The following is a 113,462-nucleotide window of genomic DNA, read 5'->3' as shown; positions in this document are numbered from 1 at the left end:
CCAGCCCCACTGGAAGACGGCGACGACCGCGCCGAGCGACGCGAGCACCGACAGCAGGAACCCGAAGGCGGCCTTGACGGGCACCAGCACGGAGCGGAAGACGACCATCAGCAGCACCAGCGACAGCAGCACGATCACGATCAGGTACGGGACGAGGGCGTCCTGAAGCGCCTGGGCGACGTCGATGTTCATCGCGGTCGAACCGGTGACCTCGAAGGTCGCCCCGGTCCCCTCCTCCAGCGCGGGCCGCTCGGCCCGGATGGTCTGCACGAGGTCCTTGGTGGTCTCGTCGCTCGGTCCGGTGGACGGCACGACCGAGAGGAGCGCGGCGTCGCCCGCGGGGTTGAACCGCGCCGGGGAGACGGACACGACACCGTCGGTGCCCTTGATCTGCTCGGCGATCGTCGCGGCGGCGGCCTTCGGATCGGCCGCGCCCCTGACGTCGGCGACGACCGTCAGCGGACCGTTGAACCCCGCGCCGAACCCTTCGGCGAGCGCGTCGTAGGCACGGCGTTCCGTCGAGGAGACCGGCTTGGCCTCGGCACCCGGCATGCCCATCTGCAGATCGGCGGCGGGCAGGGCGAGCACGCCCAGGCCGATGACACTGGCCAGCAGCACCGTCACCGGGCGGCGCAGCACGAAACGGGCCCACCGGGTGCCGCCGTTGCCCCCGGCTCCCGCGGACCGGCCGGCCGGTCGCCGCCGGGCCTTCCGGGACAGGACGGCGTCCGGCCACATCCCGAGCAGCGCGGGCACCAGCGTCAGCGCGACCAGGACGGCGAGAACGACCGCCCCTGCCGCGCAGAGGCCCATCTTCGTGAGCATCGGCACGCCGATCACGGAGAGCCCGGCCAGGGCGATGACGACCGTGAGACCGGCGAAGACCACGGCGGACCCTGCCGTGCCGGTCGCGATTCCCGCCGCCTCGCGGGGCTCGTGTCCGTTCGCACGTTCCTCCCGGTAGCGGGACACCACGAGCAGGGCGTAGTCGATGCCGACGGCGAGGCCGAGCATGGAGGCGAGCGTGCCGGTGGTCATCGACAGGCCGAAGGCGCTGCCGAGGGCGAGGATCGTGCACATGCTGATCCCGACGCCGATGACGGCGGTGAGCAGGGGGAGCCCGGCCGCCGCGACGGAACCGAAGGTGATCAGCAGGACCACGGCGGCGAGTCCGATGCCGACGGCCTCCCCCGCACCGCCCGCGGCCGGCTGGGTGGCGAGCGCGGTTCCGCCCGTCTCCACGGTGAGGCCGGCGTCACGGGCCTCGTCGACGTCCTTCTCCAACGCCTGCTTGTCCGCGTCGGTGAGATCGCCCGCGGCGACCTTGTAGCTGACGGTGGCGTACGCCGTCGAGCCGTCCTCGCTCACCGCGCCGGCCTGGAAGGGACCGACGGCACGGGCGACCTGCGACTGGCCGGCGGCCTCCTCGACCAGTGTGTCGATGGCGGCGCGATTGCCGGCCGCGGTGACCTTCTGGCCCTCGGGCGCGATGAACACGATCCGCGCGTCGGCGCCGTCGGCGTCCGAGCCCGGGAAGCGCTCGCCTATGAGGTCGAAGGCCTTCTGCGCCTCGATGCCCGGCATGAAGGAGGTGCCGTCGTCGCCGCCCGCGGGTGCCTTGGCGGCACCCGCCCCGACGGCGCCGAGGACCACCGCCCACAGCAGGACGACGAGCCGGCGCCGCCGGAAGGCGGTGCGGCCCATGCGATAGAGGAAGGTAGCCACGAGTCTGAGATCTCCGCATCCGATGTGGGTTACTGCTCAAGACTCGCGAAACGGGGCGTCCCCGGCGTCGTGCGCCTACCGGCACTTGTGCCTGGTGCGTCCGCACGAGGCGGGGAGCGCGGTCGTCCTCCGGAATGAGGAGAGCCCCGCCGCACGGATACACGGCCCGGCCCCACCGCATCGGGCACAGGATGTCGGGTCCGGCAGGGTGGGACCTTCCTAACGTGGGCGAGGACAGGGAAGGAGTCCGGAATGCTGGAACGGCTGAACCAGGCCATGGAGCACATCGAGTCCCACCTCGACCAGCCGCTCGACGTGGCCGGGCTGGCGCGCATCGCGACGACGTCGGAGTACCACTTCCGGCGCATGTTCTCCGCACTGGCGGGCCTCCCGCTGTCGGAGTACGTCCGGCGCAGACGGCTGACCGTGGCGGGCGCCGAGGTGCTCGCCGGCGAGCGGACGCTGCTCGACATCGCGACGCGCTACGGCTACGGCTCGGGCGAGGCGTTCGCCCGCGCGTTCCGCGCCGTGCACGGCGTGGGCCCGGGTGAGGCCCGGCGCACGGGAGCGGCGCTGCGGTCCCAGCAACGGATGTCCTTCCGCCTCATCGTCGAAGGGACCAGCAGCATGCGGTACAGGATCGTGGACAAGGCCGATTTCCGGGTGGTCGGCAGGAAGGCCCGCGTGCCGCTCGTCCACGAAGGGGCGAACCCGGCGATCGCCGACTTCATCCGGGGCATCGGCCCCGACGTGATGCGCCGCGTCGCCGCACTCGGCGACCAGGAGCCGGCCGGGATCGTCGGGGTCAGCGACCAGCTCGACCCGAGCCGGGCGGAGGGGACCGAACTCGACTACTACCACGGGGTGGTGACCGGCGCCGAGGTGCCCGAGGACATGGACGCCCTCGACGTCCCGGCCGGCCGGTGGGCCGTCTTCGAGCACTCGGGCCCGTTCCCGCAGTCCCTCCAGTACCTGTGGCGGGACGTGTTCACCCAGTGGTTCCCGTCGAACCCGTACGTGAGCAGGCCGGGGCCCGAGATCCTGAGCGTGCGGCTGTCCGAGGAGGGGACACAGGCGGACGCGGAGCTGTGGATCCCCGTGGAACGCTCCACCACCTGAGGGGCCGTTCCGGGGCTGACGGGGCTACCGTCCGCCGCCCAGCTTCTCCGCGAGCCAGGCGAGGCCGAACTCCACGACCTCACCGGCCTCGAAGAGCAGGCTGTCGGCGGCCCCGACCCTGCCCCGGCGGCCCGCGCCGGTGGCCAGCATGTCCCTCACGATCGTCTCGAACGAGTCCTGGCCGGGGGGCGTGACGGACGAGTAGTCGAAGGCCCCCTTCGACGAGTCGATGTCGCGGAAGCGGCGCCAGACCCGTCGCCCGCCCTCCAGGACCGGCTGCTCGTACTCCACGAAGCGCTTACCCGGTACCTCGGACAGCGCCTCCGCGTGGTGGAGCAGGGTGAGGGTCTCCAGGGGTGCCCCCAGCATCAGCACCCTGCCGCCCCGGGCGACCAGCCGGGCGAGCGGGCTGCCGGGGCCGTGCGGGTCGTCCCACGGGTGGTCGGCCGTCAGCTCGGCGGCCGCCGCGCCCAGCGCGGCCATGCTGACGTCGGGATGGCGGCTGCGGAAGGCGCCCGGCCACCGGCGCAGGGCCTCCGGGAGCCGGCCGTTGTCGTGGTCGGCCTCGCTCAGCACCGGGTCGTACACGAAGGGGTCGGACCGTACGGCGTCCTGCCAGGGGCGCGGCCAGTCGGAGAAGTCGTACGGCAGGGCGTCGTTCCATCCGCAGGTCACCATCAGGGTCCCCCGCTCCCCCACGGCCTCGCGCAGCGCGCCGACCAGGGTCGGGGGGCCGCCGACGACGTACCCCAGGGCGGACATCCGCGTGTGGAACATCACGGTGTCGCCCTCGGTGAGACCGAGCGCGCGCAGATCGCCGACGAGGCGGTCCCGGGTGACGGGGCCGTCGGAGCGTGCGAGCAAGGCGGCCCGGTCCGGGCGTGGTTGGTCCATGCAGGCGACGCTACCGCCCGCGCGGGCGGCGTGGCGGGCGCTCGGCACCGCCCGGATCCGGGCCCTGTCCGGCGCCGCGCCGTTCACAGAGACTCCACAGGCTCCGGGAACCACCTCGCGCGATCCGGCCGTCCTCACGCCCGAACCACCGTGCGGACACAGCGGAGCCGTGCGGAACACGCAAGGTGTCCAAGGAGCAGCATGATCGTCCACGGCAGTACCGGACCCGGGAACAGCCGCCCCGGCAGAACCGTCCCCCCGTCGCCGCGCGGCGCCCGCAGCGCTCTGCGGAACTGTGCGAAGGGTGTCCTCGTACTCACCCTCGCGCTCGGGGCGACCACGGCCTGCGGGCCGTTCTCGGACAGCGGCAGCGGGTCGTCGAAGAACCGCGACGGGTCGTCGGACGGTGGCAGCCGGCAGTCCGAGGACTGGAAGGCGGGCGACTGCGCCGGACCGGACACGAGCCGGTCGAAGGACGGTTTCCAGGCCCTCGACTGCGACGACCCCAAGGCCACGATCAAGGCGCTGGAGGTCAAGGACGGCGAGATCTTCGCCGGGGCCGTGGAGTGCCCCGCCGGGACCGACGAGATCATCTCGGTGAAGGTGTCCTTCGGCGGGGACGCGAGCGCGGGTCTCCCCAGCAAGACCATCTGCGGGCGCAACCTCTCGGACGACCACCCCGGCGACGCGGGAGCGGGCGGCGGGCAGCTCGTGGTGGGCGACTGCGTGGACGACCAGGCCAAGGAAGTCGCCTGCGCGAGCGGGGGGAACAAGGTCCTCGCCCTCACCAAGACATCCGAGGAGTGCCCCGCGGAGGTGGACAACCCCATCGAGCTCTTCCCGAGCCCCGGCCGCCCGTACGACGCGATCTGCACCAGCAAGGCCTGACGGCGGGTCACGGACGGCAAGGCCCGACCGGCACCGCACGGCCCCGCATCCCACGGTGCGGGGCCCCGCGGCATCGGCGGTGAACGGCCGGGCGTCGAACTGTGCGCACTCTCTTGACGTGCCCCTGTCGAGATGGCTTTATGGGAGCGCTCCCACGTTCCCATCCGACGTTTGCGTCCCCCGGCACCCCACTTTCTGGAGTCGCAGTGAGATCAGCAACGAGCACGGCACGAACGAGCCCTTCAGCCCGCCTCCTCACCGCCATGGCCGCTCTTCTCGGCGTCTTCCTGCTGGGCGCCCTCGGTCCGGCCGCGGCACAGGCCCGGCCCGCGCAGGCGGAGGCCGCGGCGACCGGCCTGCACATCAGCGACGGCCGTCTGCTGGAGGGCAACGGCAACGACTTCGTCATGCGCGGCGTCAACCACGCGCACACCTGGTATCCGGGCGAGACGCAGTCGCTGGCCGACATCAAGTCCTTCGGCGCGAACACCGTCCGCGTCGTCCTCTCCGACGGCCACCGCTGGACTCGGAACGGTCCCGCCGAGGTCGCGGGCATCATCGCCGACTGCAAGGCCAACCGGTTGATCTGCGTACTGGAGGTGCACGACACCACCGGTTACGGGGAGGACGCCGCCGCGGGCACCCTCGACCACGCGGCCGACTACTGGATCAGCCTCAAGGACGTCCTCGTGGGCCAGGAGGACTACGTCATCGTCAACATCGGCAACGAGCCCTGGGGCAACACCGACCCCGCCGGCTGGACCGCGCCGACGACCGCCGCCGTGAAGAAGCTGCGTGCCGCGGGATTCACCCACACGATCATGGTGGACGCCCCCAACTGGGGACAGGACTGGCAGGGCGTCATGCGCGCCAACGCCCAGTCCGTGTACGACGCCGACACCACGGGCAACCTGATCTTCTCGATCCACATGTACAGCGTCTACAACACGGCCAAGGCGGTCACCGACTATCTGAACGCCTTCGTCGACGCCGGACTTCCGCTCCTCATCGGCGAGTTCGGCGGACCCGCCGACCAGTGGGGCGACCCGGACGAGGACACCATGATGGCCACCGCCGAGCAGCTCGACCTCGGCTACCTGGCGTGGTCCTGGAGCGGCAACACCGACCCGATCCTCGACCTGGCCATCGACTTCGACCCGAGCCGGCTGAGCTCCTGGGGCGAGCGCGTCTTCCACGGCGCGAACGGCATCGCCCAGACGTCCGAGGAGGCGACCGTCTTCGGCGGCGGCACCCCGGGCGACACACAGGCCCCGACCACCCCGGGCACCCCGACCGCCTCCGCGGTGACGGCCAGCTCCGCCACCCTGTCCTGGACCGCTGCCGCCGACAACGTTGCCATCGCCGGGTACGACGTCGTCCGCGTCAGCGGTGGCAGCGAGACCCCCGTGGCCTCCTCCACCACCAACAAGGTCACGGTGACCGGCCTGACCGCGAACACGGCGTACTCCTTCGCCGTCTACGCCCGCGACGCCGCCGGCAACCTCTCGGCACGGTCCGCCGCGGTGAACGTCACCACCGACAGGACCACGCCCACGCCGGGTGTGGGCTGCTCCGTGGGATACCGCGTGGTCGGCGAGTGGCCCGGCGGGTTCCAGGGTGAGATCACCATCCGCAACACCGGTACCGCCACCCTGAACGGCTGGAACCTCGGCTTCAGCTTCGCCGGCGGGCAGACCGTGTCGAACATGTGGGGCGGGACGCCCACGCAGAGCGGAGCGACGGTCAGCGTCGCCCCCGCCTCCTACACGGCGCAGATCGCGGCGAACGGCTCGGTCACGGTCGGCTTCACCGGCACCAGGGGAGCCGCCAACCCGGCCCCGGCCGCGTTCACGCTCAGCGGCACCGCCTGCACGACCGCCTGACCTGCCCGACGCGCCGGCCGGCGGGGGCAGTCACCCCGCCGGCCGGCTGGTCCTCCCGGAGCCCACCGTCGACTCCACGGCCACGCATGGACGCCTGACAGCGGCTCCCGCGGGCCATGATGACGGCATGACCTCTCACGCGGACCACTCACCCACAACTCACCACCAGGCCCTCATCGTTGTCGACGTCCAGCGGGCCTTCGTCCGTGGGGACGGCGCCCTGCCCGAGGCGGAGCGCCTCGTGGACCGGACGGCGGAACTGATCACGCGGGCCCGGGAGGCGGGGGCGCTCGTCGTGCACGTCCAGAACGACGGGCCCGCCGGCGGGGACGACGAGCCCCACACCCCCGGGTGGGAGCTCCACCACCCCGTCGACACGGGCCGAGGGGAGGTGGTGATCCGCAAGACGCACGACGACGCGTTCCAGGAAACCTCCCTCGAGAGCGTGTTGACCACGTCCGGAGTGCGGTCACTGGCCGTCTGCGGCCTGATGTCCGAGATGTGCGTCCAGGCGACGGCGCGTACGGCCGTGGAGCTGGGATACCGCGTCGTCCTGCCCTACGACGCCCACGCCACGTACGACATACCGGCCGAGCCCGGAATCAGCGCGGTGGTGCCGGCGGCCGTGGTCTCACGGGTCGCCGCATGGCCCCTCAGCAGGGACGCCGACGTCACCGCCCGCGCCGCCGACGTCGGCTTCACGGCGCCCGGGCCCACGGTCCCCTGACCTTCACGCGCCGCCGCCTCACCGCTCACGGTCGAGCCCTTCGACCACTCGCCGGAGTTCGCGGGCGCCGCTCCTCGACATCGCCCGCATCGCGAGGTCGAGGAGCGCCCGCGCCGCCCGTGGGTCCCCGCAGCAGATCCAGTGGGGGTTGCCGTACTCGTCGTCGCGCCGCAGCGCTCCCCGTGGCTGCCGCACGTGGTCCTTCCAGCAGCGCACCGCCTCGCCGACCCCGCCGGGCGCGAGGTAGTTGCGGGTCAGCTCCAGCCGGGTGATCTCGGCCAGGGTGCGTGATGACAGGCCGTCGATCACGGTGCTCGGCCCGTCCGCCCGGCGGCGGTGGGCCCGCACGGCGCGGAGGTGTCCTGGCCGGCTACGCGGCACGGCCCTTTCGGTTCGTCGTCATGGCGCACATCCTGGCACCGGCCACGCCCGGCCGTCCCCCGGATTTCCGGACTCCCCAACTCACCTGCGGCAAACCTCGATTACTTTCCCGTCGTCCGGCAGTCTTCATGGTCGTACATCGCGAGACAGCCCTACATCCCGAGCGGAACGAGGACCGGAGCCATGCGCATCGTCATCAGTGAGTTCATGAGTCTGGACGGCGTCGTACAGGCCCCCGGCGGGCCCGAGGAGGACACCGACGGCGGCTTCACACAGGGCGGCTGGTCGCACCCGTTCTTCGACGAGGTGGTGGGCGGCGCGTTCGACACCGCGCTGAAGGACGCCGACGCACTGCTCTTCGGGCGCCGCACCTGGCAGACGATGGCCGGGGCGTGGCCGGGGCGGGCGGGCGACCCCTTCGCCGACCGGATGAACTCCATCCCCAAGCACGTCGTCTCCAGCACCCTCGGCGAGGACGAACTCACCTGGTCCGGCACCACCCTCGTCCCGGGCGCGACGGCCCTCGACCGTATCCGGGAGCTGCGCGCGGCCGAGGGCCGTGACCTGCTGGTCATGGGCAGCCCGACGCTCGCGCGCACCCTGCTGCACGAAGGGCTGGCCGACGAACTGCGACTGATGATCATGCCGGTGATCGTCGGCGGCGGTAAGACGATCTTCCCCGGCGACGGCGCGCTGCGCCCGCTCGCGCTCGTGTCGACGGCGATCAGCGGTACGGGTGTCCACGTGTGCACCTACCGAGCGGCCGACCCGGCCTAGCCGGGTGTCGGCCGGCCCGGCGGGGTGACGGCGTGGCCGTGGTGTCACCGGGCCCGGTGACACGAGTGCTGAGAAGCTGCGGTCATGGCCACCCTGCCCCTGCTCGCCCCCATGCTCGCCACCCCGGGCCGGCTGCCGCCCGCCGCCGTCGACGAGCAGTGGGCGTACGAGGTGAAGCAGGACGGCCAGCGCGCCATGGCCTATCTGCCGGGGGACGGTTCGATCCGGCTGCTGGCCAGGTCAGGGGCCGTCATCACCCCGGCGTATCCGGATCTGGTGGCTCTGGGACCCGCGCTCGGGGGCGTACCGGCGGTTCTCGACGGTGAGATCGTCGCGCTGGACGAGCAGGGGCGCAGCGACTTCGAACGGCTGCAGTCGCGGATGGGACTCTCCGGATCACCCGCGAAGGCCGCCCGCGCGGCGCAGCGGGTACCGGCGCACCTGGTGCTGTTCGACGTCGTGTTCCTGGGCGACAGGAGCCTCGTACGGCTGCCGTGGACGGAGCGCAGGGCCGCGCTCGAAGGGCTCGGGCTGGACGGGCCGCACTGGTCGACGCCCGCCGTGGTCGTGGGGCACGGCGAGCAGGCCCTGGCCATGACGCGGGAGGCCGGGCTGGAGGGGCTGGTCGCGAAGCGGCTGGGCTCGGTGTACGAACCGGGCGTCCGCGCGCGTACCTGGATCAAGATCCGCCATGCCCGCACGGCGGACGTGATCGTCGGCGGCTGGGTGCCCGGCCGGGGCCGGCTGGGCGGCCTGCCGGGGGCGCTGCTGGTCGGCGAACGGCACCCGGGCGGCCTGCGCTACGCGGGCAGCGTGGGCACCGGGTGGAGCGACGCGGAGAGGGCCAGGCTCGCCGAACTGCTCCGGGTCGCCGCCGTCGACGACTGTCCGTTCGACGAGACACCCCCGGTGGCCGGCGCCCGGTGGGTGCTGCCCCGGCTCGTCGGCGAGGTGCGGTACGCGACCCGGACGAAGGCGGGGCGGCTGCGCCAGCCGTCCTGGCACCGGCTGCGGCCGGACCTCGCAGCGGACGACCTCGGGTGACGCCCGCGGCCGGGGCGTGCGCCGGCCCGGGTGCTCAGGAGGCGGTGCGCTTCTTCGCGGCCGTCTTCCTGGCCGGCTGCTTCCTCGCCGCCGTCGTCTTCCCGGAGGCGGTCTTCTTCGCCGTGCTCTTCGCCGCCGTCTTCTTGCCGGCCGGGGCGGCCTTCTTACGGGCGCGGGGCCTGCCGGGGGTCATCTCGTGCACGGTCGCGTCCTCGCCCCGCGTCTGCCTGGCCTCCTTCACCGAGGCGTTGAGGGCGGCCATCAGGTCCATGACCTTGCCCGGCTCCTCCTCCTCGGCGCCCGCCGCCGCCGGAAGGGCCTTGCCCTCGGACTTGGCCGCGAGCAGTTCCTCCAGTGCCTCCCGGTAGCGGTCGCGGAAGCCGGAGATGTCGTCCAGGGCCATGCTGTCGGTGAGCTGCACGGCGCGTTCGATCTCGTCCTCGTCCAGCTCGGTCTCCCGGGGGGCGAGGGACTCCGGGCTGCGGATCTCGTCCGGCCAGCGCATCGAGTGCAGCACGATCGCGTCCTCCCGCACCCGCAGCAGACCGAGGCGCTCACGGTTGTGCCAGGCGAACTTGGCGACGGCGACCTTGTCGCTGCGCTCCAGCGCCTTCCGCAGCAGTGCGTACGGCTTCGCCGCGACCTGGCCGTCGACCGCGAGGTAGTAGCTGTCGCTGATCCGCACGGGGTCGACGCTGTCGGCCTCGACGAACGCGACGATCTCGATGGCCTTGGCCGTGGGCAGCGGCATCCGGTCGAGCTCCTCGTCCGTGACGGGCACCGTCCGGTCCTTGGCGACCTCGTAGCCCTTGCCGATCTCCTCCTGCGACAGGACCTCGCCGTCGATCTCGCACACCTTGCGGGTGCGGATCCGGCCCATGTCCTCGCGGTGGTACTGGTGGAAGGAGATCGAGTGGTTCTCGGTGGCGGACACCACCTTGATCGGGATCGTGACCAGCCCGAAGCTGATCGCGCCCGTCCACAGGGGCCGTGGCATCCGGTACCTCCAGACCCCCCTGGCGGCTTGGCCGGGAGGCGGACCGGTGCGCCTGGAAGGGAGAACCGGCCCGAGAGGGCCTTGGCGCGAGCCGGGCCACCGCCCGTATCCCCGATCCTCGCGCCCCGGGCCCCGGACCGCATGTGGATCACCAGGGCGGACACCCGCGGAGCCGGATCCGCCCCGCGCCGCCAGGTCACCCGAGAGGCAGGTCGAGTTCGCCGACGACCTGGTCGCCGCTCATCTCCCCCGTCCTGCGGAACCCGAGCTTCAGGTAGAACTCCTCCGGCCCGTGCTCCCCCTCCCCCCAGGTCACCGTCACCCGGCTCCCGCCGCGCCGCCGGATCTCCGCACACACCTCGTCCACCGCGAAGCGGCCGTACCCGCGGCCCTGCTCCCCGGCGGCGACGGCCAGCCGCCAGAGACCTGAGCGGGGCCGGTCGTCGGGGTCCTCGGGGTGGAAACGGACGTCGAGGAAGGCCATCACGAAGCCGACCAGCCGCTCACCGTCGAAGATCAGCCGGGGCCAGGCCGTGCCGGGGTCGGCGTAGGCCTCGGCCAGGGACCGGGCGACCGGTGCGACGAATCGTTCCTGTTCGGGAGCGACCTTCAGCCGGCACGCGTCGAGGACGTTGTCGGGGGTCACCTTTTCCAGGCGGAGCTGTGCAGTCATGCGCGCACCGTACGGGCGCACCCGCGCGCCGGGCCATCGAGATAGCGCCCGGCCGCGCGGGAGGTCACCAGGCGGCGGGTCCGGCCGCGTCGAAGAACCCGCCGGTCGGGCCGTCCGCCCCGATCAGGGCCATGCGCACGATGATGTCCGCGCCCTCCTCCACGGTGTGGTGCCCGGTGTGGCCGTTGAGGTCGGTGGCGGTGTAGCCGGGGTCCACGGCGTTGAACCTGATGCCGGGGTAGGCCTTCGCGTACTGCGAGTTCACCATGACCAGCGCCGTCTTGGACGAGTTGTAGTCCAGCGCCGCCACCGTGTACTCGATGCGGCTCGGGTCGTTCGTCGCCGCCAGCGAACCGAGGCCGCTGGCCACGTTGACGACGACCGGGGCCTCGGCCGCCTCCAGCAGCGGCAGGAAAGCCCTGGTCACGCGTACGGCGCCGAAGACGTTGGTCTCGTACGTGTTCCGCATGTCCGTCCCGGTCATCTCACCCACCGGCTTGTGGGCACCGATGATCCCCGCGTTGTTGACCAGGACGTCGAGCCGGCCCGCGTCCTTCTCCACGAAGGCGGCGGCGGACTCGACGGAGTCCTCGTCCGTGACGTCGAGCCGCACGAAGCGCGCCCCGAGCCGTGCCGCGGCCTCCTCTCCGCGCCGGGCGTCACGCGCCCCGACGTAGACGGTGTGCCCCGCCTCGACGAGACGGCGGGCGGTCTCGTAGCCGAGACCCTTGTTCGCTCCGGTGATGAGGGTGGTGGTCATGGCGGTGCTCCTGTGTCCGTCGGTGAAGGTCATGCCCTCACCGTCCTCGTGTCCCCGGCGCACAGGGAGTACCCACCGCATCGGGTGGACCGGCAGTACCAGGCTGGGCGGCGGCCGCGCGCGGATACTGGAGGGGTGAGCACATCCGAGGAGACACCGCCCCGGGGCGCGGCCGGGAAGCCGGCCGAAGGCCCTGGCGGCAACGACCTGGGCAAGGCCCTGCACGGCTGGCGCGACCGGCTCTCCCCCGCCGCGGTCGGCCTGCCCGCGGGCGGGGTGCGGCGGGCGGCGGGGCTCCGGCGCGAGGAACTGGCCCAGCTCGCCGCCCTGTCCGTCGACTACATCACCCGCCTCGAACAGGGCCGGGCCACCTCCCCCTCACCGCAGGTCCTCGCCTCCCTGGCCCGGGCCCTGCGCCTGACGACGGACGAACGCACCTACCTGTACCTCCTCGCCGGACAGCCCGACCCCGGGCCCGGCCATGTCCCGGCCCACATCCCGCCCGGACTGCGCCGACTGCTCGACCAGCTGAACGGTGCCCCGCTGAGCGTCCACGACGCGGCGTGGAACCTCGTCGAGTGGAACCCGTCCTGGGCGGCGCTCCTCGGCGACCCGTCCGGTCTGCGCGGCCGCGAACGCAACATCGCCTGGCGGCACTTCACCGGCCGCCACGGCCGGATCAGCCTGACCTCCGAGCAGCGCGCGGCTTTCGAGGCGGCCGTGGTGGCCGACCTGCGGGCGGCGACCGCGCGTTACCCCGCCGACCTTGGGCTGCGCTCGCTGGTGAAGGAACTCCGGCAGGTCAGCACGGTGTTCGCCGAGCTGTGGGAGTCGGGCATCGTGGGCACCCACGAGTCCGCCACCAAGACCATCGACCACCCCGAGGTGGGGGCGCTCACCCTCGACTGCGACGTCCTGGTGGCCGGGGGAAGCGACCTGCGGGTCGTCGCCTACACCGCCGCTCCGGGCAGCGAGGCCGCCGACCGGCTCGCCCTGCTCGACGTCATCGGGACACAGGCCATGACCTGACCGGCGTGCGGCGCCCCGGCCCGGAGGAAGCCCACACGTTCTGCCCCTCAAAGGGAACACACCCCTCCTCCACATCTTCATCACAATTGCGCCTCATTCCCCTGGAGTGCACCACCCGGCACTTCCGCCGTTGCGAGCATCACCCCTCAGTCGCACAGCACCACGGAGCACCTTGGGGGGCACATGAACACACGCGTGACGAAGGGCCGGCTGACGACGGCGGCGGGAGTCGCGGTCCTGGCACTGACACTGGCGGGATGCGGGGGTGACGCGGGAACGAGCCAGGACGCGAAGCCCGTTGCCGCGACCTCCTCCCCCTCCGCGGAGCGCACGCTCGCCCTCGCCGACGACACCCAGGGCGCGGAGGCCGGGCAGGAGATCACGGTCGCGGCGCTGGCCAACGACCTCGTGAGACTGGAGGACGGCACCGACGCCGCCCTGCTCGCCACCTGCGCAGCGGCACAGCTCGACCTGACCGTGGCGAGCCCGGCCGCGCACGGCACCGTCACGGTCGAGGGCGCCACCTTCGTCTACACCCCCGCCGACGGGTACGCGGGCGAGGACGAGTTCACGTACCAGGTCGCCCTGAAGGCGAAGAGCGAGGGCACGGCGGACGACAGTGCCGTCGTACGGATCACCGTCTCCGAGCCGGTTCCCACACCCACCCCGACGCCGAAGCCGACCCCGACGGTCTCGCGCACCCCCGCACCGAAGGCCACGAAACCGGCCGAGCCGGCCGTGTACTACGAGAACTGCGACGCGGCACGGGCCGCCGGCGCGGCGCCCGTCCGGCGCGGTGAGCCCGGCTACGCCGCCCATCTGGACCGGGACGGCGACGGGATCGGCTGCGAGCCGTACGGATCATCCGGTTCGAGCGGCGGTTCGTCGGGCGGGAGTTCGGGCGGAAGCTCGGGCGGCGGCTCCACCGGCGGAGGCAGCACCTCCTACGCCAACTGCACCGCCGTCCGGGCCGCGGGAGCCGCCCCCATCCACCGAGGGGACCCCGGGTACGGATCCCACCTGGACCGGGACGGCGACGGGGTCGCCTGCGAATAGGCGGCCGCTCCCCCTTCACCGCCTCGGCAGCCGCCTCCGGACTCACCGGGGGCGGCTGCTCGCGCGGTCCTCAGCCCTTCAGGGCGTAAGCCGCGTTCGGCCCCGCCTCGATGGAGCTGACACCGGACTGCACGGAGCTCGGAGCCGTCCGGGAACTGCCCCATGCGATGACCTTGCCGTTCTTGAGCGCCAGGCTGTACCACTCGCCGGAGGCGATCGCCGACACCCCGGACAGGGCCTCGGTGGGCACCGTGGTCTGCTTGTAACGGTTGTCGCCCCAGGCGATGACCTTGCCGTCCTTCAGCGCCAGGCTGTGGAAGATGCCGCCCGCGACGTCGTCCACGCCGGACTGCGCCTCGGCGGGAACCGTGGTCTGGCCGAAGTAGTTGTCGCCCCAGGCGATCACCCCGCCGTTCTTCACGGCGAGCGCGGTGTAGACGCCCCCGTCCAGCGCGGTGACGCCCGACTGGGCCTCGGCGGGCACGGTGGTCTGGCCGTCACTGTCGTCGCCCCAGGCGATGACCTTGCCGTCCTTCAGCGCGTAACTCGCCCATGCGCCGGCCGCTATCGCGTCCACCCCGGAACGGGCCTCGGCGGGCACGGTCGTCTGACCGTCCTCGTTGCCGCCCCAGGCGATGACCTCTCCGTCCTTGAGCGCCAGGCTGTGATAGTTCCCGGCCGCGATCGCGTCCACCCCGGACTGCGTCGCGGCGGGCATCGTCAGCTGGCCGTTCAGGTTCGCCCCCCAGCCCAGCACCTTGCCGCCCTTCAGGGCCAGACCGTGGAAGTACCCGCCGGCGATCGCGTCGACCCCCGACTGGGCCTCGGCCGGGACCGTGGCCTCGCCCCAGTCGTTGTTCCCGCCCCACGCGACGACGGAGGTCGCCGCCGCTGACACGGAGGACGGTTCGGCCGCGACCCCGGGGGCGGCGGACAGCGCGGACAGGAGGCCGCTCATCACCAGCGCCGCCCCGAAGCGATGGAGTCGGACGATTCCGTTCGGCATGGATCAACCCTCGCAAGGTCGTCTAGGAAGCCGTATGTGATCACCATCCAAGTACAACGCCCGCCCTCGCAGGGGGAGTTATTCAGCCAACCCCGGGCGCGAGAGAGGGCGGAGAGCCTTGCCGTCACGCCTGCGCAACCGCACCGGGATCGAAACCCGAGGTTTTCCAACCTGCTTCAAACGCGCTATAAATGAGCAACTTCGAGCACCATTCGCCTGGGTTCACGCAACCCGCACCCGCGAAGGACGCCCATGCCGCTCATATCCACCGGCGAGATCACCCACGGCGCACGGACCGGCGCGACCGGCGTCGGGGCCTTCAACGTCGTGCAGATCGAACACGCGCAGGCCATCGCGGGCGGGGCGGAAGCGGCCGGGCTCCCGGTGATCCTCCAGATCAGCGAGAACACCGCCCGCTACCACGGCGGCCTCGAACCCATCGGGCTCGCCTCGCTCGCCGTCGCCCGGGCCGCGGGCGTACCGGTGGCCGTGCACCTCGACCACGCGGAGTCCGCCGACCTGGTGCGTGAGGCCGTCCGGCTCGGCTTCACCTCCGTCATGTTCGACGCGTCGGCGCTCCCGTACGCCGACAACGTCGCCGCGACGCGCGAGATCACCGCCTACTGCCACCGCCACGGCGTGTGGGTGGAGGCGGAACTCGGCGAGATCGGCGGCAAGGACGGTGCGCACGCCCCCGGTGTGCGCACCGATCCGGACGAGGCCGAGGCGTTCGTCGAGGCCACCGCGGTCGACGCGCTCGCCGTGGCCGTCGGCAGTTCGCACGCGATGCTGACCCGCGACGCCGTCCTGGACCTCGCGCTCATCTCCCGGCTGCGCGACGTGGTGGGGGTCCCCCTCGTGCTGCACGGTTCCTCGGGCGTCGGGGACTCCGGCCTCGCGGCGGCGGTCCGCGCCGGCATGACCAAGGTCAACATCTCCACGCACCTGAACAAGCTGTTCACCCGGACCGTCCGCACCTACCTGGACGCCCACACCGAGGCCGCCGACCCCCGCAGGTACCTCGGGCCGGCCCGCGACGCGGTCGCCGCGGAGGTGGCGCGCCTGCTGGACGTCCTCGCCCGCCCCGGGCGATAGGGTTCACAGCGAGCGAGGAGGACCAGGTGGCGGCACACACACGATGGACCCGGCTGCTGGAGATCCTCGGCGACCAGGGCCAGATCGACGTACTCGACGCCGCCGAACGGCTCGGCTGCTCCGCGGCCACCGTCCGCCGGGACCTGGACGAGCTGGCCAGGCAGAACCTGCTGACCCGCACCCGGGGCGGGGCCGTCGTGAGCACCGTCGCCTACGACCTGCCGCTGCGCTACAAGGCGGCCCGCAGGGCCGACGAGAAGCAGCGGATCGCGAAGGCGGCGGCCGAGCTGATCCCGACGGGCTCCACCGTGGGGCTCAACGGCGGCACGACGACCTCCGAGGTCGCCAGGGAGCTGGCGCTGCGGCCGGAACCCGCGGGCGGCGGTGTGGCGCTGACCGTGGTGACCAACGCGATCAACATCGCCAACGAGCTGGCGGTCCGTCCCCAGGTGAAGATCGTCGTCACCGGCGGGGTCGCCCGGCCGAACTCGTACGAACTCGTGGGCCCGCTGGTCGACTCCGTCCTGCGCACCCTCGCCCTGGACTACACGATCCTCGGCGTGGACGCCGTGCACGCCCGTTTCGGCGCGGCCACCCACGACGAGTCCGAGGCCGGCGCCAACCGTGCCCTCGCCGAGTGCGCGGGCACGGTCGTGGTGGTGGCCGACTCCTCCAAGCTCGGCCGCCGCGCCTTCGCCCAGGTGTGCGAGACCGGCGCGGTGTCGGTGCTGGTGACGGACCGGGACGCGCCCGAGGACGTCGTCGAGGAGTTCACCGGCCTGGGGATCGACGTCCTGCGGGTGTGACCGCCGGCCGGCCGGGAGCGGCAGCAGCGCCGGGGCGTAGAGGTCCGCGAGGTGCTCGGGTGTCGCGAGGGAGCCGGCTTCTCGCGGTGGAGGCTCAGAGTGGCGCCCAGGCCGATGAGCCGGCCGGCGATCAACTCCGCGCGCAGGTCGGCTTCGGGGCCGGGGATGCGGGCCGTCGCCGGACGCCCGGCCCCGACCCCGGGCGCACCCAGGCGTTCACCTCTCGGAGTAAACACGTGCACACCCCCGGCGCCCAGGAAGCCCGGATCCGGTGGTCACACCTTCCGATGACGGCATTTGCATATACATGCGCGCGAGTGCATACTCTTCCTATGTCTAAGGTCCTCACCTCCCTGCCCACCGGCGAGCGCGTCGGCATCGCCTTCTCCGGCGGACTCGACACCTCGGTCGCGGTCGCGTGGATGCGCGACAAGGGTGCCGTCCCGTGCACCTACACCGCCGACATCGGCCAGTACGACGAGCCCGACATCGCCTCGGTGCCCGGCCGCGCGAAGGCCTACGGCGCCGAGATCGCGCGCCTGGTCGACTGCCGTGCGGCACTGGTCGAGGAGGGCCTGGCCGCGCTCGCCTGCGGAGCGTTCCACATCCGCTCGGGCGGCCGCGCCTACTTCAACACCACGCCGCTGGGCCGCGCCGTCACCGGCACCCTGCTGGTGCGGGCGATGCTCGAGGACAACGTCCAGATCTGGGGTGACGGCTCCACGTTCAAGGGCAACGACATCGAGCGGTTCTACCGCTACGGCCTCCTCGCCAACCCGCACCTGCGGATCTACAAGCCGTGGCTCGACGCCGACTTCGTCACCGAGCTCGGCGGCCGCAAGGAGATGTCGGAGTGGCTGGTGGCCCACGGGCTGCCCTACCGCGACAGCACGGAGAAGGCGTACTCCACCGACGCCAACATCTGGGGCGCCACCCACGAGGCCAAGACGCTGGAGCACCTCGACACCGGCGTGGAGACCGTCGACCCGATCATGGGCGTCCGGTTCTGGGACCCCTCGGTCGAGATCGCCACCGAGGACGTCACGATCGGCTTCGACCAGGGCCGCCCGGTGACGATCAACGGCAAGCCGTTCGCCTCCGCCGTCGACCTGGTGATGGAGGCCAACGCGATCGGCGGCCGCCACGGCCTGGGCATGTCGGACCAGATCGAGAACCGCATCATCGAGGCGAAGAGCCGCGGCATCTACGAGGCGCCGGGTCTGGCACTCCTGCACGCCGCCTACGAGCGCCTCGTCAACGCGATCCACAACGAGGACACCCTCGCCCATTACCACAGCGAGGGCCGGCGTCTCGGCCGGCTGATGTACGAGGGCCGCTGGCTGGACCCGCAGGCGCTGATGGTCCGCGAGTCGCTGCAGCGCTGGGTCGGCTCGGCCGTCACCGGCGAGGTGACGCTGCGGCTGCGGCGCGGCGAGGACTACTCGATCCTGAACACCACCGGCCCCTCGTTCAGCTACCACCCGGACAAGCTGTCGATGGAGCGCACCGAGGACTCGGCGTTCGGCCCCGTGGACCGCATCGGCCAGCTCACCATGCGCAACCTCGACATCGCCGACTCGCGCGCCCGCCTGGAGCAGTTCGCCGGCCTCGGCCTCGTCGGCTCGGCCCAGCCGTCCCTGATCGGCGCGGCCCAGGCGGCGGCGACCGGTCTGATCGGCGCCATGCCGGAAGGCGGCGCCCAGGCCATCGCCTCCCGCGGCGAGGTCTCCGGCGACGACGAGCTGCTGGACCGCGCCGCGATGGAGCTGGGCACCGACTGACAGGCGCCCCGTCCGTACGCCGGCACGGAACCGTATCCTCGGAATCCGAGGACGCGGGACGGACACGTCGGCGTACAGGCAGGAAAGCGAAGGTGGCGGCAATGGCGAAGGTCCCGGCAGCGGCAGTGGCGGCGGGCGGTCTGCTCGGCGGTTACGGAATCGCCCGCTGGACCAGGAAGCGCCCGCTGGGCGGAGTGGCCCTGGCCGCCGCCGGCTCGGTGGCGGCGTACGAGTGGAACCGGCAGGCCGGGGCCCGCGCCGCCACCGGGCTGACCGTCGCCTACGTCGCCGCCTTCGCCGGCTCGCACCCGCTGGCCAAGAAGGTCGGCGCCTGGCCCGCCGTGTTCACGGTGGCGGGCGGGGTCGCCGCGGCCTCCTGGGCGGTCACCCGCCGCAGCGCGCGCTGACCCCACGCCACCCCGTCCGGGAAAGTCAGGCCCCGGGGATTGAACAACGGCGCCGTGGGGTGCGTACTGAAGAGCAACTCCCCGCGTGACCCGGGGGCGTGTCCGTACGACAGGACGGCCACGCCTCCGGTCAGCCCCCCAGGGCGTGCGACACCGAATAGATCGCCAGCCCCGCCAGCGCGCCCACCACGGTTCCGTTGATCCGGATGAACTGCAGGTCACGGCCGATGTGCGCCTCGATCTTCTTCGACGTCTGGTCCGCGTCCCAGCCGGCCACCGTGTCGCTGATCAGCGAGGTGATCTCCGTGCGGTACGTCGTGACGACATACGCCGCCGCGTCCTCCAGCCAGCCCTCCAGCTTGCCCTGCAGCCGCTCGTCGGAGGCCAGCCGGGCGCCCAGCGACATCAGCGACGCCCGCGCCCGCATCCGCAGCTCGCTCCGCTCGTCCTCGGCAGCCGCGATGATCATCGAGCGGACGGAGGACCAGGCGGACGCGATGACGTCCTGCACCTCGCCACGCCCCAGGATCTCCGACTTCAGCCGCTCCACCCGGGCCCGGGTGTCCGAGTCCGTCTGGAGGTCGGCCGCGAAGTCCGTCAGGAACGTGTCGATCGACCCACGTGCCGGATGGCCCGGCATGTCGCGCATCTCCGTGACGAACCGCAGCAGCTCCTTGTAGACCCGCTCCCCGACCCGCTTGTCCACGAACCTCGGCGTCCAGCCCGGCGCCCCGCCCTGCACCGCGTCCATCACGGAGTCCCCGTGCAGGACCAGCCAGTCGTGCGCCCGTACGCAGACGAGATCGACGACCCTGCGGTGACCGCCGTCCGCGACGATCCGCTCCAGCATCTTCCCTATCCCCGGACCGACTTCCGCCGCGTCCGCCCGCCGGGTGATCGCCTCCCCGACGACCGCCTGCACGTCGGAGTCCCGCAGGACGGTCAGCGCCCCGCGCAGCGCGGTGGCCAGCTCGGCGGTGACCCGGTCCGCGTGAGCCGGGTCCGCCAGCCACGTCCCGAGCCGCGCACCGACGCCCAGAGCGTGAATTCGGTCACGAACGACGTCTCCGGAGAGAAAATTCTCGCCCACGAAGGAACCGAGTGACTCCCCCAACTGGTCCTTCTTGGTAGGAATGATGGCGGTGTGCGGGATGGGCAGGCCGAGCGGGCGCCTGAAGAGCGCCGTGACGGCGAACCAGTCCGCCAGCGCACCCACCATTCCGGCCTCGGCGGCCGCTGCGACGTAGCCCGGCCAGCCGCCCACACCCTCGTTCTTCGCCCAGGTGGCGAGGACGTACACGAGCGCGACGAGCAGGAGCAGACCCGTGGCGGTGGTCTTCATACGGCGCACACCGCGCCGCTTCTCCTCGTCGGCGGCGGTGTACGCGAACCCGCCGGGCGTCGGCCTCGGACGGATGTCCCCGGGGCCGTCCGTCCCGGGCGCCGTTCCCTGTCCCGCGTCCTGTTCCATCCGCTCCACCCGTCCGCGTACGCGTCACGCCGTGCCGTACGCATTGTCCCTGCCTCGTCTACTCCTGGGCCGCACGTCTAGTTCCCCGCGGCCTGTCGCATCATGAGAGCAACCCGAACACCGGGCCGAACACCGCAAGGAGAATCACCGCAGATGCCCAGGCGCCAGGGCTACGCCCTGCTCATCGCCCTCGCAGCAGGCACCGCGACGCTCGCCACCGCCGTCGCCATCGGCACGACGCTGATCACCGAGGAGCGGCAGACACCGCTGAGCGGGTCCCAGAGCCACACCGCGGCCCGCAACCCCGCCGCACCGGCCAACTCCCTCGGCACCTGGGTCGCCACCTGGACCGGAGCACCCGTCAGCGCGGAGCCCGCCGCCGGACAGGGCTACCCCGGCCGGACCATCCGCAACGTCGTGCACACCAGTGTCGGCGGGGACGCCGCCCGCATCACCCTGTCCAACCTCTTCGGCTCGGCCCCGCTGGTCATCGACCGGGCCGCCGTCAACACCCGCCCGGTGACCTTCCAGGGGCGGGCCACCGTCACCGTCGCCGCGGGACGGCAGGTCGTCAGCGACCCCGTCGTCGTCCCCGTCGCCCCCGACGCCGACCTCGAGGTCACCCTCCGCACCCCGTACGCCTCCGGGCCGGTCACCCAGCACCCCAACACCCACCAGACGTCGTTCCTGGCCGACGACCACGGCACCTGGAGCACCACCCGGTGGCGCTACCTGACCGCCGTGGACGTCCGCAACGCGGCCTCCCCCGGCGCGATCGTCGTGATCGGCGACTCCCTCACCGCGGGCAGCGGCTCCACCACGGACGCCAACGCGCGCTGGCCGGACGTCCTCTCCGACCGCCTCCGGCACACCTACGGAATCGCCAACCAGGGGATAGCGGGCAACCGCATCCTGCGCGACAGTCCGCTCACCGTGGGCGGCGTGAAGCACCTCGGCGGCCTGAGCGGCACCAGTCGCTTCGAACGCGACGTCCTGTCCGTCAGCGGAGCGAAGACCGTGATCATCGCGCTCGGCATCAACGACGTGCAGCAGCTCCCCCAGGAACCGGACCCGAGGCGCATCACCGCCGGGCTCCGTGCCCTCACCGAGCGCGCGCACGCCCAGGGGCTCCGGGTCGTCGGCGCGACCCTGACGCCCTTCGAGGGCTTCTCGACGTGGACACCCGAACGCAACGACGTGCGCCTCGCGGTCAACCAGGAGATCCGCTCCGGCCGGATCTTCGACGCGTTCGTCGACTTCGACAAGGCCGTGCGCGACCCGTACGCGCCCAACCGGATCCTGCCGGAGTACGACTCGGGCGACCGGCTGCACTTCAACGACGCCGGGTACCGCGCCCTGGGCCGCGCCGTCGACCTCGGCACGGTCGACGGGACACCGAAGGCGGACGCCTTCTGACCCGCGCACCACGCGAAGGCCGGGCGTCCGCCCGGCCTTCGCACCCCGGCGGGATCAGCCGAGCTCCTTGCGCCCGTCCCCCGCGTCCGGCTTCCCCAGCCGCTGGCGTTCCTCTTCCTGGAGCCGCCGCTTCTCCGCCTTGCTCCGCTTGCGCTCCACACCGACCCCGCCCATCAGCGCGAACCCGGTGATCCTCACCCGGGGGGCGTCCGGCGCCGGCTCCGGCTCCTCGTCGAGCTTGGAGTGCTCCCCGAAGCCACCCATGATCCCGAGGCCGTTGACCTGGACGTTCAGGTCCGGCGGCACCGTCACCTGCATCCCGCCCATGATCGTGAAGCAGCGGATCACCACGTCCCGCTCCGCGAAGTGCGCCTCACGCAGGTCGATCTCGCCGCCGCCCCACATCGCGAACGCGGTGAACCTCGGCCCGACCGTCCAGCGGCCCTTGCGGCTGAACCCGCCCCAGAAGGCGAACGCCCCCGACGACGTGGGAGCACCACCGATCCGTGCGGGCCAGTTCGCCGACGACGCCTTCCGTCCGGCCACCGGCCCGCCCGACGCCGGGAGATCGCGTACGAGCGGCACCAACTCCCCGTGCGTACGCGCCTTGAACGTCGCATCGAGGCGCTGCTCGAACTCGTCCATCTCCAGCCGGCCCTCGGCCACGGCCTCCCGCAGGGTCTCGGCGACCCGCTCGCGTTCCGCGTCGGAGGCACGCATGTCCGGGTTCTCACTTGTCATACCGCGCACCCTATAGAGCAACCAGGCACCGGCCTAAGGGGCAGACCTCAGGCAGCCGAATCCGACGCGTACATCTTCGCGATGACGGATTCGATGTCCGGCTCCCGCACCGACAGATCGACCAGCGGGTAGTCCGCCGCGATCCGCGCCACCAGCGGAGCGGCCGACGTCGCGGCCGGGAACGCCAGCCACTGGCGGGGCCCCTCCACCTTCACCACCCGCACCGAGGGCTCCGACCCCAGCTCGATCGGCGGCAGCTCCCGCTCCAGGTCCACGACCAGGGTGCGCTCGCTCTCCCCGACCTCGTGCAGCCCGGCCAGCGCGCCGTCGTACATCAGACGGCCGTGGTCGATCACCATCACCCGCTTGCACAGCTGCTCGATGTCGGTCAGATCGTGCGTCGTCAGCAGCACCGTCGTCGACCGCTCCGCGTTCAGGTCCCGCAGGAAGCCGCGCACCTTGGCCTTCGACACCACGTCGAGCCCGATCGTCGGCTCGTCCAGGTACAGCACCTCCGGATCGTGCAGCAGCGCCGCCGCGATGTCCCCCCGCATCCGCTGCCCCAAGGACAGCTGACGCACCGGCACCTCCAGCAACGCGCCGAGATCCAGCAGCTCGACGCACCGGTCCATGTTCTCCCGGAAGCGGCTGTCCGGGATCCGGTACATCCGGTGCATCAGCCGGTACGAATCACGCAGCGGAAGGTCCCACCACAGCGTCGTACGCTGCCCGAACACCACACCGATCCGGTGCGCCAGCCTCGTGCGCTCCCTCGACGGATCGATGCCCGCGACCCTCAGCCGGCCACCGCTCGGCGTGAGGATGCCCGTCAGCATCTTGATCGTCGTCGACTTACCGGCACCGTTCGGCCCGATGTAGCCGACCATCTCACCGCGCGGCACCCGGAAACTGATGCCGTCCACCGCCCGCACCTGGCGGCGCTCACGGCGCATGAAGCCCGTCCTGCGGCGCACGTCGAAGACCTTCTCCACGCCGTCGAGCTCGATGAAGTCCATGTCGTCCACGCCCACTCCTCAGCTTCCCGTACTGCGGTACGCCCGCAGCCCCACCCGCCACGCGAGCCCCGCGATCACCCAGCACCCCACCGCCACCAGCGGCGGCAGGAACGCCACCCACCGCGGCAGGTCCAGCGGATAGTCCCGGCCCAGCACGTACAGGGCCGGCAGCCAGCTCACGAACGCCAACGGCACCACGAACGTCACCCCGCGCACCAGGTCCTTCGCGAACACCGACGGCGGATACTGCAGCAGCGTCGTCCCGCCGTACGTGAACGCGTTCTGCACCTCGGAGGCGTCCTGGGCGTAGAACTGGAACGCCGCCCCCACCACGAACACCGCCCCGAAGACGGCCGCCCCGCTCAGCACCGTCATCGGCAGCATCGCGACCTTCAGCGGCGTCCACTGGACGTCCAGCACCAGCAGCGCGTAGCCCAGCACCAGCAGCCCCTGCGTGATCCGCCCCAGCCTGCGCAGCGCGAACCGGTCGGCGGCCACCTGCGCAAGCACCGGCACGGGACGTACCAGCAGGGTGTCCAGCGTCCCGTCCCGGACCCGCCGCCCCAGCCGGTCCATCGACCCCAGCACCAGGTCGGCCAGCCCGAACGCCGTCGCCGACGTCCCGTACAGCAGGGCGACCTCCGGCAGCGTGTAGCCGCCCAGCACGTCGACGTGCGTGAACATCAGCATGATCGCGACGAAGTCGAAGCCCGTCGCCACGAAGTTCCCCACGGCCGTCATCACGAACGACGCGCGGTACGCCATCGTCGAACGCAGCCACATCGCCACGATCAGCCCGTACGCCCGCACGCCCTCGGCCGGCCGCGACCTCTTGGCGAACCCGTTCCCCGGCTCCGCCGCGACGACGCCCTCCACCCGGACCTCAGCCACCCTGGACCACCACCCTCCTGGTCGCCACCGACTGCAGGAGCCGCCCCGCGAGCAGCAGCGCCACCGCCCAGCCGGCCTGGAAGGCGTACGCCCCCGCCAGGTCCCAGCCCGCGTAGGTACCCAGGAACACATCCGCCGGCACCTGGAGCAGGGACGACCACGGCAGTACGCGGGCCACGTCACCGAGCACTCCTGGGAACAGGTTCAGCGGCAGCAGCATCCCGGAGAAGAACAGCCCGGCCAGCCAGGCGATCTGCATCGCCCCCGCCCCGTCCATCAGCCAGAAGGCCGACAGCGCCACCAGGAAACGCACCGCGAAGCTCACCACCACGCCCAGCGCCACCGACACCAGGAACGCGAGCCAGGTCCAAGGGGAGCCCGGCAGCGCCAGGTCGAAGGCCATCGCACCCAGCACCATCGGCACGATCCCCCGCCCCAGCAGGTGGAACGCGGCCCGGCCCAGGTCTCCCGCCATCCACCACAGCTGCAGGTCGGCGGGCCGGTACAGATCGACCGCGATGTCGCCCGTCCGGATCCGCTCCATCAGCTCGTCCTCGAAGCCGCCGCCCATCATCGCGCAGGTCATCAGCAGGGCCTGACCCAGCCATACATAGGTCAGCGCCTGCGACATGTCGTACCCGCCGAGATGCGGACGCTCGTCCCACAGCGCGATGTAGGTGTACGCCATGATGAAGCCGAAGACGGTGTTGGTGAACACCCCCGCGAGCGTGGCCACCCGGTACGTGGCGTACCGCCGGAATCCCCCGGCCGCCACCACGGCATAGAGCCGCACCTCGCTCCCCCCTCTTCCGCCAAAGCGCACGACCTTAGCCGAGGCCTGCCGCCCGCCGCGACCCTGTTTCCGCCCGGAGGATCCGAGGGTTATCCGCCCGAAAAGTGCACTATAGGAAAATCATCCGCAGTCGAGGAGCCGCACAGTCATGAGCCAAGAGCCACCGCAGGACGGCGGAGACCCTGGTCAGCAGGGCTCCCAGGGCTGGACCCCCCGAGACCGCTCGGCCGCGGCCCCCGCCCCCGACCCCCAGCACCCGAACGGCGCAAAGGAACCCGAGGGGCGCAGAAAACGCCCCAAGCGGCCCAAGCGCACCGGCTGGCGGCGCGCCGTACCCACCTGGCGCATGGTCCTCGGCGGCGTGCTCCTCCTCGCCCTGCTCCTCGTCGGCGGATTCGTCGCCGGCTACCAGATCGTCGACATCCCCGCCGCCAACGCCAGCGCCACCGCCCAGGCCAACGTCTACCTGTACGCGGACGGGAAGACCGTCATCGCCCGCGACGGCGAGATCAACCGCGAGAACATCCCCCTCCGCCGCATCCCCCGCACCATCCAGCACGCCGTACTCGCCGCGGAGGACCGGGACTTCTACTCGGAGGACGCCATCGACATCAAGGCCACCCTCCGCGCCGGCTGGAACACCGTCACCGGCAAGGGCAGGCAGGGCGGCTCCACCATCACCCAGCAGTACGTCAAGAACTACTACCTCGGCCAGGAACAGACCCTCGTCCGCAAGGCCAAGGAGTTCTTCATCTCCATCAAGCTCGACCGCGAACAGAGCAAGGACGAGATCCTCGAGGGCTACCTCAACACCAGCTACTTCGGCCGCAACGCCTACGGCATCCAGGCCGCCTCCCACGCCTACTACGGCAAGGACGTCGAGGACCTCGACGCGGGCGAGGGCGCCTATCTCGCCTCCCTGCTCAACGCCCCCAGCTCCAACGACGTCGTCGCCCACCCCGAGAACAGGAAGGCCATCCTCGCCCGCTGGGACTACGTGCTCGACGGCATGGTCGAACACCACTGGCTCACCGCCGAGGACCGCGACGCGATGACCTTCCCCGTCCCCGGCAAGGCCAAGCCCGCCACCGCGCTCTCCGGCCAGCGCGGCTACATCGTCCAGGCGGTCGACCACTACCTCGCCGCCCACAAGATCCTCGACGAGAAGACCCTCGCCACCGGCGGCTACCGCATCACCACCACCCTCCAGAAGAAGAAGCAGGACGCCCTCGTCGAAGCCGTCAAGGACAACGTCCTGTCCCGGACCAGCGACGACCGCGACGCCGACCGCAACGTCCGCGCCGGCGGCGCGTCAGTCGACCCCGGAACCGGCCACGTCGTCGCCCTCTACGGCGGCGTCGACTACACCAGACAGTTCGTCAACAACGCCACCCGCCGTGACTACCAGGTCGGATCCACCTTCAAGCCGTTCGTCCTCGCCGCCGCCCTCGCCAACGGGTCCACCACCCGGAAGGACCGCGCGATCACCCCCAACACCCGCTACGACGGCACCAACGAACGCACCGTCCAGAGCGCCACCGGCTCCACCGGCTACTCCCCCGCCAACGAGGACGACGTCGACTACGGCCACATCACCGTCCGCGAAGCCACCGACAAATCCGTCAACGCCGTCTACGCCCAGATGGCCCAGGACGTCGGCCCGCAGGAGGTCAAGGACACCGCGATCGCCCTCGGCATCCCCCAGGACACCCCCGACCTCACCGCCTCCCCCTCCATCGCACTCGGCCCCGCCACCGCCAGCGTCGTCGACATGGCCTCCGCCTACGCCACCCTCGCCGACCACGGCAGACAGCGCCCCCACACCCTCGTCTCCAGGATCAGCAAGAACGCCGAGGAACTCGACCTCCCCGAGAGGACCACCCGACGCGCCGTCAGCCGGGAGGCCGCCGACACCACCACCTCCGTCCTGCGCAGCGTCGTCGACGGCGGAACCGGCACCGCGGCCCAGGGCTCCGGCCGCCCCGCCGCCGGCAAGACGGGCACCGCCGAGGAGGACAAGGCCGCCTGGTTCGCGGGCTACACCCCCGACCTCGCCACCGTCATCGCCGTCATGGGCCAGGACCCCGAGACCGGCGTCCAGAAACCCCTCTACGGCGCACTCGGCCTCGCCCGCATGAACGGCGGCGGCGCACCCGCCGAGACCTGGGCCGACTACACCAGGGCAGCCCTGGAAGGCAGCCCCGTACAGGCCTTCGACCTGCAGGCCGACGAAGGTCCCGAGGAGCCCGACCCCGACGAGAGCGGAGATCCCGACGGGAGCGACGACACCGAGGAGGCCGGGGGCACCCGGAAACCGAGGGATCGCGACGACACCGACGGACCCGGCACCGCGGACTCCCGCGAGGAGCGGCGGGGAACCCGCACCCGCACCCCCGACTCCCCTTCGGAAGCCTCCCGCGCCCCCGGGGAACCCCGCAGCGACACCCCCGCGGCCGCACCCCCGCGCACCGACGGCCGCGACCGCGGAACCGACGCACGCGGCCCCGGCACCCACCGGCCCGGGAACGAACCCACCCGCCCCGCCGCGGGGCCCCCGGCCGCCCCGCACGAGAGCGACGGGCAGGAACCCCGGGAGCCCGCCCGCCCCTGAACACACGACGGCGGCCGGACACACGACGGCGGCGCACCCGGACCCGGGTGCGCCGCCGTCGTGCGGCTCAGTGGCCGGACGTCGCCTTCAGCCCCACCACCGCCACCAGCAGCAGACAGACGAAGAAAATACGGGCGGCGGTCACCGGCTCGTTCAGCACGACCATGCCGAGCACCGCGGCACCGGCCGCGCCGATCCCCACCCACACGCCGTACGCCGTACCGATCGGCAGCGTCTTCGCCGCCTGCGACAGAAGCATCATGCTGGCCACGATCCCCAGCCCCGTGAACACACTCGGCCACAGCCGAGTGAACCCCTCGGTGTACTTCATCCCGATCGACCAGCCGACTTCGAGCAGACCGGCCACGATCAACAGAACCCACGCCACGACGGCACCTCCACGACGAAACACGCGAACAACACGGGCGCGTCGTCTTTGCGGAAACCCGGTACGGCGCGTCTCGTCGGGGTCCCCCCACCGTAGCAAGCCCACAGAACAGCCAAAAGGCCTGGTGACCACAGTCACCAGGCCCCGCCTCACACCTGCCTACAGATAGAGGCCCGTCGAATCCACCGAGCCCTCGAACCGGTCCGCCGCCACCGCGTGCAGATCCCGCTCACGCATCAGCACGTACGCCACACCCCGCACCTCGACCTCGGCCCGGTCCTCGGGGTCGTACAGCACACGGTCACCCGGCTCCACGGTCCGCACGTTCTGGCCGACCGCGACCACCGCGGCCCATGCCAGACGCCGGCCGACCGCCGCCGTCGCCGGAATCAGGATCCCGCCGCCCGACCGCCGCTCGCCCTCGGGCGAATCCGACCGGACCAGCACCCGGTCGTGCAGCATCCGGATCGGCAGCTTGTCGTCGGTGTTGGTCATGCCGTTGTCGCTCACGCGCAGAAACCTACCTGCCCCGAACCGCTCCACACGCCCCAGGGCCGCACGGAGAGAGCCCTCAACGCCTCTTGAGCCGCACCGAACGCGACGGCCGGGAGGACCGCGACGACGACACCGTCAGCAACGCGACCGCGGCGACCACCACCACCGCCGCCGGAATCACCCGCTCCAGCCGCGGCGAACCGTCCTCCGCCACGAACTGCGCCTTCACATCCGAAACCGAACGGTTCACCGCGACGTACGCACGCCCCGCCGTCCGGTCCACCGTCGACGCGACCTTGGCCTTCGCGTCACCGATCATCGTCTTCGGGTGCACCCGCACCCCGATCTCGTCCAGCACCACCGCAAGCTGCGCACGCCTGCTGATGATGTCCGCCTCGATCTGCGCAGGGGTCCTGGTATCCGACACTGCGCCGCCTCCGTGGTCGTCTCGGGTAAACCTTCATCGACAGTCTGTCAGCTCGGCCGCCCCCACACCCGGCGGCACCCCCTATTACGCTCGGTGCCACACAGCACACGTGCCACTCGAGGAGAGACATGAGCGAGCGACTCCAGACCGGCGACACCGCCCCCGCCTTCACCCTTCCGGACGCCGACGGCAACGATGTCTCGCTCGCAGACCACAAGGGCCGCAAGGTCATCGTCTACTTCTACCCCGCAGCACTTACCCCCGGCTGCACCAAGCAGGCCTGCGACTTCACCGACAACCTGGAGCTGCTGACCGGCGCCGGCTACGACGTCATCGGCGTGTCGCCCGACAGGCCGGAGAAGCTGGCGAAGTTCCGCGAGAAGGAGAACCTCAAGGTCACACTGGTCGGCGACCCCTCCAAGGAGACCCTGGAGGCCTACGGCGCGTACGGCGAGAAGAAGCTCTACGGCAAAGTGGTGACGGGAGTGATCCGCTCCACGATCGTGGTCGACGAAGAGGGCAAGGTGGAGAAGGCCCTCTACAACGTCAAGGCGACCGGACACGTCGCCAAGATCATCAAGGACCTCGGGGTCTGACCCGGTCCGGGGGCATTCCCGCCGAAAAGGGTGTGACCGAGGTCGCAAACTCCCGTTGATTCGGTTTGCAACCGCCATGACTGCGCAGAAGCCTTTCCTGGAACACCGTTCGACGAAAGGAACCGGCCATGGCGGCCTCCGACCCCCACCAGGCGGCCGACCCTGATGCGGTCAAACGTCATCCGGCACTCTTCCGGGCCATCCGGAAGCGCCAGAACCCCCGGCTCCGCCGGACGGACATCACCGTCACCGACGACCAGGCGGTCAAGCGGGCCGTGAAGGCGGCCTCGCTCGGTAACGCCATGGAGTGGTTCGACTTCGGCATCTACTCCTACCTGGCCGTCACCATCGGGCACGTCTTCTTCCCCTCCGGGAACGACACCACCCAGCTCCTCTCGTCGTTCGCGACCTTCGCGGTGGCATTCCTCGTCCGGCCCCTCGGCGGCATGTTCTTCGGCCCCATGGGGGACAAGATCGGCCGCAAGAAGGTCCTCGCCCTCACCATGATCCTCATGGCGATCGGGACCTTCGCGATCGGCCTGATCCCCTCCCACGACACGATCGGCGTCTGGGCCGCGGTCCTGCTGATCTTCTTCCGGATGCTCCAGGGCTTCTCCACCGGCGGTGAGTACGGCGGCGCGTCCACCTTCATCGCCGAGTACGCCCCTGACAAGCGCCGCGGTTTCTTCGGCAGCTTCCTCGAATTCGGCACCCTGGCCGGCTACGTCGGTGCCGCCGGACTCGTCACCCTGCTCTACGCCCTCCTGGACACCGCCCAGATGGAGTCCTGGGGCTGGCGCATCCCGTTCCTCGTCGCCGGTCCCCTCGGCCTCGTAGGCCTCTACCTGCGGCTCCGCCTGGACGAGACCCCCGCCTTCCAGAAGCTGGAGGGCGGCACCGCCCACGCCTCGGAGGCCGCCGACCACGTCGAGGCCACCGCCAAGGGCGACCTCGCGAAGATCTTCCGCCAGTACTGGCCGACGCTGATCCTCTGCATCGCCCTGGTCGGCGCGTACAACATCACCGACTACATGCTGCTGTCGTACATGCCGACGTACCTCTCCGACGAGCTCGGCTACAGCGAGACCCACGGCCTGCTGATCCTGCTCGGCGTCATGGTCCTGCTGATGCTGGTCATCAGCCGGTTCGGCAAGCTCTCGGACCGCTTCGGCCGCAAGCCGCTCCTGATGACCGGCATGCTCGGCTTCCTGTTCCTGTCGCTGCCGGCCTTCCTGCTGATCCGCCAGGGCAGCATCCCGGCCATCGTCGTCGGCATGCTGATGCTGGGCCTGTCCCTGGTCTGCCTGCTGGGCACGATGTCCGCCGCGCTGCCGGCCCTGTTCCCGACCAACGTCCGCTACGGCTCCCTGTCGGTCGGCTACAACCTCTCGGCGTCGATCTTCGGTGGCACGACCCCGCTGGTCATCACCGCCCTGATCAGCTGGACCGGCTCGAACCTCATGCCGGCGTACTACGCGATGGCCGCGGCCCTGGTCGGCGTGATCGCGGTGGCCTGCATGAAGGAGACCGCCAACCAGCCGCTGGCCGGCTCCCCGCCCTCGGTGGAGACCGAGGAGGAAGCGGCGGACCTGGTCCACGCGCAGAGCCCGGAACCGAAGTTCTGACGCACGTCCCCCTCCGGAAGGGCCCGTACCGCTTCTCCCCCCGAAGCGGTACGGGCCCTTCCACATCTCGTCGCATTGCGGACGTGACCATCCGATTAACGGTTCGTTGCTCCGTACGAGGCCGCGAACACGCGGCCGGATGCGGAGGGGGAACATGACAGTTCGGTACACCCGCGAGCTACTCGAAGAAGCTGCGCGCGAGACGACCAACTGCAACGACGCCGTTCGATGGTGCGGGGGAACACCGACACCAGGGAGCAGGCGCTATTTGCGGGCCAAGATGTCCGATTCGGGGATCGACATCTCGCACTTCACCGATCCCAGAGTGCGCCACACGGAGGAGATGTTGCGCGAGTTGGTCGCCTGCTCCAAGAGTGTGGCGGAAGTCGTTCGCCGACTGGGCATCAACCCGGTAGGGGGCAACCAAGCCCACATCGGACGCCGGATCGCCGCCCTCCGGATCGACACGTCGCACTTTCTGCGCGCACACCGACGCCGCCCCATGGGCACCTTGGGCAATCCGCTGACCCTGGGCTCTCCGTCGAACGGCAGAATTCCCGGCGACCGCCTACACCGCGAACTCCTCCGGACGGGCATCGCGGAGTCGTGCGCCCTGTGCGGCGTCGGCGCGGAATGGAACGGCAGGCCGCTACGGCTCGAGGTCGACCATATGAGCGGCGAGTGGTGGGACAACCGACCGGACAATTTGCGCCTGCTCTGCCCGAACTGCCATGCCGTTACGGATACCTATCGCGGGCGCAATCGACGGAGGCACGCATGAGCGACCAGAACAAGTACCCTCGCGACTTGCTGGCCCGGACCGCGGCCGCCTCGACCGGCCTCGTCGACCTGCTTGGGCGATTGGGTGCACCGCTGGGCAGTAGACCTCTCCGCTACGTGCGCGATCGGTTGAAGCTCTACGGCATCGACACCACACACTTCGTTGACGACGCCCTACCGGAACGACAGAAGCGGTCGTACACGCGGGAACTCCTCGAGGAAGCCGCCGCCCACGCGCACAGCATCCGGGAAATGCTGGAGTACATGAACATCCCGCCCGAAGACGGACCCTACGGCTACATCAGGAAGAGGCTCGACCGCCTTGGGATCGACACCTCACACTTCACCAACGGCCGCAGGTACGGCTCACCTCTGGCTCCCCGACACGAACTGACCTCTGCCGTCGCGAAGTCCAAGAGCCTGGCCGGAGTACTGAAACTTCTCGGCCAGACGAACAACGGCGCGGCTCGCGCCCGCCTGAAACGTAGTCTCGCCGAATACGGCCTCTCAACTGCCCACTTCACTGGACAGGGGCACACCAGGGGCTCCAGCTCTCCTCACCGCAAGGCCGCATCCGAGATCCTTCAGCGCAGGGAGTCCGGCGCCACACGGACCCGAACCACGCTCCTGCGCCGTGCACTCGTTGAGATCGGACGCCCGCGCGTGTGTTCCGCGTGTGGCATCGGGGACACCTGGCAGGGCAAGCGTCTCGTGCTGGAGATCGATCACATCAGCGGTGACCATCTGGACAATCGCCGCGAGAACCTGCGCTACTTGTGTCCGTCATGTCACAGTCAGACCGCAACCTTCTCAAAGCGACGAAGGCCCACCCAGTACAGTAGTGAAACGCGGGCCCGTACCCCAGCAGGCTAGAGGGCGCCGGCTTAGAACCGGTGTGTCGTGGGTTCAAATCCCACCGGGCCCACAGGCAAGATGAGGCCTTCACCTTCATATCGAAGGTGAAGGCCTCATCTCTGTCAGCCCACCAACTCCCGCACCACCGGCACCAGCGCCCGGAACGCCTTCCCCCGGTGGCTGATCGCGTTCTTCTCGTCGGGGGTGAGCTCCGCGCAGGTCCGGGTCTCGCCGTCCGGCTGGAGGATCGGGTCGTAGCCGAAGCCGTAGGCGCCGGCCGGGGCGGTGCGCAGGGTGCCCGTGAGGCGGCCCTCCACCACGCGTTCCGTGCCGTCGGGGAGGGCCAGGGCCGCGGCACAGGCGAAGTAGGCGCCGCGGTGCGGGGTGTCGATGTCGCCGAGCTGGGCGAGGAGCAGCTCCAGGTTGGCCCTGTCGTTGCCGTGGGCGCCTGCCCAGCGGGCGGAGAAGATGCCGGGGGCTCCGCCGAGTACGTCGACGCAGAGGCCGCTGTCGTCGGCGACGGCCGGGTGGCCGGTGGCCCGGGCCAGGGCGTGGGCCTTGAGGAGCGCGTTCTCGGCGAAGGTGACGCCGGTCTCCTTGACGTCGGGGACGTCGGGGTACGCGTCCGCGCCGACGAGGTCGTGGGTCAGGCCCGCGTCGGCGAGGATCGCGTGGAGTTCGGTGATTTTCCCGGCGTTGCGGGTGGCGAGGATCAGGCGCGTCATGCGTCGATTATCGCCGCCCGGTCAGGGGGTGCAGACCTTGCCGATCTCGGTGGCGGCGTCGGTGACGGGGGTGATGTCGGGGGTGGCGTCGCCCTTGTCGATGGAGTCCCGGACGTTGGTGACGCCGGCCTGGAGGTCGTCGACGGCCTTGCTGAGGTCGGCGTTGTCCGTGGTGTCGCCGAGGTCCTTGAGTTCCTTGTCGATCTGGTCCAGGGATTCGGACGCCTGGGTCGGGTCGTCGGAGGCGGTGGATACCGCCTGCTGGAGGTTGCCGACGCTGGTGGCGATGGCGTCGGCGGTGCGGACGCAGTCGAGGGCCTTGTCGACGGCGCCGCAGCCGACGGCCGCGGTGAGGGTCAGCAGGGTGGCCGTGACGGCGAGTGCGGTGCGTTGGTGGCGGCGCGAGGCCATGGTGCGGTCCCTCCCCGGGGGCGGATACGTGGACGGACGCACGGTTCGACCCGTGCGCCCGTATCCGCTACGACGCCGTGCGCTGCGTATTTGGTTGCTTCTTTACCTGTCTTTACTCGCCGAGTGTGCGGGCGAGCGCCTCTTCCTGGAGCTTGGCGAGGTCGGTGCAGCCGGCGGTGGCGAGGTCGAGGAGGGCGTTGAGCTCGTCGCGGTCGAAGGGCTCGGCCTCGGCGGTGCCCTGGACCTCGACGAAGCGGCCGTCGCCGGTGCAGACGACGTTCATGTCGGTCTCGGCGCGGACGTCCTCCTCGTAGCAGAGGTCGAGGAGGGGGGTGCCGTCGACGATGCCGACGCTGATCGCGGCGACGGTGCCGGTGAGGGGCTTGCGGCCGTGCTTGACGATCTTCTTGCCCTGGGCCCAGGCGATGGCGTCGGCGAGGGCGACGTAGGCACCGGTGATGGCGGCGGTGCGGGTGCCTCCGTCGGCCTGGAGGACGTCGCAGTCGAGGACGATGGTGTTCTCGCCGAGGGCCTTGTAGTCGATGACGGCGCGGAGCGAGCGGCCGATGAGACGGCTGATCTCGTGGGTGCGCCCGCCGATCTTGCCGCGTACGGATTCGCGGTCGCCGCGGGTGTTGGTCGAGCGGGGCAGCATGGAGTACTCGGCGGTGACCCAGCCCTCGCCGCTGCCCTTGCGCCAGCGCGGGACGCCTTCGGTGACGGAGGCGGTGCAGAAGACCTTGGTGTCGCCGAAGGAGACGAGTACGGAGCCTTCGGCGTGCTTGCTCCATCCGCGTTCGATGGTGACGGGGCGGAGCTGTTCGGGGGTGCGGCCGTCGATACGAGACATGGCGTCGAGCCTATCGGCTGAGAGGGCCGGGTCCGTTCGGGTGTGGGGCGGGTGCACGGCAGGCCCCGCTCCGTGCCGGTCGGGGGCGGAGCGGGGCCTGCGCGTGGGATCGTGGTGGGCCGGCTGGGTCAGCCGGTCACATCATGTCTTCGATGTCGGCGGCGATGGGGTCGGCGTCGGTGCCGATGACGACCTGGATCGCGGTGCCCATCTTGACGACGCCGTGGGCTCCGGCGGCCTTGAGCGCGGCTTCGTCGACCTTGCTGGGGTCGTGGACCTCGGTGCGGAGGCGGGTGATGCAGCCTTCGATCTCGTCGATGTTCTCGATACCGCCGAGCCCGGCGACGATCTTCTCAGCCTTGCTGGCCATGTCCTTCTCCCTGGTCTGTACGTGCGTGGGGCGGCCCACCGTGGGTCCGTTTCGTCACGGTAACGCACGGTTGGCCCACCTTCACGGGCGGGTAACCGCGCTGTCCCCCATGATGACGATCACCGGCGCCCTGCCTTCCGACGGGGTTCCGCACCGTATCGCAACTGGTCTACACCAGTATGCGCGCACCTCCAAACCTCACGCGTGCCGGGAGGATCGCCGATGAGTTCGAGCGCGGCTGCAGCACCGCAGCGGAAGTGGTGGAACGGGCCGGTCCAGGGCTTGCAGAAGGTCGGCCGGAGCCTCCAGCTGCCGGTGGCCGTGCTGCCGGCTGCGGGCCTCCTGGTCAGCCTGGGCAACCTCTTCGACTCCTCGCTGCACGGCGCCTTCTGGGACAAGTTCGCGAAGGTCCTCCTCAACGGCGGGACGGCGATCCTCGACGGCGAGGTAGGGCTTCCCCTCCTCTTCTGCATCGGGGTCGCGATCGGCTTCGCGAAGAAGGCGGACGGCTCGACCGCACTGGCCGCCGTGGTCGGCTTCCTCGTCTACCGGGGGGTGCTGGCGGCCTTCCCGGTGGACGACTCGGTGACCGAGGCGACGCCGGACGGGGTGCCGCAGAACCCGGGGGTCCTGGGCGGCATCATCATCGGGCTGCTGACCGCCGTGGTCTGGCAGCGCTACCACCGCACGAAGCTGGTCGACTGGCTCGGCTTCTTCAACGGGCGCCGCCTGGTGCCGATCCTGATGGCGTTCCTCTGCGTGGTCCTGGGTGTGCTGTTCGGCCTGCTGTGGCAGCCGGTGGGCGACGCGCTGACCTGGTTCGCCAAGCAGCTGATCGATCTGGGTGCCTGGGGCGCGGCGATCTTCGGTTTCGCGAACCGGCTGCTGATCCCGATCGGCATGCACCAGTTCCTGAACACCTTCTTCTGGTTCCAGGCGGGCGAGTTCACCGGGTCCGACGGCGGCACGGTCCAGGGCGACATCTCCCGCTTCTTCGCCGGGGACCCGTCGGCGGGTCAGTTCACCTCGGGCTTCTTCCCGATCATGATGTTCGGCCTCCCGGCCGCGGCCCTGGCGATCGCGCACACCGCACGTCCGGAGCGGCGCAAGGAGGTCTCAGGGCTGATGCTGTCCGTGGCGCTGACGTCGTTCGTGACGGGCGTGACGGAGCCCCTGGAGTTCTCGTTCCTCTTCGTCGCTCCGCTGCTGTACGGGGTGCACGCGATTCTGACCGGGGTCTCGATGGGGGTCACCTGGGCGTTCGGTGTGCACGCGGGGTTCAGCTTCTCGGCCGGGCTGATCGACTACGTCGTCAACTGGCACCTGGACACGAAACCGTGGCTGATCATCCCGATCGGGCTGTGTTTCGCGGTGATCTACTATGTGATCTTCCGGTTCGCGATCACCAAGTTCAACCTCCAGACCCCCGGGCGCGAGCCCGTCGAGGAGGAGGAGAAGATCGAGCGGGACCTCACGAAGTAGGCCCTCTCCGTCCTCCGCGCGGCCCCCGGACCCCCCGGTCCGGGGGCTTCGCCGTGTCACCCAGGGTGGCGGGCGGACTACTGCGCAAATTGAAGGTTCCTTATCTAACCCTCACCGTGCTAAAACTGGTCTACACCACTGAGTGGTCCAGACCACGCGGCCGTCTCCCGCCGCGTTCCTCGAGTCGTCGCCTCCCCGGAACCCCGTCCCCGGCGGCGCCTTGCCTACCGGAGGAAGTTCATGAGTACGGACACCGTTCCGGCCGCCCCCGCGAAGAAGCGTGGCGCCGGCGTGATGGCTGTCATGCAGCGCATCGGCCGCAGCCTGATGCTGCCCGTCGCGGTCCTGCCCGCGGCGGCGCTGCTGGTCCGGCTCGGCAATGCCGACATGCTCGGCCGCGAGTCGTTCCCCACCGTGATCACGAAGCTGGCCGGCTACATGGCCGCGGGTGGCGGCGCCATCCTCGACAACATGGCCCTGCTGTTCGCCGTCGGTATCGCCATCGGCTTCGCCAAGAAGTCGGACGGCTCGACGGCCCTCGCCGCGGTGACCGGCTACCTGGTCTTCCAGAAGGTGCTCGCCACCTTCACCGACAGCAACCTCCCGCAGGTCGCGAGCGTCGCCGACGGCAAGGTCGTCATGAGCGACGCGCCCGTCAACGCGGGTGTGCTCGGCGGTGTCGTGATGGGCATAGTCGTGGCCCTGCTGTACCAGAAGTTCTACCGGACGAAGCTGCCCGACTGGGCGGGCTTCTTCAGCGGCCGTCGCCTGGTCCCGATCCTCTCCGCCTTCGCGGGCCTGGTCATCGGTATCGTCTTCGGTCTCATCTGGCCGGTGCTCGGCACGGGTCTGCACAACTTCGGTGAGTGGCTGGTCGGTTCCGGCGCGGTCGGCGCGGGCATCTTCGGTGTCGCCAACCGTGCGCTGATCCCCGTCGGCATGCACCACCTGCTGAACTCCTTCCCGTGGTTCCAGGCCGGCGAGTACAACGGCGCCCACGGCGACATCGCCCGCTTCCTCGCAGGCGACCCGAACGCCGGACAGTTCATGACCGGCTTCTTCCCGATCATGATGTTCGCCCTCCCGGCGGCCTGCCTGGCGATCGTCCACTGCGCCCGCCCGGAGCGCCGCAAGGTCGTCGGCGGCATGATGTTCTCGCTCGCGCTGACCTCGTTCGTCACCGGTGTGACCGAGCCGATCGAGTTCACGTTCATGTTCATCGCCCCGGTGCTGTACGCGATCCACGCGGTACTGACCGGTGTCTCCATGGCACTGACCTGGGCGCTCGGCATGAAGGACGGGTTCGGCTTCTCCGCCGGCCTGGTCGACTTCCTGCTGAACCTGGGCATCGCGTCGAAGCCCTGGCTGCTGGTGCTCGTCGGCCTCTGCTTCGCGGCGGTCTACTACGTGGTCTTCCGTTTCGCCATCACGAAGTTCAACCTTCCGACGCCGGGCCGTGAGTCCGACGAGGAGCTCGCCGAGCTCCAGAAGGCCGAGGCCAAGTAGTCCGGCCGCCTCCACAGCACGGCGAAGCCCCGTTCCCTGCGCAGGGAACGGGGCTTCGCCGTGCTGTGGCCGGTTCCTAGATCTCGTACACCGCGCCGGGGACGGCCAGGTCGACCGGGCCGTCGTAGACCTCGCGGGCGTCGGCGAGGTTGCGGTCGGCGTCGGTCCACGGCGGGATGTGGGTGAGGACGAGGCGTCCCGCCCCGGCGCGGGCGGCGTACTCGCCTGCCTCGCGGCCGTTGAGGTGGAGGTCCGGGATGTCCTCCTTGCCGTGGACGAACGACGCTTCGCAGAGGAACAGGTCGGAGCCCTCGGCGAGTTCGGCCAGCGCCTCGCAGGTGCCGGTGTCGCCCGAGTAGGTGAGGGTGCGTCCGCCGTGCTCGACCCTGATGCCGAAGGTGTCGACGGGGTGGCGCAGCTTCTCCGTGCGGACCGAGAAGGGGCCGATCTCGAACGATCCGGACTTCAGCGTGTGGAAGTCGAAGACCTCGCTCATCGCATGGTCGGACGGGGTGTCGGCGTGGGCCGTGGTGAGCCGCTGCTCGGTGCCCTCCGGGCCGTACACGGGGACGGCGGCGGGGCGTCCGCCGTCGAAGCGGTAGTACCGGACGACGAAGTACGCGCACATGTCGATGCAGTGGTCGGCATGGAGGTGACTGAGGAAGATGGCGTCGAGGTCGTAGAGACCTACGTGGCGCTGCAGCTCGCCGAGGGCGCCGTTGCCCATGTCGAGGAGCAGCCGGAAGCCGTCGGCCTCTACGAGGTAGCTCGAGCATGCCGAACCCGGTGAGGGGAACGAGCCGGAGCTGCCGACGACGGTGAGCTTCATGGAGCGTGAACCTCCGAGGCGTGGGAACGGGGAGGGTTCGTGCGGTCCGTCGAGCGTAAGGCGCGAAACCGCTGGTCGCTCCTCCACGGCCTGCCGTTGTGGGGGAACTCACCTGTGGTGTCACCGGTTCGATGGAAGGCCGGGTGCCGTGCGGCGCGCCGGTACGGTCGGTGCATGAATTCGTGGTGGTGGGCGGCACTGGCCGTCGTTGTCCTGCTGGCGCTCGTGGCGACGGTCTCCGATGCGCGGGGGCGTGGTGGGCGTGGTCCGCGGCGTCCGGGTGGGCGGACGCGTCCGCCGGGGCGTGCTCCGGAGCGGAAGAGGGGGCGGCCGCACGGGGAGCCGCGGCCCGGGGAGATCTGGTGGGCGGACGTGCCGTTCGAGGACGGGCCGGGCTCGAAGGACCGGCCGTGTCTGGTCCTGTCGGTGCGGGGCGGTACGGCGGTCGTCGTCAAGATCACCAGCAAGCACCATGAGGAGCGTCCGGGGGTGATCGCGCTGCCCGCGGGTTCGGTGGGGGACGCGCGGGGCCGGCGGAGTTATCTGGAGACGGACGAGCTGCGGGATGTCGCGCTGTCGGGGTTCCGGCGGAAGGCGGGCGAGCTGGACCGGGAGGTGTGGGGCCGGGTACGGGATCTGGGGTGAGCGTGCGGGAGGCGCGGGACGGGGTGTGTTCCCGTCCCGCGCCTCCTGTGCGCGTGGCCGCCGTTCCCGGGTCGGGCCGGTGGGTGTGTCAGGCCCAGAGCTGGCCCTGCAGGGTTTCGATGGCGGCTTCTGTCGTCGGGGCGGTGTACACGCCGGTGGACAGGTACTTCCAGCCGCCGTCCGCGACGACGAAGACGATGTCGGCGGTCTCCCCGGCCTTGACGGCCTTGCGGCCGACGCCGATGGCGGCGTGGAGTGCGGCGCCGGTGGAGACGCCCGCGAAGATCCCTTCCTGCTGGAGGAGCTCGCGGGTGCGGGTGACGGCGTCGGCGGAGCCGACGGAGAAGCGGGTGGTGAGGACGGAGGCGTCGTAGAGCTCGGGGACGAAGCCTTCGTCGAGGTTGCGCAGGCCGTAGACGAGGTCGTCGTAGCGGGGTTCGGCGGCGACGACGCTGACGTCGGGCTTGTTCTCCCGGAGGTAGCGGCCGACGCCCATGAGGGTGCCGGTGGTGCCGAGGCCGGCCACGAAGTGCGTGATGGAGGGGAGGTCGGTGAGGATCTCCGGTCCGGTGGTGGCGTAGTGCGCACCGGCGTTGTCGGGGTTGCCGTACTGGTAGAGCATGACCCAGTCGGGGTGCTCGGCCGAGAGCTCCTTGGCGACGCGGACGGCCGTGTTGGAGCCGCCCGCCGCCGGGGAGGAGATGATCTCGGCGCCCCACATGGTGAGGAGGTCGCGCCGTTCCTGCGAGGTGTTCTCCGGCATGACGCAGACGATGCGGTAGCCCTTGAGGGTGGCCGCCATGGCGAGCGAGATGCCGGTGTTGCCGCTGGTGGGTTCGAGGATGGTGCAGCCGGGTGTCAGCCGGCCGTCCTTCTCCGCCTGCTCGACCATGTGGAGCGCGGGGCGGTCCTTGATCGAGCCGGTGGGGTTGCGGTCCTCGAGCTTGGCCCAGATGCGGACGTCCTCGGACGGGGACAGCCGCGGGAGGCGGACCAGTGGGGTGTTGCCCACGGCCGCCAGCGGGGAGTCGTACCGCATCAGCGCATGCCGCCGGCGACGGCCGGGAGGATGGTGACGTTGTCGCCGTCGGAGAGCTTCGTGGAGATGCCGTCGAGGAAGCGGACGTCCTCGTCGTTGAGGTAGACGTTCACGAAGCGGCGGAGCTGCTCGCCGTCGACGATGCGCTCACGGATGCCGTTGTGGCGGGTCTCCAGGTCGGCGAGGAGGTCGGCGAGGGTGTCCCCGTTGCCTTCGACGGCCTTGGCGCCGTCGGTGTAGGTGCGGAGGATGGTCGGGATGCGGACCTCGATGGCCATGGCGTGGGCTCCTGTCGAAAGCGGGGAGGGTGGCGTGGGGCGCGCGTCTGTGTGCCCCCGCGCGGGGGTGGTGCGTACGTGGTGCGCTCGGACCGCGGCTCAGGCCGGGCGGTTCACGGGCAGGCGGCAGCCGGACACATCGCGCTGGAAAGCCTGCACAGGTCGACGTGCAGCCGCGCGACGAGCAGCATGCCCGGCGTCTTGTCGCTCACGTCATGGGGAACCATGGGCTCATCGTATCGATTCCCGACCGGGTTTCCGGAGTGTGATTCCACATCGTGGATGGTGAGCGTTCGCCATGTGGGCAGACGGTGGGGCGGCGGGGTTTCCGGAGCCGCCCCGCGCGTCAGACCGCGGCGGGATAGGCCTCGACGATCTCGACCTCCTCCTCGGTGATCTCGCCGTCCTGGATGCGGTAGGAGCGGAACTGGAAGGGGCCTTCGTCGTCGGTGTCCGCGGTGGAGACCAGGACGTAGTGGGCGCCGGGTTCGTTGGCGTACGTGAGGTCGGTGCGGGAGGGGTAGGCCTCGGTCGCCGTGTGGGAGTGGTAGATGATCACCGGCTCCTCGTCGCGGTCGTCCATCTCGCGGTAGAGCTTCAGCAGGTCCCCGGAGTCGAATTCGTAGAACGTGCGCGAGCGCGCGGCGTTCAGCATGGGGATGAAGCGTTCCGGCCGGTCCGTTCCGGCCGGGCCGGCGACCACTCCGCACGCCTCGTCGGGGTGGTCCGCGCGGGAGTGCGCGACGATCTGGTCGTAGAGCGCCTGGGTAAGGGTCAGCATGGCGCCCAGGATAAGCAGAGGGCCCCCGCGTACCGAGGAGTGGTACGCGGGGGCCCGGATGCCGGACAGGGCCGTTGGGGCGGCTGTGTCCTGGGGCTGCCGTCGCGCGGGTCAGCGCTTGGCGAAGGCCTTGTTGTCGGGGTTGCGCGCCTTGAGGACCAGGTAGGAGACGCCGAGGATGACGCCCCACAGCGGTGCGCAGTACAGCGAGATCCTGGCGTCCTTGTCGATGGCCATCATGACGATGACGAGGCCGATGAACGCGAGGGCGAACCAGCTGCTGAAGGGCGCTCCGGGTGCCTTGAAGCTGGACTGGGGCAGTTCGCCGCGGTCGGCCTTGGCGCGGAAGCGGATCTGGCAGACGAGGATCATGATCCAGGCCCACATGCCGGAGATGGTCGCGAAGGAGACGACGTAGTTGAACGCGTCGCCGGGCCACTGGTAGTTGATCCAGACGCCGACGAGCATCAGCGCGGCGGAGAAGGTGGTGCCGACGAGCGGGAGGCCGTTCTTCGTCAGCTTGGTGAAGGCCTTCGGACCCTGGCCGTTGATCGCGAGGTCACGCAGCATGCGGCCGGTGGAGTACATGCCGGAGTTGCAGGAGGAGAGCGCGGCGGTGAGCACGACGAAGTTCACGATGGCGGCACCGATGCCGAGGCCCATCTCCTCGAACGCGGCGACGAACGGCGAGACACCCGGCTTGAAGGTGCTCCAGGGGACCACCGAGAGGATCATGATCAGCGCGCCGACGTAGAAGACGGCGATGCGCCACGGCACGGTGTTGATGGCCTTGGGCAGGACGGTCTTGGGGTCCTTGGACTCCCCGGCGGTGACTCCGACGAGCTCGACGGCGAGGAACGCGAACATCACGATCTGGAGGGTCATCAGCGTGCCGCCGATGCCCTGGGGGAAGAAGCCGCCGTCGTTCCAGAGGTTGGCGACGGTCGCGGTGTCACCGGCGTCGGAGAAGCCGACGGTGAGCACGCCGGCACAGATGAGGATCATGCCGAGGATCGCGGTGACCTTGACCATGGAGAACCAGAACTCGAGCTCACCGAAGAGCTTCACCGAGATCAGGTTGGCGCCGTAGAGAATGACGGTGAAGACCAGTGCGGACAGCCATTGCGGGATATCCCACCAGTACGTCATATAGGTGGCTGCCGCGGTGACTTCGGTGATTCCGGTGACGACCCAGAAGAGCCAGTACGTCCATCCGGTCACGAATCCGAAGAAGGGGCCGAGGAATTCGCGTGCGTACTCCGAGAAGGAGCCCGACACCGGGCGGTACATGAGGAGTTCGCCCAGGGCGCGCATGATGAAGAAGATGACCAGGCCCGCGATGGCGTAGGCGAGGATGAGGCTGGGTCCGGCCCTGTCGATGGCCTTGCCCGCGCCGAGGAAGAGTCCTGTGCCGATGGCTCCGCCGATGGCGATCATCTGGATCTGGCGGGCTCCCAGGCCACGCTGGTAGCCCTCGCCCGCCGGGGCGTCGACGGCCTTCGGGCCGTCCGCCTGTCCGTTGTCGACCTGCGCCGATGTCATGGTGGTGCGCCTTTCTCCACGCCGATCCGCGCCGTCCTCGGCGTCGGATCAGGTCCTGATCCCCCCGGATATGGATGGAGTGCCGCCGGCGTTCGGCCGGCTTGTAGCGCCCCCGGGGACAGGGGTGGCGTCCCCGGGCGGTCGTGAAGATTTATCACGGCCGCCCGGGCGACCCGACGGACATTATGTGGCGCACGCCACAGGAAAAAGCGGACAAGCGTTTCCAGGCGCTGCAAAGAACGCCGTTCAGGTGACGGGATCGTTATTCGGATTTGAGCATCCGTTGAGCGAACCCGGGGACCCGGCGAACTTCAGTCGGGCATCAGCGTTTCGATGAGGGTTTCCTGGAGCGCGCCCAGCCAGAGATAGGCCATGACCATGGGCTTGCGGGGGTCGCTGTCCGGGAGCCGGTAGAGCGATCCGTCCTGGCCCTCGTCCTCGTCGGACACCTCGAGACGGGTGCCGATGGTGAGCCGGAGGTCGTTGAGGGAGCCCAGCCAGTGGCGGCACTCGTCGGCGGCGAGGGAGAGCACCGCGCCGTCGTCGGGTACGGGTGCGAGCGCGTCGAGCGAGCGGACGACGGCGAGGGCGTCCTCACGCTTGCGGGTGCGCAGGTCGTTCTCGGTGAAGCGGCGGAACTCGGCGGACGCCTCGCGCAGCTCCTTGTCCTCGTCCCCGTACGCCTCGGGGAAGAGCCGGGCCAGCGCCGGGTCGGAGGGCGGTTCGCTCGGCCCTTCCGCGAAGAGCGCGGCGAGCGGGTCCTCCCCCTCGGCGGGTTCGGCACCGGGGCCGATCAGTTCGAGCAGCTGGACGGCGAGGGAGCGCAGGATGGCGACCTCGACCTCGTCGAGTGCGACGGACGCGCCGCCGCCTGGGGTGGCCTCGAAGTGGCCGGCCATGAATTCTCCGATGGTGGGTCGGACGGAGGGCAGCGGTGGTGGGTCAATTGCGGTCCTGGGTCAGCGTGGCCCAGAGTCCGTATCCGTGCATGGCCTGGACGTCGCGTTCCATCTCCTCGCGGCTGCCGCTGGAGACGACCGCGCGGCCCTTCTGGTGGACGTCGAGCATCAACTTGTGCGCCTTGTCCTTGGAGTAGCCGAAGTAGGCCTGGAAGACATAGGTCACGTAGCTCATGAGGTTGACCGGGTCGTTGTGCACCAGCGTCACCCACGGGACATCGGGCTCTGGGACGACGAAGGTCTCCTCGGCCGATTCGGGACGTTCGATCTCTACGGGGGAAGCAACGCTCACCCACCCCATGCTGCCACCAGAGAGGGGCCCGCGCACAAACGGCGCCCCCATCTCGTCACTTTGACGAATAGGGAGTAGCATCCCCGGCATGAACTCAGCGGACCTTGGGCGACGGGTCGGTGTGCCGTCGACCGCACTCTTCACCGACCAGTACGAGCTCACGATGGTGCAGGCCGCACTGAAGGCGGGCACGGCGGACCGGCGCTCCGTCTTCGAGGCCTTCACCCGCAGGCTGCCCGAGGGGCGGCGCTACGGCGTCGTCGCGGGCACCGGGCGCGTGCTCGACGCGGTGGAGAACTTCCACTTCGACGACGAGATGCTCGCCTTCCTGCGCGACCAGGACATCGTGGACGCCTCCACCGTCGACTGGCTGGCGGACTACCGCTTCAGCGGCGACATCTGGGGCTACCCGGAGGGCGAGGTCTACTTCCCGGGCTCCCCGCTCCTGCGGGTGGAGGGCTCCTTCGCCGAGTGCGTGCTGCTGGAGACCGTGATCCTGTCGATCCTGAACCACGACTCGGCGATCGCGGCCGCCGCGTCCCGGATGTCGGCCGCCGCGGGCGGACGCCGGCTCATCGAGATGGGCGCCCGGCGCACGCACGAGCTGTCGGCGGTGGCGTCGGCCCGTGCCGCGTACATCGGCGGCTTCCACACCACCTCGGACCTCGCCGCGGGCTTCCGCTACAACATCCCGACGGTCGGGACGAGCGCGCACGCCTTCACCCTGCTGCACGACAGCGAGCGGGACGCGTTCCAGGCCCAGGTGGACTCGCTGGGCCGGGGCACCTCGCTGCTGGTCGACACCTACGACGTGACCGAGGCGGTCCGTACGGCGGTGGAGATCGCGGGCCCGGAGCTCGGGGCCGTACGGATCGACTCGGGCGACCTGCTGCTCGTCGCGCACCGGGTGCGTCAGCAGCTGGACGAGCTGGGTGCCACGGAGACGAAGATCGTGGTGACCTCCGACCTGGACGAGTACGCGATCGCCTCGCTGGCCGCCGCCCCGGTCGACGCGTACGGCGTGGGCACGCAGCTGGTGACCGGCAGCGGGCACCCGACGTGCTCCATGGTCTACAAGCTGGTGGCGCGTGCGCGGTCCGCGGATCCGGCCGATCCGCTGCTGCCGGTGGTGAAGAAGTCGCTGGGTGCGAAGTCGTCGAAGGGCGGCCGCAAGTGGGCGGCGCGCCGGCTGGACGAGTACGGGGTCGCGGAGGCGGAGGTGATCGGCACCGGTGACGTCCCGGCGGAGCTGGCCGACCGGCAGCTCCTGGTGGAGCTGGTCAAGGGCGGCGAGGTCGTCGCCCGGGAGCCGCTGGAGGCCGCTCGGGAGCGCCACAGCGCGGCACGCGCCGGGCTGCCGATGTCGGCGATGCAGCTGTCGCGCGGGGAGCCGGTGCTGCCGACGGAGTACGTCTGAGGTCCTCGGGGTACACGAAGGACCTGCCCACCCCGTCCCCGGGCGCCGGTCCGGTTCCGGGGAGCCCGCCCGACGGTGCTCCCCGGGACCGGCGCCGCACCGCCGGGCGGGCCAAGGGGAGAGCCGATGCGTGCACCCCCTCCCGCAGGGTGCGCCGAGTCTCTAGGCTCGGTGGCATCCCCACCGCCACGGTCCGCAGAACACGCCGAACCCCCACCGAAGGACAACCGTCATGCATCGCGCCTTGATCGTCGTCGACGTTCAGAACGACTTCTGCGAGGGTGGCAGCCTCGCGGTGGCGGGCGGCGCCGATGTCGCCGCCGCCATCACCGACCTGATCGGCGACGCCCAGCCCGGCTACAGCCACGTCGTGGCCACCCGGGACCACCACATCGATCCCGGTGACCACTTCTCCTCGGCCCCCGACTTCGAGCGCTCCTGGCCGCCGCACTGCGTCGCCGGCACGGAGGGTGTGGGCTTCCACCCCAATTTCGCCCCCGCGGTCGCCTCCGGGGCGATCGACACCGTCTTCGACAAGGGTGCGTACACCGCGGCGTACAGCGGGTTCGAGGGCGTCGACGAGAACGGCACCGGGCTCGCCCAGTGGCTGCGGGACCGTTCCGTCACCGCGGTCGACGTGGTCGGCATCGCCACGGACCACTGTGTGCGGGCCACCGCCCTGGACGCCGCCCGCGAGGGTTTCGCCACGCATGTGCTGCTGGACCTGACGGCCGGTGTCGCCGAGGGGACCACGGCGCGGGCCCTGGAGGAGCTGCGCACCGCGGGTGTGGAGCTGTCGGGCAAGCCGGTCGTCTGAGTCCCCCGCGGGCGCGGTCCAGGTGCGCTTCGCGCCGGGCGTGCCGCGCTCAGGCCGCCGGGCGGGCGGGTCCGGCGTATCCGGCGGACCCCAGCAGTGCCCGTATGGGGTGCCAGAGCTCCTGGCCGGTCTGGGGAGCGGTGCGCCAGAGCAGACCGTCCGGGTGGTGCAGGACCGCCGTGACCTCGTCCGGGGTCGGCGGCTGGGCGTTGCCCCTGAGGTAGACGGCGCGCATGCCGAGGTTGCGCAGCCTGGTCAGGGCGCGCGCCCGGTTCGCGGCGTGCACCAGCACCCGGACCTGTGCTCCGGGCCCCGCTCCGGCCGCCGGGCCGTTCAGGGTGAGTGCCACCACCACGGTGCCGTTGGGCAACCTGCAGAAACCTCCGCCTGCCATGCTTCGCGCTCCCCCCCGTAAGACTTCGTGTCAATAAGGATCCGGTAGGACGCACCTAAACACGATCGGCCGCCGCCCGCTAGAGGGCGACGGCCGATCATGCTGTGACCTGGCTCTTTATCGACTACTTGCCCGAGGGGCCGACCTTCACGGTCATCGTCGAGCCGCTGAGCGGCTCGTTCACGATGGAGATCCGGGTGTTGGTGTCAGAAACCTTGACGCTTCCGGTCGGGTTCTCCTCGTACCAGTAGGTGCCCTTGCGGTCGTCGAAGACCGGGACGCCCAGCGACGGCTTGATCTTCAGCGCGACATCCGCGTTGTGCAGCGTGAAGCCCTTGTTCGGGTACCAGCTGAACGGCGCGTCGAAAGGCTGGATCTTGTTGCGCAGGAGCGAGCCGTTCGTCCACTTCAGCGGCTTGGCGTGGGAGTCCACCGGAAGGATCAGGCCCTGTCCGGGGTGCGCGGACGTGTTGTTGTCCTTCTGGGAGGTGTCCCAGAGCCACACCATCAGGCCGTTCTGGTACGAGTAGTGCTCGACCCAGTCCGGACGGGTGGTGGAGAAGCCGAAGTTGTACGGGCCGACCTCGAGGGTCTTGTCGTACGAGACGTACTGGCGGTTCTCGGCGATGTAGTACTGCGGGTAGTCGTTGGTGAACGACTCACCGATCCGCGAGAAGCCCTTGGCGGTCCATCCGTTGTCGTCGCCCTCGGCGTCGTCGGCGAAGAGGACGGCGCCGTCGGCGGTGACGGTGATGGCGTCGGCGGTGAAGCCCTTGCCGCCCGCGCCGCCGTCCGTCTGGTAGCGGAAGCGCAGGTCGATCTTCTTGCCCGCGTAGGCGTTCAGCGGGTACGAGAGCTTCTTGACCGCGCCGGAGACGTCGGTCAGGGCCGGCTTGTCGCTGGCGTCACGCGGGATGGCCTTGCCGTCCGCCGTGCCGTCGAGCGGGGTCCAGCTGGTGCCGCCGTTGTCCGAGACCTCGGTGTAGAGGTAGTCGTAGTCGGCCTCGATGTCGTACCAGCCGGACAGGTCCAGCGACGCGGAGGTCCTGCCGGTCAGGTCGACCGAGCGCGTCAGGGTGTTCGACAGGTCGTCGCCCATGTCGCTCCACCACTGCTTCGAGCCCTGCGCGGGCTTCGTCACCGTGGTGGTGACTTCCTTCTCGGGCAGCTCGACGACGAGCGCCTGCTTGTCCTTGGTGTTGTACTCCGACACACCCAGCTTGTGCGTCGACCTCGTCGCGGCCTTGGCCGTGTCGTAGTCGAGCCAGCCGAGCTGCAGCTTGTCCCAGGCGGTCATGTCGCCGGGGAGGTTGCCGATCTCGCCCTTGCCGGTGCCGAGCCAGGAGCCCGCCGACATCAGCGACCAGAAGCCGACCGAGTTCTCGCCGCCGCCGGACGTGTCGTACAGGTCCGGGAGGCCGAGGTCGTGGGCGTACTCGTGGGCGAACACGCCCAGGCCGCCGTTCTCGGGCTGCGCGGTGTAGTCGCCGACCCAGATGCCCGTGTCGCCGACCTGGGCGCCGCCGGCCTTGTTGTTCGCGGGGCCCGTCGCACCGGCGTTGGTGCCGTAGGCGTACCAGCGGTGCGCCCAGATGGCGTCGGTGCCCTCGGCGCCGCCGCCCGCGGACTCGTCCTCGCCGGCGTGGACCAGCTGGAAGTGGTCGATGTAGCCGTCGGGCTCGTTGAAGTCGCCGTCGCCGTCGAAGTCGTAGCGGTCCCACTGGTCGTACTGCGCCAGGTCGGCCTTGATCTGGGCCTGCGTGCGGCCCTTGGCCTTCTGGTCGGCGACCCAGGCGTTGACGCCGTCGCGGACCGCGTCCCAGACGTTGGCGCAGTTGGTCGAACCGCAGTAGTTCGAGCCGTAACGGGCCTCGTTGTAAGGGACCTTGACCCAGTCGGAGACCTCGCCGTCGACGGAGTAGCGCCCGGAGGACGTCTTCTCGTAGTACGTCTTGAGCGAGTCCTTGCCCTTGCCCTCACCGAAGTAGAGGTCCTGGAAGTGGGCCTGGTCGTAGTCGGCCTGCCAGGCGGTGCTGTTGTCCTTCGCCGGGTCCGGCTCGGCTATCCGGTTGTGCAGCGGGCCGGGCGTGCCGCCGTACTTCTTGACCGGGGGCTTCGGGCCGTCGCCGTCGGGGTCGAACATCGTGGTGTCGTCGACCTGGTCGCCGAACTCCACGAGGATCGTGAAGATCTTGTCGGTCTTCTCCCGGCCGAGCTCGACGTACTTGCTCTTGCCGAGCTTGACGACCTTGGAACCGCCCTTGGCGGTCACCTTCTTGTCCCCGGACAGGACCTGCTCCAGCGCGGCCTGACGCTGGGCGTCCTGCTCCTTGCTGAAGGGGCCTTCCAGGTCGTGCTCGTGCGCCTTGGCCGGTGCGGGGTCGCGCCGGTCCACGGTGGTGGCGCCGGATGCCGGCGCCCTGTCGTCCGCCTGCGCCGTGGCGAAGGCGGAGGCCGTCGCGGCGGTGGCGGCCAGGCATACGGCTACGGCGGTTGCGCGCAGCGCCCGTCTCTGAGTGGTCACTTGATGCAGTCCTCCCCGGCGTTCGCGTCCGCGGCCAGGGGTGATCACGGGGCCGCGCGCGTTCAACGCGTCACAAGTGACGACATTTGATCGGAGTTATGAGAGAAAAGACAGACCTTGACTTGCACACACCAAGTGCACTATGCGGGAGTCGTCTTCCGGTATCCGGACGTGGCTCACGGGCCCTTCGATCCGTCAACCGGCGCGTCCGGAGCCCTTGTCGGCAGGAGCGTGACTCAGTGCGCCCCCCGTGCACCGGTACCGAGGGTTAGGTCACGCTTACTGCCGGTTCCTCACGGGCATCCACCGTCGTAGAGTCGATTGACAGTGCGAACGTGTTGAGAGACTTCCCTATCCGACGCCCCGAGGACGGATACCGCCATGCCGCGTCCGACTGCCGCACAGTACTCCTACGGTTCGGCCACCGTCGTCTTCTCCGCCCTCGCCATGCTGCTGCTGTTCCGCACGGAGTCCGGCATCGGTGTCGCCGCCGTCGGGACCGCGGCGATGGTGCTGGGCCTGCTGGTGGCCATGGCCCTCCCGGCCCGCACGAGGCCGGTCCGGAGAGCGACGCCGCCGCCCACCGCCGCCCGCACGCACCGCACGATCGAGGACATCGAGATCGCCGCCGCTCAGCGCCGGCACGTCGGTGAGCACTCACTGCGCCGCTGAGGAACGGCCGCTCACGGGACGCTGACCACCACGGTCTTGCCCGCCTTGTCCTGCAGGCCCTGCCGGTAGGGCTTGTCGGTGAACATCAGCACGATGTTGATCAGCCACCACAGGCACGGGCAGCACAGCAGCGCCGGGAGCCAGAGCACCACGGCACGCATCAGCGAGGAGCTCGTGTCGGGGACCGAGCCGTCGTTGAGCATCGCGACGCGCATCTTCAGCAGCCGCTTGCCCGGCGTCCGGCCGTCCTTGTGGGTGAAGTACGTGTCGTAGGTGACGTACACCACCAGACCGATCAGCGACCAGACGAGCTGGTGGCCGGTGTAGGCGTTGCCCACCGCGTTGCCGAAGTCGTCGTTGCCGTCGTCCGAGACGTCGACCGCACCGCCGAAGGGCAGCGAGATCAGGTACAGCGGGATCGAGATGATGAGGAAGTCGATCAGCCGCGCGAGGATCCGCTTGCCCGGTTCGGCGAGCGGCGGCATGCCGGCCAGCGGATCGGCACCGCCGTAGGGCCCACCGCCGCCGTACGGGTCGTTCGGCGGCGGGGGCGGAGGCGGCCCGCTGTCGTAGGGCGAACCGCTCGGAGGTCCCTGCGGCGGCCTCTTCGAGAAGGGGTCGTCGTCAGGGGGCGGAGGCGGTGGTTCAGTGCTCATGGGGGCAGTGCACCCCGGCCGGTGAAGGCCCGCAACGGCTCAGGGCCCTTCGGGGGACGGGGTGTCAGCCCACGGGCGTAAAGAGGCCCTTACCGGCCCGCGACGAAGGTGCGGGCCGCCTTGTCGTGCCAGCACTGGCGCCACGGACGGTCCACCAGGCACCAGAGCACGTTGACCACGCCGACGACGGCAAGGCCGAGCACCCCGTACACCAGCCACCGGCGCAGGGCGGCCCCCAGGCTCGGCGCGTCGTGGGACTCGATGTCCCGCACCTCGATCCCGCACAGCTTCTTGCCCAGGGTGCGGCCCCACCGGGAGGTGGGCACGGCCTCCAGGAGGAAGCCGAGGACCAGGAACGCCGCGAGCACCCCGCCGAACAGGCCGGCCGTGGTGGAGTCCAGGAGCCAGACCGTGACCGTCTCACCGGACGTCTTCGCCGCTTCGATCTTCTCGTCGATGTGCTCCAGCGCCTGGGTGACCAGCGGGAAGCCGACCGCGCCGACGACCGCGCCGAGGACGACCGTGTCCACGATCCGTGCGGCCAGCCGCTTGCCGAGTGCCGCGGGCCTGGCGGACGCCTGGGACCGTGCGAGCTGCTGGAAGGGGTCGTCCGCCACGGGTTTCCAGGGCACGACGGGCTGCTGCTGCTCCGGCCCGACGCCCTGCTGCTGCGCGAGCACGGGGCTCTGCTGCGGCAGGGGCTGCTGGGGGCGCGCGGTCTGCTCGGGCTGGGCGAGCTGGTGGACCTGCTGCGGCCAGGACGCGGATCCGCCGCCGGGGCCCGGAGTCAGAGGGGTGTTCAGCCCCTGCGGCTGCGGGGCCGGCACGGGAGCGGGCGCCGGGGCGGGGGCGGGACGCGCGGTGCCGCCGGGCTGCACGGCGCGGATCGTCAGCGTGCCGTCGTGGTGCCCGGGACCCGCGGGCTCCTCCGCACGCGGACGCGGAGGACGGTCGGCGGCGGGGCCCACCGCGCGGATCGTGACCGTACCCTCGGCCGGCGGACGGCCGCCGCTTCCGGGCCGGTCCGCGCGGATGGTCACGGTGCCGTCGGTCACCTCGTCGCTGCCGTCGCGCATACCGGGCAGGGCGCCACGCGTCGGGTCGGGGCCGGGGGGCGCGCCGTCCGCGGGGGCGGAGGCGGCGGGCGGGGCCGTGGGGCCGGACGTACGGGCCTCGGGGGTGCGGGCCTCGGGGGTACGCGGGTCCTGGCCGCCCCACGAGACGCGGTTGTCGCGGTCGCCGCCGAAGCCGGTCTGCCGGGAGGTGTCCGCCTGCCAGGCCGTCGCCGGCAGGGATCTGCCGGGTGCCGCGTCCGGCTGACCGGTTCCCGAACCGCCGTCACCGCGCGCGGTGTCCGCCCCCTCGACCTCGTCGAGGTACATCGGGCCCGTCTCGTCCACCGGGGCGGGCGGCGTCGCGGGTGTCATCCCGCCCTGGGGCGCGGGCCGGCTGGTGCCGGGGACCCACGCGGCGCCGTTCCAGTACCGGACGTATCCGGGGATGGACGGGTCGGGGTAGTAGCCCTCGCGGGGGCTTTCGTCACCGGGTGCCGGGGTTGGGGCGCTCATCACCGTGGTCCCGTATCTCTTCGAGGCCTCATACAAGGGTCCACATCTATCAGACCACCGAGCGCCCCCGGGCCCGTCCTGCCGTTTGGACCACTTTCAGGGTCCGGACAAGTTTTTCTGGGAAGTCGCGTCATAGACGTCCGGCAGGGCGCTCTCTCCTTGTGAGGACCGGTCGGAGGACCGGCCCCTACGAGCATCGGAAGGTCGTGCACCCTCATGCAGAACGCCGTGGAACGCGAGCTCGAAGTGCAACTGGTCCTGTCGCCCGAGCGGTCCGTGGCCGTGCCCGCCCGGCTGGCCTACTTCACCGACGACCCGTACGCCGTGCACATCACCTTCCACATCGGCTCCGAGTCGCCCGTGCACTGGACGTTCGCCCGGGAGCTGCTGGTGGAGGGGGCGTTCCGGCCGTGCGGGCACGGGGACGTCAGGATCTGGCCGACGAAGGTGGAGGACCGGGGCATCATCTGCGTCGCGCTCACCTCACCCGACGGCGACGCCCTGCTGGAGGTGCCGTCGGTCGCCGTCACCGCCTGGGTGGAGCGCACCCTGTGGGTGGTGCCCCCCGGGACCGAGAGCGGACTGCTGGGCCTGGACGGGGCGCTCTCCGAGCTGCTCACCCCCCTGCCGGCCGACGACCTGTGGCTGAGCGATCCCTGGTCCAAGGACGAGCAGCAGGACGGCGAGGGGTGAGCGGTGGTGCTCCGCCTCAGAACAGCTTGCCGGGGTTGAGCAGTCCGAGCGGGTCGAAGGCGGACTTGATGCCGCGCTGCAACTCAAGCCCCACCTCGCCCAGTTCGCGGGCGAGCCATTCCTTCTTCAGGACGCCGACGCCGTGTTCGCCGGTGATGGTGCCGCCCAGTTCGAGTCCGAGCGCCATGATCTCGTCGAACGACGCGCGGGCCCGGCGGGATTCGTCGGGATCCGTGTGGTCGAAGCAGACGACGGGGTGGGTGTTGCCGTCGCCCGCGTGGGCGCAGACACCGATGGTCAGCCCGAACTTCTCGGCGATCGCGGCGGTTCCCTCGATCATCGCGCCCAGCCGGGACCTCGGCACGCACACGTCGTCGATCATCGTGGCCGACTTGACGGTCTCCAGGGCGGGCAGCGCCGAGCGGCGGGCCTGCAGCAGGAGTTCGGACTCGGCGACGTCGTCGGCGGGCACGACCTCGGTGGCGCCGGACGCCTTGCAGAGCTCCCCCACGGCGGCGAGGTCCGCCGCCGGGTCGGGCGTGTCGAACGCGCAGAGCAGGAGGGCCTCGGTGGATTCGGGGAGGCCCATGGAGGCCATCGCGTTGACGGCACGTACGGTCGTACGGTCCATCAGTTCGAGGAGTGACGGGGTGTGTCCCCGCTCCATGATCCGGCACACGGCGTCGCAGGCCGCCGCCGCGGAGGGGAACTCCGCGGCGAGCACGAGCTGCTGCGGCGGCCGGGGCCGCAGTGCGAGGACGGCCTTGACGACGATGCCGAGGCTGCCCTCGGAGCCGACGAAGAGCCGGGTGAGGTCGTACCCGGCGACACCCTTCGCGGTGCGCCGCCCGGTGTTCAGCAGCCGCCCGTCGGCCAGGACGACCTCCAGGCCCAGGACGTACTCGGCGGTGACGCCGTACTTCACGCAGCACAGCCCGCCGGAGGCGGTGCCGATGTTCCCGCCGATCGTGCACATCTCCCAGCTCGACGGGTCCGGCGGGTAGTACAGCCCGAGTTCGCCGACCGCGCGGGAGAGCGTGGCGTTGACGACGCCCGGTTCGACGACCGCGATCCGGTCGACGGGGCTGATCTCCAGGATCCGGTCCATCTTGACCAGGGAGAGCACGATGCAGCCGTCGGAGGCGTTGGCCGCACCGGACAGGCCGGTCCTCGCACCCTGGGGGACGACGGGGACGCGCAGGGCGGTGGCGGTCCGCATGACGTGCTGGACCTCCTCGACCGAGCGCGGGAGCACCACGACGGCGGGCGTGCCGGCATCGCAGAAGCTCGCCATGTCGTGGGCGTACGAGGCGGTGACGTCCGGATCCGTGATCAGTGCCTCGGCGGGAAGTCCTGCGCGCAGTCGTTCGAGGAGTGCGTCCATGATCCGAGCCTGGCACCCGGGGCCAATGGTGTGAACCCGTCTGCGTCGGCCGTCACGGAGCGCGATGCGATCTTCGTACTGACGCAGAGTGATGGTCATGGATGCCAAGCCGCAGCAGAACCCGGAGCCGCCCTACTCCACCCTGCCGCCCCAGGGTGCGACGTCCGTCCCCCCGCCTCCCGCGCCGATGCGCACCACGCTGCGCAGGGCGGCGTTCGGTGCGGTGGCCGGCGCCGTGCTCGTGGCCGGTGCGGTGATCGCCGTACCGGACGACGAGGTGGCCGCGCCGCCCGCGCCGGGGCCCGTGGCACGGGCCGAGGCCGCTGCGGCGGCCGGGTCCCCCGCGTCCCTGTCCGATCTGACGGCCCTCATCGGCGACCGGCAGAAGTGGGTGGAGACGCATCCCGCGGACGCCCCGTCCTGGGCGGTGCTGGGCACGGCGTACGTCGAGTGGGGCCGGCGGTCCGCGGACGCGGCGTACTACTCCCGGGCCGAGCAGGCGCTCCAGCGTTCGCTGGCCGCGCAGCCGGGTGAGCGCGGGAACACGGAGGCGTGGGTGGGTCTCGGCGCACTCGCCAACGCCCGGAACGACTTCCTCGCAGCGAAGAAGTGGGGCGAGACGGTCCGTTCGCGGCAGCCGAGGAGCTGGACGGCGTACCCGGTGCTGATCGACGCCTACAACGGCCTCGGCGACTACGCGGCCGCGGCCAGGGCCACGGAGAAGTACGGCACGCTGCGCAAGGGCGTACCGGCGCTGGCCAGGACGTCCGAGATGTACCGCAACCAGGGCTGGCGCGAGGACGCCCTGGCGACCGCCCGGGAGGCGGCGGACCGCGCCGCCACGGCGGCCGAGAAGGCGGTGGCCCTGCACCGCCTCGGGGACCTTGCCGCGGAGCGCGGGGAGCCGGCGGAGGCCCTCGCGGAGTACGACGCGGCCCTGCGCACCGACCGCGGCCACCTGGTGTCCCTCGCCGGCCGGGCCCGTGCCCTGGCCGCCCTGGGCCGCACGGATGAGGCCCTGGCCGACTACCGGACGGTGACGACAAAGCTGCCCCGCCCCGAGTACGTGCTCGAACTCGGCGAGCTGTTCGAGTCGCTGGACCTGGACGGCGACGCGCGCACCCAGTACACGAAGCTCCGCGGCCTCCTCTCGCAGGCGAGGACGGCCGGGGTCGACGAGTCGCTGACCGAGGCCCGCCTCGAGGCCGACCACGGCGACCCGGAGGCGGCGGTGGAACTGATGCGCACCGCGTGGGAGGGGCAGCGCCGCAGTGCGGCGGTGGCGGACACGCTGGCCTGGTCGCTGCACCGGGCGGGCCGGAGCGAGGAGGCCATGCAGTACGCGGACCAGGCGGTGGGAACGGGGGTGCGCAACGCCTCGTACGCCTACCACCTGGGCGTGATCGAGAGTTCCCTCGGCCAGGACGGCCCGGCCCGCGGTCATCTGGAGGAGGCCCTCCGCACGAACCCGGACTTCTCGCCGCTGGCCGCGCCGCTGGCGCGGGAGGCCCTGGACGCCCTCGGTGATCCGGCGGCGGGGGGCCCGGCGCAGATGCAGCCGCCGTCCGCGGAGCCCTCCGCCGAACCGGAACCGTCGCAGGAGCCGTCGCCCGAGCCGGAGGCCGCCGCCTCGCCCGAAGCCTCGGTGAAGCCGTCGCCGGACGCCGGGAAGGGGAGCCCGGAGCCCTCGGCCTCCCCGGCCCCGTCCCCGCGGGCCGCGGACGGCGCCTCCGCGGCGGCGGCCCCGTAGCGCGGAACACGGACGGGCCCCTCTCCCCGGCGGGAGACGGGCCCGTCCGTGCTGCGGTCAGAGGTTGCCGCGCTTCTCCTGCTCGCGCTCGATCGCCTCGAAGAGGGCCTTGAAGTTGCCCTTTCCGAAGCCCATCGAGCCGTGCCGCTCGATCATCTCGAAGAAGACCGTCGGGCGGTCCTGGACCGGCTTGGTGAAGATCTGCAGCAGGTAGCCGTCCTCGTCCCGGTCGACCAGGATCTTCAGCTCGCGCAGCGTCTCCACGGGCACCCGGGTCTCGCCCGCCCACTCCCCCAGGGTGTCGTAGTACGAGTCCGGGGTGTCGAGGAACTGCACACCGGCCGCCCTCATGGCGCGCACGGAGGCGACGATGTCGTTCGTGGCGAGCGCGATGTGCTGGACGCCCGCGCCGCCGTAGAACTCCAGGTACTCGTCGATCTGCGACTTCTTCTTCGCGATCGCCGGCTCGTTGATGGGGAACTTCACCTTGAGCGTGCCGTCGGCGACGACCTTCGACATCAGGGCGGAGTACTCGGTGGCGATGTCGTCGCCCACGAACTCCTTCATGTTGGTGAAGCCCATGACCGTGTTGTAGAAGGTCACCCACTCGTTCATCCGGCCGAGCTCGACGTTGCCGACGCAGTGGTCGACGGCCTGGAAGGTCCTCTTGGCGGCCGGCTCGACGATCGGGTCGGCGGCGGCGTAGCCGGGGAGGTAGGGGCCGTCGTACCCGGAGCGGTCGACGAGCGTGTGGCGGGTCTTCCCGTACGTGGCGATGGCGGCCAGCACGACCGTGCCGTGCTCGTCCTTGATCTCGTACGGCTCGGTGACGCCCGTCGCCCCGTGCTCGACGGCGTAGGCGTACGCCTTCCGGGCGTCGGGGACCTCGATGGCGAGGTCGACCACACCGTCGCCGTGGGCGTGCACGTGGTCGGCGAGGAAGGTGCCCCACTCGGTGGACGCCTTGATGACCGAGGTGAGGACGAAGCGGGCGGAGCCGTTGGTCAGGACGTAACTCGCGGTCTCGCGGCTGCCGTTCTCCGGTCCGGAGTAGGCCACCAGCTTCATGCCGAAAGCGGTCGAGTAGTAGTGCGCCGCCTGCTTGGCGTTGCCCACGGCGAAGACCACCGCGTCCATTCCCTTGACCGGGAAGGGGTCGGCCTGCCGGGCGGTGTCGGGGGTGGTGTGCACAGTCTCAGTCATGTCCGAAGGTTCCCGCCGCTCCGCAAGGTGCGCAACAGTTCGTGCATCCACTGGTCAATACGTACAGCCTGACGCCAGGATGGGCGGGCCATCTGTACAGGCTGACCATCGGGAGACGGATCATGGCGATCGATCATCTGGACGGCAGGCTCATCCTGCTGCTGGCCCGTGAGCCCCGTATCGGTGTGCTCGAGGCGTCGAGGCGTCTCGGGGTGGCGCGCGGGACCGTGCAGGCCCGGCTGGACCGGCTTCAGTCGAATGGCGTCATCCGGGGTTTCGGCCCCGAGGTGGATCCGGCGGCGCTCGGCTACCCCGTCACCGCGTTCGCCACGCTGGAGATCAAGCAGGGCCAAGGCACCGACGTACGGGCCCATTTGAGTGGTGTGCCGGAGGTGCTGGAACTGCACACGACGACCGGTCACGGGGACATGCTCTGCCGTCTCGTCGCCCGCTCGAACGCCGATCTCCAGCGGGTGATCGACCTCGTGGTGGGCTTTGATGGCATCGTCCGGGCCTCCACGGCGATCGTCATGGAAAACCCGGTGCCCCTGCGTATTATCCCGCTGGTTGAGCAGGCTGCAGGGGACACCGACTGAGCCTACGGAGCAACATGTGAACTTCTGGGAGTATGTGGGCACCCGCCACCAGCAACTGCTCACCGACACGTATCAGCACGCCAGCGCCGTCTTCCAGTGCATGGTCATCGCCACTCTTCTCGGCGTCCTGATCGGTGTCGTCAGCTATCGGAGCAACTGGGGCGGATCCCTGGCGATCACGTCCACCTCGGCGATCCTCACCATTCCCTCGCTCGCCGCGATCGGTCTGCTGATCCCCCTGGTCGGCCTGGGAGTCCCGCCCACCGTGATCATCCTGACGCTGTACGGGCTGCTGCCCATCGTCCGCAACTGCATCGTCGGGCTGCGCGGGGTCGACCCGTCGCTCGTCGACGCCGCCAAGGGCATCGGGATGTCCAGGACACGACGGCTCCTCAAGGTCGAACTGCCCCTCGCGTGGCCCCCCATCCTCACCGGCATCCGGGTCTCCACCCAGATGCTGATGGGCATCGCCGCCATCGCCGCCTACGCCTCGGGCCCCGGACTCGGCAACGAGATCTTCGGTGGCCTCGCCTCACTGGGAAGCGCAAACGCCATCAACAAGGTCCTCGCCGGCACGATCGGCATCGTCATCCTCGCTCTGCTCTTCGACGCCGCCTACGTGCTTCTCGGACGGCTCACCATCCCTAGGGGGATCCGTGCCTGAGACCGTCACCGGGTCGACGGAGTCGGCCCCGCCCCGCCCCGCGAGCACCTCCGGTGCCACCATCCAGCTGGAGAACCTCTCCAAGTCCTACCCGGGCAGCCCCACCCCCGCGGTGGAGGAGGTGTCCATGGACATCAAGGCCGGTGAGACCGTCATCCTCGTGGGCCCCTCCGGCTGCGGGAAGTCCACCACCCTCAAGATGATCAACCGCCTGATCGAGCCGACGTCCGGGCGGATCAGGATCAACGACGAGGACGTCACCGACATGGACCCGGTGAAGCTGCGCCGCAAGATCGGTTACGCCATCCAGTCCTCCGGTCTCTTCCCGCACATGACGGTCGCGGAGAACATCGCCCTCGTACCGAAGATGACGGGCTGGTCGAAGTCCGGGGTGAAGGACCGGGTCGAGGAGATGCTCGACCTCGTCGGGCTGGACCCCCGGGAGTTCCACGGGCGGTACCCGCGCCAGCTCTCCGGCGGCCAGCAGCAGCGCGTGGGGGTGGCCCGGGCCCTGGCCGCGGACCCGCCGGTGCTGCTGATGGACGAGCCGTTCGGGGCGGTCGACCCGATCACCCGCGACCACCTCCAGGACGAGCTGATCCGGCTCCAGCACGAACTGCACAAGACGATCGTCTTCGTCACCCACGACTTCGACGAGGCCATCAAGCTGGGCGACCGGATCGCGGTGCTCCGGGAGCGTTCGCACATCGCGCAGTTCGACACGCCCGAGGCCATCCTCACCAACCCGACCGACGACTTCGTCTCCGGTTTCGTGGGCGCGGGCGCGGCACTGAAGCGGCTCAACCTGACCCGTGTGCGGGACGTGGGGATCGCCGACTTCCCCACGGTGACCGTCGAGGACCCGCTCCAGTCGATCTTCGACAAGCTGCGGGACGGCCGGCACAGCGAACTGCTGATGCTGGACCGCCGCAACCGGCCCTACAAGTGGCTGCGGCGCGGCGATCTGATGCGCGCCAAGGGTTCGCTCGCCAGGGCCGGACAGCTGGTGCACGACACCGTGACCCGGGACGCGACGCTGCACGACGCGCTGGAGGCGGTGCTGACGGACAGCGGCGGGCGGGTCGCCGTGACCGGGCGGCGCGGTGAGTTCATCGGCGTCGTCGACATGCACACCCTGATGAACTCCGTCCAGGAGCTCCTGGAGGCCGACCGCCTCGCCGCCATGGAGCACGAGCACGACCTGGAGGAGCTGCGCGTCCACCGGACGGAGCAGGAGCAGGAGGGCGGTGGCAGCGGGCTATGACCCCCAGTCATCAGGCTCCCCCCAAGGGAGCACGGCCCCCCGGAGAGCACGACGTCGGCGGGCACGCCTTCCGTGACGAGGAGGCCGAGCCCTCCCCGCGGCAGGCCGCCCCGGCGCGCCGGATCACCTGGAAGAAGCTCGTCCTGGTGCCGGCCGTCCTCACGGTCGTCCTGGTCGCGACCTACCTGTGGATCTCCAACGTCGAACTCGACTCGATCGCGAAGAACTCGCTGGCCGGGGACATCGTCGAGGTCCGCTGGTGGCAGCACGTCAAGCTGACCGCGATCTCCACCTTCTGGGTGCTGATCATCGCGATCCCGCTCGGCATCGCGATGACCCGGCGCGGCCTGAAGAAGGCGGCCCCCGGCGTCACGACCCTCGCCAACATCGGGCAGGCCACACCCGCCATCGGGCTGCTGGCCCTGCTGGTGATCTGGCTGGGCATCGGCCCGTCGACCGCGATCATCGGCATGGTGATCTACGCGGTGCTGCCCGTCTTCTCCAACACGGTGGCGGGGCTGAACGCCATCGAGCCGACCCTCGTCGAGGCCTCCCGGGGCATCGGCATGTCGGCGCTGGGCACCCTCACCAAGGTCGAACTGCCCCTCGCGGTCCCGCTGATCCTCGCGGGCGTGCGGACGGCGCTGGTGCTGAACGTGGGCACGGCGACGCTCGCCACCTTCGGAGGCGGCGGCGGACTCGGCGACCTGATCACTTCCGGTATCCAGACGCAGCGTATGCCCGTGCTGGTGCTCGGCTCCGTGCTGACGGTGGTGCTGGCGCTGCTGGTGGACTGGCTGGCGTCGCTGGCCGAACTGTGGCTGACGCCGCGCGGACTGGAGGAAGCGTGAGGGTACGTACGGGCCTGGCATCGACGGCCGCGCTCGCCCTCCTGCTCACGGGGTGCGGGCTGAAGAGCGGGTCTCCGCTGGTGGACGACGTGCGACCGGGATCGCTCGGAAAGGGACAGCCGCTCAAGGGCGCGTCGCTGACGGTGACCTCGAAGAACTTCAGCGAGAACATCATCCTCGGGCAGATCATGGGCCTGCTCTTCAAGGCGGCCGGTGCCGAGGTGCTGGACCGGACGAACCTGCCCGGGTCGATCAGCTCCCGTGAGGCGGTCGTGAAGGGCGAGGCGGACGCACTGTACGACTACACGGGCACGGCGTGGATCACCTACCTGGGCCACGCCGAACCGGTCGTCGACCCGCAGAAGCAGTACGAGGTGGTCCGCGACGAGGACAAGGGCAACGGGGTGACCTGGCTCCCGCCGTCCACCCTGGACAACACCTACGCGCTGGCCATCAGCAAGAAGAACAACGCGAAGTACCACCTGAAGACGCTGTCGGACGTGGCCGCGCTCGCGAAGAAGGACCCGAAGGCCGTGACGGTCTGCGTGGAGAACGAGTTCGCCTCCCGCGACGACGGACTGCCCGGCATGCAGAAGAAGTACGGGATGAATCTGCCCGCCTCGAATATCCAGAAGATGGACGCGGGGATCATCTACACCCAGGTGTCCGAGTCCAACTCCTGCCTGCTGGGCGAGGTGTACACCACGGACGGCCGGATCAAGGCGATGAACCTGGACGTCATGGAGGACGACAAGCAGTTCTTTCCCAACTACAACGCCGCACCGGCGATCCACACGGCGACCCTGGACAAGTACCCGGAGATCGCGGAGCTGTTGGCCCCGGTCACCGAGAAGCTGACGACCCCGCTCGCGCAGGAGCTGAACTCCAAGGTGGACGTGGACGGGGAGGACCCTCACGAGGTCGCGAAGGACTGGCTGCTGAAGGAAGGATTCATCAAGGAGGGCTGAGCGGAAGCGCGGCCGGGGCCCGCGAGGACGCGGCCCCGGTCCCGTTGCGGTCACGGACCGGCCGGTGCCTGCTCCCGGAGGTGCCGGCGCAGGTCGGCAGACCGGGTCGGCAGCCGGAGGTCACGGGCCTCCGGCCGTCGGTCTGGTCGGGATGCGCAGGTCACAGGCCGTCGGTCTGGTCTGGAGCCGCAGGTCACAGGCTTCCGGCCGCCGGTCCTGATCAGGAGCCGCAGGTCAGCAGCTCGGGACCTTGCCCCCCTGGTCCAGGGCACGCAGCGAGGACACCGCGCTCGAGAGCGTCGTGACGGGGATGAGCCGCAGTCCGTCGGGCCGCTCGGCCTTGGCCTGCTTGCACTCGGCCTTCGGCACGAGGAAGACGGTCGCCCCGTCGCGGTGGGCGGCCTGCGTCTTGAGGGAGACCCCGCCTACCGCGCCGACCGTGCCGTCCGCCTCGATCGTCCCGGTTCCCGCGACCGTACGGCCGCCGGTCAGGTCACCGCCGGAGCCGTTGCCGACCAGCTTGTCGATGATGCCCAGGGAGAAGAACAGGCCCGCGCTGGGGCCGCCGACGTCGGCGAGGTGCAGGGTGACGTCCACGGAGCCGGGCTTCTTGTCCAGGTACTCCAGGGCCGCGTCGACGGCGACGTTCTGCGACTTCTCCATGTCCTGGAGGTTGTGCCGCTCGATCTCCTTCTCGGAGCCGCCGGTCGGGTAGACGGAGTCGCGCGGCATGACCGCCCGGTCCGTCCTGAACCAGCTGTCGACGACATCCGCGACGCCGACGTCGGCCGTGGGCGCGGTCGCCAGGATCGTCGTCATCCGCAGCTCGCCGTCGGTGGTCCGGGTGGGCGTGCCCGTGATCGTGATGACCGGCTTCCCCTTGTCGTCCCCCAGGACGTCGGCGGTGCTGCCGGGCTGCGCCACGGTGAACGGCAGGGGCGCGAAGGCCGCCGTGCCGAACAGGGCGAGTACGGGCAGCGCGCAGAGCGCGAGGGCGCGGGGGCGGGAGAGACGAATGGCCACCCGACCAATCTAACCGCCACCCGTCGCCGGCTCCGACCGCACGGGCGGTCGGAGCCGGCGACGTCGGAGCGTGTGCCTACCGCAGGGCGTCGGCGACCTCACGGGCCGCGTCGAGGACGCGCGGGCCGACCCGTTCCGGGACGGCGTCCGCGAGCATCACGACGCCCACGCTGCCCTCCACCCCGGAGACCCCGACCAACGGCGCGGCCGCGCCGCAGGCACCGGCTTCGAGCTCGCCCTGCGTGAGGGTGTAGCCGGGGTGGTCGACTGTCTTCTGCCGGGCGGTGAGGATGGCCCGGCCCGCCGCACCCCGGTCCAGGGAGTGGCGGAATCCGGCCCGGTAGGCCACGTGGTAGTCGGTCCAGGTCGGCTCGACGACGGCGACCGCGAGCGCGTCCGTCCCGTCGACGAGGGTGAGGTGTGCGGTGGCCCCTATGTCCTCGGCCAGGGAACGCAGCGCGGGCAGGGCCGCCTCCCGGACGAGCGGATGCACCTGCCGGCCCAGGCGCAGCACGCCCAGACCCACTCGGGCCCGGCCGCCCAGGTCACGCCGGACGAGCGCGTGCTGTTCCAGGGTGGCGAGCAGTCGGTAGACCACGGTGCGGTTGACGCCGAGTTTGTTCGACAACTCGGTGACGGTCAGGCCGTGGTCGGTATCGGCGAGCAGCTTGAGGACGCGCAGTCCCCGGTCGAGCGTCTGAGAAGTCTCCGCGGTCACGACGCCCTCTCCCTCGTGGTGAGCGGGGCGGTTGTCTCCGGGGTACCGACGCCGGTCCCACGGCGACGCACCGAGAGGCCGCCGACTGGCCATGGCACCGGCTGCGCTCCGCGGCCACATTGCCACGGGGCGTTCATGTTTCGGGGAGATTAGCGAGAGGGTCCGCTCAGCGGAAGACCTCGTCCAGAATCCGGGCGCCCCTTGAAACGGCGCCGCATAACCGCCGGTCAGCGGCGGACCGTCCGGAACGCGAACATCTACGCGCGTTCAAGTCGGGTGACGCGGCGGCAACGCTCCGTGCATCAGACGTGAACGATTGTTAACTCACCGTGAATAGGAGCGCGAAAAAAATTTTCGGTCCCGGCGCTCGGCACGCGCCCACGCGCCCCCGCCGACGCGGCGGCGCGCCTCTCCCCCTCCGACACCGGACAGCCGGGGCGCGGACCGGAGGCCGGGACACGGGCGGAACGTGCCGCCCGCGCCCCGGGCCGCCCGGGTCCGGCTCACCGCATCCGCGTGGCCCACTCCTGGACCTTCTTGATCCGGTCCTGGATCTGTCCGGCCGTCGCCTCGGCGCTCGGCGGACCGCCGCAGACCCGCCGCAGCTCGGTGTGGATCACGCCGTGCGGCTTGCCGCTCTGGTGCGTGTACGCCGACACCATCGTGTTGAGCTGCTTGCGGAGTTCCAGCAGCTTCTTGTGCGTGACCACCGGCCGCTCCTCCGCGGCCTTCTCCAGGAGGTCGGCCTCCGCGGCCGGCTTCTGGCGGCTGTGCGCGATCTGCCGGGTCTGCCGCTTCTGGAGCAGCAGCTGCACCTGGTCGGGCTCCAGGAGGCCCGGGATGCCCAGGTAGTCCTGCTCCTCCTCGCTGCCCGGGTGCGCCTGCATACCGAACTCGGCACCGTCGTACAGCACCCGGTCGAAGACCGCGTCGGACTCCAGCGCCTCGAAGGGCAGCTGGTCCTCGGTCTCCTCGTCCTCCAGCTTCTCCGCGTCGGCGAGGAGCTGGTCCTCCTCCGCGAACGGGTTCTCCTCGTCGCTGCCCTTCTTGGGCTTGTCGAGCACGTGGTCGCGCTCGACCTCCATCTCGTTCGCGAAGTCGAGCAGCATCGGGATGGTCGGCAGGAACACCGACGCGGTCTCGCCGCGCCTCCGCGACCGCACGAAACGGCCGACGGCCTGGGCGAAGAAGAGCGGGGTGGAGATGGTCGTCGCGTACACGCCGACCGCGAGGCGCGGCACGTCGACGCCTTCCGACACCATCCGGACCGCGACCATCCAGCGCGACCCGTCCTGGCTGAACCTGTCGATGTTCTTGGACGCGGCCTTCTCGTCGGAGAGGACCACCGTCGGCTTCTCCCCGGTGACCGACTTGAGGATCTTGGCGTAGGCGCGCGCCGACTCCTGGTCCGTCGCGATGACGAGCCCGCCGGCATCCGGGATGCCCTTGCGCACCTCGGTCAGCCGCTTGTCGGCGGCGGCCAGCACGTTGGGGATCCAGTCACCGGTCGGTGCGAGCGCGGTGCGCCAGGCCTGCCCGATGGCGTCCTTGGTCATCGGCTCGCCGAGCCGTGCGGCGATCTCGTCCCCTGCCTTGGTGCGCCAGCGCATGTTCCCGCTGTAGCTGAGGAAGATCACGGGCCGCACGACGCCGTCGGAGAGCGCGTTGCCGTAGCCGTAGGTGTAGTCGGCCGAGGAGCGGCGGATGCCGTCGTTGCCCTCCTCGTACGCCACGAACGGGATCGGGTTCGTGTCGGAGCGGAACGGCGTACCCGTGAGGGCGAGCCGCCGGGTCGCCGGGTCGAACGCCTCCTGGCACGCCTCACCCCAGGACTTCGAGTCACCGGCGTGGTGGATCTCGTCGAGGATCACGAGCGTCTTGCGCTGCTCGCAGCGGTTGCGGTGCAGCATGGGGCGCACGCCGACGCCGGCGTACGTGATCGCGACGCCGTGGTACTCCTTGCTCACGGGCCCGGCGCTGTAGTCGGGGTCCAGCTTGATCCCTATGCGGGCGGCTGCCTCCGCCCACTGCTTCTTGAGGTGCTCGGTGGGCGCCACGACGGTGATCTGCTGCACCACGTGGTGGTGCAGCAGCCACGAGGCGAGGGTCAGCGCGAAGGTCGTCTTGCCTGCGCCGGGGGTGGCGACCGCGAGGAAGTCGCGCGGCTGCTCCTGGATGTACTTCTCCATGGCACCCTGCTGCCAGGCTCGCAGCTTCCCGGCGGTCCCCCAGGGGGCGCGGCCGGGAAAAGCGGGTGAGAGGTGGTGGGAGGCGGTAGTAGTCACGGTCTCCGGTTCGGGGCACTCGGGTACGTGGGGCGCTTTCCGTGCGGGCCGCGGGCAGCCCGTACGCGATACGACAACCGGGCCACCCTACCGGCGGGCGGCGCCGGACCTCGTACGGAACGGCCGCCGTCCGATGCCGCTGAGACTCTCTTCACAGGCGAGGCCCACGGGGCACCGCAGGGTACCTAGGCTTCCTTCACCCGGCTGGCCACCCACACCCCGGCCAGCGCCACCGCCGCCATCGGCAGGAAGACGACGGTGAAGGCCCCGGGATGCGCCGCCGCACCGCCGCCGCCCACGGCGCCGTGCGCCGCGCCCACCGCGCCCCCGCCGAGGGCGGCGAAGGCAGCGCCGCCCGCCGCGAGCAGCAGCACGTTGGCGAGCCCGTCGGAGATCTGCAGGGCGGCGGAGTTCGCCCCCGCGTCCTGAGGGGCGGACAACTGCAGGAGGAGCACACTCGTCGACGCGATCACGATGCCCATGCCGAAGCATCCGACGCCCCAGACCGCGGCCAGCGTCCACACCGGCACCGCCTCGATGAGCACGCTCGGCGCGGCGACGATCGCTGCCGCCACGAGCACCATGCCCGCCACCATCAGAGCCCCCCGGTGCGGCTCCGTCCGGGGCCTGGCGAGGACCCATGAGCCGAGCGCCCAGGTCAGGCCGCCCGCCGCCAGGGAGAGGCCGGCGAGGGTCGGGGAGAGCCCGCGCTGGGTCACCAGCATCAGCGGGACGAAGGACTCGGCGACGATGAACGAGCCGGCGGCGATCCCCCGGAGCAGGATCACCGCGGGCAGCCCTCGCGCCGCCCGCATGGTGCCCCTGGGCAGCAGCCCGCGCACGGCGGGGACGAGCAGGGCGGCGCCGGCGAGCGCCGGGACCAGGGACAGCCACCTGAGCTCCTGCCCGGCGTACTGGAGCAGCCCGGCACCGGCCGAGATTCCGAGCGCGAGCCGGATACGGCGTGCGTCGAAGGGCTCCGCGGCGGCCTCGGTGTCGGCGGGGCCGCCCGCCATCCGCCGGATCGCGGGCAGGGCGAGGCCGAGGGGCAGGAGTATCAGCACCGGGATGCCCACGAAGACCCAGCGCCATCCGAGATGTTCGGTCACCGTGCCCGAGGCGAGCGGTCCGACGACGGACGGCACGATCCAGGCGGCCGAGAACGCGGCCATGATGCTCGGCCGGATCCGCTCGGGATAGGCCCGCCCGATGACCACGTACAGCGCCACGATGACGAGGCCGCCGCCGATGCCCTGGACGGCCCGGCCCGCGATGAACGTCCACATGCCGCCCGCGGTACCGGAGAGCAGCAGTCCCGCCCCGAAGGCGCCGATCCCGGTGGCGAGCGGCGCGAGCGGCCCCCGCCGGTCGGCCCACTGCCCGGAGAGCACCATGGCGAAGAGGCTGGTGGTGAAGTACGCGGAGAACGCGAAGGCGTACAGCGGAATGCCGTGCAGTTCCCGGGCGGCGACCGGCATGGCCGTCCCGACGGCGGTCGCCTCGAAGGCGATGAGCAGGACGACGGACACGATGCCGATGCTGAGAGCCCTGTACGTACGCCCGAGCACGCCCTCCGTGGGAACGGGTGCGGTGGTCGTCTCCACGAGGGCGGCCGTGACCTCGGCGTCACGGGGTTCCAGGGCAGTCATGAGCCCCAGAGTAAGGGCCACGGCTGCGGGTGACCCCTGTCGGTGGGCGGTACCCGGCTGGTCCCTTCGTCGTACGACCACGATCACGCCCGGACCTGCCGTCCATGGACACGGCCGGCACGTTCCGGCCCGCCCGGCCCCTCGGCCCGTTCCCCGGGGCCCCGTACGGCCTCCGGCGGAGCGCGACGGCCGCCCCATGGCGTGGGGCGGCCGTCGCCGCGTGACAGGGATGCGGGCCCCCGGCACCTACTTCGGTGTGAGATCCGGTGTGCCGGGCAGCCCCGCGTTGTTCTCACAGCCCAGCTCCTTCACCACGGAGAGAGCCCCGGTGTGAAGAATCTCCAGATTGGCGTCACGGGTCTCGGGTGTGTCCGGGGCATCGCTCTCCCCGACCGTGAAGCTCCCGTAGACGCGCAGGGGTTTTGTCTCCGAGCCCTTGAGACGCGGACTCACGCACTCGAGGTAGAGCGAGGCTCCGGTGCCCCTCGCCTCGGACCTCTTGCCCATCGTGTAGAACACCGTGCCGGAGCCGGCCCTCGGGTCCTTCACGTCCTGCGGGGCGTACATGGAGAACGTGACCGACGCTCCGTCGCCCGCTCCGCCCCCCTTGGGGCTGAGCTCGCACAGGTCCGCCCCGGTGGCCGAACTGCGCCCCGACTCGTATCCGCGTGTCAGCGCCTCGACGACGTCCTCCAGGCCGCCCGCGCCCTTGTCGAAGAACTCCGAGTCCGCCGTGACCGCCTCGACCTTCTTCGCCAAGGACGCGTCGAACAGACCGCCGCAGACCTTGTCGGCCCCCACGAAGGTCTTCTCGGTGCTCTTGCCCGTCTCCGCGTCCGAGCCGCAGGCCACAAGGCCTGCGCCCGCGACGACCAGGCCGACGGCGGCTGTCAGGCGCCCTGCCCGTGCCAGTCCCACGATCCTCATCCCTCCACCGGTACCCATGTTCTCGTCAGCCCGTTTCCGGATCCTGGCCCTGCTGGTTCTCCCGGTCGTTACCGGTCGAGTAGCCGAGCCTCATGGACTCCTTCATGTCCTGGCGGAATACCTTGTCCTCGTCCGAGTCCCCGGTGTTGCGGGCGAGGAACTCCTCCATCGGTGCTTCGGCCATGGACTCGCCGGCCCGATAGATCTTGTTCCATTCCTCCCTGGTCAGCTCCTCGGCCTTCTCCTTGTTCGCGTCGACCGAGTTGTCCGACATGTCACCGATGAACTGCCCGATGAGCTGCTCCGCCCCGCCGCTGGCCGTGTCGGTGGCCAGGGGGATGAGCACGGCGGCCGTTCCGACCGCCGCGGTGGCCGGCAGGAAGGCGACGCCCGCGGCGATACCCGCCGCCGCGCCGAACTCGACCCACCCGGAGCGCTTGGCCACGGCCTTCTCGTAGTCCTCGTGGCTCTTCATGTTGTCGGCCTGGACCTGGTCGGCCCGGGACTGGTCGAGCATGCCCTGGACCTCCGCGCCGACGTGCACGGCCGACCGGGCACTGCCCTTGTCGATCACTCCGTCGGAGTCGACCTGGTTCTCCAGCACACTCCGCGTGTACACCTCTTCTGCGGCCGACACCGTCGCGTAGGCGTCCGGATGCTGGCCGAGGGCGCTGAGGAAGCCCCGCGTGACGCTCCTGCCCTCCTCGTCGTCCTGGAAGTCGATGCGCCCGTCCGAGTCCTTGGGGGCGAACACACTGTCCGGGTCGCCCTTGTCCAGCGCCCAGTTGATGTCGTCGATGTAGCCTGCGCCCATGGTGCCCAGGCTGTCGGACATCGCCTCCTGCTCCTTGAGCAGGCCGGCGTCCGCCCCGTACTTCTCCATGACCTGCTGCATGACCGCCGCGTTGTCGGCGTCCCGTACCACGCTCGCGTCAGGGTGTCCGGCCGGGTAGCCGAGGGTGGCCGACTCCAGTGCGTGGCCCAGTGCGTCGGGCATCTGGTTGAGGGAGTTCTTGAGCTCGTCCTCGTCCAGCGAGTTGACGTCCGGGAAGGACTCCCACTTCTCGTTGCCGAAGAAGTCGAGGTAGTTGTCGATCGGCGTCTCGCCGTTCTTGCCGAGGTCCGCCGTGGCGCCCTTGTCGACCGTGCCGTCCTCGTTGTACGCGGTCGGCGGATCGTTGAAGAAGTGCTTCGCCGCGTCCGGGCTGTTCCCCAGGGCCTCCAGCATGGCGGTGGCCGGGTCGTAGCCCGCGCCGTTGACGCCCGAGGGGTTGAACGGGTTCTTGAACGGGCTGTTCACCACCTTGTTGTCGGCGAACATGTACGGGTCCTTCTGGTGCAGCTGCGCCACGTGCTCGGCGATCGGGTTGAGGAACGACTTGTCGTAGTTCCCGTACCGCATGATCCCGCCGAGCAGCTGATAGCCGTAGGGCCCGTTGTAGTCGTGCTTGGCGAGCGGGATGCGCTCCGTGCCCATCTTGCGGAGCTCGGGGCCCCACTTCTCGCTGAAGTCCTTGTCGTGCGAGGCGGTGGCGAGGTTGAGTCCCAGGTTCTTCTGCAGTTCCTGGACGTCCTTGAGGCGCTCCTTGTCGACCTTGCCGTACTCGTAGGTGTCCGTGGAGAGCTGCCCGAAGAACGCCAGCGACTTCTCCGGACCGAGCTTCTCGTAGAAGTTCTTCGAGAACTCCGGCGACTTCGCGTTGTCCTTCAGGAGCTCGTTGAGCTGCTGCAGCTCGGTGTGCGTGATGTCGCGGCCCTTGGCGGCCAGACCGGCGGCCCGGGCGGCCTCCTCCTGGTCCATCTTGGTGTACTTCGGGGCGTTGAAGTCCTTGCGGTCGGTGACGTTCGCTTCGAGGGAGTTCTTGAAGGAGACATCGGTGTCGTTGCAGTTGTCGACGATGAGGTCGATCTTCTTCTGCCAGGAGGCGACGTTCTCCTTCTGCTGCTGCACGAGCGCGGGATAGTCGGGGTCGTGGGCCTTCTGCTGGGGAGGCAGGTCCTCCACCGGGTGGCGCGCGAAGACCTTGCCCCTGCCGTCCACGCGGATCCCTGCCGCGGGTCCTTCGTGGTCCCGGATGTTGACCAGGTCGTCCTTGGCCTTCTTGATGGCAGTGTGGCCCTCTTCGAGAATCGCCTTCACGCCCTTGGCCTCGGCCGCCGCATCCGCGAACTCCTTGGCGGTCTTGCCGACGAACGCCTTGGTGACACCCGCGTTGAGGCCTTCCCAGTTCGCCTTGTCGGCCTTGACCTTCATCCCGTCGGCGGCGTCGTCCGCGAGCTTCTCCAGCTTGCCCGCCATTTCCGACCAGTCGTCGGCGGCGGCCTTCAGCTTGCCCACCGGGGCGTCGACGATATCCTCGTAATTCAACACGTTCGTACTCCCCCGAGCCTTACTTCATGTATTCCGTGAGCTTGGAGATCGGCGCCAGATCCCCTTCGATCTTCACTTCGTCCTTCGCGTGCTGAGCCTTCGTGTAATCCAGGTGGTTCGAGATGTGCGCACAGGAATCCAGCAGAGTCTTCAGATGGGTCTGCCAGAAGTCGTTCACCTTGAGCACCGCCGCACCACAGGCGAAATTCCCGTTGGTGAGCGCGACCCCTGCTTCATGGGTCGTCGGACGAGCGAGGTCACCTTCCTTCGACAGCCTCGTCCTCAGGCCATAGGCGTCATTCCCGATAGCTCCGAGTTCGTCCCGGTTGACGACCAGGTCGCCGCTCCCGCCACTGCCGCCTTCGGCAGGAACACTGTTGAGCCGCATGGCGCTCCGCCGGGCGGCCGCCTCGCGCAGTTCGGCCCATTCCTGATCGAACGTCACGAATTCCTCCTGTTCCCTGTGCGCAGGCCGTTTCGTCAACCTCTTTCGGCCACCGACCCGCTCACCGTATCGCTTCCTTCTTCACCGACGCCGGGCGGTCAATAACGGTTTCCGCAATTCCCGGAGAAGACGGCCGGGGCGCCATCACGGGGGCGGTCCGTGGCATGGAGTGACATGGAGGCGCGCTTCGGGTCCCGCCGTCCCGCCACCGTTCATGAACGGCGTATGGCAGTCGCGTTGCGGCGCGCCCCGGTCCCTTGATGGCGCCCGCGCCCCGGCCGTACGGTCGTGAGCACGGGGAAGCGACACCACCTCGACCGTGTGCCCGAGAGGCTCAGGGGCTCGACTGCAACTCGAGTTACACCGGTTCGAATCCGGTCACGGTCTCCACGCGGGACAACCCGAAAGGCGACGGCCGCCCCCATGGCGCGGGGCGGCCGTCGCCGTATGCCCAGGCCGTCTCGGGCTGAGGGCGGAGCCTTTGGGTTCCGTTACGCACGCGGGTCCGGTGCATCCGTCCGCTTCGGCTCTTTCAATGAACGAATTGCCCCATGCGGCTGAACCCGGCTCGGACATTCGATTCGCGTCACTTCCGAAGTCTCCACGAGATGCGCACGCCCCCTGCTCGCGGATTCGGACTCCGCCCCACGTGGACGTCTCAACGGGTTGCTAGCTTGGCCTGCAAGCCTGGGCGCCCACCGGGGCGCGCAAGCGCAGGACAAGCAGACGGGGGAAGGATCACCCATGGCATGGGACGAGTGGGAGCAACTGAAGGCGAACGCAGCCGATCAGCGGTCGACCGGAATGCAGTTGAACCAGCTCGACCCCGGGGGCGGGGGATCTGCGGCTCTACCGGGACAAACGGGCGACCTCAAGGTGGGTCACAGCGATCTGGTGAAGATCGGCAGCCAGGCGCACGGCCTCTACGACGACCTCTGGAACAAGGCCCGGGTGGCCGTTCCCAGCAGCGACAAGGCCGCCGGCGACCTGAGTGGTCAGGGCTTCGCGCTGGGCGGCGGGCTCAAGCACGTGTCGACCCGGTGGGACGAACAGCTGAAGTCGCTCATGGACGCGTGTGCCCACATCTCCAACCACATGCAGGTCACCAAGAAGGTGCACGCCGGGGATGAGACCTACATCCATCGGGCGGTGAGCAGCATCGACGCCTTGGATGCCGGATTCGACGAGCGGGTCGGCGAGCCGGGCAAGAAGAACCCCGCGTACGAGCCGAAGAAGTAACGGCGCGATTACAGACGCACACAGGAGAAACGGCAACTCATGGATCTCGACGCGCTGCGCTTCGCCAACTTCACCACGCTCGACGAGGCCGTCTCGGACTGGGGCCTGCTCGTACGGCACCTCGTCGACCTGAAGAAACAAGCAGAGGACGGGCTGCACAAGGCCGCCAACTCGGCCGACTGGACCGGTCTGAACGCCCAGGTCACCAAGGAATTCGTCGGCAAGACAGCCGGCGAGTTCGGAGATGCCCACACGCAGGCCAACACCATCCACAAGATCCTTACCGACACCCGGGACGAGCTGCGCCAGTACAAGAAGGATCTCGAGGCCGCCATCAGCCGGGGTCAGAAGAAGAATCTGACCGTCACCAGCACCGGCGGCGGCGGTTTCACCGTCACCATGAACATCCACCCGGACCGGGCAGCCCGGGGCACCTCCGTCCCGGAGCACAGCGAGAGCGATGTCACCGCGCTACGCGACGAGGTGCAGGCGATCCTCAAGAACGCCTCGGAGAGCGACGAGTCGGCGAGCAAGGTTCTGACCGCGATAGCCGATCAGGCCAAGATGGGCTTCTCGGACGCCAACTACCAGGACCGCGACTCCGCGGCGGGCGCGGTCCAGGCGGCGGAGGACCTCGCCAAGATCGCGGCGAAGAATCCCAAGGACCTCACGCCCGCCGAATTCGACAGGATCAACAACGGCCTGGAGAAGTACAAGGACGACCCGCTGTTCTCCGAGCGGTTCGCCACACAGCTCGGCCCCAAGAAGACCCTCGAGTTCTGGCAGGGCATCAACGACCCCGCCATGAACCCGTCCCTGGGCCACGAACGGCTCGACAAGTTCGACGACCTCCAGCGCAACCTGGGGATGACGCTCGCCACCGCCACGCAGAGCGACTCCGCCGACATGACGAGCTGGAAGGGCAACATGATCAAGCTCGGCGACCAGCCCATCGGGCGGGACGGCGGCGGCCCCATGGGCTTCCAGGTCATGAGCAACCTGATGCGCACCGGCGACTACGACGACCAGTTCCTCAAGAGCTACGGCACCAAGCTCATGGAGACGGAACGCAGGCTCACCGGCAACGGTGATCACGCCAACTTGGCGTGGCAGCACATGGGAATGGATCCGTGGCTCAACCGGATCGGTGACGACAGCGGAGACGACCCGCTGACCGGTTACCTCAAGGGCCTGTCGAACAGCCCGGACGCGGCGACCGGCTTCTTCAACGAGGAGTTCGTCTCCAAGGACGACTCCCCCTTCGAGCGCGACACGGACGGCAACGGCAAGAACGGGAAGGTCCCGCTCTCCAACTTCCAGTACCTGTTCGAGGAACGGGAGTGGCCGCAGGAGAGCAACCTCCACGGCGACGACGACAACACCGGCCGCAACAATCTCGCCCTCGCCCTGGAAGCCGCCACGACCGGTCACCCGGCGGGCGAACTGCCGACCGCGGACACTCCGGCCCACAACGACCAGCAGACCAAGCTCTTCGAGTCCATCGTGTCCTCCGTCTCGGACAACAACGAACGTCTCACGGATCACAGTTACATGTCGGACAGCATCGGGCAGATCACCTCGGAGTACCTGCCGGACATCAACCGGGCCATGACGGACGACCAGGACGAGGACACGAACAGGCTGTTCCCCGTCGCCGGCAGCTCCGCGACGCTCAACCACCGTGACGTGAACGCTTTGTTGGTGACCGTCGGGCAGAACCCCGAGGGGTACGCGGCCGTAGAAGTGGCCAACAAGGCCTACATGGCCAACCTCATGGACTACCACATGAACCCGGACCTGCCGGCCGAAGCCCGCTACTCGAACGACACGCAGTTCGCCGTCGAACAGATCGCCCATGGTTCGGGCGAAGTGTCCGGCACCCTGGCCATCGGCCGCCAGGAGGCTGTCGCCGGCCCCGCCGACGAGGCCGACAAGAAGTTCGATCAGTCCGTGGGGCAGTGGAAGAACGCCATCTCCGGAGGCATCGGCACCGGCATCGGCGTCGGTACGTCGTTCATCGCCAGCCCGGTCGGCGGTGCGGTGGCCGGCGGTGTGGCGGGGACGGCGAGCAGCATGGTCCTCGAAGCCCTCTTCAAGGACGCCGAGGGCCATGCCAAGGACGACGCGGGCTCCGTCATGGGCGAGAAGTGGGAAAGCGGTCTCGACCAGAACGCGGGGTACACGGAGCAGGCCGCGGAGAACGCAGCCAAGGCGCACAAGCGCGACGACCTGATGGATGCCAGCATCGACGAGAAGGCACGCGCGGCCGCCCAGGACGGGTTCCGGGCCGCGGGCACGAACACCGACTTCATGTCGCCACACCTGAAGACGGACATCTGACCGAATGCCCGGGGACGGCGCCCGCCGCGCCGTCCTCGTCCCGTCCGAACCCTGAAAGGCCTCTCCCGTTGTCTGTCCGTGGACCTCTCCGGCGTCACCGATTCATCAGCGCGGCCGTCTCCCTCTCGGCCGCCGTCGTCCTCGCGTCCAGCCTGTCGGCGTGCTCCGGCGACGACCCGCCCAAGAAGGCGTACACCGTGCCGGCGTCGCTGTGCGGGACCCCCGTGGACCCCGCACTGGTGAAGGCCGTGCTGCCCGGCGGTGACTCCATCTCGTCGGCCACGTCGAGGCTGAACGACGGAGCGACACGCTGCAACGTGTCCATTGACGGCAAGGCGGCCCTGAGCCTCACCCAAGCATGGTGGAGCGAGGGGCAGACCACAGCGACGGTCTCGGAGGGATACGCCGGCACGGACGACGGGGCGTTGTCGGACGACGGGCGCTTCGTCTACACCGGGAAGGCCGGCGTCGGCAAGACTTCTTCCTGCACCTCGTCGGAGCACCCGGAGCAGGACCTCTACGCGGTGGTCCAGGTCTCCGACTCCGGCGTCGACGACCAGACGGTCATGAAGAGTCTGATCGTCGACTACACCACGGCAGTCGAGCGGTCGGCGGCCTGTGAGTGACCTCGCCGTGCGGTGAGAGCCAGGAGAGCCGCGCCGTCCCACCATCCAGGACCGTCGGTCTGATGGGCCGTGGGCGTAGAACAACGGCATGGTCTGGGACCTTGTCCGGGCGTGAGGTCACGGAAGTTCACGCATGGCTGTCTTCGTGTTCGCCGTAGCCGCCGCGTTCCTCTTCGTCGCGCCCGGTCGGCCGCTACCGGCTCGGTGTCCTCGTACCGACGGACCGACGGCGCCTGCCGAACCGGCAGGCGCCGCCCCCGCTCAGGACTTGGGCGTGGCCACCGCCGCCTGGGGGCGGATCGGGAGGCGGTTGACCGGGCGGCCGGTCGCGGCGCGGACCGCCGAGGCGACCGCGGCCGGGGACGTGACCACCGGGACCGCCGAGGCCGGCTTGGCGCCGAAGGGGGCCACCACGTCGCGTTCCTCGACGAGCTTGACGATGTGGATGTCCGGGGCGTCCAGCGTCGTCGGGAGGGCGTACCCGGTGAGGTCCGGGTGCCGGATCAGTCCGCGGGCGGTACGGAGGTTCTCCGTGAGGGCGGCGCCGATGCCCTGGGTGACACCCGCTTCGATGCGGGTGGCCAGCTGTGACGGGTTGAGGATCCGGCCGACGTCCTGGGCGACGGCCATCTCGACCACCCGGACCGAGCCGAGCTCGATGTCGACGTCCACCACCGCGCGGACCGCGCAGAAGGCCAGTCCCACGAACGCGTCGCCCTGCCCGAACTCGTCCAGCGGTTCGGTGGGGTGGGGCCGGCACTGGGCGGTGGCCCAGAGTTCCTTGCCGTCCATCGCCTCCGTGACCGTCGTGGACAGCACACCGTCGTACGAGGTGATCTTGCCGTCGGCGATCTGGAGGAGCTCGGTGGACATGCCGAACTTGTGGGCCAGCGGCTGGAGGAGCTGGGTGCGGACCATCTTGGCGGCGCGTTCTACGGCACCGCCCGAGACCCAGGTGTGACGGCCGTGCGTCGCCGGGCCCGCGGGGGGCTGGTCGGTGTCCACCGCCGCCACGTGGACCTCTTCGACACCCAGGGTCTCCTGGACGATCTGCCGGGCGAGGGTGGTGAAGCCCTGGCCCGTCTCGACGGCCGCGCAGATGACGGTGGCGACACCGTCGTGGACCCGCACCGTGGCGGTGGAGACCTCGTCGGCGCCCTCCGCGCCGAGCATGTGGACCATGCCGAGGGCGTAGCCGACGCCCCTGCGGACCGCCCCGGGCTCCCCGGCGCCCTCCAGGCCGCCGGGAAGCAGCCAGTCGTCCTCCGGGTCGTCCTTGGGGAGCACCGGCAACGGGAAGTCGCTCAGCTCGCGGAGGAGTTCGGCGACGGGGGCCGGGCACGTCACCGTCTGGCTGGTGGGGAGGATGTCGCCGGTGGACAGGGCGTTGCGCAGCCGGAGCTCGACCGGGTCGATGCCCAGCTTCGCCGCCAGCTTGTCCATCTGGCCCTCGTAGGCGGCGCAGACCTGCATCGCGCCCTCGCCCCGGACGTGCCCGGACGGCGGGTTGTTCGTACGGACCGCCCAGCCCTCGATGAAGGCGTGCGGGACGACGTACGGGCCGCAGGCGAAGGCCACGGCGGCGGCGAGGGACTCGGACGAGAAGTCGGCGTAGGCACCCGCGTCGAGGAGGATCTGTGCCTCGACCTTGACCAGTCGGCCCTCCGCGTCCGCGTGGTGGCGGTAGCGCAGCAGGGTCGGGTGGCGGTGGGCGTGCCCGAGGAAGGACTCCTCGCGGGTGGCGGCCAGTTTGACGGGGCAGCCGGTGTGCAGGGCGAGCAGGCCGAGCGGGATCTGGAAGCCGGGGTCCTCACGGTCGCCGGTCGCTCCGGGGACACCGGTCACGACGACCTTGACCCGCTCGGGGTCCAGGCCGAAGCAGGCGGCGGCCAGGTCGCGGTCGGTGTGCGGGTCGGTGGACGCGGTGTAGAGCTCGACGCCCCCGTCGGGGCGCGGCACGGCGAGACCGGCCTCGGCTCCGATCGGGGCCGGGTCCTGACGGCCGATGCGGTACAGGCCCTCGACGATGACCTCGCCGACGGCGTCCGGGTCGCCGTAGCGCAGCGGGATGTGGCGGATGAGGTTGCCGTCGGGGTGCAGGGGCTCGGCGGCGAAGGCCTTCTCGGGGTCGGTGACCGGTTCGAGCACCTCGTACTCGACCGCGATCGCGGCGGCGGCCAGCCGGGCGGTGTCGGGGTGGTCGGCGGCGACCGCGGCGATCGCCTCACCGTGGTGGCGTACGAGGTCGGAGGCGAACACGGGCCGGTCGACGACCCGGCGGCCGTACGAACCGTCTCCGGGGATGTCCTCGTGCGTGACGACGGCGCGCACCCCCGGCATGGCGACGGCGGCCGTGGTGTCGATCGAGAGGATGCGCGCGTGCGGGTGCGGGGAGCGCAGCATCGACGCCCACAGCAGTCCCTCGGCCCACAGGTCGGCGGCGTACGGGAACGTGCCCTCGGTCTTGGGGCGGGCGTCGGCGGGCGGCAGCGAGACGCCCAGCCCGAGCGCGGGCACTTCCTTCTCCGGCTCGGCGCCTTCGGACTGCGGTGTGGTCCGCGTGGTGCTGGTCGCGGTGGCTGCGTCGCTGGTCACGCCGCCTCCTTGTCGTTCGCTCCGCTGCTGTGGCTGTCGGTGGGGGTGACCGGTCGTGCGGGGGACGCCACGGAGTTCACCGGACGTCTCCCTCGTGCGTCTGGACGCCGCCCTCGCCGGGCGCGGCCTGGTGCGGGATGCGCGGTTCGGCGTCGTCCGGTGCGGTGGCCACCGGCTCGGCGGTCGCCTCCCGGGCGGCGACGACGTCGCGTACGGCGTCGAGCACACCCCGGTAGCCGGAACACCGGCAGAGGTTGCCGCACAGCGCCTGCCGGGTCTCCAGCTCGCTGGGGGCGTGGTTGCCCTCCAGGAGGTCGTGGACCGTCATCGCCATGCCCGGGATGCAGAAACCGCACTGGACTGCCCCGCACACGGCCAGGGCCCGCTGCACGTCGGACGGTTCGCCGTCCACCGCGAGGCCCTCGACGGTGCGGACCTCGCTGCCGGCCGTGGTGGCGGCGGGGACCAGGCAGGAGGCCACCAGACGGCCGTCGACCTGGACGTTGCAGGCGCCGCACTCGCCCTGCGAGCAGCCGTCCTTGGCGCCCGCGAGGCCGAGGCGTTCGCGGAGCACGTACAGCAGCGACTCGCCGATCCAGGCGTCGCTGACGGGACGGTCCGCGCCGTTCACGTGGAGGACGTACGAGGTCGAGGGGTGCTCGCTGGGACCGTCCGGGAGGACGGGAGCGGTGGTCTCCTCGGTGGGTACGAGCTCGTGCTCGGGGGCGGGTTCAGGGGCGGGTGCGGGTTCGGGCCGGGGGTCGGGTTCCGCGCCGGCCGCCGTCTCCGGTGCGTCGGCCGCGGGCGCCGACACCGGGTCCGCCTGTACCGGGTCCGCGTGCACCGGGTCCTCCGCGGCGGGGTCCTCCGCGGGCTCCTCGGGCAGGGCGGCCCGCGCGGCCGTCTCCGGGGCCTCCTGCGTCTCCTGGAAGGGCTCGGTGGCCTCCGGGGCCTCCGGGGCTTCCACGGGCTCCGAGGGCCCGGCGGGGGCCTCCTGCGCGGCGGGCGCGGGCTCGGCCGGCAGCTCCTGCGTCGCCCAGGGCGCGGGGGCCCCGCCCGGCAGGGTGGCCGGGGGCGCGTCCGCGTACCACTGGGAGGCCATCGCCGAGGCGGCGAACTCGCCGGACTCCTCCGGGAGGTCACCGTCGGCGACCGGGATGGTCCACTCGCCGGTGTGGCCGGCGGGCTCGGGGGCCGGTTCCGGCTCGGGGACGGTCTCGGTGTAGTTCCACTGGGCGGTCGTGGACGACGTCTGCGCGTACTGCGAGGTGTCCGGGTACGGCTGCTGGTACGGGTCCTGCCCCTGGTTCGGGTCGGGCCAGTGCACGGCCTCGGGCTCTGCCCCGTCGTGCGCGGGCCGGTCGGCCGCCCTCTCCTGCTGGCTCTGCGTCTGCAGGACCCAGCTGCCCGTGACCGCCGGGTCGAGTCCAGCGGCCGGGGTCAGCGGCAGGATCATCGGCGGCACGTAGCTGTGGCCGGGGGCGGCCAGCGGGTCGCTCCCGAGGGCGGCGAGGTCCTCCGGGGGCAGGTGGACGAAGGCGGTCGCCTCGGCGTCGTACTCACCGCCCTGCGGGGTGGGAGTCCAGCCGGCGTACGGGTCGGGCTGCCCGTGCTGCTGCTCGGGGTTCTCTTCATTGCTCACGACAGTGCCCTCCCCAGTGCGCGTCGGGCGAGCGCGGCGACCGTGCGCCGCAGGTGCAGGACGGCGGGTGACAGCGGAGGTGCCTCTCCCCCGTCGTCCGGTGGAGCCTGGTCCGGGATGCAGGCCGCCGCGACGTACTCGCCGAAGGCGGCCAGCGCGTCGGGGGCCAGGCCGCGTTCGCCGTCCCAGTCGATCAGGGAGGCGATCCAGCGTTCGGCCTCCAGCGGCCGCAGCGGCATCGGGGCGATCGCGCCGACCGCGCAGCGCACTCCGCGCCGGGCCGGGTCCAGGACGATCGCGACGGAGGCGGTGGCCCGGCCGGGGCCGGTGCGGCCGGTCGCCTTGAGGAAGACCTGGGGGGCGTGCAGGAGCGGCACGCGGACGAAGCCGATCAGTTCGGCGGGTTCGAGCATCTCGCGGCCCGCCAGCAGGTGCGACACGGGGATCTCACGGCGGGAGCCCCCGGCGCCCGCGATGACCAGCTCGGCCTCCAGGGCGGCCAGCACCGGCAGGGTGTCGCCGGTCGGCGCGGCGCTGGCGATGTTGCCGCCGAGCGTCCCGGCGTTACGGATCTGGGGCGGGCCCGCGGCACGCGCGGAGGCGGCCAGCGCGGGGATGAGTGCGGCGAAGTCGGGCCGTCCCATGCGCGCGTGGGTGAGGCCGGCGCCCAGCAGGGCGTGGCCGTCCTGGTAGTGCCAGCCGCGCAGCTCGCTGATCCGGCCGAGGCCGACCAGTCCCGAGGGCCGCAGCAGGCCCTTGTTGACAGCCGACATGAGGTCCGTGCCGCCGGCCACGGGAACGGCGGCGGGCATGGCGCCGAGAGCCGCCACGGCCTCGTCGAGCGAGGCCGGCAGCGTCACCGACTGCGTCGCCTGCGGTGCGTGCGTGGTCAACCCAGCTGCCCCTTCCCGGTGTCCCGGCAGTCCCGCCTGTCCGCCGTACGGTACGTGCTCACGGCCGGGACGTGGCAACTCTGGCACATCTTCCGGACGGTCCGACGCGAGGGTCCACGAAGGGCGATTCCGTCCCCGACCAGGGGAAAAGTCACCTTTGGCAGAGCTTCTGCCCGGCGTACGAATTGCACCTCTTCAGCGATTTCGTACGACTTATTCGGTTCCCCTGGCCGGGACGTGGGGTGTTGGTCACACGATCGGGGGCGGTCCCTCGATCGGGCGACCCAGGACGCCTGGACGGCGTTGCCACGGCAGCGGGCCGGTGGGCGGCCGGTAGTCGACGCCCAAGGCGTCGAGCCGGGCGTAGTGGCTCTCCATGCGCCGTTCGAAGCCGGCGAAGTCCCGCTCACCGGGGGCCGGGAGCCGGGACCAGGCGACCTCGGCGAAGGCGGCGAGCCGCGGGAAGACCTGGTAGTCGACGCGCTGCCGGTTCTGCATGACCTCGGTCCACACGTTGACCTGGGTTCCCAGGACGTGTCCGGCCGCCTCCTCGGAGAGGCCGGGCGGCACGGGCTCGAAGCGGTACACGTCCTCCAGGGTGCGGACGTACCCGATGGGCATCGGCTCGTCGGGGCCGGCGTCCTGACGGTAGTCCAGGTACACCTGCTGCAAGGGGCACATGACGACGTCGTGCCCTGCCTCGGCGGCGGCGATCCCTCCGGCGTAGCCCTGCCACGAGGACACGGCGGCGCCCTCGGCGATGCCGCCCTCCAGGATCTCGTCCCAGCCGATGAGCCGGCGGCCCCGGTCGGTGAGCCAGCGGTCGAAGTGGCGGATGAACCACGACTGGAGTTCGTCCTCGTCCTTCAGGCCGAGTTCCGCGATGCGGGCCTGGGCGGTGGGCGACTGCCTCCACTGGTCCTTGGGGCATTCGTCGCCGCCGACATGGATGAACGGCGAGGTGTCGGCCGGGAAGAGGTCGAGCAATTCCTCGAAGACGCCCTCGAAGAAACGCAGGGTGTGGTCGGTGGGGGCGAGTACGTTCGGATTGACGCCCCAGGTGTCCCACACGGAAAGGGCGGAGGTGTCGACGACGTCGGTGTTGCCGAGTTCCGGATACGCGCTGACGGCTGCCTGCGAGTGGCCCGGGATGTCGATTTCGGGGACGACCCGGATATGCCTCTCGGCGGCGTAGGCCACGATTTCGCGGATGTCGTCCTGGGTGTAGAAACCGCCGTGCGGTGTCTCGTCCCAGAGTTCCGAGGCGCGGTGGCCGTATTTGGTCCGTGCGCGCCAGGCTCCGACCTCCGTGAGACGGGGATAGCGCTTGATCTCGACGCGCCAGCCCTGGTCGTCGGTGAGGTGGAAATGGAAGACGTTCAGTTTGTGCGCGGCCAGCAGGTCGAGCATGCGCAGCACGCCGTCCTTGGGCGTGAAGTGCCGTGCCACGTCGAGCATCAGACCGCGCCAGCCGAAGCGCGGGCCGTCCTCGATCTCCGTGGCGGGAATTCCCCTGGCCGCCCCCTGCCCCACGGGCGCCCTGCGGAACGCCTCGGGACCGAGGAGCTGGCGCAGGGTCTGGGCGCCCCAGAACACGCCCGCCGCGCTCCCCCCGGTGATCCGCACGCCCCGGTCGGGCACCACGGTGAGGCGGTAGCACTCCGGCTCCAGGGCGGGGTCGATCCGCAGCTCGATGGTGCCGGCGGCATCCTCGGCGCCCACGGTCCCGGGGGCGAGCGGCAGGCCGAAGGCCGCCCCGAGCGTGGTGCGGAGCCAGCGTTCCGTACCGCCGGTGCCGGGTCCGGCCGTGATGGTCGTGGCCCCGTCGGGGACGAAGCCGCGACCGCCGTCGCCGTCGGCGCGCCGGGGCGCCGGAATCAGGTGGTGCATGTCAGTCCTTCACCGCCCCGCCCAGTCCGGAGACCAGACGGCGCTGTACGAGTACGAAGAAGACCAGCACGGGAACGGTCATCACCGTCGAGGCGGCCATGATCCCTCCCCAGTCGTTCTCGTCGGGTTTGAAAAAGACCAGCAACGCCATCGGCAGCGTCGACTGGGAGGTGTCGCTGATGATGAACGACTTCGCGAACAGGAAGTCGTTCCAGGTCGAGATGAACGAGAAGACACTGGTCGCCACGAGGCCCGGGAAGACCAGTGGGAAGAGGATCTGCCACAGGAATCGGGTGCGGCTCGCCCCGTCGATGTAGGCGGCCTCCTCCAGGGCCTCCGGGACGGCCTTGACGAAGCCGCGCAGCATCCAGATCGCGAACGGCAGCGAGAAGGCGAGGTGCGGCAGGATCAGTGATCCCAGCGTGTTCAGCTGGCCGAAGTCCCGCATCAGGAAGAACAGCGGGATGGTCAGTGCCTCGACCGGCACCATCTGCGCCACGAGAAACATGATCAGCAGCGTCGTGCGGAACCTGAAGCGGAACCGGGTGACGGCCGTCGCGGCGAGGAAGGCGATCAGCGCGGAGGCGATGACGACCGTGCCGGCGACGACCAGACTGTTGAGGAAGTAACGGCCGAATTCCTGCTGTTCGAAAACCCGGCGGAACGAGTCGAGCGAGGGCGCCAGGGTCCAGGGACGGGCCTCGGTGGACTGGATCTCCCCCGCCGGTTTGAAGGCGGAGAGCACCATCCAGTAGAGCGGGAACGCGACGGCGGCGGCGATGACGAGGGCCGCCGCCTCCGCGGCCAGTCTCCCGGGCCGGCGGACGCGCAGCAGGGTACGTGCGCTCACAGTTCCTCCCCCTGGCGCCGCACCAGGCGCAGATAGACCAGCGTCACGGCCAGCAGGATCACCAGCATCACGACGCCGATCGCCGATCCGAGGCTGTACTGCGAGGACGCGAACGCCTTCTGGTAGGCGTACACGTTGAGCACCAGGTTCTGGCCGGCGATGCCGCCGCCGTTGGTCATGACGTAGATCTGGGTGAAGACCTTGAAGTCCCAGATGACCGACTGGATGGTGACGACGATCAGGATGGGCCGCAGCATCGGTGCCATGACCGACCGCCAGATCCGCCACTGCGAGGCCCCGTCCAGCGAGGCCGCCTCCAGCACCTCGGTGGGGATCGCGCGGATGCCGGCGTACACGGTGACCATCACGAACGGGAAGGAGCACCAGAGCACTTCGAGGAGCACCAGGGCGAAGGCACTCCAGCGCCCGTACGTCCAGGAGAAGTCACCGAGTCCCAGCACCTTGTTGACCGGTCCGAAGTCCGGGTCGAAGAGGAAGACCCAGACGGTCGACCCGGTGATCGCCGGCGTCGCCCAGGCGCCCAGCGCGGCCAGCATGAGGGCGAGCCGGGGCACGGCGCGGATCCGGGTCAGCAGGACGGCCAGGGCGCAGCCGGTGACCAGGGTGGCGACGACACAGGCCGCGGCGAAGACCACGGTCGCGAGGAGCACCTGCCAGAACTGGCTGTCGCCGAAGAGCGTGGCGTAGTTGCCGAAACCCTGGAAGGTGGTCGGCTCACCGCCGCTGACCTGGGCCTGGGTGTACTCCAGGAAGGAGATCAGGCCCAGCTGGTAGATCGGGTAGACGAGGAGTCCGCCGAGCAGGACGAGCGCGGGCAGCAGGTAGAGCCAGGGGGTCCAGCCGGAGCGCCTGGCCGGCGACGCCGGGCGGCGCCGGGGCGGGCGGGCCGTGACCCCGCCCGCCCCGGCCCGTACGGGGGTCTTGCGCGGTGTGGTGGTGTCCGCGGTCATCGTCAGCCCGCTTCGGCGAACGCCGTGTCCATCTTCTTCGCCGCGTCGTCCGAGGCGGCGGCCACGTCCTTACGGCCGCTGACGATCTCCTGGAACATGGTCGGCAGGACCAGCGAGGCGTCGATCTGGCCCCAGGCCGGGGAGGCCGGGACGAACTTCGCCCCCGCGCCGAGCGTGTTGACGAAGGGGCCGACGAAGGGCTCCTTCTCCGCGGCGGACTCCAGCACGTCCGTGTACGTCGGCAGGAAGCCCATGGCGTCGAACATCTCGGCCTGCGTCTTCTTGCCGGTCAGCGACTTCATGAGGTCGACGGCGAGGGTACGGTGCGAACTGCTCTTGAGGACGCCGATGTTGTTGCCGCCGGCGAAGGCGGGGGCGATCGAGCCCTCCTTCACGCCGGGCAGCGGCACGACCGCGTACTTGCCCTTCACCGCGCCGGCCTCGACGGCGGCGTGGCTGAAGTCTCCGCCGATCGCCATGGCCGCCTTGCCGGAGGCGAAGGCGGTGACGGTCGCGTTGCCGCCCATGGCCGCGCACTTGGCCGCCGGGCAGTTGTCGTCGCCGAACAGCGAGGTGTAGGCCTCGATGCCCTTGCGGGCCTTCGCGCTGTTGATGACGGACCGGTAGGTGACCCCGGTCTCTTCGGCGAGTTCGCCGCCCTGGGCCCAGATGAAGGGCATGGCGCCGTAGGTGTACGCGCCGCCCACCGCGAGACCGTAGAGGTCCGGCTTCTCCTTGTGGATCTTCTTGGCGGTGGAGATCAGTTCGGCCTGGGACTTCGGGGGCTCGATGCCGAGCTCGTCGAGGACGTCGGTGCGGTAGTACAGCGCCCGTACGCCGACGAAGAGCGGCGCCCCGTAGACCGAACCGTCCACCGTCACGGACTGCTTGGCCGTGGGGTCGGTGTCCTTGGCCTCGTCCCAGGCCGCGAACTCCTTGCTGATGTCGGCCAGCCCGCCGTCCTTCACGTAGCCGGCGGTGTCGGTGTTGCCGTACTCGATGAGGTCGGGGGCGCTCTTCGGGTCGTTGAAGGCGGCCTTGATGCGCTGGGCCCGGGTGTCGACGGGTATGTACTCGACCTCGACCTCCGCGCCCTCGTGGGACTTCTCGAAGGCGGCGACCGCGGCGTCGACGACCTTCTGCTTGGGCTTGTTGCCGACCTCCTGGAAGAGCCAGACGCGGAGCGTCCCGGTCTTCTTGTCGCCCTCGGAGCTGGTGTCGGAGGTCTGCGGCGCGCAGGCGGTGGCGGTGAGGCCGGCGAGCACAAGAGCCGCGGCCGGAGCGGCAATTCGGGCAGAAAGCTTCATCCGGAACCCCTACCGGTCAATCGTTGCATTCCATGCAACGTGCGTTTCGTTCTGCACAACTGGCAGGAGACTAAGGGGACCCCAGCACGCCGACAAGTGGTCTCAACCACTCTGTGACCACGCGGTGCAGCCCGTGCAACGCACAGGCCTCGCCCGGGAACGCCGACGGCCCCGGGGCGCGCGTCTCGCGCGTCCCGGGGCCGTGGTCGGAATCAGAAGAACCGGATAAAGGGATGAAGAGGTAAGAGGTCGGGCCGACTACTTCTTGCCGCTGTCCTTGCCGCCCTTGCCCTTGTCCTTGTCGCCACCGGCGCCCATGGACTCGTAGATCTCCTTGCACATGGGACAGACCGGGTACTTCTTCGGGTCACGCCCCGGGACCCAGACCTTGCCGCACAGCGCCACCACGGGAGTGCCCTCCAGGGCGCTCGCCATGATCTTGTCCTTCTGGACGTAATGGGCGTAGCGCTCGTGGTCACCGTCGCCGTTCGACACCTGCGGCGTCGGCTCTACGAGGGTCCCCGTACCTGCCCCGCGCTCGGGCTCAAGAGTGCTCATAACTGCCAAGCGTACTGAAAGCTCCGCGCATCAGTTCAGCGAAGGGTCGTCCGGATACGTCGCGATCATGGCCAGTTCGCTGCGCTGCCGCCGGAGAACCGCGCGCCAGAGGTTCTCCGGGTGCGGGGACGACACGTCGCCCGGCTCCGACTCGACCACGTACCAGGCTCCGTCCGTCAGCTCCGACTCCAGCTGACCGGGCCCCCAGCCCGCGTATCCGGCGAAGATCCGCAGCGAACCGAGCTCCGCGGCCAGCAGCTCCGGCGGGGCGTCCAGGTCCACCAGGCAGATCGCCCCGTGCACCCGCCGCCAGCCGAGGGGCACCGCTCCGCCGCCCGGGCGGATCCCGGAACCCCCCGGGACCCCCTCGTCCCCGGGGATGAGGGCGACGCCGAGCGCGGAGTCGAGCGACACCGGGCCACCCTGGAAGACCACGTCCGGCTGGCCGGCCAGGCCCGCCCAGGACTCCAGGATGTCCCCCACGACGACCGGGGTCGGGCGGTTCAGGACCACGCCCAGCGAGCCCTCCTCGTCGTGGTCGAGGAGCAGCACCACCGCGCGGTCGAAATTCGGGTCCGCCAGGGCGGGTGCGGCCACGAGCAGCCGTCCTGTGAGCGAGGACACCTCCGTCATGGCACAGATGATCCCGCATCTTCGCCCTCCGCGGGGGTCAAGTGGCCCGCCCGGTCCCGGCAGGCGTCCGTCCGCAGCTCAGGGCGCACGGACGCGGTACGGGCGCACCGGGAGCGCACGTTCGCGGGGCTGCCGGACGGGCCTTGCGGATGGTGACCCTCCGCAAGGCACCGCGAGCAGAACGTGTTGTGGCGGATTCATGACGTTCGTATACCCCCCGGCGCCTTACGGAAGGGGGGCTGAGGCCCATTACCCTTTTGATGGCCCCCTGCCCGACCACTCCGGAACGCGAGATACATGACCGGCACAGACGATGTCCTGCTTGTCCACGGCGGCACCCCGCTGGAGGGCGAGATCCGCGTCCGAGGCGCCAAGAACCTGGTGCCGAAGGCAATGGTCGCCGCGCTGCTCGGCAGCGGGCCCAGCCGGCTCCGCAACGTGCCCGACATCCGCGATGTGCGGGTGGTCCGGGGACTGCTGCAGCTGCACGGCGTGACCGTCCGGCCCGGTGACGAGCCGGGCGAACTCATCCTCGACCCGTCGCACGTCGAGAGCGCGAACGTCGCCGACATCGACGCCCACGCGGGCTCGTCGCGCATCCCGATCCTCTTCTGCGGCCCCCTGCTGCACCGCCTCGGCCACGCCTTCATCCCGGGCCTGGGCGGCTGCGACATCGGCGGCCGGCCGATCGACTTCCACTTCGAGGTGCTCCGCCAGTTCGGCGCGACCATCGAGAAGCGGGCGGACGGCCAGTACCTGGAGGCCCCGCAGCGGCTCCGGGGCACGAAGATCCGCCTCCCGTACCCGTCGGTCGGCTCCACCGAGCAGGTGCTGCTGACCGCCGTCCTCGCCGAGGGCGTCACCGAGCTGTCCAACGCGGCCGTCGAGCCGGAGATCGAGGACCTCATCTGCGTACTGCAGAAGATGGGCGCGATCATCTCCATGGACACCGACCGGACCATCCGGATCACGGGTGTCGACAGGCTCGACGGTTACACCCACCGGGCGATCCCGGACCGTCTGGAGGCCGCCTCCTGGGCGTCCGCGGCCCTGGCGACCGAGGGCAACATCTACGTGCGCGGCGCCCAGCAGCGCTCGATGATGACCTTCCTGAACACCTTCCGCCGTGTCGGGGGCGCCTTCGAGATCGACGACGAGGGCATCCGCTTCTGGCACCCGGGCGGCGCGCTGAACGCCATCGCGCTGGAGACGGACGTGCACCCCGGCTTCCAGACCGACTGGCAGCAGCCGCTGGTGGTGGCCCTGACGCAGGCGGCCGGACTGTCGATCGTCCACGAGACGGTCTACGAGTCCCGGCTCGGCTTCACCTCGGCGCTGAACCAGATGGGTGCGCACATCCAGCTCTACCGGGAGTGCCTCGGCGGCTCCGACTGCCGCTTCGGGCAGCGGAACTTCCTGCACTCGGCGGTCGTGTCCGGGCCCACGAAGCTCCAGGGCGCGGATCTGGTCATCCCGGACCTGCGCGGCGGGTTCTCGTACCTGATCGCCGCCCTGGCGGCCCAGGGGACGTCCCGGGTCCACGGGATCGACCTGATCAACCGCGGCTACGAGAACTTCATGGACAAGCTCGAGAAGCTCGGCGCCAAGGTCGAACTCCCCGGCGGGTCACTCGTCTGACGCACCGCCCGGCGCGCTCCGGCGCGCGCACAGTGCTGCCGCACACAGCATTGCGCACCCGCACCACCACAGTCCGCCGCCCCGGCCCCGCGAGGGACCGGGGCGGCGGGCTTTTCCGTACCGTCGGGCGCCCGTCAGCCGCTTGTCACCTGAACAGGCGCCACAGAACGCCCGTACAGAGCCGAACGGGGCGTACGGGCCTCCCCGGGTCCACCGGAAGGTGCCGGGGCGCCGCAGCCCGCCCCACAGCGCCCGCACGGGCGTCGTGCGTCCGGGACGCGGCTCCCCGGACGGCCCTGGACATGCCGAAGGGCGGCCGTCCCGGTCGGGACGGCCGCCCTTCTTGCTGCCTGGGGGCCTTACTTGCCCTTGGCGGCTTCCTTGAGCTTCGAGCCCGCGGAGACCTTCACGCTGTAGCCGGCCGGGATGTTGATCGGGTCGCCGGTCTGCGGGTTACGAGCGGTGCGAGCGGCACGGTGGGTGCGCTCGAAGGTCAGGAAGCCGGGGATGGTGACCTTCTCGTCGCCCTTGGCGACGATCTCGCCGACGGTCTCGGCGAGCGCGGCCAGAACGGCGTCGGCGTCCTTGCGGGTCACCTCGGCACGGTCGGCCAGGGCGGCCACCAGCTCACTGCGGTTCATGTTTGTACTCCCGTGTTCTTCTTGCCTGTGAGGCGTGAGATCGAAGCCGATGCTGCCAGGGCCCTCTGACAGTCCCCGGACCCGGGTCTGATGTCAGACCCTCGCGCCCGAATACGCATCCTGCCCCCACCTGCGGCGCTAACGCCAATCCGGAACCCCTCGACGTCACGCGAAAAGCACCACCGAATGCCTGTGATGACGTTCCGTCGACTTGTCGGAGCGGTCCGCAGCGGATGCCGGGCCGGTGGGTCTCGCTGCCCGCCCACCCTAAAGGGGCGTTTGGGACGCCGCGACCCACGACGCGCCGTACGGACCGCCCGGACGTGAGGTACGGCACCGTCGGCGGGGGCCGTGGCCGACCCCCGCCGGCGGAGTACGGCTCCGCCGTCCGGGGGAAGCGGCTACGCGGGGTCGGAGGCCGCCTCGGCGACTCCGGCCGCCTTCGCGGCCTCCCGGACCGCGCCGGCGACGGCGCCCGCGACCTTGTCGTTGAAGACCGACGGGATGATGTAGTTCGCGTTCACCTCGTCCTCCGCGACGACGTCGGCGAGGGCACGCGCCGCGGCGAGCATCATCTCCGTGTTGACGGTGCGGGACTGAGCGTCCAGCAGGCCGCGGAAGACACCCGGGAAGACCAGCACGTTGTTGATCTGGTTCGGGAAGTCGGAGCGCCCCGTGGCGACGACCGCGGCCGTCTCACGGGCGACCGCCGGGTCCACCTCGGGGTCCGGGTTCGCGAGCGCGAACACGATCGCGCCCTCCGCCATGGCCGCGACGTCGGAGCCGTCCAGGACGTTGGGGGCGGAGACGCCGATGAAGACGTCGGAGCCGGCGACGGCCTGCTTGAGGGTGCCGGTGACGCCCTCGGGGTTGGTGTTGTCCGCGATCCAGCGCAGCGGCGAGTCCGGGGTGGCGTCCACCAGGTCCTCGCGGCCCGCGTGCACCACACCGTGGATGTCGGCGACGACCGCGTGCTTGACGCCGGCCGCGATGAGCAGCTTCAGGATGGCCGTGCCGGCGGCGCCGGCCCCGGACATGACGACCCGTACGTCACCGATCGCCTTGCCGACCACACGCAGGGCGTTGGTGAGCGCGGCGAGGACGACGATCGCGGTGCCGTGCTGGTCGTCGTGGAAGACGGGGATGTCCAGGGCCTCACGCAGCCGTGCCTCGATCTCGAAGCAGCGGGGGGCGGAGATGTCCTCCAGATTGATGCCCGCGAAGCCCGGGGCGATCGCCTTGACGATGGAGACGATCTCGTCGGTGTCCTGCGTGTCCAGGCAGATCGGCCATGCGTCGATCCCGGCGAAGCGCTTGAAGAGGGCCGCCTTGCCCTCCATCACGGGCAGCGACGCCATCGGGCCGATGTTGCCGAGGCCGAGCACCGCGGAGCCGTCCGTGACCACCGCGACGGAGTTCCGCTTGATGGTCAGGCGGCGGGCGTCCTCGGGGTTCTCGGCGATCGCCATGCACACCCGGGCCACACCCGGGGTGTAGATCATCGAGAGGTCGTCACGGCTGCGGATGGGGTGCTTGGACGCCATCTCGATCTTGCCGCCGAGGTGCATCAGGAACGTACGGTCGGAGACCTTGCCCAGCACGACGCCGTCGATGTCGCGCAGGCCCTCGACGATCTCGTCGGCGTGCGAGGTCGAGGAGGCCGCGATCGTGACGTCGATCCGCAGCTTCTCGTGGCCGGAGGCGGTCACGTCGAGGCCGGTTACCGAGCCACCGGAGGACTCCACGGCCGTGGTCAGCTGGGAGACCGCTGTGCCGCTCGCGGGCACCTCCAGCCGGACCGTCATCGAGTACGAGACGCTGGGCGCCGTTGCCATGGCCGAGTCCTTCGCTTTCCTGAGCTTCGTTGCCGCACGCGAACGGGGCCGAGCCCCGCACGTGCGTTCCGATCGTCGCACCTACCGGCCGGTAGCAGGTAATGACTGCCACCTTTCGGAAATTTTTTTCCACCATACGAGAAGTGGAGGCCGGGCGTAACCCCGATCCGGTGCGAAACGGGGGAAGGGTGTGGCTCGCGTGGAACCCGTACACACGAACAGACCCGCGCCACCATCAGGTGACGCGGGTCTGTCCTCTCGCGATCAGGTGGCACCGGCCCGCCATGCTCGCCTCGCGGCAAGTGGTCGCTCGTAGCGACGAAGGTTGGGCCCGGGGGCTTGGATCGAGCCGGTGCCGAATCCAGGCTAACAAACACCCCGGAGAAGTGACTCCCGTGCGACGGGCCGACTCGGAGAAGTACGTCCCTCCCGGCCGCCCGGAGCCCTCCGCTCAGTCCCTCAGCAGGTCCGGAACCCCGTCCTCGTCCGGCAGGTCGCGCTCACCCGAGACCACGGTGAGCTGTTGCGTCGCCCGGGTGAGTGCCACGTACAGGACCCGCAGACCGGCCGGTGACTCGTCGGCGATCTCCGCGGGGGACACCACCACCGTGGCGTCGTACTCCAGGCCCTTCGCCTCCAGGCTGCCCAGCGCCACGACCCGCTCCCCGAGCTCCTCCAGCCACGCACGGGCCTCGGCACGGCGGTTCATGGCGACGACCACGCCGACGGTTCCGTCCACCCGGTCCAGGAGCCTGCGGGCCTCCTCGCGGACGGTCCCGGCGAGGTCCCCGTCCCGCACCGTCTCGAAGCGCGGCTCGACCCCCGTCGAGCGGACCGCCGCCGGGGACTCCATCCCCGGCATGGCCAGTGCCAGCACCTTGGCCGCGAGCTCGGCGATCTCCGCGGGGTTGCGGTAGTTCACGGTGAGGGTGAAGCGGCGCCGCGGCCGGTTGCCGAGCGCCTCGTCACGGGCGGCGGACGCCTCGTCCGGGTCGGACCAGGACGACTGGGCCGCGTCCCCGACGATCGTCCAGGTGGCGTGCCGCCCGCGGCGGCCCACCATCCGCCACTGCATCGGCGTCAGGTCCTGCGCCTCGTCGACGATGACGTGGGCGTACTCCGTGCGCTCCGCCGCCAGCCGCTCGGCGCGCTCCCGCTGGGTCTCCTCGCGCTGCGGCATCAGCTCCTCGAGGCCGGTGAGCTGGTCCAGCGGATCGGCCTCCCGCTTCCGCTTCGGGCGGGCCGGGGTGCCAAGCAGGGTCTGCAGCTCGTCCAGGAGCGCCACGTCGTGGACGGACAGCGCCCCCTTGCCCTCCCCGTCCAGCCGTCTCAGCGAACGCGCCAGGCGCCGCACCTCGCCCTGGTTGAGGATCCGGCGGGCCCACCGGCTCAGACGCCGCTCGTCGGACATCGCAGCCAGGACCTGACGGGGGGTGAGCTCCGGCCACCAGGCGTTCAGGAAGGTGAGGAACGGCGTCTCGGTGGACACGTCCTCGTCGAACGAGGAACGCAGTTCGGCGGCCAGCTCGGGGTCGGTGTAGCGGCCCCGGCCCGACGACTTGTTCCAGAGGGCGTCCAGGAGCAGCTTGCGGGCGCGCGGGCGCAGCAGGTTGACCGGTGCCGTGCCACCGAGGACGTTGTGCCTGATCCGCCGGAGCTCGTCCGCCTCCAGCTCGATGCGGGCGCCGAACGCCACCACCCGCAGCCGGGTGGGGGTACCCGCCTCGGCGGGGGCCTCCCCGAACTCCAGCTGACCCTCCTGGGGGGCGGGCCGGGCCGCGGGCTGCTCCAGCGCCCCGCGGGCCGCCTTGCGCAGCACGTGGAGCATCCGGGACGACCCCTTGACGCGGGCGACGGCGGGCTCGTCGTACGCGGTCGCGCCGTCCGGCCCCGCGGCGTCGTCGGACAGCGATCCGACGGCGCGGATCGCGACCTGGCCCTCCTCGCCGAGGGAGGGCAGCACGCCTTCGGTGTACGCGACGAGGAGCGGGGTCGGCGAGACGACGAGGATGCCGCCCGAGTACCGCCGCCGGTCCTGGTAGAGGAGGTACGCGGCCCGGTGCAGGGCCACCGCCGTCTTGCCCGTGCCGGGACCTCCGGACACCTCGGTGACGGAGGCGGCGGGAGCGCGGATGACCATGTCCTGCTCGGCCTGGATCGACGAGACGATGTCCCGCATCGTGTGGCTGCGGGCCTGGCCCAGCGCGGCCATCAGGGCGCCGTCGCCGACCACCGGAAGGGCCTGGCCCTCCAGGGTGGCGGTCAGTTCCGGACGCATCAGGTCGTCCTCGACGCCGAGGACCCTGCGGCCCTTGGAGCGGATGACCCGGCGGCGTACGACCCGGCCCGGCTCCTTCGGCGTCGAACGGTAGAACGGCGCGGCCGCGGGTGCCCGCCAGTCGATCACCAGCGGCGCGTAGTCGGAGTCGAGTACTCCTATACGGCCGACGTGGAGGGTCTCCGCGATCACGGCGGTGCCGTCCTCGGCCACGGCGTCGTCGGCGGCCTCGACCGACGTGAAGGCGCCGTCCGGACCGCGTTCGCCGTCCTTGCCGCGCAGCAGGTCGATCCGCCCGAAGAGGAAGTCCTCGAACTCGTTGTTCAGCCGGTTGAGATGGACCCCGGCGCGGAAGACCTGGGCGTCCCGTTCGGCGAGTGCGCCGGGGGTGCCCACCTGGCCCCGTTTGCCGGCGTCCCGCATGAGAAATTCCGCCTCGTCGATCTTCTCCTCGAGACGGCGGTAGACCCGGTCCAGATGTTCTTGTTCGACACCGATCTCCCGGTCCCGCAACGAATCGACAGCGGCATCCTGCGCGGCCACCGGGGCCCCCTTCTGACGTGCATCGAGCAGCCGTCAACCGTACGCGAAAGGGGGCCCCGAGCGCACCTGCCGCTCGGGTCACGTTTCGGGTGGTGCGCGCCTCGGGGCCGTCCGGGTGACCCCTCAGGCGTCGATCTCCACCAGCCGCTCGCCGTCGAAGGTGCGCACCTCGAAGTGGTCGATGTCGGAACGGGCCATCGCGGCGCCCCCGTGCACGTACAGCGGGTGCCGCGCGCTCTCGTGGGCGGAGCCCTCGATGCCGTATCCCCAGGTCGGTACGGACCAGGAGGTGACGACCTCCTCCTCGCCGTTCCTGGACACGGCGACGAGGCTGCACTTCTGCGGGCCCTTGACGTTCTCCAGCCGCAGGACCGTGTGTGTGCCCCACGCCTTGGGCTCCATGCCGACCGTGGCCTCGACCCGGGTCACGGGGTCGGTCGCCCGCTTCTTCTCGGGCATGTGGTGGAGGAAGGCGTCCTCGGCGGGGCTGGTGGGGTGGGGATCGGCCGCCTCGGCCCTCGGGCGGGAGTCCTCACCGGCCGTGGCCGTGACCACGGCCACCGGGCCGCCGATGACGAGGACCGCCGCCGCCGCGACCAGGTACCGGGTGCGCCGGCGCCGCTGGGAGCGCTTCCGCGCGACCTCGTCGACCAGCCCGTCCAGCACCCGGGGCGCGGGGCGCTCCGGGACGTGCGGTACCGGGCGGGCGCCGGGGACGGCGGCCGGGGACTCCGCGAGCATCGCCAGCACGGGCTCCATGCCGGCGAACTCGTCGAGGTGCGCGGCGCAGGACGCGCAGCCGGCCAGATGCGTCTCGAAGGCGGCTGCCTCGGCCTCGTCGAGGATGCCCAGCACGTACGCGCCCGCGGCGTCGTGGGCGGAGCCCTCGTCGGGGAGGGCGAAGGGGTCGCCGGGGGGTACGGGCGGGCCCTGCGGACGCCGGGGACCTGCCGGCCGGGGCCCGAAGGGCTGCCACTCCTGGTCGCTCATGCCGTGATCCCCCTCTCCTCGAGTGCGAGCTTCATGGAACGCAGTGCGTAGAACACCCGGGACCGCACGGTCCCGCTGGGGACGCCCAGGATCTCGGCCGCCTCGTTGACCGTACGGCCTCTGAAGTAGGTCTCGACCAATGCTTCCCGGTGGGCCGGGGTCAAATCGTCGAGTGCGTCCGAGAGCGTCATCAGCCACAACGCCTTGTCGATCTCGTCCTCCGCGGGAATGACCTCCAGCGGCGACGGATCGACCTCGCGCGGCCGGGCCTGCCGGCTGCGGTGGCCGTCGATGACGATGCGCCGTGCGACCGTCACCAGCCAGGGGCGGACCGAACCGGTGGCCCGGTTGAGCGAACCGGCGTTCTTCCAGGCACGGATGAGCGTCTCCTGCACCACGTCCTCGGCCCGCTGCCGGTCCCCCGCGACGAGGCGGAGCACGTAGGCGAGCAGCGGGCCCGCGTGTTCGCGGTAGAGCGCCCGCATCAGCTCCTCGTCGGGAACGTCGGCGGGAGGGCGGCGCACCGCACTGCGATGTCGAGCCCTGTGCGGACGGTCATCGGCCACGGCCGCATCCTTGCGCACCCGAACCTCCCGGTCGAGACCCTGTCGAGCTCTGTGGCCATCGGTACGGACGCAGGCGCGGGTTCATTCAGATGCGGGGCAACTTTCTTTCGGGCGGGGTGGGTTCGGGACCGTATCGGACATCCGGCAGGGTCAGGTGAGGGCCTTGACGCGGCGGCGGTGCCGGGCCACCCGCTCCCGGTTGCCGCACACCTCGCTGGAGCACCAGCGGCGCCGCATCCCCCGCGACGTGTCCAGGTAGAGCCGCCGGCAGGCGTCTCCCTGGCACCGGCGGAGGGCCGCCCGCGCCACCGGGTCCGTCAGCAGATCCACGGCGTCCCGGGCGACCGCGGCGAGCAGCGCCCCGCACGCGAGGTCGGCGATCGGCGCCCGTACGAGCGCCCCGCCCCGGCCCCGCACGGCCCGCAGGCCCGGCGGCGCGTCCGCCGCAAGGGCGTTGACCTGTTCCAGGTCGTCGTCGGCGCCGCCGCCGGTCAGTTGGGCCGTCATCAGCCGGTCGACGCCCGCCCGCAGCCGCTGGAAGCGTGCCACCCAGGTCTCGTCGACGTTCTCCAGCGGCGTACCGCGCGGGACCAGCCGCGACGCCACCAGCCACTCCGCGAGGCGCTCGGGACGGCCGATCTGCTCGCCGGCGCCGGAGGTCTCGGCCGCGGTCGCCACCAGGTCCAGACAGAACCGGCCCGAGTCGAACCGCCGGCCGTGCGTGCCCTCCGCCATGAGCCTGTCACCGCCTCGGGGGTCACCTGTGGGGGGAGAGTCACCCCCAGAGTGCCCTCATCCGGCCCGGCCCGGTAGCCCTCCCGCCGGTCGTGGAGCAGTCCGGTCCCGCCCGGCCGGGTCCGTGCCCGCCGGGCGGCCTCCGGTACTCCCGGCGGGCGCCGGTCAGCCCTGCGGCGGGCCGTCGTGCAGGATCCGCTGGAACATCCGGTGGTCCTGCCACGCGCCGTCGATGTGCAGATAGCGCGGCGCCGTGCCGTAGAGCTCGAAGCCGCACTTGGCCAGGACGCGCTGCGAGGCGGTGTTGTCCAGGACCGTCCCGGCGGCGATCCGGTGCAGTCCGAGCCCGTCCCGTGCCAGTTCGCAGACCCGGGTGACGGCTGCCGTGGCCAGACCCCGGCCCGCCCGGCCGACGTCGATCCAGTAGCCGAGCCTGGCGTTGCGGAAGGGCCCGCGTTCGATGGAGGCCAGCGTCACCGCCCCCACGACCCGGTCCTGGTCGTCGGTCAGCGCCCAGGGCATGACACGCCCCGCGTCCCGGTCGGCCAGCAGCCCGGTGAGCCGCCGGACCTGGCCGTCGACGGTGTAGAAGGTGTCGGGGCGCACGGGCTCCCAGCGCCGCATGTAGGCCCGGCTCCGGGTGTACGCCTCGGCGAAGGACTCCGCGTCGCCGAGGGCCGCCGGCCTGAGCCCGACGCCGTCGGTCAGGGGATGGGTGTCGTCGATCATCCCCGCACGCTAGCCGCCGGGCCGGACCGCGTCGTACTTGGTGTCCGCGGAGGGGTCCAGGGCGAGCCGGTAGCCCCGCTTGACGACCGTCTGGATCAGCCGCGGGGCCCCGAGTGCCGTGCGCAGCCGGGCCATCGCCGTCTCCACCGCGTGCTCGTCGGTTCCGTTGCCGGGCAGGGCCCGCAGCAGGTCGGCGCGGGAGACCACCCAGCCCGGCCGGCGGGCGAGCGTGTGCAGCAGGGCCATGCCGGCCGGGGGCACCGGGCGCAGGGCGCCGTCGACGAGCACGGCGTGGCCGCGGATCTCGACCCGGTGGCCGGCGACCGGGAGCGCGCGGGCCCGGGCCGGCAACTGGGCGCAGAGCACCTGGACGAGGGGCCCGAGCCGGAACCGCTCCGGCTGCACGGTGTCGATGCCCTTGGCCTGCAGGGGCAGAGCGGTGACCGGTCCGACGCACGCCGTGAGGACGTCGTGGCCCAGTGCGTCCAGCACCTCGGGAAGGATGCCGCGGGTCTCCGCCCGGTTCAGGTAGGAGGCGACGGCGGGAGCGCTGGTGAAGGTGAGGGCGTCCAGGCCGCGGCCGACGGTGGCGTCGAGCATGCGGTCGAGCGGGGCGATGTCCTCCGGGGGCATCCACCGGTAGACGGGTACGCCGACGATCTCGGCGCCCGCCGCCCGGAGCGACTCGACGAAGCCCGGAAGGGGTTCGCCGTGCAGCTGGAGTGCGATCCGGCGGCCCGTCACGCCCTCCTCCAGCAGCCGGTCCAGGACCTCCGCCATCGACTCCGACTGCGGCGACCACGCCTCGGTGAGCCCGGCCGCCCGGATGGCGCCCTTGACCTTCGGGCCACGGGCCAGCAGCTCTATGCCGCGCAGCAGTTCGAGGAGCTCGTCACCGATGCCCCAGCCGTCGGCGGCCTCCACCCAGCCCCTGAAACCGATGGCGGTGGTCGCGATCACCACGTCCGGCGGGTTGTCGACGAGATCCTTGGTCGCGGCCAGGAGTTCGCTGTCGTCCGCGAGCGGAACGATCCGCAGCGCGGGCGCGTGCAGGACCGCGGCGCCCCTGCGCGTGAGGAGCGTCCCGAGCTCCTCGGCGCGACGGGCTGCGGTCACCCCGACCGTGAAGCCCGCCAGGGGCCCGTGCTGTGCGTCGTCGTCGTGCATGGCGTGATACCCGGCTCTCGTCCCGCTGTTGCTCGATGATGCGGAGGACCGAGAGTGTCAACCCTGCGTGACAGTCTCGGTCCTCCTGTATTTCCCGCCCGTTACGTCCTGCGACGCCTCCCGGTCGTCCTCACACCTCGGCATAGCTGAGCTGGGGCTTCGCGGCGACCGCTTCGGTACGCCGAAGGTATACCGCCCACGTGAGGGTGAAGCAGACGGCGTAGAAGCCGAGGAAGCACCAGAAGGCGGCCGTCCCGGTGCCCGAGGCGGCGAACGACTGACGGAACGCGAGGTTGATCGCGAGACCGCCCAGCGCCCCGACCGCACCGATGAGTCCCATGGCCGCGCCGGACAGCCGCCGCCCGTACGCCGCGGCCTCCTCGCCGCGCAGCCCCTTGGCGATCCCCTGGGCGTGGAAGATGCCCGGGATCATCTTGAAGGTGGAGCCGTTGCCGAGCCCCGTCAGCACGAACAGCGCGATGAACCCGACGAGGAACACCGCCAGCGACTCGATGCGCGAGGCGTGGACGACGACGCCGGTCGCCGCCGCCATCGCCGCGAAGTTCCACAGGGTGATCCGGGCGCCGCCGTAACGGTCGGCGAGCCAGCCGCCCGCGGGCCGGATCAGGGAGCCGAGCAGCGGGCCGATGAACGTCAGCGAGGCGGCCTGCAGCGGGGTACGTCCGAACTGGGTCTGCAGGACGAGTCCGAAGGCGAAGCTGTACCCGATGAACGAGCCGAAGGTGCCGATGTAGAGCACCGACATGATCCAGGTGTGCGGCTCCCGCACGGCCTGGAGCGCCGCTCCCGTGTCGTTCTGGACGGGCCTGAGGTTGTCCATCCTGAGCGCCGCGCAGAGTGCGGCGACCACGATCAGCGGTACGTACACCCCGAGCACGATCCGCGGGTGCGCGGCGCCGGCCGTGCCGATCACCAGCAGGCCGACGAGCTGGACCACGGGGACGCCGATGTTGCCGCCGCCCGCGTTGAGCCCGAGCGCCCAGCCCTTCTTGCGCAGCGGGAAGAAGGCGTTGATGTTGGTCATCGACGAGGCGAAGTTGCCGCCTCCGATGCCGGTGAGCGCGGCGACGACGAGGAACGTGGTGTACGAGGTGCCGGGCTCCATCACCCAGAAGGCGGCGCAGGTCGGCACGAGGAGCGACAGCGCGCTGACGACGGTCCAGTTGCGCCCGCCGAACAGCGCGACCGCGAAGGTGTACGGCACCCGCACGACGGCGCCGACCAGGGTGGCCGTGGAGATCAGGAAGAACTTCCCCGCCGGGTCGATGCCGTACTCCGGCCCCATGAACAGGACCATCACGGACCACAGGGACCAGACCGAGAACCCGATGTGCTCCGAGAGCACGGAGAACCACAGGTTCCTGCGGGCGGTCCTCTCGCCCGTCTCCCGCCAGAAGGTCTCGTCCTCCGGCTCCCACTTCTCGATCCAACGACCGGCCATCAGGCGCCTCCACAAGGGTCGGGGTGTTGTCCTGCCGACCCTAAGGACCCCGCGTTTCGGTGCGGTGCCCGGAGGTGACCGGTGCGCAACCTTGCTCTCACTCGGCCCCCGGGAGCGCGGTGAGCAGGGCCCGGAGGGGTCCGCCGGGGCGGGGGGGGCGACGATCCGGCCCCGCGCCCCGCCCCGGCCGGTCAGGCTCCGCGCGTCCGGCCCTTCCCGTTCGGCCACAGACGCGGGCGGCGGCGGGCGGCGACGTCCTCGACCCAGCCGAACGCCAGGATCGCGAGCGCGGTCAGCGGCCAGATCGCGATCAGGACCAGCACCTCGTACGACTGCTCGATCTGCGCGTCGAACGCGTCGCCGAGCCACGGCACCGCCCAGAGCCGGTCCACCAGGTGCGCGGCCGCCATCAGCAGCAGGTTGTGCCACAGGTAGATCGTCACGGCCCGGTTGTTGGCCAGCGTGACCAGGCCGTCCCAGGCCGCGAGCCTGCCGGGGAGCTTCCGCCAGGACGGGGCGTGGACCAGGAGGATCGTGCAGAAGCCGAGGGACCAGGTGGCCTGGGCGAGCGGGATCTCGTCCAGGTTCCAGCCCTCCTCCGTGAGGTGCCCGGACGCCCACCACAGGCCGAAGCCCATGACGAGCGCGGCGGACGAGACCACCAGGTAGCGCGGGATCTCCTTCAGCAGGCCGTCGTGGTGCGCGAATCCCAGGATCCAGCAGGATCCGAACACGGCGAAGTCGACCAGGCTCTCGCCGAAGGTTCCGGGCACGGTGACGAGTCCGGTGCCGATGACGGCGGTGAGGGCGACCGGAGCGAGCAGGGTGACCCACGGCAGCCTGCGGAACGCCCTGAGCAGCAGGGGCGAGGCCAGCACGAACCACAGGTACGCCCGGATGTACCAGAGCGGCCCCGCCGCCTGGTCCGCCCAGCTCAGCTCCAGCCATCCGCCGGCCGAGCCGTTCTCCTCGGGGAAGGGCGGCGCGCCGAGCGGGAACAGATAGCTGCCGAGCTCGACGAACCACCACAGCCCCTCCTCCCGGACGGGCTTCCAGCTCAGCGCGAACATCACCGGTACGACGACGAGGGAGAACGCCCACATCGGGGGGAGCAGCCTGCGCAGCCTGCTGCGGATGACCCCTCCGGCCGGCCGGGCCAGCGAGCGGGCCATCAGCGAACCGGCCAGGGCGAACATCACGCCCATGGACGGGAACAGGACGGTCAGCCAGGCCCAGCCGAAGAGGTGGAAGACGACGACCCGGACGAGGGCCACGCTCCTGAGCAGGTCGAGGTAGCGGTCCCGCCCCGGCCCGGAACGGGGGGCGGGGGCCTCGCCGGTGGAGTCCGGCGCGGCGGACACACGCTCCGCACGGGCCGCCGGGACGGGCGCGTGCTCCGTGCGGTCTCCCGGGACGGACGGGGCTGGAGGGACCGACGGGGCGTACCCGGCTCCGTCCTGCCGGGGTGGCTGGGGGTAGGTCATGCCACCGGCCTCCGTTCCGTTTCCCTGCGCCGGTTCGTCGTACCGCCCGGCGCCTCCACCACGCCGGTGCGCCGCAGCTTCTGCCAGCGCAGCCGGCCGCCGGTGAGAGCGGTGATCCAGGACTGGAGCAGCACGACGTACATCAGCTGCCGGTAGAGGATCTGCTGGAGCGGCAGGGAGATCAGATGGGTCATGCGCTCCCGGTCGAGCCGGAAGGCGTACGCGGCGCAGACGGCCTGCACCAGCAGGACCCCGAACCAGGCAGCGACCGTCTTCCCCGTCGGGCCGAAGACCAGTCCGTACAGCAGGAAGACGTCGATCAGGGGCGCCAGCAGCGGGGCGACGACCATGAACAGGGAGACGAACGGCAGCCCCACACGCCCGAAGCGGCCCGAGGGCCCGCGCTCGACGACCGCGCGGCGGTGCTTCCAGATGGCCTGCATGGTGCCGTACGACCACCGGTAGCGCTGCGACCAGAGCTGCTGCACGGACTCCGGGGCCTCCGTCCACGCCCGGGCGTTCTCCGCGTAGACGACGCGCCAGCCGTCACGGTGCAGCGCCATGGTGACGTCGGTGTCCTCGGCGAGGGTGTCCTCGCTCATGCCGCCGACGCGGTCCAGCGCGTCCCTGCGGAAGGCGCCGACCGCACCGGGGATGGTGGGCATGCAGCCCAGGAGGTCGTACATCCGGCGGTCGAGGTTGAAGCCCATCACGTACTCGATGTGCTGCCATGCGCCGATCAGCGAGTCGCGGTTCCCCACCTTCGCGTTGCCGGCGACCGCGCCCACCCGTGGGTCGGCGAACGGCTGGACGAGCTCGCGCACGGTGGAGGGTTCGAAGACCGTGTCGCCGTCCATCATCACGACGATGTCGTGACGGGCGTGCGCGATTCCGTTGTTGAGGGCGGCGGGCTTGCCCGCGTTGGTCTGGCGGACGACCCGGACGTTCGGGATCCACATCGCCTCGACGAGATCGGCCGTGCCGTCCGTCGAGCCGTCGTCGATGACGACGACCTCGATCGGGTGGTCACTGGCCACGAGCGAGCGCACGGTGGCCTCGATGCACTCGCGCTCGTTGTAGGCCGGCACGAGGACCGACACCGGGCGGGTGAACCGCCCGCCCCAGCTGAAGTCCTCACGGCGCACCTTCCTGGCGTGCAGGAAGGAGAGCAGCAGCATCAGGCCGAAGCGGACCATCACGAGGACGCCGATGGCGGCGAGGCCGACCACCAGGACGCCGGTGACGCGCTCGGAGATCTCCACCGCCCCGATGAACGCCCTGCCCTTCCAGAGCGCGAGCCCGGACACCTCGGTGTGGGCGCTCGGGGCGCCGAGGGCCGAGGTCAGGTTGGTGAACTCGTAGCCCTGCCGCTGCATCTGCGGCAGGAACTCCCTCAGGGCGGCCACGGTCTGGGACCGGTCGCCGCCGGAGTCGTGCATCAGGACGATGGCGCCCTTGCCGTTCCTCGGCGTGGCCCGCTCGACGATCGCGGGGACGCCGGGGCGCTTCCAGTCCTCGCTGTCGGTGTTGTTCACGACGGTGAGGTAGCCGCGGCTGCCGATGTACCGCGTGACCGGCCAGGACCTGTCGTCCATGGCGTCGGAGGACGAGGAGTACGGAGGCCGGAACAGGGACGTGCGGATGCCGGCCGCGCCCGCCAGCACCAGCTGGTTCTGGGAGAGCTCCCAGTCGATGCGGCTGGTGGACTGGAACGAGAGGTCGGGGTGGTTGAAGGTGTGCAGCCCGATCTCGTGCCCCTCGTCGGCCATCCGCTTCACGAGGTCCGGGTAGCGGGAGGCCATGGTGCCGGTGACGAAGAAGACGCCGTGCGCGCGGTTCTTCCTGAGTTCGTCCAGGACGCGCGGGGTCCAGACGGGGTCCGGGCCGTCGTCGAAGGTCAGCACGATCCTGTGATCGGGTATCCGGAGCGACTTGGCCTGCCCGCCCGCGGCGCGGGCGTCGATGACCGGGCCGCCCTCGAGCACGTCGTCCGGCACCTGGGTGGTGGGAGCGGGCGCCTGGACACGGTGGTCGGCGAGGATCTCGCTGTGCACGTATCCGCGCAGCATGAGCATGGCGAGCAGGGCCACCAGGAGGACTGACGGAAGCAGGTAGCGCATGGGAAGCCTGCGCCGGACGGTCCGCTTCTTCTTCCGGTTGTGCCTGCCCCGCGAAACGGGGGGTGTCATCTACTGAGTGCCTTCTTGAGGTTGCACCGGTGATTCCGAGGGGGCCGGGGACGCCGGCGGACTCTCCTCGACGGGCGGTTCGGTGGTGGCCGGCGGCGAGGGCTCGCCGCTCGGCCGTTCGGAGACCGGGGCGCCCGGGGCGGGGGCCGACGAGGACGCAGTGCCCTTCTTCGTCGGCTTGCCGGACACGCGGGCCTCGGCGCTCACGCCGGGCTCGGCCGAACCGGACGGGGAGGCGGAGGCGCCCCCCGGCGCGGGGGCCGCGGCGGAACCGGAGGCCGAAGCGGAGGCCCCGGGCGTGGCTCCGGGGCTCCCGGACACGGCGGCGCCGCTCGGCGCGGGCCGCACCTCGGCCTTCTCCGCGCGCTTCTGGTCCTGCCCGGAGAGCGGCAGCCAGGGAGCGCTGGAGTTGCCGCCGAGCACGGCGACCACGAGCGTCACCGCGTACACGGCACTGACCGCGGCAAGCACCCAGCCCACCCGCCGGTACGTCTTGCTGCGGCGGCCGCTCTCGTCGACGAAGACCGGGCCCTCCGCAGGGTCCGGAGGGGCGGGTTCGACAGGTAGTTCGGAGAGCTGACGCCCCAGACCGTCCAGTTGGACGGTGACGTCGCTCGACTCATGCGTGTGCCCGGTTCGGGTACCTTCGCGCCAATTTTCCACAGGTGTTCGCACATCCCCCACTCAATGAACCCGGTGCCCGTGGGGTGACTGGAATCGTGCCATCGGACAGGGCCCCCACCCCGTCCGTGCGCCACGCGCCACCGAGCATCCGAGGGGGCGAATGTAGCGCACGAAGAGACCAGAAAGAGGGACGTATCACCATCTCGCTCAGGAGCGGCGATCCATGAGTGAAGCATCGATTCCGGGTAGCCACGAAGTAGGTGGCCTTTCCAACCAACCTTCCGAGCCCGCGAGTTCGGCCACCGCGGCACGCAACGCGGACAGACCTGGGTGGTCGAGTCCCTTGCGCCAGACCATCAGCAGCGGGGACAGCGGCACCGGCCGTACGAGCGGACGCAACACCGCTCCCAGCAGCGGCGGAAAGCCCGCGACGGCCAGCACGGGATGGCCCGTCTTCGTCATGACCCGCTGGAATTCGGCCACGCCGACGGCGAGCGGAGCCGGCGGAGCCAGCACTATGTCCCACTCCGCGAAGAGCATGGATGCGAGATCCGTCCACTCACGCGTGCGCGTATTGCCCGCCCCGGCGTAGACGGTTTCACCGGCCAGATCACTCATGGCGACCGTTTCACGCCCTGCCAGAGGATGATCGCCCGGCAGGAGCACGGCCATCGGCTCGTACCGCACCGGCTGTACGGAGAGCCGGGCGAGGACCGCGGGATCGAGTCCGGCGGCACGCCCGAACGAGACGTCCAGCCGTCCGGCGAGCACCTCACCCGCCGCCCAGGTCAGCCCGCTCTCGAAACGGGCCATCAGCTCGCAGTCGGGTGCGAGCTCCCGCGCCCGGGCCAGCACCCGGGCCGCGGTCATCCCGTCGGTGTTCAGGTCGACGAGCAGCGGACGGTCCGCCGGGTCCGTGAAGGCGGCACGGAGCGCGGCGTGGGCTTCGAGGACCCGGCGGGCGTACGGCAGGAGACGCTCCCCGTCCGGGGTGAGGGACACCTGCCGGGTGGTGCGGACGAAGAGCTCCCTGCCCAGCTCGCGCTCCAGCCTGCGGATGTCGCGACTCAGCGCCTGCTGCGCCACGTAGAGCCGGGCGGCGGCACGGGTGAAGTGCAGCTCCTCGGCCACGGCGACGAAGGCGCGGAGGATACGGGGATCGGTGTCGGTGGCGGCCACCGGCCGAATTTACAACAGAAGTGCGTCAGTACCCTCTGATCAGGTGTTGGACAGCACGGATCGCCCCGTTTCAGGCTGGAGGACGTGTCTCCTGAAACCGCCGCCCCGGCTCCCGTCGGCCCGTCCACGGCCGGCCCGTCCAATCCCTACGTACGGCTGCTCGCCACCCCCGGCGCGCGCGCCTTCACCGCGGGCAACCTCCTCGCCCGGCTGCCCATGGGGATGTTCAGCGTCAGCGCCGTCATCATGATCGCCGGGGCTCACGGTTCGTACGCCCTGGCCGGGGCCGTCACCGCGACCGGGCTGGCCGCGACCGCCGTGGTCGCCCCCTGGACGGCCCGCCTCGTCGACCGGTACGGCCAGGCCAGGATCGCGGTGCCCGCCACGGCCGTCGCCGTACTCGGCTCGCTGGCCCTGGTGCTCTGCGTGCACCACGACGCACCGGTCTGGACACTCTTCGTCGCCTACGCCGCGACGGCCACCACCCCGAACACGGGAGGCATGTCGCGGGCCCGCTGGGCCCATCTGCACCGGGGCGACCCGGCGGCCCTGCACACCGCCAACTCCTTCGAACAGGCCGCCGACGAGCTGTGCTTCATGCTCGGCCCGGTCCTCGCCGCGTCCCTGTGCGGGGCCCTCTTCCCCGAGGCGGGCACCCTCACCGGCGCGATCCTGCTGATGACCGGTGTCCTGGTCTTCGCCGCGCAGCGAGCCACCGAACCACCGGTGACCCCCGGCACCCGGGCCCCCTCACCCCTGCGCACCCCCGGCATGGCCGCCCTCCTCGCCGTGTTTCTCGCGACCGGGGCCGTCTTCGGCTCGATGGAGGTCGTCTCCATCGCGCACGCGGGGGGCGCGATCCTCGCACTCCAGGCCACAGGCTCCTGCGTGGCCGGGCTGCTGTACGGATCGCTGCCCCCCGCCGCCCGTGCCGGGCGCAGGCTGCTGCTCTGCCTGACGGGAATGACCGCGCTGATGTCGCTGCCCCTGCTGGCCACGGCCACGACCGGCTCACTGCCCGTCCTGGCCGGCTGCCTGCTGCTGGCGGGAGCGGCCACCGCCCCCACCATGGTCACCGGGATGACCCTGGTGCAGCGGCTCACCCCGCAGGCGCAGCTCAACGAGGGGATGACGCTCGCGGTCACGGCCCTGCTGGGCGGGGTGGCCGCCGGCTCGGCCGTGGGCGGCTGGGCGGTGGAACACGCGGGAACGGTCGCCGGATACGCGGCTCCGATGTGCTCGGCGGCCCTCGCCCTGGCCGTCGCGGCTGCCGGGACGCGCCGGGCCTGACCGGCCCGGGCGGCACACAGGAAAAACGAGGACCCCGCTGCCGGTGGCAACGGGGTCCTCGTTCACATGGGAATTGTGGAGATGGCGGGAATCGAACCCGCGTCCAACGGTGCGGAACCAGGGCTTCTCCGAGTGCAGTTCGCTACGCTTTTCTCGGCCCCGGAGGTCACGCGAACAAGCCTCCGACAGGCCCAGCCACTGTTTGATTTCCTTCTAGGCCCCGTGACCGGGCTTAGAAGTTTAGATCCCTTGTTGATGCCAGGATCCGGGTCGGGATCACCCCCGGGCTGACACTCCGCAGAGTCTTCGCTTAGCTGCTAATTAGGCAGCGAGGGCGAAGGCGGAGGAATCGCGCTTGGAATTGGCGATTATTGGTTGCGACATATGGTTTACGAGATCATTGCCGCTTCCTCGACTCGCTTCCCCTGCTTCGACATCCGCTGTCGAAACCGATCATCCCCATGTTGTTTTATCAATCCACGCACCCGCTGTGAGGTGCATGGCCCATCGTACGTGACCAACGCACGCGGATGCCACCGTATTCCGGCGGCTCCGGGGCGCGGGCCCCGGAACGGTGGCGGCTACGCGCTGCGCTGGCGCCGGCGGGCCGCCGAGATGGCGCGGTTCGTCTCCCGCGTGTCCTGCTTCTCACGCAGCGTCTGACGCTTGTCGTACTCCTTCTTGCCCTTCGCGAGCGCGATCTCGACCTTGACGCGGCTGTCCTTGAAGTACAGCGCGAGCGGCACGATCGTGTGTCCCGTCTCCTGCGACTTGGACCGGAGCTTGTCGATCTCGGCCCGGTGCAGGAGCAGCTTCCTCTTGCGCTTCGCCGAGTGGTTGGTCCAGGTGCCCTGCACGTACTCCGGGACGTGGACGTTGTGCAGCCACGCCTCGCCGTCGTCGATCTGGACGAAGCCGTCGACCAGCGACGCCCTGCCCATCCGCAGCGACTTGACCTCGGTACCCATCAGTACGAGACCGCACTCGTAGGTGTCGAGGACGTGGTAGTCGTGCCGCGCCTTCTTGTTCTGCGCAATCATCTTGCGCCCGGTGTCTTTTTCCTTGGCCATAGTGCGGTCATTTTCGCACTACGACCCACCCCCGAGGCCACTCAATACCGTCTCGCCCCGCTGCTGGGCCTCCGGACCCGCCCCGACGTCCGGCGTGATGCCGCTTCCCTCGACGCTGCGGCCCGCCGGTGTGCGGTAGTGCCCGACGGTCAGCTCGGCCACCGAGCCGCCGGGAAGCTTGCTGGGCATCTGCACGGATCCCTTGCCGAAGGTGCGCGATCCGACGGTCACCGCCCGCCCGCGGTCCTGCAGCGCGCCCGTCAGCAGTTCGGCGGCGCTCATCGTGCCGCCGTCCACCAGGACGACCACCGGCCGGTCGGTGTCCCCGCCGGGCTCGGCGTAGAGGGCGTGCTGCTCCCCGTGGACGTCGTAGGTGGCGACGAGGCCGCCGTCCAGGAAGGCGGAGGAGGCGGTGACGGCCTCGGTGACCAGCCCGCCCGAGTTGGCCCGGAGGTCCAGCAGGATTCCCGCGTCCCCGGGCACCTCGTCCACGGCGTCACGGACCGCGGTGCCCGCGCCCTTGGTGAACGCGTCCACCTTGATCAGTACGGCGGAGGAGGGCCCCTGACCGAGTCGGCGGACGCTCACCGGGTCGGTGCTGAGCCGGGCCCTGCGCAGGGTCGTGGTCCAGGTGTGGCCGCCGCGGCCGAGCCCGAGGACGACCGAGGAGCCCTCGGCCGCCTTCGTGCGGTCGCCGCGCAGCAGCGCGACCACCTCGGCGACGGGGCGCTTCTCGACCGGACGGCCGTCCACGGTGCGCAGCAGGTCTCCCTTGCGCACCCCGGCCCGGTCCGCCGGCCCGCCGGCCTGGACCTCGGTCACGGCGACGTCGCCGCGGGCCGAGCGGCGGGCGGAGACACCCACCCCGGTGTACGAACCGTCGAGGGCCTGCTCGAACTCCTCGTACTCCCGCTCGTCGTACACCGCGCCCCAGCGGTCCCCGCTGCGGCTGACGACCTCCTCGGCGGCGTCCGTACCGGACTTCCCGTCGGCCTCCGCGTCCGCGGCCGCGTCCGCGATCTCCTCACGGTCCACGGGGCCGACCGTGGAGGACACCGCGCGTGTCCTTATCTCCGTGCCCGCGTCGTCCTCACGGGGCAGTGACCCGGTGGCCGCGGCCGTGGCCAGCACGCTCGCGAACACCAACGTCAGGGCCGCCCCGCGGTAGATCCCGCGGGGTTTCAAATGGTGCGTATGGCCCGGCATGTGGCCGAGTGTAGGACAACGCCCCGTCCGCACACGGCGCGTTCGCCGCATGCGGTACGGGGCGCTCGTCACACCTTGAGGTACTTGCGCAACGCGAAGAGGGCGGCAACGGCGGGCATCAGCAGCCCGATCGCGATGACCAGCGGAAGCTTCGTGAGCACCGCGTCCCAGCCGATGAAGTCGATCAGGTTCAGCTTCTCCTGGAGGGCGAGTCCGCCGTCGATCAGGAAGTACCTGGCCGCTATCAGGATCACGCAGGCGAGCAGTCCGCCGATCAGGCCGGCGAACGCGGCCTCCATGATGAACGGCATCTGGATGTAGAAGCCCGAGGCTCCCACCAGCCGCATGATGCCCGTCTCCCGTCTCCGGCTGAACGCCGAGACGCGGACGGTGTTCACGATCAGCATCAGCGCGATGACCAGCATCAGCCCCATCAGGAAGATCGCGGCCACGTTCATGCCGTTCATCAGCCCGAAGAGGTTGTCGAGGATGCTCCGCTGGTCCTGGACGGACTGCACGCCGTCACGGCCGGCGAAGGCCGTCGCGACGACCTTGTACTTCTGCGGGTCCTTCAGCTTGACCCGGAACGACTCCTGCATCTGGTCCGGCGTGATGTTGCCGGCCATCGGCGAGTCGCCGAACTGCTCCTGGTAGTGCTTGTACGCCTCGTCGACGTTCTCGAAGAGGACCGGCTTCTGGACGGCCTCCATCTTCTCGAGGTCGGCCTTGATCTCCTTCTTCTGCTCCGCCGTGACGGCGCCCTTGGCGCACTTGGGCACGTCCTTGGCGTCGTTCTTGTTGCAGAGGAAGATCGAGACGTTGACCTTGTCGTACCAGTAGGTCTTCATCGAGCTGACCTGCTCGCGCATCAACAGCGCACCGCCGAACAGGGCGAGCGAGAGGGCGACGGAGACCACGACCGCGAAGGTCATCGTGAGGTTACGACGAAGACCGACGCCGATCTCCGACAGGACGAACTGGGCGCGCATGGCGTCCTTTCAGTACTCGATGCTCGTGCAGGGGCTCGGAGGGGCCGGCGGGCCGGGCCGCCGGCCCTTCTCAGTGCTGGTAGCCGTAGACGCCGCGCGCCTGGTCACGCACGAGGCGGCCCTGTTCGAGCTCGATGACGCGCTTGCGCATCTGGTCGACGATGTTCTGGTCGTGGGTCGCCATGATCACGGTGGTGCCGGTCCGGTTGATCCGGTCCAGCAGCTTCATGATGCCCACGGAGGTCTGCGGGTCGAGGTTTCCGGTCGGCTCGTCCGCGATCAGCAGCATGGGGCGGTTGACGAACGCCCGCGCGATCGCGACACGTTGCTGCTCACCACCGGAGAGCTCGCCGGGCATGCGGTCCTCCTTGCCCCCGAGACCCACGAGGTCGAGCACCTGGGGCACGGCCTTGCGGATCTCGCCGCGGGGTTTGCCGATGACCTCCTGCGCGAAGGCCACGTTCTCGGCCACGGTCTTGTTGGGGAGGAGGCGGAAGTCCTGGAAGACGGTGCCCAGCTGGCGGCGCATCTGCGGCACCTTCCAGTTGGACAGCCGCGCCAGGTCCTTGCCGAGCACGTGGACCATGCCCTGACTGGCGCGCTCCTCACGGAGGATGAGCCGCATGAAGGTGGACTTGCCGGAGCCGGAGGAGCCCACCAGGAAGACGAACTCGCCCTTCTCGATGTCGAGTGAGACGTCCCGGAGAGCTGGACGGCTCTGCTTCGGGTAGGTCTTGGAGACGTTGTCGAATCGGATCACGGATGCACCACGGTCGGCCGGGGGTAGGTGAGCGTGACCATACGCGAACCGGGTGAGCGCGCGCAGTCGGCGTCCGTCGATGAGGGATTTGTGACGGAAAGCGACATGGAACGAAACGGGGCGTGCCGGACCTTGTCCGGCGGGCCGCGCCGAAACCCGTCCGAGCTGGCACAGTGGGAGGGGAACAGTTGCGTTTCCCGGAGCGTTGTGCGGAGAGAACGTGGATGCGGCTCCCGCCGCGCGGGAGGAGGACTGCGCATGACCTACGACCGACTGGTGTGCGCGAACTGCGCGGCGCCCGTGAACGAGGGCCGTTGCCGTGTCTGCCGGGCGAGCCGGGAGCGGATGCAGGAGCAGGGGCCCTTCGCCGGGCTCAATCCCGCGATGCTCGTCGCGCTGATGGTGATCCTCGTGGCCGCGCTCGCGCTGCTGGCGCACCAGGCCATCTGAGGCGACGGCCGCACCTCACCACCCGGCGGGGCTGAAACGTGCGCGTACGGCCGCAGGAGCGGCTCGGTACGCATAAGGGCCCTGGAAGGCCGTAAAGGCTCTCCAGGGCCCTTCTACATGCGCTTACGGGTGTCAGGCGACCGTGCGACCGCCGCCGACCAGACGCGGCAGGAGGCGGAAGCCGATGCCACCGGCGATCATCGTGGCAGCACCGAGCAGCAGGAACGTGGTCTCGGCCGCACCGGTCTCGGCGAGCTCGTCCTTGCCCTTGCCCTGCTCGACCGGCTGGTTGCCGACACTGTCCGTGTCGGTGTTGTCGTCGGTGTCCGGGTAGACGGGGTCCGGCGACCCAGTGGATCCGCCGTCGGTACCGCCATCGGTCCCACCGTCGGTACCACCGTCAGTGCCGCCATCGGTGCCACCGTCGGTGCCACCGTCAGTGCCGCCATCGGTACCGCCGTCGGTGCCGCCATCGGTACCGCCATCGGTACCACCATCGGTGCCACCGTCAGTACCGCCGTCGGTACCACCGTCGGTACCGCCGTCAGTGCCGCCATCGGTGCCACCATCGGTCCCGCCGTCGGTGCCACCGTCAGTACCGCCATCGGTACCACCGTCGGTGCCACCGTCAGTGCCGCCATCGGTGCCACCGTCAGTACCACCATCGGTGCCGCCATCGGTGCCACCGTCGGCACCGCCGATGAGGCCGCCGATGAGGCCGCCGTCGGTCCCACCGTCGGTCCCACCATCGGTACCGCCGTCAGTACCGCCATCGGTACCGCCGTCAGTACCGCCGTCGGCACCGCCGTCGACACCACCGATGCCGCTCTCGCCGCCGCCGTCGACGCCGCCGGCCTCACCGAGGGTGACCTGGGTCGTGACAGCGGCCTCTTCGGTGTCCACACCGATGTTGACGATGCCCGCGGCCTGGGCCGCACCGGCGGCCGTGAGCGAGGCACCTGCGGCGATAACCGCACCAGCGGCTATACGCGCGACGCGGATTCGCGTCTTCTTCGTCATCTGTTGCTACCCCCAGTAGCTGATCTCGTCCATGGAGCAGCCCTATGCGGTCCTCGGCCCTGCGGGGTCACTTTCTCAGCAGGGCCACGCCGTACGTGGTCATCCCGCCCGCCCCCGATCACACCTGTCCCAGACATACGCGTGCTGCTCTAGCACCCTGTCCAGAGATAAGGGCCACGTCAAGGCCGTTCCGAGGGCATACAGGCCGCTATGGGGGTTCTTGACGGCTATTCGGAATCACGACTGTGACACATCGGGCACATCTCCCCCTCAACTACCGGGCCTACGCGTCGAGGTGAAAAGAGGCCGGGCCCGGACAGAGCATTCTGTCCGGGCCCGGCCTCTTCACTGCTGAGGCTACTTCTCGTTCTGCTTGCGCCAGCGGATGCCGGCCTCGACGAAGCCGTCGATCTCGCCGTTGAAGACCGCTTCGGGGTTGCCCATCTCGAACTCCGTACGCAGGTCCTTGACCATCTGGTACGGGTGCAGGACGTACGAACGCATCTGGTTGCCCCAGGAGTTGCCGCCGTCCCCCTTGAGCGCGTTCATCTTGGCCTGCTCCTCCTGGCGGCGGCGCTCGAGGAGCTTCGCCTGGAGGACGTTCATCGCGGACGCCTTGTTCTGGATCTGCGAGCGCTCGTTCTGGCAGGAGACGACGATGCCGGTGGGCAGGTGGGTCAGACGGACGGCGGAGTCCGTGGTGTTGACGCCCTGGCCGCCGGGGCCCGACGAGCGGTACACGTCGACGCGGAGCTCGGACTCGTCGATCTCGACGTGGTCCGTCTGCTCGACCACGGGCAGCACCTCGACACCCGCGAACGACGTCTGGCGACGGCCCTGGTTGTCGAAGGGGGAGATCCGGACGAGCCGGTGCGTGCCCTGCTCGACGGAGAGCGTGCCGTAGGCGTACGGGACCTCGACCGCGAAGGTGGTCGACTTGATGCCGGCCTCTTCGGCGTACGCCGTCTCGTAGACCTCGGTCTTGTAGTTGTGCCGCTCGGCCCAGCGGAGGTACATGCGCTGGAGCTTCTCGGCGAAGTCGGCGGCGTCGACGCCACCGGCCTCGGCGCGGATGGTGACGAGGGCCTCGCGCGCGTCGTACTCGCCGGAGAGGAGCGTGCGGACCTCCATCTCGTCCAGCGCCTTCCGGACGGACTCCAGCTCGCTCTCCGCCTCGGCGAGCGCGTCGGCGTCGCCCTCGTCCTCGGCGAGCTCGAAGAGGACCTCGAGGTCGTCGATGCGGCCCCGCAGGGTCTCGGTCTTGCGGACCTCCGCCTGGAGGTGCGAAAGCTTGCTGGTGATCTTCTGCGCCGCCTCCGGGTCGTCCCAGAGGGACGGCGCCGCCGCCTGCTCCTCGAGCGCGGCGATGTCG

105 protein-coding genes, 2 tRNA genes, 1 other RNA gene and 1 riboswitch (2 of these 109 cut by a window edge) are annotated in these 113,462 nt (G+C 70.6%); of the genes, 39 read left to right on the top strand and 69 right to left on the bottom strand.

Annotation, left to right across the window (positions count from 1 at the left end):
- A protein-coding gene (locus IA22_RS0100725) for an MMPL family transporter (protein ID WP_030122419.1) crosses the window boundary here: on the bottom strand, positions 1–1,725 show its 5' portion. It extends 501 nt beyond the left edge of the window; only the first 1,725 of its 2,226 coding nucleotides appear in the window; it begins with the start codon at positions 1,723–1,725; its stop codon lies beyond the left edge, outside the window.
- A gap of 252 nt (positions 1,726–1,977) precedes the next feature.
- Between IA22_RS0100725 and IA22_RS0100720 the strand changes: the two genes are divergently transcribed.
- Positions 1,978–2,844: an AraC family transcriptional regulator gene (locus IA22_RS0100720; RefSeq protein WP_030122418.1), complete on the top strand. Its 867-nt coding sequence runs from the start codon at positions 1,978–1,980 to the stop codon at positions 2,842–2,844.
- A gap of 24 nt (positions 2,845–2,868) precedes the next feature.
- On the opposite strand, the gene aac(3) is transcribed toward IA22_RS0100720, so the two are convergent.
- Entirely contained in the window at positions 2,869–3,738 is an 870-nt protein-coding gene (gene aac(3), locus IA22_RS0100715) for an aminoglycoside 3-N-acetyltransferase (RefSeq protein WP_030122417.1), read from the bottom strand.
- A gap of 201 nt (positions 3,739–3,939) precedes the next feature.
- Between aac(3) and IA22_RS0100710 the strand changes: the two genes are divergently transcribed.
- The 3 genes from IA22_RS0100710 (at position 3,940) to IA22_RS0100700 (ending at position 7,236) form a co-directional block, all read left to right on the top strand.
- Positions 3,940–4,626: a hypothetical protein gene (locus IA22_RS0100710; protein ID WP_030122416.1), complete on the top strand. Its 687-nt coding sequence runs from the start codon at positions 3,940–3,942 to the stop codon at positions 4,624–4,626.
- A gap of 206 nt (positions 4,627–4,832) precedes the next feature.
- A complete protein-coding gene (locus tag IA22_RS0100705; protein ID WP_030122415.1) occupies positions 4,833–6,509 on the top strand; it encodes a cellulase family glycosylhydrolase in 1,677 nt (558 codons plus the stop codon).
- 127 nt (positions 6,510–6,636) lie between these two features.
- The gene (locus IA22_RS0100700) at positions 6,637–7,236 is read left to right on the top strand and encodes a cysteine hydrolase family protein (protein WP_030122414.1); all 600 of its coding nucleotides are present in this window, start codon (positions 6,637–6,639) and stop codon (positions 7,234–7,236) included.
- Positions 7,237–7,254: 18 nt separating this feature from the next.
- On the opposite strand, the gene IA22_RS0100695 is transcribed toward IA22_RS0100700, so the two are convergent.
- Positions 7,255–7,584 (bottom strand): hypothetical protein, encoded by a 330-nt coding sequence (locus IA22_RS0100695; protein WP_030122413.1) that lies wholly within the window; start codon positions 7,582–7,584, stop codon positions 7,255–7,257.
- A 216-nt stretch (positions 7,585–7,800) separates the two neighbouring features.
- Between IA22_RS0100695 and IA22_RS0100690 the strand changes: the two genes are divergently transcribed.
- The gene (locus IA22_RS0100690) at positions 7,801–8,394 is read left to right on the top strand and encodes a dihydrofolate reductase family protein (protein ID WP_030122412.1); all 594 of its coding nucleotides are present in this window, start codon (positions 7,801–7,803) and stop codon (positions 8,392–8,394) included.
- A gap of 84 nt (positions 8,395–8,478) precedes the next feature.
- Entirely contained in the window at positions 8,479–9,438 is a 960-nt protein-coding gene (locus IA22_RS0100685) for an ATP-dependent DNA ligase (RefSeq protein ID WP_030122411.1), read from the top strand.
- A 34-nt stretch (positions 9,439–9,472) separates the two neighbouring features.
- Here IA22_RS0100685 and ku read toward each other — a convergent pair whose 3' ends face one another.
- The 3 genes from ku to IA22_RS0100670 all read right to left on the bottom strand — a co-directional run bounded on the left by ku (position 9,473) and on the right by IA22_RS0100670 (position 11,868).
- Positions 9,473–10,435, bottom strand: a complete 963-nt coding sequence (ku, locus tag IA22_RS0100680) for a non-homologous end joining protein Ku (protein WP_030122410.1) — start codon at positions 10,433–10,435, stop codon at positions 9,473–9,475.
- A gap of 196 nt (positions 10,436–10,631) precedes the next feature.
- Positions 10,632–11,108 (bottom strand): GNAT family N-acetyltransferase, encoded by a 477-nt coding sequence (locus tag IA22_RS0100675; protein WP_030122409.1) that lies wholly within the window; start codon positions 11,106–11,108, stop codon positions 10,632–10,634.
- Positions 11,109–11,172: 64 nt separating this feature from the next.
- Positions 11,173–11,868, bottom strand: a complete 696-nt coding sequence (locus IA22_RS0100670) for an SDR family NAD(P)-dependent oxidoreductase (RefSeq protein WP_030122408.1) — start codon at positions 11,866–11,868, stop codon at positions 11,173–11,175.
- 135 nt (positions 11,869–12,003) lie between these two features.
- Between IA22_RS0100670 and IA22_RS0100665 the strand changes: the two genes are divergently transcribed.
- A complete protein-coding gene (locus IA22_RS0100665) occupies positions 12,004–12,897 on the top strand; it encodes a helix-turn-helix domain-containing protein (RefSeq protein ID WP_014156045.1) in 894 nt (297 codons plus the stop codon).
- A gap of 183 nt (positions 12,898–13,080) precedes the next feature.
- Positions 13,081–13,953: an excalibur calcium-binding domain-containing protein gene (locus tag IA22_RS0100660; RefSeq protein ID WP_030122407.1), complete on the top strand. Its 873-nt coding sequence runs from the start codon at positions 13,081–13,083 to the stop codon at positions 13,951–13,953.
- A 70-nt stretch (positions 13,954–14,023) separates the two neighbouring features.
- Here the strand turns inward: IA22_RS0100660 and IA22_RS0100655 are convergent, their stop codons facing one another.
- Entirely contained in the window at positions 14,024–14,959 is a 936-nt protein-coding gene (locus IA22_RS0100655) for an RCC1 domain-containing protein (protein ID WP_030122406.1), read from the bottom strand.
- 252 nt (positions 14,960–15,211) lie between these two features.
- On the opposite strand from IA22_RS0100655, the gene IA22_RS0100650 reads away from it, so the two are divergent.
- From IA22_RS0100650 to IA22_RS0100635, 4 genes are all read left to right on the top strand, one after another.
- On the top strand, positions 15,212–16,054 hold the full coding sequence (locus IA22_RS0100650; RefSeq protein WP_030122405.1) for a class II fructose-bisphosphate aldolase: 843 nt from the start codon (positions 15,212–15,214) through the stop codon (positions 16,052–16,054).
- Positions 16,055–16,080: 26 nt separating this feature from the next.
- The gene (locus IA22_RS0100645; RefSeq protein ID WP_014156041.1) at positions 16,081–16,860 is read left to right on the top strand and encodes a DeoR/GlpR family DNA-binding transcription regulator; all 780 of its coding nucleotides are present in this window, start codon (positions 16,081–16,083) and stop codon (positions 16,858–16,860) included.
- Between the two features lie 332 nt (positions 16,861–17,192).
- Complete coding sequence (argG, locus tag IA22_RS0100640) at positions 17,193–18,641, top strand: argininosuccinate synthase (protein ID WP_014156039.1); 1,449 nt, start codon at positions 17,193–17,195, stop codon at positions 18,639–18,641.
- Positions 18,642–18,742: 101 nt separating this feature from the next.
- Positions 18,743–19,048, top strand: a complete 306-nt coding sequence (locus IA22_RS0100635) for a hypothetical protein (RefSeq protein WP_014156038.1) — start codon at positions 18,743–18,745, stop codon at positions 19,046–19,048.
- A 130-nt stretch (positions 19,049–19,178) separates the two neighbouring features.
- Here the strand turns inward: IA22_RS0100635 and IA22_RS0100630 are convergent, their stop codons facing one another.
- On the bottom strand, positions 19,179–20,519 hold the full coding sequence (locus IA22_RS0100630) for a DUF445 domain-containing protein (protein ID WP_030122404.1): 1,341 nt from the start codon (positions 20,517–20,519) through the stop codon (positions 19,179–19,181).
- Between the two features lie 153 nt (positions 20,520–20,672).
- Between IA22_RS0100630 and IA22_RS0100625 the strand changes: the two genes are divergently transcribed.
- Positions 20,673–21,935 carry an SGNH/GDSL hydrolase family protein gene (locus IA22_RS0100625; RefSeq protein ID WP_015577343.1) on the top strand — a complete coding sequence of 421 codons (1,263 nt, stop codon included), beginning with the start codon at positions 20,673–20,675 and terminating at the stop codon, positions 21,933–21,935.
- A 54-nt stretch (positions 21,936–21,989) separates the two neighbouring features.
- Here IA22_RS0100625 and IA22_RS0100620 read toward each other — a convergent pair whose 3' ends face one another.
- The 4 genes from IA22_RS0100620 to IA22_RS0100605 form a co-directional block, all read right to left on the bottom strand.
- Positions 21,990–22,655 (bottom strand): DUF1707 domain-containing protein, encoded by a 666-nt coding sequence (locus IA22_RS0100620; protein WP_015577344.1) that lies wholly within the window; start codon positions 22,653–22,655, stop codon positions 21,990–21,992.
- A 68-nt stretch (positions 22,656–22,723) separates the two neighbouring features.
- Entirely contained in the window at positions 22,724–23,692 is a 969-nt protein-coding gene (locus IA22_RS0100615; protein WP_051694767.1) for an ABC transporter ATP-binding protein, read from the bottom strand.
- An 18-nt stretch (positions 23,693–23,710) separates the two neighbouring features.
- Entirely contained in the window at positions 23,711–24,583 is an 873-nt protein-coding gene (locus IA22_RS0100610; RefSeq protein ID WP_030122402.1) for an ABC transporter permease, read from the bottom strand.
- Entirely contained in the window at positions 24,576–25,376 is an 801-nt protein-coding gene (locus tag IA22_RS0100605; RefSeq protein WP_014156032.1) for an ABC transporter permease, read from the bottom strand. The genes IA22_RS0100610 and IA22_RS0100605 overlap by 8 nt, the downstream gene beginning before the upstream one ends.
- Positions 25,377–25,524: 148 nt before the next feature.
- On the opposite strand from IA22_RS0100605, the gene IA22_RS0100600 reads away from it, so the two are divergent.
- Positions 25,525–27,987: a transglycosylase domain-containing protein gene (locus IA22_RS0100600; protein ID WP_030122401.1), complete on the top strand. Its 2,463-nt coding sequence runs from the start codon at positions 25,525–25,527 to the stop codon at positions 27,985–27,987.
- A 67-nt stretch (positions 27,988–28,054) separates the two neighbouring features.
- Here the strand turns inward: IA22_RS0100600 and IA22_RS0100595 are convergent, their stop codons facing one another.
- The 3 genes from IA22_RS0100595 to IA22_RS0100585 all read right to left on the bottom strand — a co-directional run bounded on the left by IA22_RS0100595 (position 28,055) and on the right by IA22_RS0100585 (position 29,297).
- On the bottom strand, positions 28,055–28,375 hold the full coding sequence (locus IA22_RS0100595) for a DMT family transporter (protein WP_014156030.1): 321 nt from the start codon (positions 28,373–28,375) through the stop codon (positions 28,055–28,057).
- Between the two features lie 36 nt (positions 28,376–28,411).
- Positions 28,412–28,480, bottom strand: a riboswitch (guanidine-III (ykkC-III) riboswitch).
- Between the two features lie 54 nt (positions 28,481–28,534).
- Entirely contained in the window at positions 28,535–28,870 is a 336-nt protein-coding gene (locus IA22_RS0100590; RefSeq protein ID WP_014156029.1) for a GroES family chaperonin, read from the bottom strand.
- A gap of 76 nt (positions 28,871–28,946) precedes the next feature.
- Positions 28,947–29,297 carry a DUF3618 domain-containing protein gene (locus IA22_RS0100585; RefSeq protein ID WP_014156028.1) on the bottom strand — a complete coding sequence of 117 codons (351 nt, stop codon included), beginning with the start codon at positions 29,295–29,297 and terminating at the stop codon, positions 28,947–28,949.
- A 128-nt stretch (positions 29,298–29,425) separates the two neighbouring features.
- Here IA22_RS0100585 and bcp point away from each other — a divergent pair, with 128 nt between their 5' ends.
- The 5 genes from bcp to IA22_RS0100560 all read left to right on the top strand — a co-directional run bounded on the left by bcp (position 29,426) and on the right by IA22_RS0100560 (position 33,223).
- Entirely contained in the window at positions 29,426–29,893 is a 468-nt protein-coding gene (gene bcp / locus IA22_RS0100580; protein WP_030122400.1) for a thioredoxin-dependent thiol peroxidase, read from the top strand.
- 128 nt (positions 29,894–30,021) lie between these two features.
- Positions 30,022–31,518 carry a glycine betaine/L-proline transporter ProP gene (gene proP, locus IA22_RS0100575; RefSeq protein ID WP_014156026.1) on the top strand — a complete coding sequence of 499 codons (1,497 nt, stop codon included), beginning with the start codon at positions 30,022–30,024 and terminating at the stop codon, positions 31,516–31,518.
- A 154-nt stretch (positions 31,519–31,672) separates the two neighbouring features.
- Complete coding sequence (locus IA22_RS0100570) at positions 31,673–32,299, top strand: HNH endonuclease (protein ID WP_167337629.1); 627 nt, start codon at positions 31,673–31,675, stop codon at positions 32,297–32,299.
- On the top strand, positions 32,296–33,171 hold the full coding sequence (locus tag IA22_RS34890) for an HNH endonuclease signature motif containing protein (RefSeq protein WP_030122398.1): 876 nt from the start codon (positions 32,296–32,298) through the stop codon (positions 33,169–33,171). Before IA22_RS0100570 ends, IA22_RS34890 begins: the two co-directional genes overlap by 4 nt.
- Positions 33,149–33,223 (top strand) — tRNA-Leu (locus IA22_RS0100560). Before IA22_RS34890 ends, IA22_RS0100560 begins: the two co-directional genes overlap by 23 nt.
- Before the next feature lie 52 nt (positions 33,224–33,275).
- Here IA22_RS0100560 and rdgB read toward each other — a convergent pair.
- The 4 genes from rdgB to IA22_RS0100540 form a co-directional block, all read right to left on the bottom strand.
- Complete coding sequence (rdgB, locus tag IA22_RS0100555; RefSeq protein ID WP_015577351.1) at positions 33,276–33,878, bottom strand: RdgB/HAM1 family non-canonical purine NTP pyrophosphatase; 603 nt, start codon at positions 33,876–33,878, stop codon at positions 33,276–33,278.
- A 21-nt stretch (positions 33,879–33,899) separates the two neighbouring features.
- Positions 33,900–34,289 carry a hypothetical protein gene (locus IA22_RS0100550; protein WP_015577352.1) on the bottom strand — a complete coding sequence of 130 codons (390 nt, stop codon included), beginning with the start codon at positions 34,287–34,289 and terminating at the stop codon, positions 33,900–33,902.
- Positions 34,290–34,401: 112 nt separating this feature from the next.
- Positions 34,402–35,139, bottom strand: coding sequence for a ribonuclease PH (gene rph / locus IA22_RS0100545; RefSeq protein ID WP_030122397.1), 738 nt, complete (start codon positions 35,137–35,139; stop codon positions 34,402–34,404).
- 136 nt (positions 35,140–35,275) lie between these two features.
- Entirely contained in the window at positions 35,276–35,548 is a 273-nt protein-coding gene (locus tag IA22_RS0100540; protein WP_078468346.1) for a PTS sugar transporter subunit IIB, read from the bottom strand.
- 183 nt (positions 35,549–35,731) lie between these two features.
- Here IA22_RS0100540 and IA22_RS0100535 point away from each other — a divergent pair, with 183 nt between their 5' ends.
- Positions 35,732–36,991 carry a PTS transporter subunit EIIC gene (locus IA22_RS0100535; RefSeq protein ID WP_014156019.1) on the top strand — a complete coding sequence of 420 codons (1,260 nt, stop codon included), beginning with the start codon at positions 35,732–35,734 and terminating at the stop codon, positions 36,989–36,991.
- A 240-nt stretch (positions 36,992–37,231) separates the two neighbouring features.
- Positions 37,232–38,497: a PTS transporter subunit EIIC gene (locus IA22_RS0100530; protein WP_014156018.1), complete on the top strand. Its 1,266-nt coding sequence runs from the start codon at positions 37,232–37,234 to the stop codon at positions 38,495–38,497.
- A gap of 76 nt (positions 38,498–38,573) precedes the next feature.
- On the opposite strand, the gene IA22_RS0100525 is transcribed toward IA22_RS0100530, so the two are convergent.
- Positions 38,574–39,326: an MBL fold metallo-hydrolase gene (locus IA22_RS0100525; RefSeq protein ID WP_015577354.1), complete on the bottom strand. Its 753-nt coding sequence runs from the start codon at positions 39,324–39,326 to the stop codon at positions 38,574–38,576.
- 174 nt (positions 39,327–39,500) lie between these two features.
- On the opposite strand from IA22_RS0100525, the gene IA22_RS34945 reads away from it, so the two are divergent.
- Positions 39,501–39,971 carry a type II toxin-antitoxin system PemK/MazF family toxin gene (locus tag IA22_RS34945; RefSeq protein ID WP_015577355.1) on the top strand — a complete coding sequence of 157 codons (471 nt, stop codon included), beginning with the start codon at positions 39,501–39,503 and terminating at the stop codon, positions 39,969–39,971.
- Between the two features lie 88 nt (positions 39,972–40,059).
- On the opposite strand, the gene IA22_RS0100515 is transcribed toward IA22_RS34945, so the two are convergent.
- The 7 genes from IA22_RS0100515 to clpS all read right to left on the bottom strand — a co-directional run bounded on the left by IA22_RS0100515 (position 40,060) and on the right by clpS (position 44,871).
- The gene (locus IA22_RS0100515) at positions 40,060–41,010 is read right to left on the bottom strand and encodes a PLP-dependent cysteine synthase family protein (RefSeq protein ID WP_015577356.1); all 951 of its coding nucleotides are present in this window, start codon (positions 41,008–41,010) and stop codon (positions 40,060–40,062) included.
- Entirely contained in the window at positions 41,010–41,288 is a 279-nt protein-coding gene (locus IA22_RS0100510) for a MoaD family protein (RefSeq protein ID WP_014156014.1), read from the bottom strand. Before IA22_RS0100510 ends, IA22_RS0100515 begins: the two co-directional genes overlap by 1 nt.
- 113 nt (positions 41,289–41,401) lie before the next feature.
- Positions 41,402–41,515 carry a putative leader peptide gene (locus IA22_RS38090; RefSeq protein ID WP_015577357.1) on the bottom strand — a complete coding sequence of 38 codons (114 nt, stop codon included), beginning with the start codon at positions 41,513–41,515 and terminating at the stop codon, positions 41,402–41,404.
- Between the two features lie 119 nt (positions 41,516–41,634).
- A complete protein-coding gene (locus tag IA22_RS0100500) occupies positions 41,635–42,069 on the bottom strand; it encodes a M67 family metallopeptidase (protein ID WP_014156012.1) in 435 nt (144 codons plus the stop codon).
- A gap of 111 nt (positions 42,070–42,180) precedes the next feature.
- Complete coding sequence (locus IA22_RS0100495; protein WP_030122395.1) at positions 42,181–43,611, bottom strand: amino acid permease; 1,431 nt, start codon at positions 43,609–43,611, stop codon at positions 42,181–42,183.
- 311 nt (positions 43,612–43,922) lie between these two features.
- Positions 43,923–44,510, bottom strand: coding sequence for a DUF2017 domain-containing protein (locus IA22_RS0100490; RefSeq protein WP_014156010.1), 588 nt, complete (start codon positions 44,508–44,510; stop codon positions 43,923–43,925).
- Between the two features lie 43 nt (positions 44,511–44,553).
- Positions 44,554–44,871: an ATP-dependent Clp protease adapter ClpS gene (gene clpS / locus IA22_RS0100485; protein WP_014156009.1), complete on the bottom strand. Its 318-nt coding sequence runs from the start codon at positions 44,869–44,871 to the stop codon at positions 44,554–44,556.
- Between the two features lie 79 nt (positions 44,872–44,950).
- On the opposite strand from clpS, the gene IA22_RS0100480 reads away from it, so the two are divergent.
- Both IA22_RS0100480 and IA22_RS0100475 read left to right on the top strand, forming a co-directional pair.
- Positions 44,951–46,279, top strand: a complete 1,329-nt coding sequence (locus IA22_RS0100480) for a nicotinate phosphoribosyltransferase (RefSeq protein WP_014156008.1) — start codon at positions 44,951–44,953, stop codon at positions 46,277–46,279.
- A 232-nt stretch (positions 46,280–46,511) separates the two neighbouring features.
- On the top strand, positions 46,512–47,096 hold the full coding sequence (locus IA22_RS0100475; RefSeq protein ID WP_015577359.1) for an isochorismatase family protein: 585 nt from the start codon (positions 46,512–46,514) through the stop codon (positions 47,094–47,096).
- Positions 47,097–47,145: 49 nt separating this feature from the next.
- Here IA22_RS0100475 and IA22_RS0100470 read toward each other — a convergent pair whose 3' ends face one another.
- Together IA22_RS0100470 and IA22_RS0100465 are read right to left on the bottom strand one after the other, a co-directional pair.
- Positions 47,146–47,490: a hypothetical protein gene (locus IA22_RS0100470; RefSeq protein ID WP_030122394.1), complete on the bottom strand. Its 345-nt coding sequence runs from the start codon at positions 47,488–47,490 to the stop codon at positions 47,146–47,148.
- Positions 47,491–47,614: 124 nt separating this feature from the next.
- Positions 47,615–50,014, bottom strand: a complete 2,400-nt coding sequence (locus IA22_RS0100465) for an immune inhibitor A domain-containing protein (RefSeq protein WP_030122393.1) — start codon at positions 50,012–50,014, stop codon at positions 47,615–47,617.
- 381 nt (positions 50,015–50,395) lie between these two features.
- Between IA22_RS0100465 and IA22_RS0100460 the strand changes: the two genes are divergently transcribed.
- Positions 50,396–50,686 carry a hypothetical protein gene (locus tag IA22_RS0100460; protein WP_014156004.1) on the top strand — a complete coding sequence of 97 codons (291 nt, stop codon included), beginning with the start codon at positions 50,396–50,398 and terminating at the stop codon, positions 50,684–50,686.
- Between the two features lie 11 nt (positions 50,687–50,697).
- Here the strand turns inward: IA22_RS0100460 and IA22_RS0100455 are convergent, their stop codons facing one another.
- Both IA22_RS0100455 and IA22_RS0100450 read right to left on the bottom strand, forming a co-directional pair.
- Positions 50,698–51,342, bottom strand: a complete 645-nt coding sequence (locus IA22_RS0100455) for an RDD family protein (protein ID WP_015577363.1) — start codon at positions 51,340–51,342, stop codon at positions 50,698–50,700.
- Between the two features lie 89 nt (positions 51,343–51,431).
- On the bottom strand, positions 51,432–52,910 hold the full coding sequence (locus IA22_RS0100450) for an RDD family protein (protein ID WP_030122392.1): 1,479 nt from the start codon (positions 52,908–52,910) through the stop codon (positions 51,432–51,434).
- A gap of 216 nt (positions 52,911–53,126) precedes the next feature.
- On the opposite strand from IA22_RS0100450, the gene IA22_RS0100445 reads away from it, so the two are divergent.
- On the top strand, positions 53,127–53,603 hold the full coding sequence (locus IA22_RS0100445; RefSeq protein WP_030122391.1) for an SsgA family sporulation/cell division regulator: 477 nt from the start codon (positions 53,127–53,129) through the stop codon (positions 53,601–53,603).
- 16 nt (positions 53,604–53,619) lie between these two features.
- Here IA22_RS0100445 and IA22_RS0100440 read toward each other — a convergent pair whose 3' ends face one another.
- A complete protein-coding gene (locus IA22_RS0100440; RefSeq protein ID WP_030122390.1) occupies positions 53,620–54,987 on the bottom strand; it encodes an FAD-binding oxidoreductase in 1,368 nt (455 codons plus the stop codon).
- Between the two features lie 97 nt (positions 54,988–55,084).
- Here IA22_RS0100440 and IA22_RS0100435 point away from each other — a divergent pair, with 97 nt between their 5' ends.
- Positions 55,085–56,737: a tetratricopeptide repeat protein gene (locus IA22_RS0100435; RefSeq protein WP_038271711.1), complete on the top strand. Its 1,653-nt coding sequence runs from the start codon at positions 55,085–55,087 to the stop codon at positions 56,735–56,737.
- Between the two features lie 57 nt (positions 56,738–56,794).
- Here IA22_RS0100435 and hppD read toward each other — a convergent pair whose 3' ends face one another.
- Positions 56,795–57,940, bottom strand: coding sequence for a 4-hydroxyphenylpyruvate dioxygenase (gene hppD, locus IA22_RS0100430; protein ID WP_014155998.1), 1,146 nt, complete (start codon positions 57,938–57,940; stop codon positions 56,795–56,797).
- 122 nt (positions 57,941–58,062) lie between these two features.
- Here hppD and IA22_RS0100425 point away from each other — a divergent pair, with 122 nt between their 5' ends.
- From IA22_RS0100425 to IA22_RS0100405, 5 genes are read left to right on the top strand one after another with little or no spacing between them, the layout of a single operon-like run.
- Positions 58,063–58,536: an Lrp/AsnC family transcriptional regulator gene (locus IA22_RS0100425; protein WP_014155997.1), complete on the top strand. Its 474-nt coding sequence runs from the start codon at positions 58,063–58,065 to the stop codon at positions 58,534–58,536.
- Positions 58,537–58,552: 16 nt separating this feature from the next.
- Positions 58,553–59,200, top strand: coding sequence for an ABC transporter permease (locus IA22_RS0100420; RefSeq protein ID WP_014155996.1), 648 nt, complete (start codon positions 58,553–58,555; stop codon positions 59,198–59,200).
- Positions 59,193–60,464 carry a betaine/proline/choline family ABC transporter ATP-binding protein gene (locus IA22_RS0100415; protein WP_014155995.1) on the top strand — a complete coding sequence of 424 codons (1,272 nt, stop codon included), beginning with the start codon at positions 59,193–59,195 and terminating at the stop codon, positions 60,462–60,464. Before IA22_RS0100420 ends, IA22_RS0100415 begins: the two co-directional genes overlap by 8 nt.
- Entirely contained in the window at positions 60,461–61,315 is an 855-nt protein-coding gene (locus IA22_RS0100410; protein ID WP_014155994.1) for an ABC transporter permease, read from the top strand. Before IA22_RS0100415 ends, IA22_RS0100410 begins: the two co-directional genes overlap by 4 nt.
- Complete coding sequence (locus tag IA22_RS0100405) at positions 61,312–62,283, top strand: glycine betaine ABC transporter substrate-binding protein (RefSeq protein WP_014155993.1); 972 nt, start codon at positions 61,312–61,314, stop codon at positions 62,281–62,283. The genes IA22_RS0100410 and IA22_RS0100405 overlap by 4 nt, the downstream gene beginning before the upstream one ends.
- A gap of 234 nt (positions 62,284–62,517) precedes the next feature.
- Here the strand turns inward: IA22_RS0100405 and IA22_RS0100400 are convergent, their stop codons facing one another.
- The 7 genes from IA22_RS0100400 to IA22_RS0100370 form a co-directional block, all read right to left on the bottom strand.
- Positions 62,518–63,306 (bottom strand): S16 family serine protease, encoded by a 789-nt coding sequence (locus tag IA22_RS0100400; protein WP_014155992.1) that lies wholly within the window; start codon positions 63,304–63,306, stop codon positions 62,518–62,520.
- Positions 63,307–63,382: 76 nt separating this feature from the next.
- Positions 63,383–64,024 carry an IclR family transcriptional regulator gene (locus IA22_RS0100395; protein WP_014155991.1) on the bottom strand — a complete coding sequence of 214 codons (642 nt, stop codon included), beginning with the start codon at positions 64,022–64,024 and terminating at the stop codon, positions 63,383–63,385.
- A 503-nt stretch (positions 64,025–64,527) separates the two neighbouring features.
- On the bottom strand, positions 64,528–66,309 hold the full coding sequence (locus IA22_RS0100390) for a DEAD/DEAH box helicase (protein ID WP_014155990.1): 1,782 nt from the start codon (positions 66,307–66,309) through the stop codon (positions 64,528–64,530).
- Between the two features lie 185 nt (positions 66,310–66,494).
- A complete protein-coding gene (locus tag IA22_RS0100385) occupies positions 66,495–67,958 on the bottom strand; it encodes an MFS transporter (RefSeq protein WP_030122387.1) in 1,464 nt (487 codons plus the stop codon).
- Positions 67,959–68,204: 246 nt separating this feature from the next.
- On the bottom strand, positions 68,205–68,885 hold the full coding sequence (locus IA22_RS0100380; protein ID WP_051694750.1) for a hypothetical protein: 681 nt from the start codon (positions 68,883–68,885) through the stop codon (positions 68,205–68,207).
- A gap of 25 nt (positions 68,886–68,910) precedes the next feature.
- Positions 68,911–71,256, bottom strand: a complete 2,346-nt coding sequence (locus tag IA22_RS0100375) for a DUF6571 family protein (RefSeq protein WP_030122385.1) — start codon at positions 71,254–71,256, stop codon at positions 68,911–68,913.
- Between the two features lie 19 nt (positions 71,257–71,275).
- Positions 71,276–71,701, bottom strand: a complete 426-nt coding sequence (locus IA22_RS0100370) for a hypothetical protein (RefSeq protein WP_014155986.1) — start codon at positions 71,699–71,701, stop codon at positions 71,276–71,278.
- Positions 71,702–72,016: 315 nt separating this feature from the next.
- Between IA22_RS0100370 and IA22_RS0100365 the strand changes: the two genes are divergently transcribed.
- The 4 genes from IA22_RS0100365 (at position 72,017) to IA22_RS0100350 (ending at position 75,906) form a co-directional block, all read left to right on the top strand.
- Positions 72,017–72,091 (top strand) — tRNA-Cys (locus tag IA22_RS0100365).
- A gap of 354 nt (positions 72,092–72,445) precedes the next feature.
- Positions 72,446–72,940 (top strand): hypothetical protein, encoded by a 495-nt coding sequence (locus tag IA22_RS0100360; protein WP_015577376.1) that lies wholly within the window; start codon positions 72,446–72,448, stop codon positions 72,938–72,940.
- Between the two features lie 39 nt (positions 72,941–72,979).
- On the top strand, positions 72,980–75,280 hold the full coding sequence (locus IA22_RS0100355; RefSeq protein WP_030122383.1) for a hypothetical protein: 2,301 nt from the start codon (positions 72,980–72,982) through the stop codon (positions 75,278–75,280).
- A 68-nt stretch (positions 75,281–75,348) separates the two neighbouring features.
- Positions 75,349–75,906, top strand: coding sequence for a hypothetical protein (locus IA22_RS0100350; RefSeq protein ID WP_030122381.1), 558 nt, complete (start codon positions 75,349–75,351; stop codon positions 75,904–75,906).
- A gap of 261 nt (positions 75,907–76,167) precedes the next feature.
- Here IA22_RS0100350 and IA22_RS0100345 read toward each other — a convergent pair whose 3' ends face one another.
- The 9 genes from IA22_RS0100345 to IA22_RS0100300 all read right to left on the bottom strand — a co-directional run bounded on the left by IA22_RS0100345 (position 76,168) and on the right by IA22_RS0100300 (position 87,245).
- Positions 76,168–78,501: a xanthine dehydrogenase family protein molybdopterin-binding subunit gene (locus IA22_RS0100345; protein ID WP_030122380.1), complete on the bottom strand. Its 2,334-nt coding sequence runs from the start codon at positions 78,499–78,501 to the stop codon at positions 76,168–76,170.
- Positions 78,502–78,577: 76 nt separating this feature from the next.
- Entirely contained in the window at positions 78,578–80,143 is a 1,566-nt protein-coding gene (locus tag IA22_RS0100335; RefSeq protein WP_030122378.1) for a 2Fe-2S iron-sulfur cluster-binding protein, read from the bottom strand.
- Entirely contained in the window at positions 80,140–81,036 is an 897-nt protein-coding gene (locus IA22_RS0100330; protein ID WP_015577380.1) for an FAD binding domain-containing protein, read from the bottom strand. The genes IA22_RS0100335 and IA22_RS0100330 overlap by 4 nt, the downstream gene beginning before the upstream one ends.
- Positions 81,037–81,285: 249 nt before the next feature.
- Positions 81,286–82,926, bottom strand: coding sequence for a beta-N-acetylhexosaminidase (locus IA22_RS0100325; RefSeq protein ID WP_030122377.1), 1,641 nt, complete (start codon positions 82,924–82,926; stop codon positions 81,286–81,288).
- A 1-nt stretch (position 82,927) separates the two neighbouring features.
- The gene (locus tag IA22_RS0100320; protein ID WP_014155981.1) at positions 82,928–83,776 is read right to left on the bottom strand and encodes a carbohydrate ABC transporter permease; all 849 of its coding nucleotides are present in this window, start codon (positions 83,774–83,776) and stop codon (positions 82,928–82,930) included.
- Positions 83,773–84,747 (bottom strand): carbohydrate ABC transporter permease, encoded by a 975-nt coding sequence (locus tag IA22_RS0100315; protein WP_015577382.1) that lies wholly within the window; start codon positions 84,745–84,747, stop codon positions 83,773–83,775. Before IA22_RS0100315 ends, IA22_RS0100320 begins: the two co-directional genes overlap by 4 nt.
- 2 nt (positions 84,748–84,749) lie before the next feature.
- Positions 84,750–86,054 carry an extracellular solute-binding protein gene (locus IA22_RS0100310; protein WP_015577383.1) on the bottom strand — a complete coding sequence of 435 codons (1,305 nt, stop codon included), beginning with the start codon at positions 86,052–86,054 and terminating at the stop codon, positions 84,750–84,752.
- A 258-nt stretch (positions 86,055–86,312) separates the two neighbouring features.
- On the bottom strand, positions 86,313–86,612 hold the full coding sequence (locus IA22_RS33860; RefSeq protein WP_014155978.1) for a DUF3039 domain-containing protein: 300 nt from the start codon (positions 86,610–86,612) through the stop codon (positions 86,313–86,315).
- A 30-nt stretch (positions 86,613–86,642) separates the two neighbouring features.
- Complete coding sequence (locus IA22_RS0100300) at positions 86,643–87,245, bottom strand: YqgE/AlgH family protein (protein WP_015577385.1); 603 nt, start codon at positions 87,243–87,245, stop codon at positions 86,643–86,645.
- Positions 87,246–87,542: 297 nt separating this feature from the next.
- On the opposite strand from IA22_RS0100300, the gene murA reads away from it, so the two are divergent.
- Positions 87,543–88,883 (top strand): UDP-N-acetylglucosamine 1-carboxyvinyltransferase, encoded by a 1,341-nt coding sequence (gene murA, locus IA22_RS0100295; RefSeq protein ID WP_014155976.1) that lies wholly within the window; start codon positions 87,543–87,545, stop codon positions 88,881–88,883.
- Between the two features lie 359 nt (positions 88,884–89,242).
- Here the strand turns inward: murA and IA22_RS0100290 are convergent, their stop codons facing one another.
- From IA22_RS0100290 to IA22_RS0100225, 13 genes are all read right to left on the bottom strand, one after another.
- Positions 89,243–89,524, bottom strand: coding sequence for an HU family DNA-binding protein (locus IA22_RS0100290; protein WP_003968811.1), 282 nt, complete (start codon positions 89,522–89,524; stop codon positions 89,243–89,245).
- A 401-nt stretch (positions 89,525–89,925) separates the two neighbouring features.
- A complete protein-coding gene (locus IA22_RS0100285; RefSeq protein ID WP_014155975.1) occupies positions 89,926–91,359 on the bottom strand; it encodes an NAD-dependent malic enzyme in 1,434 nt (477 codons plus the stop codon).
- A 451-nt stretch (positions 91,360–91,810) separates the two neighbouring features.
- A complete protein-coding gene (locus IA22_RS0100280; RefSeq protein WP_014155974.1) occupies positions 91,811–94,180 on the bottom strand; it encodes a HelD family protein in 2,370 nt (789 codons plus the stop codon).
- Positions 94,181–94,303: 123 nt separating this feature from the next.
- The gene (locus IA22_RS0100275) at positions 94,304–95,170 is read right to left on the bottom strand and encodes a zf-HC2 domain-containing protein (RefSeq protein WP_030122375.1); all 867 of its coding nucleotides are present in this window, start codon (positions 95,168–95,170) and stop codon (positions 94,304–94,306) included.
- Complete coding sequence (locus IA22_RS0100270; RefSeq protein WP_078605603.1) at positions 95,167–95,754, bottom strand: sigma-70 family RNA polymerase sigma factor; 588 nt, start codon at positions 95,752–95,754, stop codon at positions 95,167–95,169. Before IA22_RS0100270 ends, IA22_RS0100275 begins: the two co-directional genes overlap by 4 nt.
- A gap of 132 nt (positions 95,755–95,886) precedes the next feature.
- A complete protein-coding gene (locus tag IA22_RS0100260) occupies positions 95,887–96,471 on the bottom strand; it encodes a CGNR zinc finger domain-containing protein (protein WP_015577388.1) in 585 nt (194 codons plus the stop codon).
- Between the two features lie 165 nt (positions 96,472–96,636).
- Positions 96,637–97,200 carry a GNAT family N-acetyltransferase gene (locus tag IA22_RS0100255; RefSeq protein ID WP_030122372.1) on the bottom strand — a complete coding sequence of 188 codons (564 nt, stop codon included), beginning with the start codon at positions 97,198–97,200 and terminating at the stop codon, positions 96,637–96,639.
- Positions 97,201–97,209: 9 nt separating this feature from the next.
- A complete protein-coding gene (locus IA22_RS0100250; RefSeq protein WP_014155969.1) occupies positions 97,210–98,367 on the bottom strand; it encodes a uroporphyrinogen-III synthase in 1,158 nt (385 codons plus the stop codon).
- A gap of 130 nt (positions 98,368–98,497) precedes the next feature.
- Complete coding sequence (locus IA22_RS0100245; RefSeq protein WP_014155968.1) at positions 98,498–99,829, bottom strand: nitrate/nitrite transporter; 1,332 nt, start codon at positions 99,827–99,829, stop codon at positions 98,498–98,500.
- A gap of 191 nt (positions 99,830–100,020) precedes the next feature.
- Positions 100,021–101,313: an acyltransferase family protein gene (locus tag IA22_RS0100240; RefSeq protein WP_030122371.1), complete on the bottom strand. Its 1,293-nt coding sequence runs from the start codon at positions 101,311–101,313 to the stop codon at positions 100,021–100,023.
- Complete coding sequence (locus tag IA22_RS0100235; protein ID WP_081889725.1) at positions 101,310–103,502, bottom strand: bifunctional polysaccharide deacetylase/glycosyltransferase family 2 protein; 2,193 nt, start codon at positions 103,500–103,502, stop codon at positions 101,310–101,312. The genes IA22_RS0100240 and IA22_RS0100235 overlap by 4 nt, the downstream gene beginning before the upstream one ends.
- Positions 103,503–104,165: a hypothetical protein gene (locus IA22_RS0100230; RefSeq protein WP_030122369.1), complete on the bottom strand. Its 663-nt coding sequence runs from the start codon at positions 104,163–104,165 to the stop codon at positions 103,503–103,505.
- A 168-nt stretch (positions 104,166–104,333) separates the two neighbouring features.
- A complete protein-coding gene (locus IA22_RS0100225) occupies positions 104,334–105,305 on the bottom strand; it encodes a LysR family transcriptional regulator (RefSeq protein WP_030122367.1) in 972 nt (323 codons plus the stop codon).
- 84 nt (positions 105,306–105,389) lie between these two features.
- Between IA22_RS0100225 and IA22_RS0100220 the strand changes: the two genes are divergently transcribed.
- Positions 105,390–106,595 (top strand): MFS transporter, encoded by a 1,206-nt coding sequence (locus IA22_RS0100220; RefSeq protein ID WP_030122366.1) that lies wholly within the window; start codon positions 105,390–105,392, stop codon positions 106,593–106,595.
- Positions 106,596–106,668: 73 nt separating this feature from the next.
- On the opposite strand, the gene ssrA is transcribed toward IA22_RS0100220, so the two are convergent.
- The 5 genes from ssrA to ftsE form a co-directional block, all read right to left on the bottom strand.
- Positions 106,669–107,056: a transfer-messenger RNA gene (gene ssrA, locus IA22_RS34885) on the bottom strand.
- Positions 107,057–107,176: 120 nt separating this feature from the next.
- Positions 107,177–107,665 (bottom strand): SsrA-binding protein SmpB, encoded by a 489-nt coding sequence (smpB, locus tag IA22_RS0100215; protein ID WP_014155962.1) that lies wholly within the window; start codon positions 107,663–107,665, stop codon positions 107,177–107,179.
- Positions 107,666–107,683: 18 nt separating this feature from the next.
- Positions 107,684–108,871, bottom strand: a complete 1,188-nt coding sequence (locus tag IA22_RS0100210) for a S41 family peptidase (RefSeq protein ID WP_014155961.1) — start codon at positions 108,869–108,871, stop codon at positions 107,684–107,686.
- Positions 108,872–108,939: 68 nt separating this feature from the next.
- Entirely contained in the window at positions 108,940–109,860 is a 921-nt protein-coding gene (gene ftsX / locus IA22_RS0100205; protein WP_015577395.1) for a permease-like cell division protein FtsX, read from the bottom strand.
- Positions 109,861–109,930: 70 nt separating this feature from the next.
- The gene (gene ftsE / locus IA22_RS0100200) at positions 109,931–110,620 is read right to left on the bottom strand and encodes a cell division ATP-binding protein FtsE (protein ID WP_014046319.1); all 690 of its coding nucleotides are present in this window, start codon (positions 110,618–110,620) and stop codon (positions 109,931–109,933) included.
- Between the two features lie 258 nt (positions 110,621–110,878).
- On the opposite strand from ftsE, the gene IA22_RS0100195 reads away from it, so the two are divergent.
- Entirely contained in the window at positions 110,879–111,070 is a 192-nt protein-coding gene (locus IA22_RS0100195; RefSeq protein ID WP_014155959.1) for a hypothetical protein, read from the top strand.
- 132 nt (positions 111,071–111,202) lie between these two features.
- On the opposite strand, the gene IA22_RS0100190 is transcribed toward IA22_RS0100195, so the two are convergent.
- Together IA22_RS0100190 and prfB are read right to left on the bottom strand one after the other, a co-directional pair.
- On the bottom strand, positions 111,203–112,090 hold the full coding sequence (locus IA22_RS0100190; RefSeq protein ID WP_030122364.1) for a hypothetical protein: 888 nt from the start codon (positions 112,088–112,090) through the stop codon (positions 111,203–111,205).
- A gap of 357 nt (positions 112,091–112,447) precedes the next feature.
- Positions 112,448–113,462, bottom strand: partial view of a peptide chain release factor 2 gene (gene prfB / locus IA22_RS0100185; protein ID WP_014155957.1) — the 3' portion only. It continues 92 nt past the right edge of the window; 1,015 of the gene's 1,107 nt are visible here — the last part of the coding sequence; its start codon lies off the right edge, out of view; it ends in the stop codon at positions 112,448–112,450.

Source organism: Kitasatospora papulosa, from assembly GCF_000717245.1.
Lineage (GTDB): Bacteria > Actinomycetota > Actinomycetes > Streptomycetales > Streptomycetaceae > Streptomyces > Streptomyces papulosus.
The sequence above is the reverse complement of the archived record's forward strand: the minus strand, read 5'-3'. Positions and strand labels throughout refer to the sequence as shown.

What these genes read in the sequence shown, in the direction of transcription:
- IA22_RS0100700 (WP_030122414.1), top strand. Translation starts at nt 6,637, where the DNA reads ATGACCTCTCACGCGGACCACTCACCCACAACTCACCACCAGGCCCTC.
- rdgB (WP_015577351.1), bottom strand. Translation starts at nt 33,878, where the DNA reads ATGACGCGCCTGATCCTCGCCACCCGCAACGCCGGGAAAATCACCGAA.
- IA22_RS0100455 (WP_015577363.1), bottom strand. Translation starts at nt 51,342, where the DNA reads ATGAGCACTGAACCACCGCCTCCGCCCCCTGACGACGACCCCTTCTCG.
- IA22_RS0100450 (WP_030122392.1), bottom strand. Translation starts at nt 52,910, where the DNA reads ATGAGCGCCCCAACCCCGGCACCCGGTGACGAAAGCCCCCGCGAGGGC.
- IA22_RS0100720 (WP_030122418.1), top strand. Translation starts at nt 1,978, where the DNA reads ATGCTGGAACGGCTGAACCAGGCCATGGAGCACATCGAGTCCCACCTC.
- IA22_RS0100290 (WP_003968811.1), bottom strand. Translation starts at nt 89,524, where the DNA reads ATGAACCGCAGTGAGCTGGTGGCCGCCCTGGCCGACCGTGCCGAGGTG.
- IA22_RS0100360 (WP_015577376.1), top strand. Translation starts at nt 72,446, where the DNA reads ATGGCATGGGACGAGTGGGAGCAACTGAAGGCGAACGCAGCCGATCAG.
- IA22_RS0100615 (WP_051694767.1), bottom strand. Translation starts at nt 23,692, where the DNA reads ATGGACTTCATCGAGCTCGACGGCGTGGAGAAGGTCTTCGACGTGCGC.
- IA22_RS0100325 (WP_030122377.1), bottom strand. Translation starts at nt 82,926, where the DNA reads ATGCACCACCTGATTCCGGCGCCCCGGCGCGCCGACGGCGACGGCGGT.
- IA22_RS0100525 (WP_015577354.1), bottom strand. Translation starts at nt 39,326, where the DNA reads ATGAAGCTCACCGTCGTCGGCAGCTCCGGCTCGTTCCCCTCACCGGGT.
- IA22_RS0100590 (WP_014156029.1), bottom strand. Translation starts at nt 28,870, where the DNA reads ATGACCAACACCGACGACAAGCTGCCGATCCGGATGCTGCACGACCGG.
- IA22_RS0100240 (WP_030122371.1), bottom strand. Translation starts at nt 101,313, where the DNA reads ATGACCTACCCCCAGCCACCCCGGCAGGACGGAGCCGGGTACGCCCCG.
- IA22_RS0100245 (WP_014155968.1), bottom strand. Translation starts at nt 99,829, where the DNA reads ATGGCCGGTCGTTGGATCGAGAAGTGGGAGCCGGAGGACGAGACCTTC.
- proP (WP_014156026.1), top strand. Translation starts at nt 30,022, where the DNA reads ATGGCGGCCTCCGACCCCCACCAGGCGGCCGACCCTGATGCGGTCAAA.
- IA22_RS0100255 (WP_030122372.1), bottom strand. Translation starts at nt 97,200, where the DNA reads ATGATCGACGACACCCATCCCCTGACCGACGGCGTCGGGCTCAGGCCG.
- IA22_RS0100690 (WP_030122412.1), top strand. Translation starts at nt 7,801, where the DNA reads ATGCGCATCGTCATCAGTGAGTTCATGAGTCTGGACGGCGTCGTACAG.
- IA22_RS0100210 (WP_014155961.1), bottom strand. Translation starts at nt 108,871, where the DNA reads ATGCCGGGCCATACGCACCATTTGAAACCCCGCGGGATCTACCGCGGG.
- IA22_RS0100480 (WP_014156008.1), top strand. Translation starts at nt 44,951, where the DNA reads ATGAACTCAGCGGACCTTGGGCGACGGGTCGGTGTGCCGTCGACCGCA.
- IA22_RS0100235 (WP_081889725.1), bottom strand. Translation starts at nt 103,502, where the DNA reads ATGACACCCCCCGTTTCGCGGGGCAGGCACAACCGGAAGAAGAAGCGG.
- bcp (WP_030122400.1), top strand. Translation starts at nt 29,426, where the DNA reads ATGAGCGAGCGACTCCAGACCGGCGACACCGCCCCCGCCTTCACCCTT.
- IA22_RS0100685 (WP_030122411.1), top strand. Translation starts at nt 8,479, where the DNA reads ATGGCCACCCTGCCCCTGCTCGCCCCCATGCTCGCCACCCCGGGCCGG.
- IA22_RS34890 (WP_030122398.1), top strand. Translation starts at nt 32,296, where the DNA reads ATGAGCGACCAGAACAAGTACCCTCGCGACTTGCTGGCCCGGACCGCG.
- IA22_RS0100635 (WP_014156038.1), top strand. Translation starts at nt 18,743, where the DNA reads ATGGCGAAGGTCCCGGCAGCGGCAGTGGCGGCGGGCGGTCTGCTCGGC.
- IA22_RS0100460 (WP_014156004.1), top strand. Translation starts at nt 50,396, where the DNA reads ATGCCGCGTCCGACTGCCGCACAGTACTCCTACGGTTCGGCCACCGTC.
- IA22_RS0100600 (WP_030122401.1), top strand. Translation starts at nt 25,525, where the DNA reads ATGAGCCAAGAGCCACCGCAGGACGGCGGAGACCCTGGTCAGCAGGGC.
- IA22_RS0100670 (WP_030122408.1), bottom strand. Translation starts at nt 11,868, where the DNA reads ATGACCACCACCCTCATCACCGGAGCGAACAAGGGTCTCGGCTACGAG.
- IA22_RS0100475 (WP_015577359.1), top strand. Translation starts at nt 46,512, where the DNA reads ATGCATCGCGCCTTGATCGTCGTCGACGTTCAGAACGACTTCTGCGAG.
- IA22_RS0100260 (WP_015577388.1), bottom strand. Translation starts at nt 96,471, where the DNA reads ATGGCGGAGGGCACGCACGGCCGGCGGTTCGACTCGGGCCGGTTCTGT.
- IA22_RS33860 (WP_014155978.1), bottom strand. Translation starts at nt 86,612, where the DNA reads ATGAGCACTCTTGAGCCCGAGCGCGGGGCAGGTACGGGGACCCTCGTA.
- IA22_RS0100500 (WP_014156012.1), bottom strand. Translation starts at nt 42,069, where the DNA reads ATGCTGACCCTTACCCAGGCGCTCTACGACCAGATCGTCGCGCACTCC.
- IA22_RS0100410 (WP_014155994.1), top strand. Translation starts at nt 60,461, where the DNA reads ATGACCCCCAGTCATCAGGCTCCCCCCAAGGGAGCACGGCCCCCCGGA.
- IA22_RS0100660 (WP_030122407.1), top strand. Translation starts at nt 13,081, where the DNA reads ATGAACACACGCGTGACGAAGGGCCGGCTGACGACGGCGGCGGGAGTC.
- IA22_RS0100275 (WP_030122375.1), bottom strand. Translation starts at nt 95,170, where the DNA reads ATGAGCGACCAGGAGTGGCAGCCCTTCGGGCCCCGGCCGGCAGGTCCC.
- IA22_RS0100655 (WP_030122406.1), bottom strand. Translation starts at nt 14,959, where the DNA reads ATGCCGAACGGAATCGTCCGACTCCATCGCTTCGGGGCGGCGCTGGTG.
- IA22_RS38090 (WP_015577357.1), bottom strand. Translation starts at nt 41,515, where the DNA reads ATGGTTCCCCATGACGTGAGCGACAAGACGCCGGGCATGCTGCTCGTC.
- IA22_RS0100675 (WP_030122409.1), bottom strand. Translation starts at nt 11,108, where the DNA reads ATGACTGCACAGCTCCGCCTGGAAAAGGTGACCCCCGACAACGTCCTC.
- IA22_RS0100530 (WP_014156018.1), top strand. Translation starts at nt 37,232, where the DNA reads ATGAGTACGGACACCGTTCCGGCCGCCCCCGCGAAGAAGCGTGGCGCC.
- IA22_RS0100380 (WP_051694750.1), bottom strand. Translation starts at nt 68,885, where the DNA reads ATGAGGATCGTGGGACTGGCACGGGCAGGGCGCCTGACAGCCGCCGTC.
- IA22_RS0100470 (WP_030122394.1), bottom strand. Translation starts at nt 47,490, where the DNA reads ATGGCAGGCGGAGGTTTCTGCAGGTTGCCCAACGGCACCGTGGTGGTG.
- IA22_RS0100355 (WP_030122383.1), top strand. Translation starts at nt 72,980, where the DNA reads ATGGATCTCGACGCGCTGCGCTTCGCCAACTTCACCACGCTCGACGAG.
- IA22_RS0100285 (WP_014155975.1), bottom strand. Translation starts at nt 91,359, where the DNA reads ATGGCAACGGCGCCCAGCGTCTCGTACTCGATGACGGTCCGGCTGGAG.
- IA22_RS0100620 (WP_015577344.1), bottom strand. Translation starts at nt 22,655, where the DNA reads ATGCGTGCCTCCGACGCGGAACGCGAGCGGGTCGCCGAGACCCTGCGG.
- argG (WP_014156039.1), top strand. Translation starts at nt 17,193, where the DNA reads ATGTCTAAGGTCCTCACCTCCCTGCCCACCGGCGAGCGCGTCGGCATC.
- IA22_RS0100630 (WP_030122404.1), bottom strand. Translation starts at nt 20,519, where the DNA reads ATGGAACAGGACGCGGGACAGGGAACGGCGCCCGGGACGGACGGCCCC.
- IA22_RS0100515 (WP_015577356.1), bottom strand. Translation starts at nt 41,010, where the DNA reads ATGCGGTACGACTCCCCGCTGGCGGCCGTGGGCAACACCCCACTGGTC.
- IA22_RS0100490 (WP_014156010.1), bottom strand. Translation starts at nt 44,510, where the DNA reads ATGGCCGGCCACTTCGAGGCCACCCCAGGCGGCGGCGCGTCCGTCGCA.
- IA22_RS0100570 (WP_167337629.1), top strand. Translation starts at nt 31,673, where the DNA reads ATGACAGTTCGGTACACCCGCGAGCTACTCGAAGAAGCTGCGCGCGAG.
- IA22_RS0100495 (WP_030122395.1), bottom strand. Translation starts at nt 43,611, where the DNA reads ATGACATCGGCGCAGGTCGACAACGGACAGGCGGACGGCCCGAAGGCC.
- IA22_RS0100625 (WP_015577343.1), top strand. Translation starts at nt 20,673, where the DNA reads ATGCCCAGGCGCCAGGGCTACGCCCTGCTCATCGCCCTCGCAGCAGGC.
- ftsX (WP_015577395.1), bottom strand. Translation starts at nt 109,860, where the DNA reads ATGCGCGCCCAGTTCGTCCTGTCGGAGATCGGCGTCGGTCTTCGTCGT.
- IA22_RS0100315 (WP_015577382.1), bottom strand. Translation starts at nt 84,747, where the DNA reads ATGACCGCGGACACCACCACACCGCGCAAGACCCCCGTACGGGCCGGG.
- IA22_RS0100440 (WP_030122390.1), bottom strand. Translation starts at nt 54,987, where the DNA reads ATGGACGCACTCCTCGAACGACTGCGCGCAGGACTTCCCGCCGAGGCA.
- murA (WP_014155976.1), top strand. Translation starts at nt 87,543, where the DNA reads ATGACCGGCACAGACGATGTCCTGCTTGTCCACGGCGGCACCCCGCTG.
- ku (WP_030122410.1), bottom strand. Translation starts at nt 10,435, where the DNA reads ATGCCACGGCCCCTGTGGACGGGCGCGATCAGCTTCGGGCTGGTCACG.
- IA22_RS0100385 (WP_030122387.1), bottom strand. Translation starts at nt 67,958, where the DNA reads ATGACTGCCCTGGAACCCCGTGACGCCGAGGTCACGGCCGCCCTCGTG.
- IA22_RS0100510 (WP_014156014.1), bottom strand. Translation starts at nt 41,288, where the DNA reads ATGGCCATCGAGGTCCGCATCCCGACCATCCTCCGCACCTACACCGAC.
- IA22_RS0100425 (WP_014155997.1), top strand. Translation starts at nt 58,063, where the DNA reads ATGGCGATCGATCATCTGGACGGCAGGCTCATCCTGCTGCTGGCCCGT.
- IA22_RS0100310 (WP_015577383.1), bottom strand. Translation starts at nt 86,054, where the DNA reads ATGAAGCTTTCTGCCCGAATTGCCGCTCCGGCCGCGGCTCTTGTGCTC.
- IA22_RS0100190 (WP_030122364.1), bottom strand. Translation starts at nt 112,090, where the DNA reads ATGACGAAGAAGACGCGAATCCGCGTCGCGCGTATAGCCGCTGGTGCG.
- smpB (WP_014155962.1), bottom strand. Translation starts at nt 107,665, where the DNA reads ATGGCCAAGGAAAAAGACACCGGGCGCAAGATGATTGCGCAGAACAAG.
- IA22_RS34945 (WP_015577355.1), top strand. Translation starts at nt 39,501, where the DNA reads ATGAATTCGTGGTGGTGGGCGGCACTGGCCGTCGTTGTCCTGCTGGCG.
- IA22_RS0100195 (WP_014155959.1), top strand. Translation starts at nt 110,879, where the DNA reads ATGACCTACGACCGACTGGTGTGCGCGAACTGCGCGGCGCCCGTGAAC.
- IA22_RS0100250 (WP_014155969.1), bottom strand. Translation starts at nt 98,367, where the DNA reads ATGCACGACGACGACGCACAGCACGGGCCCCTGGCGGGCTTCACGGTC.
- IA22_RS0100535 (WP_014156019.1), top strand. Translation starts at nt 35,732, where the DNA reads ATGAGTTCGAGCGCGGCTGCAGCACCGCAGCGGAAGTGGTGGAACGGG.
- IA22_RS0100650 (WP_030122405.1), top strand. Translation starts at nt 15,212, where the DNA reads ATGCCGCTCATATCCACCGGCGAGATCACCCACGGCGCACGGACCGGC.
- IA22_RS0100550 (WP_015577352.1), bottom strand. Translation starts at nt 34,289, where the DNA reads ATGGCCTCGCGCCGCCACCAACGCACCGCACTCGCCGTCACGGCCACC.
- clpS (WP_014156009.1), bottom strand. Translation starts at nt 44,871, where the DNA reads ATGGGGTGGGTGAGCGTTGCTTCCCCCGTAGAGATCGAACGTCCCGAA.
- rph (WP_030122397.1), bottom strand. Translation starts at nt 35,139, where the DNA reads ATGTCTCGTATCGACGGCCGCACCCCCGAACAGCTCCGCCCCGTCACC.
- IA22_RS0100435 (WP_038271711.1), top strand. Translation starts at nt 55,085, where the DNA reads ATGGATGCCAAGCCGCAGCAGAACCCGGAGCCGCCCTACTCCACCCTG.
- IA22_RS0100445 (WP_030122391.1), top strand. Translation starts at nt 53,127, where the DNA reads ATGCAGAACGCCGTGGAACGCGAGCTCGAAGTGCAACTGGTCCTGTCG.
- hppD (WP_014155998.1), bottom strand. Translation starts at nt 57,940, where the DNA reads ATGACTGAGACTGTGCACACCACCCCCGACACCGCCCGGCAGGCCGAC.
- IA22_RS0100710 (WP_030122416.1), top strand. Translation starts at nt 3,940, where the DNA reads ATGATCGTCCACGGCAGTACCGGACCCGGGAACAGCCGCCCCGGCAGA.
- IA22_RS0100300 (WP_015577385.1), bottom strand. Translation starts at nt 87,245, where the DNA reads ATGACGGAGGTGTCCTCGCTCACAGGACGGCTGCTCGTGGCCGCACCC.